Source organism: Pseudomonas sp. LBUM920 (assembly GCF_003852315.1).
Lineage (GTDB): Bacteria > Pseudomonadota > Gammaproteobacteria > Pseudomonadales > Pseudomonadaceae > Aquipseudomonas.
The window spans coordinates 2,330,632-2,443,957 of the sequence record NZ_CP027762.1 but is presented as its reverse complement, the minus strand read 5'-3'; the positions used below and the strand labels follow the sequence as shown (position 1 = coordinate 2,443,957).

The window sequence follows — 113,326 nt, the reverse complement described above, 5'->3', positions numbered from 1 at the left end:
GCTCGCGAAGGCGGTGGGTCAGTGACACATGAGCTGACTGAACTACCGCCTTCGCGAGCAAGCCCGCTCCCACATTTGGATCTTTATGCATCAGATAGAAGTGTGTTGCTGTGCTTTTTTGCTTCTATCACTCAGGTCGGCTACCAGGCCGCCGTGGTCTGCTTTTGATCTTGCTTTTGACTTCGATCTGACAGCCCGCCCAACTCCAGCAACCCAAATATCTCCTGCCGCAACCCCACCAGATATGCATCATCCCGATGCCGAGGCTACGGCCGTGCAATCGTCAATTGCGCCTGAACCTTGGCCGGCCGGTCACTGAACACAATCCCGCTCGGCACGACAGCGCCGCTCGCCACATCGAGGCGGTGTCAGGTCGCCAGATCAGCCAGCCCCAGGTGCTCGCGCAGCGTCGAGCCTGCATAGGCGGTACGAAACAACCCCTTGCGCTGCAAGTGCGGAATCACGCTCTCGACAAACTCAGTGAACGAACCCGGCAGATAGCCCGGTGAGATCACAAACCCGTCGCAGCCGCCTTGTTCGAACAGCTCCGCCAACTGGTCGGCGATCTGCGCGCCAGTGCCCACCAGTTGCGGCACGCGTACGCTGCTGGCGAAAATGCGGCCGAGTTGTTCCAGGGTGATTTCAGGCCCTTGCATCAACAGCTTTTCCGCAGCAGCGGCAGGGATCAGTGGCGACCGGGCAACCTCGGCCAGGGTGGCCGTCAGCGGGAACGGCGACAGGTCCACATTGAGCTGCGAAGCAAGTGTCACCAGCCCCAGCTCAGGGCGTGCCAGGGCGTTGTGCCGATCGCGCTTGGCACGGGCTTCGGCCTCGCTGCCGCCAATAAATGGCATCACCGCGGTCAACACCTTGCAGCTGTCGGCGTCGCGCCCTTGCTGCACCACTTGGGCACGCACGTCATCGCGAAAGGCGCGCATCGCGTTCAAATGCGGGTGAATGGTGAAAATCGCCTCGGCCCAGCGCGCGCCAAACCGCCGTCCGCGCCCGGACGAACCGGCCTGAATCAATACCGGACGGCCCTGGGGCGTGCGCGGGATATTCAGCGGGCCTTCGACCTTGAACCACTCGCCCTGATGCTGCACCGACGTGATCAAGGCCGGGTCGGCGAGCACGCCATGTTCGCGGTCCAGCTTGAGGGCGTCCTTGCCCCAACTGTTCCAGAGCTTCAATGCGACTTCGACAAACTCATCGGCGCGGTCGTAGCGCAGGTCGTGTTCCAGGTGCTTGTCCTTGCCGAACAGGCGCCCTTCGCTGTCATTCATCGACGTGACGATATTCCACGCCGCGCGGCCCTTGGACAGGTGGTCGAGGGTGGCAAATTCGCGCGCGATGTGTGCCGGTTCGTAATAGGTGGTCGAGCGCGTCGCGCCCAGGCCCAGCTTGCGGGTCTGGCCTATCAGGTAGGAGAGAATCGGCAGCGGGTCCAGGCGCGTGGCGTCCTGGGCGCCGTAGCGCAAGGCAAACTCGCGCGAGCCGCCCATCTGGTCGCCCACGGCCAGGCGGTCGGCGAAGAACAGGAAGTCGAAGAGGCCCTCCTCCACCACCTTGGCGATGCGCGAGTAGTAGTCGGGGTCGAGGTAATTGCCGAGCGTTTCGGGGTGGCGCCACACGGCGTGGCTGTGTACCACCGGCCCACTCAGGAGGAAGGCTGACAAATGGATCTGGCGGCTCATGGTTTGGGGGTCCACACGGTGATATCGGAGACGTTCAGCGGCTTGGGAATCAGCTTGGCGGCGTAGTAGGTGTCGGCGATGCGTTGCTGTTCGGCAAGGTTTTGCGGCTTGACCGGGATGATGTCGTAGCTGCGCCGGCTATTGGCGCGCTCCACCGTGGCCGGTGGGATGTTGCCCCACAGCGGCCCGAGGATGTCAGCGGCTTGCCTGGGATGGGCTTTGACCCATTGGCCGGTCTCGCGCAGGGTATCGAAGGTGATTTGCAGCACATCCGGGTGCGCGTTGGCAAATTGTGTGGTCGCCAGGTAGAAGCGGTTGTAGTTGGCCAGGCCGTCGTTGCCATCGGCGATCACACGCACGTGATGTTCAAGCTGCTGGGTGGCGAAGAACGGGTCCCAGATCACCCAGGCATCCACGCTGCCATTTGAAAATGCAGCGCCACCGTCGGGCGCCTCAAGGTAACGCGGGGTGATATCGGCCAGCGTCAGGCCGGCTTTGTGCAGCGCCGAGATCAGCAGAAAGTTGCTGCCAGAGCCCTTGGACACGGCCACGGTCTTGCCCTTGAGGTCGGCGATGCTGTGGATCGGGGATGCGTCCTGGACGATGATCGCCTGGGCGCCGGGCGATGAGTTTTCCTGGGCGTAATACGTCAGCGGCGCATCGGCAGCCTGGGTGAACAGCGCAAAGGCGTCAGCCACGTCTGCGTGCAAATCGACGCTGCCGGCGTTCAAGGAACTGAGCAGGCCGGTGCTGAATTCATGCCAGTTGACGGTGAAACCCAAGGGCTTGAGGCGCTGTTCGAGCTGGCCATTTTGCTTGAGCAGGATCCACAGCGTCGACGAGCGCTGGTAGCTGATGTCCAGGGTCTGCTCGGCGTGGGCCGCCGCTGCGGCAAACAGCAGGCTGGCGGCGAGGATCAGTTGTTTCAACGTCATGGAAGGCCTTGGCATAGGTCAGTTGAAGGAAGCTGCTTATGCCAAAAGACCCCATAAAGCCTGGCAGAGAAGCGAGCTCGATTATATTAAGGGCGAGTAATTATGAAAGAACCCTATAATTCTATGGTTATGCCCAATTCGTCGGAGCGCGTTAAAAGCGCCCTAAGCTCAGACCGAAAGAGTATTTATCGAATGCTTTTTAGAACTTTAAGCTTGGTCTTATTTCGTTGAAGATCGAGCGCGCCATGTCTATTCGTCGTCCCCTCGCCGTTGTCCTCGGGCTGCTGGCCTTTTGCGTTGCGGTGAGCGCCGAGGCTCAGGAAACCGTGCGCATCGGTTACCAGAAATCCTCGACCCTGATCACCCTGCTGAAAACCCAGGGCACGCTTGAAAAAGCCCTCAAGGCCGACCACATCGACGTGAGCTGGCATGAATTCCCCAGCGGCCTGCCGCTGCTCGAAGCATTGAACGTGGGCAACGTGGACATCAGCGCAGACGTGGCCGACACCGTGCCGATCTTCGCTCAGGCCGCCCAGGCCAAACTCACCTACTTCGCCCAGGAAGCGCCCTCGCCTTCAGCCCAGGCCATCGTGGTGCGCAAGGACTCGCCGATCCAGCAGCTGGCAGATTTGAAAGGCAAGAAAATCGCGGTGACCAAGGCCGCCGGCACTCACTATTTGCTCATCGCCGCACTGGCCAAAGCCGGCTTGGCGTTCTCGGATATCGAGCCGGCCTATCTGTCGCCGGCCGATGGTCGCGCGGCCTTTGAGAACAACAAGGTTGACGCCTGGGTCACCTGGGAACCGTTCCTCACCAGCGTGCAGCGTCAACTGCCGACCCGCACCCTGGCCGACGGCGCAGGCCTTGCCAGTTACAAGCGCTATTACCTGACCGGCACGCCTTACGCCAAGGCGCATCCCGAGGTCTTGAAACGTGTGTATGAGCAGTTGGAAAAAGCCGGTCAATGGGTAAAAACCAACCCACAGGACGCGGCGAAAGTACTCGGCCCACTGTGGGGCAACCTGGATGTGGCCACGGTGGAAGCCGCCAACGCGCACCGCAGTTACGAGGTGCAACCGGTCACGGTCGAACAGTTGGGTGAGCAGCAGAAGATCGCCGATGCCTTCTTCAAGGCCGGCTTGTTGCCCAAGGCGGTGGATGCCCAGGATGTGCAGACCTGGCAGCCGTGAAAAGTTTCATTTGGCAACCCCCACGGGTTGCCGCATAAAGGGCTTCTCCTCTTTTGCTGATCAGGTCATCGCGCATGATTTTCGCCATCCATGCACTCTACCTACCTAACGTGACCGAGCAGCGCGCCGCGCTGCTGCCCAGCCATCGCGACTACCTGGCAACGGTTGCCGAACGCATTGCGTTTGCCGGGCCGTTGCTCGGCGCCCAAGGCGAACCCGTGGGTTCGCTGATGGTGGTGGACTTTGACGATGAAGCCCATGTAAGGGCGTGGCTGGCGGCCGAGCCGTTTACGCATGGAGGGTTGTTCAAACAACTGGATGTGCAGGTTTTCCAGAACCGCTGGCCGCAGAAAGTCGGCTTCCCAGAAGCGTAAAGGCGTGGCGCGCGGGTAAACAAGCCGCCCGGGAAGTGGTACAACGGGTGTCCCGTGCCGCCCAGCGCTGCGCCACATCCCACTTCCTGGAGACCGCCGCTCATGACGTCCAAGCTCGAACAACTCAAGCAATTCACCACCGTGGTCTGCGACACCGGCGACCTGGAAGCCATCAGCCGCCTGCGTCCGGTCGACGCCACCACCAACCCGTCGTTACTGCTCAAAGCCGCCGCCATCCCGGAATACGCCGAGCTGCTGCGCACTGCCGTGAACCTGTCCAAGGGCGACGTCGGCCTGGCCTGCGATCACTTCGCCGTGTCGGTCGGTGCGGGCATTCTCAAGGTCATTCCAGGGCGCATCTCGACTGAAGTCGACGCGCGGTTGTCCTTTGACGAAGACGCACTGTGGGCCAAGGCCAACCAGTTGATCGCCCTGTACGACCAGGCCGGCATCGGCCGCGAGCGCGTGCTGATCAAGCTGGCGTCCACCTGGGAAGGCATCCGCACTGCCGAACGCCTGGAAAAAGCCGGCATCCAGACCAACCTCACACTGCTGTTCTCCTTCGCCCAGGCCGTGGCGTGCGCTGATGCCGGGGTGTTTTTGATCTCGCCATTCGTAGGCCGCATCTACGACTGGTACCGCAAAAGCACGGGCCTGGATTACACCGGCGCCGAAGACCCGGGCGTGCAATCGGTCACCCGTATCTACAACTACTACAAGGCCAACGCCATCCCGACCGTGGTCATGGGCGCAAGCTTTCGCACGCTCAGCCAGATCGAGCAACTGGCAGGTTGTGACCGCCTGACCATCAGCCCCGACTTGCTGCACAACCTCGATGAAGACAACGGTACGCTGGAGCGCAAATTGGTGCCGGGCGCTGAAGGTGAAGTGCGTCAGCAATTGACCGAAGCGCAGTTCCGCTGGGCGTCGAATGAAGATGCCATGGCAACGGAAAAACTCGCCGAGGGTATTCGGCAGTTTGCGCGCGATCAGGAGAAGTTGGAGGCGGTGCTGGCGGCGTTGTAACAGGACGCCCGATTGCTGTGGCGAGAGCCTGCGCCCTCGCCACAGCCGTCATTCAAAGGCTGTGCGTTCGACGTGATTCAGAACGGCCCCTTCGTCATCACCCGCTCATCAATAAACCCGCGCAACATGCCAATCCGTTGGGTGTAGGCATCACTCAGGCAGCTCAGCCGCGCGCCACACGCGCGCCGCTGCTTGAGCCAGTCCGCCTGCCCGTCCATCAATGAGCCGCGCCCGCCCATGGCCATGAAGTGCTTGTTCAGGTCGTAGAGCAACGCCATCGTGACGTCCTGGTCATTCAGGCTGCGGTTGGCGCAGATGGCAATTTCGTCAGCGGCCTTGGCCTTGGCGCAATCAAAGCTGGCGGCCTGGCTTGAAAGGCTGAGCATCAGGGTGCAAATACCGGTGAAAAGTGCGGGTTTGAGCAATGAACGTGACATCGGCGATGGGCTCCGAAGAAAATGGGCAAACGGCGGCGTTATAGATAGGCCCGCCGCCGACCAAAAAGTTCTTCGACACCGAGCACCCTTCAGTCGCGTTCACCCAGCGCGCGAGCGGTCAGTGCACCGAGTATTGCGCCGACGATCGGCGCCAGCCAGAACAGCCAGAGCTGCGAAAGGTATTCGCCGCCTGCAAACAGCGCCGGGCCGGTGCTGCGGGCCGGGTTGACCGAGGTGTTGGTGACGGGGATCAGGACCAGGTGAATCAAGGTCAGCGCCAGGCCGATGGCGATGGGCGCAAAGCCCGCCGCCGCACCCGCCGCCGTCACGCGCATGATGATCAGAACGAAGAAAAACGTGGCGATCACTTCGGCCAGCAAGGCGGCAAGCATATCGAACTTGCCTGGGCTGAGCGCACCGTAACCGTTGGCGGCAAACCCGCCGACCGCAAAATCCGGCTGCCCGCTGGCAATTTCGTACAAGGCCGCAGCGGCAAGCATCGCGCCGAACACCTGCACCGCAATGTAGGGCAGCACATCAACGCTGCGAACACGGCGCCCCGCCCATAAACCGATGGTCACCGCCGGGTTGAAGTGCCCGCCAGAGATACCGCCCACCGCGTAGGCCATCGTCAGCACGGTGAGACCAAACGCCAGCGAAACGCCAACAAAACCAATGCCCAGTTCCGGAAAGGCCGCCGCCAGGATGGCGCTGCCACAGCCGCCGAACGTCAGCCAGAAGGTACCTAGAAACTCTGCGGTCAAACGTTTTTGCACAATCGACTCCCTTGCATTCCAAGTGCTACGCCCTGTTGTTCAAGGTCGTGGCAATCGCCGTCACCACGGGATGTGGCAGGCCCGGGGCGACGGTAGCAATGGGCGTCAAAACGCCCTGTAAGGATTGTCTGGTTTTATCGAATGTGCGGCGTTTTGCCCGTCGGCTGCTCAGCAAAAAAATGCTTCCAGGGCCGCGCCCTGACGGGTCAACGAGGGTCTTTCTCTGGCAGCCAGCCGTCCATGATGTTCTCCAACAGCAGGGTGTTATTCCACGCCACGCGTATGGGCAACTTGCGGTGGTCTTCTGTGGTCTCACCCACCCTTCATTTCTTTCTGCGTCCCAGAGCCACCGGGTCGCTACCCGCCGTGTCGACGGATCAATGCACGGTTTTATACTGATCCACGGCATCCATATAGGCCGCTTTCAATCCCAGACTCACCGTGCCGAGCACCTCGGAATCAAGCGTGGCAGCGCTCTGGCCTACCAGGCTCTGCCCCGATTGCTTGAGCTTGAGACGCGCGCGGCCCGCGTAACGAGCGCCGCCGATGTCCACTGAAAGCCTGAGTTCACACGCGTAATAGTCTGGTGAGTTAAAGGTTTTAACAAAGACTCGGTCGATTTCAACGTCGGTTTTCAGCGCCGACCCCGGGACCGCGCCTATCGACTGCCGGGTGAATTCGGTCCAGTCGTCGACCGGCACGTTGGCGAAGCCTTCATAGAGCCCGACGTTGTAATTGGCCGCATGCCACACAACCTTGCTCGACTCCGAGCAACGTGTGCACCGCTCCCCGCCGGAAACGTGCACAACATCAGCCTGGATCACACGCGCTTTTATCGCGGCGAGCTCCGCCTGGGTGGAGTACGGAGCAAAATGCAGTTGGTTGGTCACGCAACCACTGAGTAAAAACAGAAAACCTAAAACAACGAGGTGTCTCACGGGTTCAATCCCTTGATTGTTTCAAGTCATCAGTGACCAACGCGTCAGCTGCTACGCGCCACGCCCTGCCCATACCGGTGAATCGCCAGGCAGTAGCCGATCAGCGCCACTGCCGCGAGCAACCCGCCCGCCGCGCCGATCCAGGCGAAGCCGAAGTGGCTGCCAACCCAACTGCCCATCAAGGCGCCGCCGCCGATGCCAATGTTGTAGATGCCGGAGAACATCGCCATGGCCACGTCGGTGGCGTCGGGTGCCAGCACCAGCACTTTGGATTGCATGGCCAGGCCAAAGCCCATGATCGCCATGCCCCAGAACACACTCAGGCCGACGAGGTAGGACTCGGCGCCGCTCAAGGGCAGCATCAGCGCCAGGCATGCCGCGAGCAGGAACACCGCACTGACCACGAACAGGTGCGGGTTGAAACGGTGCACCAGGCTGAACAGCAGCGAGCCGATGATGCCCGCGCCGCCGAACACCAGCAGGAACAGCGTGACCACGTTGCCGCTCAGGCCGGCGACGCCTTCGACGAAGGGTTCGATGTAGCTGTAGGCGGTGAATTGCGCCGTCACCACCATGGCGGTGAGCACGTACAGCGCCACCAGCGCCGGGCGCTTGAACAGCATCGGCAGGCTGCGCAACGAGCCGGAGTTCTGGCTCGGCAGCAGCGGCAAGGTGCGCGCCAGCCAGAACACCAGGGCCGCGGCAAAGGCGGCGATCACCAGAAACGTGGTGCGCCAGCCCATGGCTTCGCCGAGCAGCCGGCCCAGCGGAATGCCCAGGACCATCGCCAGTGACGTGCCGGTGGCCAACAGGCCGAGGGCTTGCACCTGCTTGCCCTGCGGCGCCAGGCGCACGGCCAGGGAGGCAGTGATCGACCAGAACAACGCGTGGGACAAGGCGATGCCGATGCGGCTGACCATCAGCAAGCCGAAGCTGGTGGCAACGCTGGAGAGAATATGGCTGGCGATAAACAAGCCGAACAACACGATCAGCAACTTGCGCCGTTCGACGTTACGTGTGAGCAGCATCACCGGCAGCGACGTCAGCGACACGATCCAGGCATAGATAGTGAGCATCAGGCCGACGCTGGCGATGGGCATGTCGAAGCTGGCGCCGATGGCGCTGAGCAGTCCGACGGGGACGAATTCGGTGGTATTGAACACAAACGCGGCCAAAGCAAGGGCGATGACCGGTTGCCAGTTGGCTTGGGGGGTTGCGGCTGAAATGCTCATTGGCGGGCGAGGTACTCTGACGGTGATCCAACGGCCACGCAGAACAGCGCCGCCGCCGAGCATTCTATAGGTTTCTCGCCGCGCTGTTGACGCGCATCGTCGCTCTGAGGTTCAGGGCGAGGTCATGGTGATCACATAGTTGCCCGACACAATCGGCGTGCCGGCGCTGTCCACCAGCAGGTAGCGCTGGTCGTAATAACGCCCGGCGCCACTGTCGGCAACCAGCTTCACCCGGGCCGCATCGACGCTGGCCACCGGCGCCAGACTGCGCACTTCGAAGCGGCTGCCGCGGTTGGAAGGGGCGCAGCCGGTCAACTCCATCACCGCACCGCTGCGCGCATTTGTCGCACACCCTGGCTCGACGATTGCGCCGGTGAACTGGATAGTGCCCTGCCCTACAGTCTGCGCCGCACCACAGGTACTGGCCCATAGGCAAAACAGCCCTGCAAACACCGAAATACCTTTAACGCTCATGCCGACACTCCTTATTGGGCTCTCACCAAAGGAGTCGTCTGGCCGGGCGTTAACTTGAGGTGATTCGGCCAAGGGTGTGATCTAGATCACGGATCCACCTGCCCCATCATCTCGGGGATGCTTTCCGGCCGCTTGGCGTAGCGTTGCGCCAGCGCCGCACACACCATCAACTGGATCTGGTGAAACAGCATCAGCGGCAGGATCAACACGCCCATGGTCGCGCCGGCGAACAGCACTTGCGCCATCGGCACGCCAGTGGCGAGGCTTTTCTTCGAGCCGCAGAACAAGATGGTGATGCGGTCTTCCTGGTTAAAGCCAAAGGCCTTGCCCAGCACGGTGGACGCCACCAGTACCAGGGCCAGCAACACACAGCACGCCACCACCAGGCCGCCCAACTCCCACACTGGGATCTGGTGCCAGATGCCTTCATTGACCGCTTCGCTGAACGCGCCGTAAACCACCAGCAGGATCGAGCCCTGATCGACGAACTTCAGCCAGGATTTATTCCGGCCAACCCAATCGCCGATCCAGCGACGAGCGATTTGCCCGGCGATAAACGGCAACAGCAATTGCACGCTGATTTTCAGGATCGCGTCGACGGTGGAGCCCGCGTTGCCGTGCACGTTGAGCAGCAGCGTCACCAGCAGCGGCGTGAGGAAAATGCCGAACAGGCTGGAGGCCGCCGCACTGCAGATCGCCGCCGGGATGTTGCCGCGCGCAAGCGACGTAAAGGCAATCGCCGATTGCACCGTGGCCGGCAAGGCGCACAGGTAGAGCATGCCCATGTACAGGTCTTTGCCGATCAGCGGCGACAGCACCGGCTTGAGCGCCAGGCCCAGCAAGGGGAACAGCACAAAGGTCAGGCTGAACACCAGCAGGTGCAGGCGCCAGTGCCCGGCACCGGCGACGATGGCCTGGCGCGACAGCTTGGCGCCGTGCAGGAAAAACAGCAGCGCGATCGCCAGGTTGGTCACCCAGCCAAAGGCCACAGCGGTCTGGCCACTGGCGGGCAGCAGGGAAGCGAGAATCACCGTGGCAATCAGGGTCAGGGTGAAGTTGTCAGGCAGAAAACGCGGGCGGGTCATAAGCAAATCTTCCAGGGGTTGCCAAGAGCATCGCTGCGACTCTAACGTAACGGCTTGTTACCGACTAACGCCAATGAGCCAGTAAATGCCGCCTAAAGGACATGACAAGACCGTCCGCCGCAGTGTGCCCGGGCTTTCCAGCCTGCCGCGGCCTGTGTATGGGCGCACGGAGTCGCTGCCCAATCGCGCGCTGACCCGCCGGCACAGCCACCCGTGGGTGCAGTTGTCCTATGCGATTTGCGGGGTGTTGGAGATCCAGACCAGCGTCGGCCGCTTCGTCGCCCCGCCCCAGCGCGCGGTGTGGATCCCGGCGGGCGTGCCGCACCGGGTGTTCAGTTCGCCGCACACGGAAATGCGCAGTCTGTACCTGGATTGCAGTGTCACCGCCTGGGCGGCCGAGCGTTGTCAGGTGTTGGCGGTGAGCAGTTTGTTGCGCGAGTTGATCCGCAGTTTCAGTGAGTTGCCGGTGGAATATGCCGAGGACGGGCCGGATGGGCGCCTGGCCCAAGTGGTGCTCGACCAGTTGGCCGCTGCGCCGCAGGTGGATTTGATGCTGCCCTTGCCCCTGGACCCGCGGTTGCGTCAGGTTTATCGCAGTTTGAATCTGCATCCGGAGCAGCAGACGACCTTGGGGGACTGGGCGCGCAGGCTGGGCGTGAGTGAGAAGACGTTGAGTCGGTTGTTTTTGAGTGATACCGGGCTGACGTTTCGGGCTTGGCGTCAGCGGTTGCGGCTACTGAGTGCGTTGCCTGCCCTTGAGCAGGGGGAGCGGGTTACGGATGTGGCGCTGGGGTGTGGGTATGAGTCGACTTCGGCGTTTATTGCGGCGTTTCGGCAGCAGTTTGATGCGACACCGGGGGAGTTTTTTCGGTGATGTTTTTTGGGGGGTTATTGAGTACATATCCGTTATTTGGGTGATGGCTGATTTGGGTTCCGCCCTTACGGCGGGTCACTTTGGAAAAGCCCCAAAGTAACCAAAGGGCTCTTGCCCCACCACTCGGCACCTCGCTCACGCTTCGGTGTGTCCTCACGCAGGCTTGAATCCGTGGGCCGCCGTGACGGGCCATCCATGGCCCAACACGGCTAACCCGGCGTCCTGCCGGGTTACCCACGGATTCAAGCCTGCGTTCGGCCAGCGTGGTTTAACGGGGCGCCTAAGATCAAAGTCAAAAGCAGATCAAGATCAAAAGCAGAGCACGGCGGCCTGGTAGCCGACCTGAGTGGTTAGATCAAAAGCGAAGGCGAGGCGGCCTGACAGCCGACCTGATCTTGATGGCTGAACTCAATCAAAGGTGGGAGCTGGCTTGCCTGCGATGGCATCTACTGGTTGTGCCTGATACACCGAGGTGTCTGCATCGCAGGCAAGCCAGCTCCCACAGAAAAGCAAAAGCAGTGCGGTGGTGGCATCTGAACGCGGTCAACTTGTGGGAGCGGGCTTGCTCGCGAATGCGGTGTGTCAGTGACACATGAGCTGACTGACCCACCGCATTCGCGAGCAAGCCCGCTCCCACATTTGGATTTCTGTGAATCAGATAGATGGGTGTCGTTTGCACTCGGTCAAAAGTGGGAGCGGGCTTGCCTGCGATGGCATCGACTGGGTGTTACTGATAGACCGAGTTGTCTGCATCGCAGGCAAGCCAGCTCCCACAGAAAAGCCAAGCACTGCGGTGCTGGCGGCTGAACTCGGTCAACTTGTGGGAGCGGGCTTGCTCGCGAATGCGGTGTGTCAGTGATAAATGAGCTGACTGAACCACCGCATTCGCGAGCAAGCCCACTCCCACATTTGGATTTCTGTGAATCAGATAGATAGGTGTCGTTTGCACTCGGTCAAAGGTGGGAGCTGGCTTGCCTGCGATGGCATCAACTGGTTGTGCCTGATAGACCGAGGTGTCTGCATCGCAGGCAAGCCAGCTCCCACAGAAAAGCAAAAGCAGTGCGGTGCTGGCGGCTGAACTCGGTCAACTTGTGGGAGCGGGCTTGCCTGCGATGGCATCAGCTGGTTGTGCCTGATAGACCGAGTTGTCTGCATCGCAGGCAAGCCAGCTCCCACAGAAAAGCAAAGCAGTGCAGTGCAGTGGTGGAGGCTGAACTCGGTCAACTTGTGGGAGCGGGCTTGCTCGCGAAGGCGGTGGGTCAGTGACACATGAGTTGACTGACCCACCGCATTCGCGGGCAAGCCCGCTCCCACATTTGGATCTCTGTGCATCAGATAGAAGTGTGTTGCTGTGCTTCTGCCCTGCTTTTGCTTCAACCACTCAGGTCGGCTTTCAGGCCGCCGTGCTCTGCTTTTGATCTTGCTTTTGATTTTGATCTGACAGGCCCCGTCAACCACGCTGGCCGAACGCAGGCTTGAATCCGTGGGTAACCCGGCAGGACGCCGGGTTAGCCGCGTTGGGCCATGGATGGCCCGTCGCGGCGGCCCACGGATTCAAGCCGGAGTGAGGGCACACCGAGCCTAGGCGAGGTGCCGAGTGGTGGGGCAAAGACCTTTTGGTTACTTTTGGCTGGGCCGGCATTCCGGGCGTTTGCCAAAAGTGACCCGCTGTAAGAGCGGAACCCTAAGCGGCCGTTACCGCAGCAACGGATATGCCCCCGACCAAACGCCGGCCATCAGCACCCCCTCAACTCCCATTCCCACCATGAGCCTCTTCAAAAAAGTAATCCTTCCAACTCGCCGCCTTGTTCTTCAATACCCCCAGTTCCTGCAATTTCTCGGCATAGATATAGGTCCGCTGCGGCACGATGGTGAAATCGATCTCCGGGTCCTGAACAATTTTCTCCACCAGGTCCAACGGCAGCTTGGACTGCTCCACACGGATATACGCCTTGGCCGCGGCCGGCTTGTCGGCTTTGATAATCGTCTCAGCCTCCGCCAGCGCGTCGTAAAACGCCTTGTAGGTCTTGGGGTTCTCGTCGTGAAATTTCTCAGTGGTGTAAAGCACGTTGAACGTAGCCTGCCCCCCAAGGATGTCGTAGGAACTGAGCACTTTGTGCACGTTAGGGTTGAGCAACTCCTGGTACTGGAACGGCGGGCTGGAGAAGTGCGAATTAATCTCCGAACCACCGGCAATCAACGCCGCCGTAGCATCAGGGTGAGCCAGGCTGATGGAGATATCGTCGAATTTCTTGTAATTCGCATCGCCAAACTGCTTGGCGGTTTCGATCTGCAAAGTGCGCGACTGGAACCCCACACCGGCAGCGGGCACGGCGATGCGGTCTTTCTCGGTGAAGTCCTTGAGGGTCTTCACATTAGGGTTGTTGGTCAGCAGGTAATTGGGCATCGAACCAAGGGAGGCGATGGCCTTGACGTTCTGCTTGCCCTTGGTGCGGTCCCACAAGGTGAGCATCGGCGGCACACCGGCCGATACCACGTCCAGCGCACCCGCCAGCAGCGATTCATTCATCGCCGTGGCGCCGGAGATGCTGTTCCATTCCACCTGGATATCCAGCCCCTGCGCCTTGCCGTGTTTCTCGATCAAGTGCTGGTCGCGCACCACGTCGAGGATCAGGTAACCGATGCCGAACTGCTGGGCGATGCTGATTTTGCCTTCGGCCTGGGCACCGGGGCTGAGCAAGCTGCCAGCAGCGGCCAGCGACGCGGCCAATAGGGTCAGGGAGGAACGCTTGAAAGTCATGGGGGAATCTGCCGCGTTTTCGGGAAGGTGATGAAGCCTAGCGGCGTTTTTTAAGACACGAAAAGAATATATAGCTCTATTCTTATGCAATAAATCAGCAGCGCTGAACTGCTATATTGCGCGCCTGCCCTTCCATCGCGAGTCGCTCGATGCTGCGCACCAACCTCAATGAAATGTTGATCTTCATGGCCGTGGTCGACGGTGCCAGCTTTGTCGCGGGCGGCCAGGCCATGGGGCTTACGCGCTCGGCGGCCGGCAAGGCCGTCATGCGTCTGGAAGACAGCCTTGGCGTGCGCCTGCTCAACCGCACCACGCGCAACCTGAGCCTGACCGATGAAGGCCGTGCATTGTACGATCAAGGTGTGCAGATTCTGGCCGCCGTCGACACCGCGCAAACGGCCATCGGCCAGCCCAGCGGCACGCCGCGCGGGGTGCTGCGGCTTACCCTGCCGGATGCCTTCGGGCGCCGCGTGATCCTGCCGCTGCTCGACACCTATTTGAAAACCTGGCCGCACGTGCAGGTAGAAGTGAGCTTCACCGACCGCATGGCCGACATCGTCGAGGACGGCTTCGATCTGGCGATTCGTATCGGCGGCGAGCACGCCGACCGCCAACTGGTGTCCCGCGTGGTGGCGCGCTACCGAGCCTTGCTGTGCGCCGCCCCGGCCTACCTGGCCGAACACGGCACACCCCGCGACCCGGACGCCCTCGCCCACCATGACTGCCTGTATTTCAGCAGCCGGACGCGCAAACAAAGCTGGCGCTTTCGTGACGAACAGGGTCAATGGTTCAAGGCCCCCGGCCATAGCCGCCTGCGCCTGGACAGCGGCGAGGCGTTGCGTGACGCCGCCGTGGCTGGCATGGGGATCGCCCTGCTACCGGACTTCCTGGTCGCCGACGACCTGGCCAGCGGGCGGCTGGCGGCGGTACTGCCCGGCCTGGACGCAGGCGATGTGGAGATCATGGCCATGTACCCAAGCAAGCGTTACCTGGAACCGCGAGTCCGGCGCTTCATCGACCTGCTGGCCGAGCAGCTGCCGGGCTGATCAATCCGCGTGGGCGACGGCCTTGATCTCGACAATTTGCGCGTCCGAGGCCAGGTAATTCACACCCACCAGCGTGGCAGCTGGGCGATGAGCGCCGATGTAGTCCTTCCACACCGCCACCACTGCCTCGAAATCGCGCTTGGCGTGCACCAGGTAAATATCCACGGCGGCGATGTTCGAGCGTCCGACACCAAAGCCTGCCAGCACATGGTCGAGGTTTTCCAGGGTTTTACGTGTTTGCGCTGCGGCGTCGCCATCGACGAATTCACCTTCAAGCGTGTGGGAAAACTGCCCGGCGATGAAAATCGTACCGTTGACGCTGTAGCCTTGACTGACGCTGTTGCCCTCTTCCCAGGCCACGCCATGGTTATAGATAGAAGTCTGAGTGCGCATATGAGTGTCCTGTGGAGGTTGATTGGGGAAATTCTAACAAGGCTATTGGCGAATGGACGTCGACACTGAAGCGAGTACCTTTCGCGCAAAAAATCCCCATGGGCGCCGCTCGGCTGGTATTGTGCCGCGCTTTGAAATGCACCTGCCGACCTGCGAGGAAATGGACGTTGAACACTGACGATAAAATGACCGGGGACCTGTTCGAGGTGGATAAGCGCCTGTCACTCAAGCCCGTGGTGGACTTCAACGCCTACCTGCGCAGCGCGTTCGGCGACGGCCCATGCACCTGCGTACGCTGCGCCGCCAGCAACGGTGACGAAACCGGCTACGCGTACCAGCACAGCTTCAACTTCGACGGCAAACCCAGCCACCGCCGCTTTGCCTCGACCGCGGGCAGTGATGTGCTGACGATGCTGAAAAAAGCCTGGTTGTCGTACACCAAGGCCGAGCTGCCGCTCAGTGGCGAACTGTCGCTGGACACGGTCAAGGAGTTCGTCGAGCCGCAATTGCACAAGCGCGTGGCGCCGTTGTTTGTGGCCAGTGGCCTGGTCAAGGACGTGGACGGCGTGCTGCAGATCCAACCGCAGGCGTCAGCCTGACGTGAATGCGGGAGGGGCTTGCCCCCTCCCGGTTTGCGCTGCGTGTGGTTTAGAAGCCTGGAACGCCCTGCAGGCGTAGATCGGGCGTCACTTCTTCCAGCGGTTCGACAATCGGCCGCTCATCCATGCCCGGCAGCAGGATCACCTTGCGGCACTCCTCCTCGGCCTTGTCAAACAGCTCATAGCCGCGCGCAGCCTGCTCCAGCGACAACCGATGCGTGACGATCGCCTCGGGGTTCAGATGCCCCAGCTCGATGTGCTCAAGCAATTGCGGCAGGAAGCGATGCACATGGGTCTGGCCCATCTTGAACGTCAGCCCCTTGTCGAACGCGTCGCCAAACATGAACCCGTGAATAAACCCGGCATACACCCCGGCCACGCTGACCACACCGCCACGGCGCACGGCGGCGATGCACTGGCGCAGGGCCTTGCCACTGCTGCCTTCGATCTTGAGCGTGGTGAGGATGGTCTCGGTGGTGCTGCCCTTGGCTTCGAACCCGACGGCGTCCACCACGCCATCGACCCCGCGCATGCCGGCGGTCTGGCGAATGATGGTGTCGGCGGGGTCGTCATCTTCTTCGAAGTTGATCGGGATCACCCCGTACATTTTTTGCGCATAGGCCAAGCGATAGGGATGGTCATCGACCATGAAGATCTGCTCGGCGCCAAGCATCTGCGCGCACGCCGCGCTGAGCAGGCCTACCGGGCCGGCGCCGTAGATCGCAACGCTGGAGCCCTTGCCAATGCCGGCGTTGGTCACCGCCTGCCAGGCCGTCGGCAGGATGTCCGAGAGGAACAGGACCTTTTCATCCGCCAGCAGCCCAGGCACCTTGAAGGGCCCGGTGTTGGCTTTCGGCACCCGCACCAGCTCGGCCTGGCCGCCGGGAATGCCACCATACAGACGGCTGTAGCCGAACAACGCGGCCCCTGGCGGGATTGCCTTTTTATTCAGGATCGCGCCACGCCCGTCATTGGTGGTTTCGCAGGCGGCAAATTGTTGCAGTTGGCAGAAGAAGCAGTCGCCACAGGCAATCACAAACGGGATCACCACGCGGTCGCCGCGCTGCACGGCTGTCACCGCCGGCCCGGTTTCCTCGACGATGCCCATGAACTCATGGCCAAAGATGTCGCCGTGCTCGACGGTCGGGATCTTGCCGCGGTACAGGTGCAAGTCCGAGCCGCAAATGGCGGTGGCGGTGACGCGCAAAATAATGTCGTCGGGTTGCTCAATGATCGGATCGGGCACCGTATCAACCTGCACTTTGTGCGCGCCCTGGAAAGTCATCGCTCGCATGCTCTGCACTCCTGTTCTTGAGAGGGTGTTGAGAGGGTTATTGATTAAGGTGCGCGGCGCCCGCGAGCGTTCCGTCGAGGTATGGCCACAGCCGATCAGTGGTCGCCGCTGACGCGCGCCACGCCTCAGCGCAGCCGGGTGACGGTGAGCGCCACCACGGCAATCCGCTCGACGCCCTCATAGCCGGGTTTTTCCAGCTCTTCGCCAAAGACGTCAGGGTCGATTTCGCGGTAGGTCCAGCCATAGTCAGCGCTGGCCACCAGCGGTTTGATCGCCTCCAGAAAGGGATCGGCACCGGCCACCATCGCCACGCCCGTGTAGAGCACCAGGCTGCCGCCAAGGGCCAGGCGCTCGCGGGATTCGCTGACGATACGCACCGACAACTGCGCGCCCAGGGCACCGCCACCATGGCGATAGGCGCGCTGATGCGGGTCATTCATATAGGGCGGGTTGGCAACGATCAGGTCGAATTCACCGTCGACGCTGGCCAGTATGTCGCTGTGGTAGGCGCTGACATTCGCCAGGCCCGCCAGCTCGGCATTCACTGCCGTCATGCGCAGGGCGCGGGGGTTGATGTCCACCGCCAGCACGTCAGCGTCAGGCCGGGCGCGGGCGATGACCAATGCACCGACACCCGCTCCGCAACCGATGTCGACCGCCCGCCGCACAGGGTCGAAACGCTGCTGCAGATAGGCTTGGATCACGTGGGCAAACCGGTAGCTGTCGGGTCCGAAAAACACCGCGTCGGCCTGGGTGGTCGGGTACGGCGAGTGGGCAAACAGCAACTCGTCCAGGCTCGACCAGCGCACGGTGCTGCGCCACAGGGCGTCGTGTTTTTCGATCACCTGCGCTTGCTGCAATTCCTCGCGAAAGGCCTCTGGCAACAACGCGTTATCAAATGGCAGCGACCAGCCGAACACATCGCGCATGGTCATCGCCAGCGGCGTTGCCAGGCGCTGGCAGACCCGTTCATGGGTCAGGGGCGTCGGCGTGATAAACCGGTAGCCGTTCTCCTTCAATCCGCGGCCCAGGTTCAACAAAGTGCGATCGACGAGCTGCTGTGCAGACATGAACGACCCTCCTCAGCGCAGACGCGCGCGCAGTTGGATAAAGCGCCGCGTCGCGTAAAGCCCGGCCGGAGCGCAATGGCGCCGCGCCGACATCCACGGGATCAGCGCATCGAGCTGCTGTTCATCGGGCAGCTTGCACAGTGATTCAACCAGCGCCTGGGTGTCCGGGTCGGCCGGGCGATGCTGCTCCCGGGAAAAACGGCTGCCGCGCCCCGGCCGTGCAGGCGGCACGCGCTCGCCGCTGACCCAGTCACCGGCAATCCAGTCGTGCAGCAGCTGCTTTTCAGCCCCGCTGAACACGCCGAACATCGCCGCACCAGCGCCCTCGATCAGTTGCCAGAAGCGGCTGTCGGCAGGGTCCTGGTTGCGCTTGATCCAGCCTTTGTCTTGCAGCGCCTGGAGGAACTCAGCGATCTGCCCAGGCTGTGCCAGCCATTGATTGACGGTTTTGCCCTCGAAGCGGCAGTAATCGGAATGCATGTGCTGGCCATACGTGCGCTTACGCTCAAGCATGGCCACGACCTGCTCCTGCAGGTTGAAGCGTTCGATCACGGCCGTGGTGCCCGGCCCGAGGTCATTGAGCTGATAACCGCGGGCCACGCGGCGGTAGAACTGCTCCCTGCCCTCGCCCAGCGGCAGCAGGTTCAACACCGACTGCGCGGCCTTGCACGCGTGGCCGCTGCTGGCGTTGTCGATGGTGACGTGGAGGGTGAAGTAATAAGGATCGATGCCCAGCTCGCTCAGCTCGTACGAGGTGATCAGCAGGTGCAGGGGTAATTGCTCATAGCCCAGGTTGTAACCGATCACTTCCGGCAGAAACTCCTCGGCACACAGGCCCAGCGCCAGTTGCAAGGCGCCTTGCAGGTAGTCGTCATCCTTGACGCCGGCTTCGCTGTCGGCATCGTGCTCGCTGAGCAGCTTGCGATAGATCACCACATGGTTCTGCGCGGCTTCGCCGTCGCCCAGTTCTTCGAGGTAGGTGGTCAGCAGCCCATCGAAGCGCTGGTCCTGCCAATAGCGCAGTAACCCGTACAGCCAGGCGCCATCGACCTGTTTGGTCGGCGCCACGCATTGCAACACGTACAACGCGTGAGCCTTGTTCTGGAAGTAGCGCCGTGGCTGACCCTGCTGGCGTTGCTCAAGGTAGTCGGCGTAGTCGCGGGCCACGGCGGCGCAGCGCTGCTCGACCCACGCGGGCAATTGTTCGGGCGTGTCGGGCAATTCGCAGGGCACGTCCTGCACCTGGGCCAATTGCGCCAGCAAGAATTCCCGTGCTAGCGCCTCGCAACCCTGCGCCTCGTTGTACAACTGCTGGTACACGCGTTGATGGCGGCCGTCGGCCGCGTCAGTCAGGGTGGCCGGTTGGCCCGACAGCGCTGTAAAAAGCGTCATGATGGCAGTTTCCACAAAGTCCGATACTACTCGGCTTTCTCACCAGAAAGCCCCGCAAGAGCGCTCAAAACGCGCGCTTCTAAAGTGCAGAGCATCCGGCTGTGGGGAAAATTCAATCGGCATTGCGAGGCTGCGGATCAGCGGTTATCCGGCACCGCCCGAGAGGCGCCAGGGGCTATCAAACGTGCTGCCAGCTCTTGTAGACGAACTCCAGGCTGTACCCGTCCGGGTCGACGACGTTGGCGGCGTAGTAGTTGGGGTCGTAGTGCATGCGCGCGCCGGGTGCGCCGTTGTCGGTGGCGCCGTGTTCCAGTGCAGCCGCGTAGGCCTTTTCGACCTCCTGACGGCTATTGGCGACAAAGCCTACATGCACCGCACGCCCGTCGACCAAGCCTTCGCGCAACCAGAAGAACATCCGCCCGTTGGCACCAAAGCCCTTGAGGTCGGGATGGCCGGGGGGACCGTCCTTGCCGTCGTAGTCAAACCGAGTGGTGATGCCCAGCGGCGCCAACGCCCCTTCATAGAAACGGACCGAGCGGCGGATGTCGCTGACCGAGATAAACAGATGATCCAGCATGTGTGACCTCACAATTCAAATGATGTAGCCACCCGCGACCTCAAGGGTCTGGGCATTGATCCAACGGCCTTCCTGCGACAGCAGCATGGCGATGACCCGTGCCACGTCTTGGGGCTCGCCAACTCGGCCGAGGGCGGTTTGCGCGGCCAACTGAGCTTCGAACTCATCGTTCAAGCCGCCCCCAAGCTCGGTGCGGATCGCGCCGGGGGACACCGCATTGGCGCGGATGCGGCGCTCGCCGAACTCCTTGGCCATGTAGCGAGTGAGTACGTCCAGGCCGCCCTTGAAGGCGGCATAAGGCGCAACGCCCGCCGTGGCCACGCGGGTGGTGGCACTGGTGAGGTTGACGATACTGGCGTGGTCCTCCAGCAACGGCAACAGGGTTTGGGTGAGAAAAAACGGGCCCTTGAGGTGCACGTTGAACAGGCCGTCGAACTGCGCCTCGCTCACCGATTCGAGAGGGTTGAACAGGCCGTAGCCGGCGTTGTTCACCAGCCCGCTGAGGCGCTGGGTACCCCAGGTGGCCTGCAATGTATGCAGCACCGTCTCACGAAATGCCGCGAAAACGCTGACGTCTGCCACGTCCAACGCCAAGGCAACGGCTTTGCCGCCGGCGGACTCAATGCGCTGCACCACTGCGTGCGCCGCTTCAGGATGGTGATGGTAGGTGAGGATCACGCCATGGCCCTGACGGGCGCACAGCTCGGCGGTACTGGCACCAATGCCACGACTGCCTCCGGTGATTACGATGACGCTCATGAGCTGCTCCACGCTTGAAAAGTTGAGTGGCTACAGTAGCCATCGTCCTTCCCGTCAGCGCAGCCGTTCCTACTCCAATCCTGCCTGTTTCTGCTTTTTGCTTGCGCGCGGTTCGCAGGAAGGCACAGCATGGCCGCTATGAATAATCAATTGATCGAACTGCGCGTCCTGGCCGCCAAGGCCGAAAACCGCCGCACCGAGACCGGTATCCCGCGTGTGGCGATGGTTCAGGGCGCGATCCCGGAACACCGGCTGGCGGCGGTGTATGAGCCAATGATCAACCTGATCCTGCAGGGCAGTAAAAGCATGACCGTGGGCGACCGCACGCTGCACTACGACCCGGCGACGTACTTTGTGATGTCCATCGAGTTGCCGGCCGTGGGCGCAGTGCACCCGGCGAGCAGCGGCGAGCCCTACCTGGCGGTCAGCCTGAGCCTGGACCCGACGCTGCTGACCACCCTGCTCAACGACCTGCCTGCGCCCACTGCACGCCGCGCGCAGGAAGCCGGCTTCTCGGTGGCGGCGGTAACGCCGGCATTGATGGACACGTGGGTGCGCATGCTGCGCCTGATGGGCGACCCGGTAGCGATTGCCGCACTGGCACCTGCGTACGAACGGGAGATTCTCTTCCACGTACTGCAAGGCCCCCATGGCTGGATGTTGCGCGACATCGCCGCGCCGGACACTGCCATGGCGCGAGTCAACCAGGCCATCCAATGGATTCGCCAGGATTTTGCCGAACCGATTCGCGTGGAGGCGCTGGCACACAAGGCGGCGATGAGCGTTTCGGCGTTTCATCGCCACTTCAAGGCGGTGACCAACCTGAGCCCGTTGCAGTATCAGAAACGCGTGCGCTTGCTGCAGGCGCGCACGTTGATGCTGGCCACTGCGAGCAGTGTGACCGGCGCGGCGTTTGCGGTGGGGTACGAAAGCGCGACCCAGTTCAGCCGCGACTATGCGCGGGTGTTCGGGCTGCCGCCCGCGCGGGACACGGCGCGGATTTTGGCGGCAAACAGGGGGTGTCAGTAGACACAAAATCAGTGTGCTGAACGGCCCATTGTGAAGAGCGGGCCTGATGTGGCGAGCGGGCTTGCCCCGCGCTGGGCTGCGCAGCAGCCCCAATCAAGACGCCGAGTTCATCCAGACAGTACTCGGTCGTCAGGTTTTGGGGCTGCTTCGCAACCCAACGCGGGGCAAGCCCGCTCGCCACGTAGGCCCGCTTGCCACGACAGGCCCGCTTGCCACGGATGCTGTGTTACTTACGCGCTGCCTCCCACGACTTGAGCAGGTCGTTGTAGCTCACGGTTTCGCCTTTGGGTTTCTCATTGGCCAGTTTCGGCTTCGGCGCGCCGGGCTGGTCGAACCAGTATTGGGCATCACGCTCGGGGTTCATTTTCGGGCCGCATATCGGCTGCACGTTGGAGCGTTCCAGGCGCATCATGATCGCGTCCTGCTCCTTGGCCAGGTTGTCCAGCGCCTGCTGCGGGGTTTTCTCGCCGCTGGCGGCAGCGGCGATGTTGCTCCACCACAGTTGCGCCAGGCGCGGGTAGTCCGGCACGTTGGTGCCGGTCGGGGTCCACTCGACCCGTGCCGGGCTGCGGTAGAACTCCACCAGGCCACCGAGTTTGGGCGCCAGGTCGGTCATGGCCTGGGAGTTGATGTCGGACTCACGAATCGGCGTCAGGCCAACAATGGTTTTCTTCAGCGAGACGGTTTTCGAGGTCACGAACTGCGCGTAGAGCCAGGCCGCGAGTTTCTGCTTCTCAGGCGTCGACTTGAGGAAAGTCCAGGAGCCCACGTCCTGATAGCCCTTCTTCATGCCCTTTTCCCAATAAGGCCCGACCGGCGATGGGGCCATGCGCCATTTCGGCGTGCCGTCGGCATTCACCACCGGCAGGCCCGGCTTGGTCATGTCGGCGGTAAACGCGGTGTACCAGAAGATCTGCTGGGCGATGTTGCCCTGGGACGGCACCGGGCCGGATTCGGAGAAGGTCATGCCCGCCGCTTCGGGTGGCGCATAGGCTTTCATCCAGTCCACGTATTTCTGCGTCGCGTACACCGCGGCCGGGCCGTTGGTGTCGCCGCCGCGGGTCACGCTGGAGCCCACCGGGTGGCAGTCCTCCACGCGAATGCCCCACTCGTCCACCGGCAAGCCGTTGGGCAGGCCCTTGTCGCCGCCGCCGGCCATGGAGAACCAGGCATCGGTGAAACGCCAGCCCAGTGACGGGTCTTTTTTGCCGTAGTCCATGTGCCCATAAATACGTTTGCCGTCGATTTCCTTGACGTCTTCACTGAAGAATTTGGCGATGTCTTCATAGGCCGACCAGTTCACCGGTACGCCGAGGTCGTAGCCGTATTTTTCCTTGAACTTGGCTTTCAGCTCCGGCCGCTCGAACCAGTCGGCGCGGAACCAGTAGAGGTTGGCGAACTGCTGGTCGGGCAGTTGGTAGATTTTGCCGTCTGGCGCGGTGGTGAACGAGATGCCGATAAAGTCCTTGATGTCCAGGGTCGGCGAGGTGAAGTCCTTGCCTTCGTTGGCCATCAGGTCAGTGATCGACTCGGTCTTGCCATAGCGAAAGTGCGTGCCGATCAAGTCGGAATCGTTGACCCAGCCGTCATAGATGTTCTTGTCGGACTGCATCTGGGTTTGCAGCTTTTCCACCACGTCGCCTTCCTGCAGCAAGTCGTGGGTCAGCTTGATGCCAGTGATTTCGCTGAAGGCCTTGGCCAGCACCTTGGATTCGTACTCGTGGGTGGTGAGGGTTTCCGACACCACGTTGATCTTCATCCCACGAAACGGTTCTGCCGCCTTGATAAACCACTTCAACTCTTCGAGCTGCTGGTCTTGGGTGAGGGTGGACGGTTTGAACTCGCTGCCGATCCATTTTTTCGCCGCGTCTTCATACGCATCGGCCCAGGCCGTGGCGCTCAAACCGCTGAGGGCCAGTACGGCGGCCAATGAAATGCTATGTCGCAGCTTATTGTTTTTATTCAACATAGAGACCTCCTGGTGGTTTATTCAAAAGGGCACTAGCCCCAACGCATCACACTCAACAGCCATACCAGGGACAGCGCGGACGCCACCCAGATGCTCCAGTCGGTAGCGCCGATTACCAGTAAATGCAGGTAGGCGCTGCCGAGAAGACCGATAAACAGGCGATCACCACGGGTGGTGCTGATCGGTAAAAAACCGCGCCGAGGGATGCTCGGCGAGCGCAGTTCCCAGGTGGTCATGCCTACCAGCAGCACGCCAATGGCCGCAAAGAACAACGCGGTGGGAGTGGTCCAGGCCATCCATTCCATCATCGACTCCTCAGACCCGGCCCAGGGCAAAGCCCTTGGCCACGTGGTTGCGAACAAACCAGATCACCAGCATGCCCGGCAGGATGGTCAACACCCCCGCCGCCGCCAGCACGCCCCAATCGATACCCGAGGCCGAAACCGTGCGGGTCATCACCGCCGCGATGGGCTTGGCGTTGACCGAGGTCAGCGTGCGCGCCAGCAACAGCTCGACCCAGGAAAACATGAAGCAGAAAAACGCGGTTACCCCGATGCCGGAGCCGATCAGCGGGATAAAAATCTTCACGAAAAACTTGGGAAAGCTGTAGCCGTCGATGTAGGCGGTTTCGTCGATTTCCTTGGGCACGCCGGACATGAAGCCTTCCAGAATCCACACCGCCAACGGCACGTTGAACAGGCAATGCGCCAAGGCCACGGCGATGTGTGTGTCGAACAGGCCGATGGACGAATACAGCTGGAAAAACGGCAGCAAAAACACCGCCGGCGGTGCCATGCGGTTGGTCAGCAGCCAGAAGAACAGGTGCTTGTCGCCCAGGAAGCGGTAGCGCGAGAAGGCGTAGGCCGCCGGCAGCGCCACGCTCAGGGAAATCACCGTGTTCAGGCTCACGTAATACAGTGAGTTGATATAGCCGGTGTACCAGCTCGGGTCGGTGAAGATCACTTTGTAGTTGGCCAGGGTGAAAGCCTGCGGAAACAGGGTCAGCCCGCCAAGGATTTCGGTGTTGCTCTTGAAGGACATGTTCAGCAGCCAGTAGATCGGCACCAGCAGGAACAGGATGTAGATCAGCAGCGGTATCAGCTTGCGTTTGCTCATGCTGGCGGCCTCAGCGGTTGGCGTCGGAGTGGGTCATGGCGGTGTAGAACAGCCAGGACACCAACAAAATGATCAGGAAATACACCAGGGAAAACGCCGCCGCCGGGCCCAGGTCGAATTGGCCGACAGCCATCTGGGTCAGCGTCTGACTGAGGAAGGTGGTGGCGTTACCCGGCCCGCCGCCCGTGAGCACGAAGGGCTCGGTGTAGATCATGAAGCTGTCCATGAACCGCAGCATCACCGCGATCAGCAGCACGCTTTTCAGCTTCGGCAACTGGATATGTCGGAACACCGCCCAGGCCGATGCACGATCGATTCGCGCGGCCTGGTAGTACACGTCCGGGATCGCCCGCAGCCCCGAGTAACACAGCAACGCCACCAGCGAGGTCCAGTGCCACACGTCCATCACCAGCACCGTGACCCAGGCGTCCATGGTGTTGGCCGCGTAGTTGTAGTTGATGCCCATGGCGTTGAGGGTTGAACCGAGCAAACCGATGTCGGCGCGGCCGAAGATCTGCCAGATGGTGCCCACCACGTTCCACGGAATCAGCAGCGGAATCGCCAGAATGATCAGCACCAGCGACGACCAGCGGCCTTTGGTCGGCATGGTCAGGGCGATGGCGATACCCAGCGGGATTTCGATCAGCAGCACGCAGGCCGAGTAGATGAACTGGCGCAGCAAGGAGTCATGCAAGCGCGGGTCGAGCAGCACCTGCTTGTACCAGTCGGCGCCGACAAAGTAGCGGCTGGACTGGTCGAAAATATCCTGCACCGAGTAGTTGACCACGGTCATCATCGGGATCACCGCACTGAACGCCACCAACAGAAACACCGGCAACACCAGCCACCAGGCCTTGTTGTTCTGCACCTTGTTCATGGCTGCACCTCCAGCAGGTAATCATTGGCGTAGACCATCAGCCACTGCGCCGGGAAGCTGATCGAGGCGCTGCCCTGGGGCACCGGTTTGTCTTCGGCCAGGCGTACTTTCAACGGCGCGCCGTCAAGGTTGAGGGTCATGATCTTGTAGGTGCCAAGGTCTTCGACATGGGTGACGTCGGCCTGCAGCGCGTCAGGGTTGTACTCGTCCCACACGTGGATAAATTCCGGGCGGATCCCCACCTGCAGCTTCTGGCAATCGGCCTCGCGGATGCGCTGCTGCATCGCCTCGGGCAACGGCAGCAGCGTGCCGGCAAAACGCACCCCGCCCGCCTCGGCCTGCACTTCAATCAGGTTCATGCCGGGGCTGCCAATGAAATAGCCGACGAACGTATGGCTCGGCCGCTCAAACAACTCGCGCGGCGTGCCGAACTGCACGATCTGCCCGCCGTACATCACCGCGATTTTGTCGGCAAAGGTCGAGGCTTCAAGCTGGTCGTGGGTCACGTAGACCATGGTGATATTGAACTGCTCGTGGATCTGCTTGAGCTTGCGCCGCAGTTTCCACTTCAGGTGCGGGTCGATCACCGTCAGCGGCTCGTCGAACAGGATTGCCGACACATCGTCACGCACCAGGCCACGGCCCATGGAGACTTTCTGCTTTTCATCGGCAGTAAGGTTGCGCGCCTTTTTGTTCAACAGGGTTTGCAGGTCGAGGACTTCGGCAATTTCCTGCACCTTGCTGTGAATTTTCGCCTCGGGCATGCCCTGGTTGCGCAGCGGAAAGGCCAGGTTGTCGAACACCGTCATGGTGTCGTACACCACCGGGAACTGGAACACCTGGGCGATATTGCGGCGTTCCGGGGTGAGTTCGTTGACCACCTTGTGGTCGAACAGCACCTGGCCCTCCGAAGGGTTGAGCAGGCCAGAGATGATATTCAGCAAGGTCGACTTGCCGCACCCGGAAGGCCCGAGCAAAGCGTAGGCACCGCCCTGCTCCCACACGTGGTTCATTTCCCGAATCGCGTAGTCTTCAGGGCCGGCGGGTGTAGGGTTGTAGCTGTGCGCGAGGTTCTGCAAATGGATCTCGGCCATCAGGCAACCCTCGCTACGCGGCGCCCGGGGGCCTGGACCAAGCGGCCCTGGCCATCGAACACAAACAGTTTATGGGTGGGGATGTACACGCGGATCGGCGCATCGACGTCGTACTCGTGCACGCCCGGCAGGTGCAGCACCAGCAGGAAATGCTCACTGCGCACGTGCAGGAAGGTTTCCGAGCCGCTGATTTCGGCCACTTCCACGGTCACGGCCAGTTCCAGGTCATCGTCGTTGCTCGGCACCAGGCTGATATGGCTGGGGCGCACGCCAAAGCGGAACTCGCCCTCGCCGATGGGGCGCAGGTCGACGTTGAGCGGGAAGTGCACAAAATTGGCGAAGCTGACTTCATTGCCGCTGATACGTCCCGGCATCAGGTTGATCGGCGGTTCGGAAAACAACTCGGCGGCCAGCACGGTCTGCGGCTGGTGGTACACCTCGGCAGCCTTGCCACTCTGGATCACCCGGCCCTCATGCAGAATCGTGGTGGTGCCGCCGAGGGCCAGGGCTTCATTGGGTTCGGTGGTGGCGTAGATGGCGATGGTGTGGCGGGCCTTGAACAGCTCGCGCATTTCCTGACGCAGTTCTTCGCGCAGTTTGTAGTCCAGGTTCACCAGCGGCTCATCGAACAGGATCAACTCGGCGTCTTTGACCAGCGCGCGGGCCATGGCCGTGCGTTGCTGCTGGCCACCGGACAACTCCAACGGATGGCGCTGGAGGAATTTCTCGATGCGCAGCATTTTCGCGGTTTCGAGCACCTTGCTCTGGATCAGCTCGTTGGACACACCGGCCTGGCGCAACGGCGAGGCGATGTTTTCGAACACGGTCATGGTCGGGTAATTGATGAACTGCTGGTAGACCATCGACACGTTGCGCAGGCGCACCGGCTTGTGCGTGACGTCTACGCCGTTCATCAGGATGCGCCCGCTGTCGGGCTTGTCCAGGCCGGCCATCAGGCGCATCAGGCTGGTCTTGCCGGACAGGGTGCGGCCCAGCAAGACATTGAAGGAACCGGCTTCGAATCGCAGGTTGGCGTCGTCGATCCAAGTCTGGCCTTCGACGACGCGGGAGACATGTTCCAGGGTCAATGACATGACACGCCCTTTTTTATTATTGGAATGAATCTGGCAATACGTTCGACGAGAGCCCAGAGCGAGTTTCGTGCCAGAACTGGCAGGTGATTGATCTGTAAGGACATGGACCCGATCGGCTGTTCAGGCATCAACAGAAGTGAACAATTGGGGCTGAACAACTGAACAACGGGCGGGTTGACAATGAACAGTTCTGAACAACAATTGATGGGCGACACAGATTCAAGGTGGGAGCGGGCTTGCTCGCGAATGCGGTAGAACAGTCGGCATCGGTATTGGCTGACCCACCGCATTCGCGAGCAAGCCCGCTCCCACATTTCGGCCCTGTTTCTTCATCCCGATTGTGCACGCCCAATAACAATAAAAAAGAAGGTCGCCCCCATGGCCGAACCCTTGGCTCACGACACCCTCATCCAGGATTCCTGGCGCCGCTGCCGCGCGTTTGGCCTGGATCACCAGAGCACGCCCAGCTTCGACCAACTGCCCGCCGAGGGCATCAGCCAATTGCTGGAAAGCCAGCATTCGCTGGTGCAGACCACTCACCAGGAAGTGCTGCCCTATTACGAAAACATCCTGAGCAACTCCAACTGCCTGATCATGCTGGCCGACAATCAGGGCCAGGTCTTGACCTCGTGGGGCACCCAGCGCTTTATCGAGCCGAAACTGGCGCGCGGTTTCAGCGCCGGCGCCAGCTGGAGGGAGCGCAGCAGCGGCACCAATGCCATCGGCACCGCACTGGCCTGTGCCCAGGCGGTGCATATCGAGCACGACGAACACTTCCTCAAGGCCAACCGCTTCATGACCGGCTCGGCGGCGCCGATCTTCGATGCCCAGCGCGAAATCATCGCGGTGCTGGATGTGTCCAGCGACAGCTATCTGCCGCCCTCCCACACCCTGGGCATGGTCAAGATGATGAGCCAGACCGTGGAAAATCGGCTGATCCTCAACCTGTTTCGCGGCGAGCATTTTCAGCTGACCTTCAACACCGGCCTGAACAACCTCGACAGTCAGTGGGCCGGCCTGCTGATTTTTGATGAGAGCGGGCAAGTGCTGTCGGCCAACCGCCGGGCGGACAATTTGCTGGGCATCAGTTTGTCGCGGGTGCTGATCGACAGTTTGTTCAAGGTCTCGTTGCTGGAGTTGCTGAACCAGCCGGAAGGCTTGCCGTTCTCGCTGCAGGCGGCGGGACGCAACCGGTTTCAGTGTTTATTGAAGCGGCCGAAGAAGATGCCGGTGCAGGCGCGGGTCTTCAGTGAGCCCAAGCCGGGCAAGCCTGCCGAGCTGAAGCCGACCGCGATCAACCTCAAGACCCTGCACTTTGGCGATGCGCGTGTGGAAAAAGCCGTGCGCCAGGCCGAGCGTCTGCTGGAAAAAGACATTCCGTTGCTGATCCACGGCGAAACCGGCGTCGGCAAAGAGGTGTTCGTCAAAGCCCTGCACCAGGCCAGCTCGCGCAGCGCGCAGGCGTTTATCGCGGTGAACTGTGCGGCGATTCCGGCAGAGTTGGTCGAGTCAGAGCTGTTTGGCTATGAAAAAGGCGCCTTCACCGGCGCCAATCAAAAAGGCAGCATCGGCCTGATTCGCAAGGCGGACAAAGGCACGTTGTTTCTGGATGAGATCGGCGACATGCCGCTGCCGACCCAGGCCCGTTTGCTGCGGGTGCTGCAGGAGCGCTGCGTGCAGCCGGTGGGCAGCAGCGAGCTGTTCCCGGTGGACTTGCGGATCATCTCCGCCACCAACCGCGCGTTGCGCGAATGGGTGCAGGCCGGGCGCTTTCGCGAGGATTTGTACTACCGCATCGGCGGCCTGACCCTGGAGCTGCCGCCGTTGCGCGAGCGCACCGACAAGCAGGCGTTGTTCCAGCAGTTGTGGCAGCAGCACCGCGAGCCAACTCAATGGGCCGGGCTGAGTGCCGAGGTGCTGGCGTTGTTCGAGCAACACCCGTGGCCGGGCAATTTGCGCCAGGTCAGCAGCGTGTTGCAGGTAGCACTGGCCATGGCCGAGGAGCAGCCGGTGCGCCCCGAGCATCTGCCGGATGATTTTTTTGTGGATTTGAACGTGCCAGCGCCGTTGCCTGCCAGCGCGGATGTGGTAGATGGCATCGACCTCACGCAACGCTTGAAGGCCGCTGGCGGCAATATTTCCCACCTGGCGCGGGAGTTGGGCGTCAGTCGCAACACGCTGTACAAGCGCCTGCGCCAACATGAGCCTTGACTTAACGCGGCTTGACCACCACCAGCAAGTCCGTGAAGTACTCCACCTTGATCGGCAGGTTGTCGGCCAGTGCCGCGAGCGCCGCCGCGGTGTCGTCGAGCTTGAACACGCCGGACACCCGCAGGTTTTGCAGGGCCTGTGGGTCAAACCGCACCAGGCCATGGCGGTAGCTGGCGAGGGTTTGCAGCACCTCGCTCAAGGGCTGGTCATTGACTTTGAGCAGGCCACGCGTCCAGGCGTCCGGGTCGGTGTTGCCAATCGCCTGCGGCGACCGGGCACGGCCATGGTCAAGCACCGCGCGCTGGCCGGCTGCGACCTTGACGCCTTCTGCGCCCTCGCCTTTGACCGCCACGCTGGACTCGATCACCGTGACCACGGTGGTGCCGTCCGCGGCGCGCTTGACCAGGTAGCGGGTACCCAGGGCGGTGGCCGTGCCTTGATCGGTGCGCACAACGAATGGCCGTTGCGCATCCTTGGCCACCTCGACCCATAGCTCGCCTTGCAGCAACTGGATCACGCGTTGGTGGCCGTCGAATTTCACGTCCACGGCCGAGTTGCTGTTGAGCTGCAAGCGGCTGCCGTCCTCGAGCGCGACCTGACGGCGTTCGCCGACACCGGTGCGCTGGTCGGCCATCCACACTGGCGCGCGCTCCACACCGACCCAGCCGCAGAGTAATACGCCGAGTAAACCCAGCACCTGCGCACCCCGCGAGCGTTGTGGGGCGAAAGCACGGTTGAGGGCGATGCGCGCCGGGCGCGCGGGCACGGCGTCGAAATTGCCCCACAGCGCACGCATGCGGTCGATGGCGACGGCATGGCGCGGGTCGGCCTGGCACCAGGTGTTGAAGGCCTGACGGTCGGCGTCGCTGACGTCTTCGTCGTGCAGGCGCGTCAGCCAGTTCGCCGCTTGCTGGATGATGTGTTCAGTGCTCACGACAGCGGGTCCGCCGCGTGCAGGCTGTGGTAGCAATGCACCAGCGCCGTGGAAATGTAGTTTTTGACGGTACTGGGCGACACGTCCAGGCAGCTGGCGATTTCGCTGTAAGTCAGCCCGTCGAGGCGGCTTAACAGAAAGGCTTCGCGGGTCTTGGCGGGCAAGCCGGCGAGCATCTCGGCGATGCGCTCCAGGGCCTGCAACGCCACGTGGATTGCCGCCGGATCGGGCATGCCTGCGTCTTCGCACTGAATCACCAGGGCTTGCGTATAGGCCCTTTCGATGCGGCGGCGCCGCGCACCATCAATCAGCAAACGCCCGGCGGTGGTGGCCAGAAAAGCCCGCGGTTCCTTGATGTTGTGGGGTTCGGCCAGCATCAGGACGCGGATGAACGCGTCGTGGGCGAGGTCCGCGGCGTGCTGCGAACACCCGAGTTTTTTGCGCAGCCAGCCGTGCAACCAGCCGTGGTGCTCGCGGTACATTGCCGTGAGGGTCTGCTGACGGGCGCCATCGCCCGGCGCGGCCGGAATGTCATGCATGCGCAAAAACTTCTCAAATGGGAAATATTACCAATTGCGCGAACAATGCCAGCAAAACGGTATGAGGGCAAGGGGGCTCAGTTCTGCTGCTTTTCGGGCTTTCATGCTGGTAGTTGTGGCGAATGGGCTTCCCGTGGCGAGCGGACTTGTTGTGGCGACTGGGCTTGTTGTGGCGACTGGGCTTGTTGTGGCGAGCGGGCTTGCCCCGCGTTGGGGCGCGTAGCGGCCCCAGTAAGGTCACCGCGTTTTTTACAGTTAGAACGCGTTAGCCGGTTTTGGGGCTGCTGCGCAGCCCAACGCGGGGCAAGCCCGCTCGCCACAACAGGCCCGCCCGCCGTCAACAAACCCGCGCTCCACGGTAAACCCGCGCTTCACAGTAAGTCTGCTCCCCACACGGTTGCTTAACGCCAACTCCACGACACGCCGGTAAAAATGCCTCGCCCGTCTGCCGGCGTGGACCGCGCCACATCCAGGCCTTTGTCGTCATAACCCGGGGTGACCGTATTGGCGTAGCGCCGGTTGGTGAGGTTGCGCACATCGACCCAGGCTTGCCAGTCCTGCTTGGGCGCGTCGTAGCCGAAGGTGGCGCCGAGGGTGGTGTAGGCCGCCGCGTAGTAGGAATTGGCGTAGTCCACCGCCACACGCGAGGAATGCTCGGTGTTGAGGCTGGTGTAGAACCCCGTCGGATGGCTGTAGCGCAGCTGCGCCTGGTAGTAATGCTTGGGGATGCCCGGCAGGGTGTTGTCGCCGAAGCGGTCATCGTCGCGGTAGTGGAAGTCACTGAACGTGTAGGCCTGGCGCAAGGCCAACTGGCCATTGCCGCCGCCCTCCCACAGCGGGCTGAGCAGGCTCAGTTCCACACCCTGGTGCACGGTGGGGCTGGCGTTGGCCTCGGCGACAATCGCGTTGGTGGTGGCGGTTTGCGCCTGCGTTTCGACGGTGAGCAGTTCGTGACGCACTTCTGAGCGGTACAGCGCCAGGTCCCACTGGCCAAACCACTGTTCGCCACGGCCGCCGACTTCCACAGTGGTAGCGGTCTGGTTGCGCAGGCTTACGCCTTCACGCTGCAAGCCGGTGGCCGGGCCGCTGCCGGTGGGAAAGTATTTATTGGAACCCCAGATCATCGACCACGCATGCGCTGGCTCGACCGAGCGACTCAGGTTGCCATACACCTGCAATTGCGCGGTGAAGTCATAGCGCAGGCCGATACGCGGGGCGTAATCCCAGTCGTGCTGGCTCAACGGCGCCTGACCTTCGGGATAAGTGACCTGGGTTTCGCGGCGGGTGTAGATCGCGGCCAGGCCGGTGGTCAGCCATAGGTCCGGTACCAGCTCCAAGTCGTTGCCGACATGCAGCACGGTGTCAGCGCCGAGATAGCTGTAGTCGCGGGTCTTGGTGCCGGGCGCGTAAATAGCCGTGTTGCCGGCAGGCGTGCGCACGTATTCCGAAGCACCGTTATTCGGCATCGCCTGGGTGCTGCGCAGCCCTACCGTGGTCTTGCTGTCGTGGCCGAACAGCAGGTCCTGGCGGATGTAATTGAGCGTGCCACTGACGTCGGTGTAGGCGACTTTCAGGCGATTGGTGCCCTCGCGCAAGTCCATCGGATAGTCGTGATAGGCCAGCCCGACTTCAACGCGGGAATTGTCATCCAACTGCAAGGTGGTTTTGTTGGCGATCCAGGTCGAACCCGGCTGCAAACGCTTGGAATCGCGGGCGGCGTTGAGGCTGTTGGCGGCCGTTAGATCGTGGCTGATCTGGTCACGCGTCAGCTTGCCGGGGGTGTCATTGGTGGTTTCGCGGTAGCGAAAATAGAAGCGCGTTTCCAGGTCCGGGTTGAAACGGTAGCCGAAGTTGGCGGCGATGCCCTTGCCGGTACCGGCGCTCTGGTGCTGGTAGCCATCGGATTCGGAGTCGGTGAGGCTGATGTAATAGTCGGCATCGCCCAGCACCTGACCGGAGCTGATCTCGCGCTGGGCATAACCGCGACTGCCTGCTTCATAACGCACTTGCAGTTTGGGTGCGTCGTAACCCGTGCGGGTGACGTAATTCACCGACCCGCCCAAGGCCAGCGCGCCCTGGTCAAAGCCATTGGCGCCGCGCAGCACTTCGACGCGGCTTTGCCACAGTGGGTCCTTGAGTTCGTAGGGCGTGCCGCCCGGGCCGGTCAGCGGCAAACCGTCGAGCATTTCATACAGGCCGGAGGCGTGCGAACCGGGGCTGCGGTTCAAGCCCGAACCGCGTATCGAAAGCTTCACGCCTTCATTGTTGGCCGCCTTGGCGTACACCCCGGCCTGGTATTTGAACACGTCTTCATTGGTGCTGACCCGGCCCTGCTGCACGCTGCTCATGTCGATGTAGTTGGTGCCACCGGGCACGCTTTTGAGTTGCGCCTGGGCCACTTCGCCTGCGCTGACCTCGCTGCTGGTGACCTCGACCGGTGCCAATTGCAGGGCGTCGGCCTGCGCCAGCGAACTGAGGGTCAAGGCGGCAAAAAGGAGCGGAGGTTGGCGCAACAGCATGGACAGATCCTTGGAATGTAGGGGCGAGACAGGCCGGGGCCGAGCACGCTAACAGGGGTGGGAAGCCACGCAGGCTTACCGAGTCACGCCTTATTAACGGACCAGACCCTTCCCACAACAGGTTCTGACTGCTTGTATTGGTTAAGTCCAAAATCGAATTAACACATGCAAACTCAGTATTTAAGGAAATAACCGCCACGCAGTACTGTGGAGCCACTGAGTCACCTACGTGAATCACCCTGGCCCCAAGAGATCGCGCCCATGCAAACATCTGCCACCGTCATCGACTTCACCCTCCACCGTAAGCGCCGCCAGGCGCGTGCAGCGGCCGAGCTGATGTGGGCGATGTACGCGGCACGTGCCGGGCTTGCCGTGTTGACCGCCCAGGCGACGCCCTCCAGTGATACGCGCCGGGCGTAAGGCCGATGAATTTTCTGCAGGTACTTGCCGAGTCACCCGAACCCCTTCCAAAACCTGGCACCGATGACGACGACACCAGCCTGTGTGTCGCGCAGAACCTGCAGCGCCTGCGCAGCAAACGCCACCTGTCGCTGGATGGGCTGGCGCGCGCCTGCGGCGTCAGCCGGGCAATGCTGGCGCAGATCGAATCGGGCCGCAGCGTGCCGTCGATCAAGGTGCTGTGCAAAATTGCCAAGGGGTTGAAGGTGTCAGTGGCGGCCTTTCTGGAAGACCGCGCCTTTGAAGGCGTCGAGGTGTTGCCGGCGCAGCAGAGTAAACGCCTGGTGAGTGCCGATGGTGCGTTTTTCAGCCGCGCGTTGTTCCCCTACGACACCGCCCGCCAGTCCGAATTCTACGAGATCCGCCTGCGCGCCCTCGGCGAGGAAGTCTGCGCAGGCCACGGCCCGGGCATCCAGGAAAACCTGGTGGTGGCACAGGGCGTGCTGGAAGTCAGCGTCAATGACGAACGCTACCTGCTCTCCACTGGCGATTCGATCCTGTTCTACGCCGACCAGCCCCACCGCTACCGCAATCCGGCGGACAGCGAGGCGGTGGCGTTTTTAGTGATCACCTACCCGGAACGCCTGGACTGAATGCAAAACGCCCCGAATCATCGGGGCGTTTTTTAGTTTGCGGGTGCTATCAGCAGGTGCAGCACATCATCGGCATGCCATTGCAGCTCATCATCATCGGCATGGCGCAGTCACTCATCAGCTTGTTCATCAGCATGCAGCAGTTTTGCATCATGGCCATGCTCATGCCCGGCATCGGCATCATTTTGCACTGCAGGCTGTCGCCCATCAGGGTGCATTCCATCATGCACTTCATCATCGGCATCGACATGCCCATGGCCATCATCGGCATCATGTTCGGCATTTCCATGTTCATCTTCATGGCGTCGGCCGACAGGCACATCATCGACAGGTTGGCGCACTGCATCATCATCGGCATGCCGCAGTTCATCATCATCGCCATCATCTCGGCGTTAGTCTTGAACTGAGCCATGTCCATACCTGCTGCGGGCTTCATGGTGCACATCATGGCGTCGCCGGCCATTTCGCAGTGCATGGTGGCCATCATCATCGGCATGCCCATCATCATCGGCATCATTGGCATGGAGGTGTTCATCGGCATCTGCATCGCATTCATCATGTTCGAAACTCCGTAATCGACAGGAAATGGCTAAGTTCTGGCGCCGATTCTAGAGACGCCGGGCAGCGGCGCAAGACGGCGGCAGAGCAGCAGGATTGGCTGTTCGGGGACAAGCTTAGTTGACCAGAACAGCTGCGCACGCTGCGATAACAGAGCAAGCGACGCCGCGACGTCGTAAACCTCTTGCATAGGCAGATAAACGTCGCTGTAGATATACGATTACGTTCTTGAGACCAATCGTAAGGAAATAAACGATCTAACCCGCTTCAAATAAACCCCGCACCGGTCTCATCGGCCGTCGGCGCCAGCAAGCGCAGCAAATCATCCGCCTCCGTGCCCTGTGGAAACCTGAACCCAAGCATTTCGTCACACGCCAGAACACTTGCGAGCGCTTCACGCAACTGCGCCTCCGTCGGCGCGTCGCGCAGCAGTTTGTGGGCGGGCAATAGCACGTCGGCGGGGACGCCTTGAGCACTTGCCACGTCGATCACGGCAAACAGGATAAATCGCAGGCGGACTTCGCGATCAGTAGGCCAAACCGTTTTGCGCTTTCCCAAGGTAGGCACTCATCGTCAAGAAAAGTCCGAGGCTATTGCCGACCGTGGGTATGTTTCAAGCAAAGGGGGGCAAGATAGGCCGTTTCCCACATATGAAAGGGAAATGCCGCACTGCAAGATCGGTCCACGCATCACTGCACGGGCAAAAAATTCATCAGCAGCAAGCTCTGCGCGTAATTGAGGGCAACGCGCCGGTAACGCTCATCAAGCATCTGCGCGAGCAGGTCGAGGCGCGCAACCACTTTGCCGAACTCAACGGCGAAACTGAGGTTGCTGCCCTCCTCCGAGATTTCATTGGAGAACAACAGCAACACGCCATTGGCGTCCTGGCGCTGGCTGAGCAGCCAGGTGGCTTTCTCGATATTGCGCGCGGCATTGCTGACAAATTGCGGGTTGATCGAGTCGGTGACATAAAACTGCGTGCGCCCACCGTGTGCAGTCACCAGCATGCTGCCAATGGCATAGATAAACGCCCCGACCCGGTCGCCGCGAAAGTCCGGGCTCAGCGAATAGCTCAAGGCCACCAGGTCACGACGGTCCCCCAGGGCAGGCAGCGGTTGCCGGTTCTCGATGGCGCGGCGAATTTCCCGCGCGGCACTCACCGCATCGGTATAACCCGATTGGCGCCACTGGTTGGGGTTGCGCAGGTAGAGCTTGTTCATCAGCACGTACAGGCTTTGCAGGTTGTCGCGCATGCTCAGGGTTGCCATGCGGTCGACGCTGGTCTGAAAAAACTCATCGGGCTTGCCATCGCTGAACTGCCTGGCGATATCGCGGCCCTGTTGCTGGCTGCAGCCGGTGGCACAGAGCATAAACACCGCTGCGATCAGCAGCGGCCAGCGGGTGATAAAAGCAATTGACGTTCGATCCATCGGCACCGGGTCTGGCTGCGGTCCACGCGCAGAATGAGCGCGGTCGTGACAGGGATAGATCAGAAGAATGAGAAAAAGTGCAGCGCGCCGGCGTGGATCAGCAAAGGCCTACAGGCTAAAAGCACGCGCAGTGGTGCAATCCTGTCGAATTCTTGCCTGATCCTCCGAGTTGTCGATGACGGGATCGATAGCTGTTGCGCCGTGGTCTAGAGTGCAACGATGGGCAACTTATAAAAAAAGCCACACCAACCGATGATCAGCAGGTGAACCATGCAATTACGTATCAACCAGAAATCCTACGAGGTCGATGCCGACGCCGATACGCCGCTGCTCTGGGTGATCCGTGATGACCTGGGGCTGACCGGCACCAAATACGGCTGCGGCCTGGCCCAGTGCGGCGCCTGCTCGGTGCTGGTGGACGGCAACGTGGTGCGCTCGTGCGTCACGCCAGTGGCGGGTGTGGTTGGCCACGAGATCACCACCATCGAGGCGATCGAAGCCGATGACGTGGGCAAGCGCGTAGTCGCGGCCTGGGTCGAGCATCAAGTGGCGCAATGCGGTTACTGCCAGTCCGGGCAGGTGATGGCCGCCACTGCGCTGCTCAAGCACACCCCGGCGCCCAGCGATGCGCAGATTGAAGCGGCGATGATTAACCTGTGCCGCTGCGGCACCTATAACGCCATTCGCACGGCGGTGCATGACCTGGCCGTTCAGCCTGCCCGGCAGGAGAGCGCCTGATGAACACGCGCAACGCCCTCCCTGATACGCCATTGGGCGAACCGATCAACCTGTCCCGGCGCCGCTTCCTGGCCAGCACCGCCGTGGGCGCGCTGGTCATTGGCTTCGGCCTGCCGCTGGGCACGCCCAGGGCCTACGCCGCCACGCCCGACGCGGCAGAACGCGGCACCCAGGTGCCGGCGTTTTTAGAGATTCGCCCTGATGGCACCGTGCGGTTGCTCAGCCCCTTCATGGAAGGCGGCCAGGGCACTCACACCGCCATGGCGCAGATTGTCGGTGAAGAGCTGGACGCCGACCCCGCCACCTTCATTGTCGAGGCCGCGCCGCCCGGCGATGCGTATGTGGTGATGGAAAACGGCATGCGCATCACCGGCGGCAGCATGTCGGTGCGCATGAGTTACCCGACCATGCGTCGCCTCGGCGCCCTGGCCCGCGCGATGTTGCTGCAGGCCGGCGCCGAGCAGCTTGGCGTGCCGGTCGCGCAACTGACCACAACACCCGGCCGCGTGGTGCATGCCGCCTCCGGCCGTTCGCTGGGCTACGGTGAATTGGCCGGGCGTGCCCTCGACATGCCGGTGCCCGACCCGGCCACCATCACCCTGCGCGACCCGAGCCAGTTCCGCTGGATCGGCAAGCCGGTCAAACGCCTGGATGCCTACGACAAATCCACCGGCAAGGCGCAATACAGCATCGACTTGAAAGTTGACGGCATGCTCCACGCCGCCGTCCAGCACGCGCCGCGCCTGGGCATGACCGTGGGCAGCCTGCGTAACCAGGCACAGGTCGAAGCCATGAAGGGCGTGCACTCGGTGCATCAACTGCCCGGCGCCGTGGCCGTGGTGGCCGAGCGCTGGTGGCACGCCAAGCGCGCGGTGGAGGCGATCCAGGTGGAATGGCTGGAAGCCGCTGCAGATTCGACCGTACGCGCGATGCCGGCGGATTTTTCCAGCGACAAGTACCGCGACTTCCTCGCCGCCCAGCAAGGCCCGGCGCGTGACGATGAAAACGAAGGCGATGTAGCCGGCGCACTGGCAAACGCCAAAACCAAAGTCGAAGCCACCTACCATAACCAGTACGTCAACCACGCCCAGCTGGAGCCACCTTCTGCCCTGGCACGCTTCAACCCCGAAGGCACGCTGGAGGTGTGGCTGCCGAACCAGGCGCCGGATATGTTCCGCGCCGACATGGCCAAACGCACCGGGCTCGACCCGGCGAAGATCATCCTGCATTCACCGCTGCTGGGCGGTTTTTTCGGCCGGCATTTCTTGTATGACTCGGCCAACCCTTACCCGCAGGCCATCGCACTGGCCAAAGCAGTCGGTCGCCCGGTCAAGCTGATCTGGAGCCGTGAAGAGGAGTTCCTGCGCGACGTGCTGCGCCCGGTCGCCGTGGTCAAGTTCCGCGCCGCGCTGGACGCGCAAGGGTTGCCGGTGGCCATTGAAGCGGTGAGTGCCACCGAAGGCCCCAGCGAAGCCATCGCCGGTAAACAGGGCGACAAAATCGACCCCACGGCCCTCGAAGGGTTGTCGGGCAAAAGCTACGCGATCCCCAACAAGCGCATTGCGCAGATCTACGTCAAAGGCCCGACCATGCTCGGCTACTGGCGCTCGGTGGGCAATTCGCTGAATGACTTCTTCTATGAAGCGTTCCTCGATGAGCTGGCCGACAAAGGCGGCCAAGACCCCTACGAGCTGCGCCTGCATTTGCTGCGCGATAACCCGCGGCTGACCACGCTGTTGCAAGCGGTGGGCGAGTTGTCGGGCGGCTGGAAGCGTGGCCCCTACACCGCCGAAGACGGCAGCCGCCGCGCGCGTGGCGTGGCCATGGCCTCACCGTTCGGCTCCCACGCTGCGGTGGTCGCCGAAGTGTCGATCGAAAACGGCCAGGTCAAGGTGCACCACATCTGGGAAGCCATCGACCCGGGCAGCATCGTCAACCCGGCGATTGTTGAAGCGCAAGTGAATGGCGCGGTGGCCCTGGGCTTGTCGCAAACCTTGCTGGAGGAAGCGGTGTACGTGGACGGCAAACCACGGGCGCGCAACTACGACCTGTACCCGATCCTGCCTATGTCGCGGATGGCGCAGGTGCACGTCAAAATCGTCGAGAGTGGCGAAAAAATGGGTGGTATCGGTGAACCACCGCTGCCCGCTGTGGCGCCGGCCGTGGCCAATGCGGTGGCGCACCTCACCGGCCAGCGCATCCGCAGCCTGCCTTTGAGCCGATACACCTTCGCCTGACCGACAAGGAACGCGCATGAACAACCGACGATTGGCTAGAACCGCAGGCTGGCTGGTGCTGGCCGGCGCGGTCGCAGCAGGCGTGCTGGCCTGGTACGTGACCCGCGAGCCCGCCTCGCCTTTTGAGCAACAACCCGCCGCCAGCGCAGACCCGGCACTGATCAGCCGCGGCGAGTACGTCGCCCGCGTCAGCGACTGCGTGGCCTGCCACAGCTTGCCGGGCAAGACGCCGTTCGCCGGCGGCCTGGAGATGGCCACGCCGCTGGGCGCGATTCACGCCACCAACATCACGCCCGACCGCAACACCGGCATCGGTGGCTACACCCCGGCCGACTTCGACCGCGCCGTGCGCCACGGCGTCGCGCCGGGTGGGCGCAGGCTTTACCCGGCGATGCCCTACCCGTCTTACGCCAAGCTCAGCGATGACGACATGCGTGCGCTGTACGCGTTTTTCATGCAAGGCGTGGAACCGGCCAATCAGCCCAATATCGACAGCAGCATTCCCTGGCCGCTGAACATGCGCTGGCCCATCGCCCTGTGGAACGGCGTGTTCGCCCCCAACGCCACCTACGCGGCCAAACCTGCCCAGGACGCGCTGTGGAACCGTGGCGCCTACATCGTCCAAGGCCCGGGGCACTGCGGCAGTTGCCACACGCCGCGCGGCCTGGCCTTCAACGAGAAGGCGCTGGACGAGTCCGGCGCGCCCTACCTGGCCGGCGGCCTGCTCGACGGCTGGTATGCACCGAGCCTGCGCCAGGACCACAACACCGGGCTGGGCCGCTGGAGCGAGGACGAGATCGTGCGGTTCCTCAAGACCGGGCGTAACCAGCATGCAGTGGTGTATGGCTCGATGACCGAGGCGTTCAACAACTCGACGCAATTCATGAGCGATGAAGATTTGAACGCCATCGCCCGCTACCTCAAATCCCTGCCTGGCGACCCGCAGCGGGACGGTTCGCCGTGGCAGTATCAGGCGGCCAACGCGCGCGCAGACGCCCCTGGTGCCCACACCTACGCAACCCGTTGCGCGTCCTGCCATGGCCTGGACGGCAAGGGCCAGCCGGAGTGGATGCCACCGCTGGCGGGCGCCACCTCGGCACTGGCCAAGGAAAATGCCTCGGCGATCAACATCACGCTCAATGGCTCACAACGGATCGTGACCGCCGGTGTGCCGGATGCTTACCGGATGCCGGCGTTCAGGGAGCAGCTGTCGGATGAGGAAATCGCGCAGGTGCTGACTTACGTGCGAGGTACGTGGGGCAACAACGGCGGCGCAGTCGATGCCGCGGCGGTGAATAAACTGCGCGGGCATACGGACCCGGCGAGCAGCAGCCCGATCATTTTGCATATGCGCTGAGAGAGGGCTCCCACGCTCCCGCGTGGGAATGCAGCCCGGGGCGCGGTGTGCCCCCGGGCCTACCAACCGTACAAAAGGGTCCAGAGGACACCGCTGGCAGCCACTATCATCCCAAAATAATACGGCCACAACGCCCAGCGTTTGAGGGACAAAGGAACGGCCGCCAGTTCAGCCTCGGTTACCTCCCCTCTTTTGATGTGAAATTTGGGCATTCCCAACAGTTCAGTGATCAGGAGCATGCGATGGAACCTGTCGATGTGCTTATTTCTGCCCCAAAAGCGTTTGTTGTCGCAGATCACCTTGTTCTCGCTGAAGTAGCTTTCCAGGGCCTCGAGCTTTGTGTACTCAGCGTATAGAGTGAGCCCCGAGAACAAGAACACACCTGCACACATAAAAATTGCAAGGATGAGTTGAAAATCCATGCTTAAGCGCCCTCTGGTTGAAAGATCAAATCACCGTCGATCTCTTCGATCTTCCCGCCCAGAAACGCACCGCCAGTGCCGAATACGTTGCCTATCACTGCGCAGGCCAGCGCACCGTTTTCTTTAGCCGCGACGCCAGTGTCAAGCACCCGTGAGAATGCCGCCAGAAACGTGGTGCGTCCCGGGCTACCAGCCATACAAAATGGACCACAGCATACAGCCGGCAAACCATACCATTCCAAAACGATACGGCCACAACGCCCAACGTTTGAGGGACAAGGGCACGGATGCCAGTTCAGCCTCGGTTACCTCCCCTCTTTTGATGTGAAATTTAGGCATTCCCAACAGGCCATTGATCACGAGCATGCGATGAAACCTGTCGATATGTTTATTTCTGCCCCAAAAGCGTTTGTTGTCGCAGACCACCTTGTTCTCGCTGAAGTAGCTTTCCAGGGCTTCGAGCTTTGTGCATTCAGCATATAAAGTGAGTCCCGCGCCAACAAACGCCCCTGCAAATAAAAAGATTGCCAGGATGAGTTGAAAACCCATGCTTAAGCGCCCTCTGGTTGAAAGATCAAATCACCGTCGATCTCTCCGGTCTTCCCGCCCAGAAACGCACCGCCAGTGCCGAATAGGTTGCCTCCTGCAGCGCCGCCGATCACTGCGCAGGCCAGCGCACCGTCTCCTTTAGACACGACGCCAGTGACCAGCACCCGTGGGAACGCAGCCCGGAACGCCGTGCGTCCCGGGCTACCAGCCATACAAAATGGACCAAAGCATACAGCCGGCAAACCACACCATTCCAAAACGATACGGCCACAACGCCCAACGCTTTAGGGACAAGGGCACGGACGCCAGTTCAGCCTCGGTTACCTCCCCTCTTTTGATGTGAAATTTAGGCATTCCCAACAGGCCATTGATCACGAGCATGCGATGAAACCTGTCGATATGCTGATTTCTGCCCCAAAAGCGTTTGTTGTCGCAGATCACTTTGTTCTGGCTGAAGTAGCTTTCCAGGGCTTCGAGCTTTGTGTACTCAGCGTATATAGTCAGCCCTGCGAAAATCAGTGTCCCGGCAGCTAAAATGATTGCCAGGATGAGTTGAAAGTCCATGCTTAAGCCCCCTCTGGCTGAAAGATCAAATCACCGTCGATCTCTTCGATCTTCCCTCCCAGAAACGCTCCGAATTCTCCCGTTGCATTGCCCCCTGCGTACCCCCCCGCAGCTCCGCCGATCACTGCGCAGGCCAGCGCACCGTTTCCTTTAGCCGCGATGCCCAAAAGAACCCTACAGCCGCTACGGGCTACTGTTGCACCCAGCTTCCCTGCGCCATAAGCCCCCGCCACCCCTCCCATCAATTTCCCCGTCTCCACATATTTCGCCCGCCGACACTGCGCCTCCCGCCCCGCCACACACACCTCCTTGATTTCCAGCCCAGCCACGCCCACGTCCAGTGCCAACCCCACATACGCGCCCTTGCCCAACCATTTCGACGTTTGCGCAATATCCCGCATCCGCTGCGCATACCCGGCGATCTCGCCCTTTTGCAGATAGCTTTTGGTAGAAATCCCCAACACCTTCTTCAGCGCCTGATTGCCCTGCAACCCGGTGCCAAATCGCGCCGCACCTTGCAGCTGGGCGTCCAGCAGCCCGAACAACGCCTTACGCTGGCGAAGAAACGCCTCACGGTCCAAACCAGTGTTTTTCAGGCGCTGATACAGCTGTTCAATCGCCTCCAGGGTCTGCGCCACTTCATCCAGATGCCGGGCCCACGCTGACGTCGCGCTGCCCACGCCCAACGAGCCGTACCCCAAAAAACTCTGTAGCAGGTCATAGTTATTGACTACTTGGGGTCCGGCGCCAGCGTCCAACTCCCGACGAATTGCCTCGGCCCGGCGTACCAGCCAGGCCTCTTCCATCGAACAGGTCACGCTGTAGGGATCGGGAACAATCACCAACTGCCCAGGCATCACCAGCCCAGGCCGCAGGTGCCTGTTCAGCACGTCGAAATGGTCGGAACGCTGCCGACTCGGGGCACTGCCCATCAACCGGAATTTCAAGCCGCTGTAGTCCGTGGTGCGGTCGTTGATATAGCCCTGCGCCATGCCTCACATCCCTGGATGCAATGAAGTTGGCGTCGGAATATAAGCAAGCGGATACGCCCCGCACACAAGCCTGGGTAGGCTGAGTGATATTTCAGAAGCTGCCTACGTCGCAGGGGAAAAGCACCTACAAAAAGCCATTCACCACCACCGTTGATGGGCGGGTTAGTGGCATTCAGTCATGGTTTTTGAAGGGCCAGCAGGGCGTGTCTCTTTAAATTGCAGGACGTTTCCTAGACAATTCCTGCCGCCTTGTGCCTGCTCGAATCGATGGCTAGTCTGCGGTCCGTCACTGCTTATCAGTGATCGGGTTTAGTCGCTCGGGTCTCATATGGCGCATGGTCCTCCGTGAAGTTTTATGGTGGCTGTGCGTAGGGCACCTCCGGGTGCGCCGGTTTTCCATGTGGCCGGTCGACTAACCTGCGTACAGCCGCCACCCTCGTTTAGTCGCGACGGATGTCAGCTCCAATTATGTGGAGTTACACCATGAAAAAAGTCGTCCCCGATCCACCCCACAACGCCACTAAAGACCGCGCCGCCTTCAACCGCGCCATCGACCATTACCTGCCAGCCCAAGGCGTTCAAATCGAAGACCTGAGCTTCGAAGACGCCCTGCTCTACACTTCCAGCTTGCTCGACAGCGCTTCGGCCACAACACTCAATTGCAGTGAGCGACTGCCCAGCCCCGAGCGGGCGAAGATTCTGGCGGTGTGGCATTTGCTGGAAATGGCAAAGACCACCGTAGACCGCTCCATCGAGTGCCTGAACCCCACAAAGTCGCCTGCCTGAAAATAGAATAGGGTTAGACCACCATTAACATGTTTCAAAGAGCAATTTTGATTACCTTTACAAAACCGTGGTCTGACCCCGTTTTCCCGATTAAATAAATCTGTCCCCTTTTCTTTAACATGGCTAATTTAGCCCTATTAGCTGATTGTTTGCCACGCGAGCTTAGCTTCAAACATAGACTTCAATTGTTCTTTGCGATTAGGCAGTACGGCACTGACGAATAAGGCCAAAGGTGTGCAGATTTTACTCAAGTTGATCGCCAGGAAACATATCGGGAACCGGCCGGGACGGATTGAGCTTCGCACCATAAAACGAAGGCCTTAGCCTTACTCAATACTGATACAGACGCGCTCGGCGGAAGAGCCGAGGTTAGGAAAAATGGACACCCGAAAAAAAATCAAGTAAGTGACACTCAAATCCATCCCCTTTTCCGGTCCTAGCAGAGCATACGAGAAAAGTGATAGCTCACTTGATCATTCCTCAACAACTGATCACTCGCAAAGTCAAAACTATCAGACTTCACCAACACCTGACGTAAAGGCTCCGGAATATCATCAATGCCACCGAATATTGTAGGGACCAAATACCTGAAATAGTCACCCATTACAGTCTGCCCTTCATAGCCAACAGGATAGTCCACACCGACATCATCGCCCTCTACGCCATGATAGACATAAAAGCCTTTATTGACTGATAGATTAGCCTCTGCAAAGGACTTTGATTCCAACAGATCAGACTTCAGGTACTCAACCAAACGTTCCTTCGAGAATTTTTTCTGATATCGCCAGGCAGAATAAAGGTCAACCTTAAGTTCACCGCATTTATCGGGAAAACAACTTAAGAACTCAGAAGACTCGCCCCAAACAAACTCAGATAGCCTATCAAGTTGAGCATCTACATTTTCGAGCCTTAACAAAATTTGCGGCAGTTCTCCGTAACAATTATTCACCATCACAGCGATCCTTCCATTTTTATCTATGGCAAACCACGTAAATATTGTTCCAAATCCAGGTCGCCAACTTTCATTTAAAACAATCATTATAGATCTCCTCGAGGCCAACTTACACTGCAATTTTCACAAGGTGAAATTATCGCCCCTTCAGGAATACGATCCTTCCCCCAGACCTCTCGAGTGCGAACTGCCTCAGTAAACCTTATGCTAGCGGGATCCACCCCTTGCCTAACAAGCGAGTCTGCGGCAGATACCTCCGCGCAAGCGCCAGCCTTATTTTTACAAAAATCAGTGAACTCGCCGATCTTCACACCTAGCTTATCCTCAAGATATCTTACGGTGGTTGGATGTAACATTTCTGCCACTACGGCACCATTGCTAGCACCAATCGCTGTCTTCCCAGTAACCGGGTCATATGCGCCCACCATGGTTGCTTGTTTACTGGCTTGTGACTTTGAAGGAATTTTATTGATTTCATCTATTAAGTCTTTCCTGGCTTGAGTAGCTGCCTTTTCAACTTGAGTAGCGTTAGGCAGCCCTAAAGGCGGTGTATTCACCTTCGCATATGAAGCAATCTCATTAGTCCCATCAGGGTACACAACCTTCATAGCATCGTCACTAACCGTGACAATGCTGTCCTTAGGCAATACTTTCCCATTAGCCAGCGTTACGCTTTCACTAAGTTGGACTGTTGTATTGACCTGAACGGTCGCGCTTTCAACGTATTTGGAGCCGCCAACCAACACGGGATTTGGTGTATCAATCGGACGCGGCACATCAGGATCTGGTCCAAGACGCTCTAGCTTAGCAAGCTTGCCTTGAACGCCACCCGCTGCCTTGGCACCGGCGGCAATCTCCTTGAAGCTATTGATCGAAACCTCAATACCGGCCTTAGCAAGTGTTGACGCACCTTGGGCGGCACCTCCTGTCCCACCTGTGGCAATGATCTGCGCATACAACGCCACCGCCTCACCCAATTGCTTGCCTAGGTTTTCAGCGTTTGAGTCACCGCCTACAACCAATGCATCGCGAATTTGAGTAATTTGCGATTTGAAACCCGCAGCTGCAGCACCGAAGAGCCTCTCACCATCCGCCGACAATAAAAATTCGTTCATAGCGTCAATGCTTGCAATTGGGTCACGCAGTACGCCTACAGCACTATTCAGAGCGTCTATACCCGCTCCGCCCATGCTGTCTTTGAAACTTTTGAAGAGCGCGCTTCCGGTAATAAGGTCTTGATTTCCGGAAACCGCCAGCCACTTACCGGTGACTTCAAATACCTCGAGTGGCGTTTTGGCTTCAGCTACCTCTTTGGCCATCTGAACGACTTGTTGCGTAGCCAACCAGTTGTTATCGACGTTCGCGATCGCGGCATTAGTAACCGTAGCAGCGCCGTTCGGGTTGCTCATCGCGGCAATGCCGGTCACTACCGACGCAATGATGTTACGTTTAGCCTCACGCTCTTCGTTGGTTTCGTTAGGGTTAGTCTCGTTAAAGAGGCCTGCCAGTACGCTGCTGGCCGCCCCACCCAGAGCCCCTGCTGAACAGCTTTGATTACTGCTCGCAGCGCCAGCACAGCCAAGGATGGCATGCAGGCCAGCATGTTCGGGGCTGCCTTCTTTCATCCCGTTGATGACCAACTTGCCGATGTAGTCCGAACCCTGCTGCTGGACGTAGTTGACAACCATATTCTGCGCGAACTGTGCACCACCGCCGGTGACGTTGCCGCTGGCCCCCGCAACCAAAGCAGTAGCGATTTGTCGGTAGGTGCCGCCTGCTCCCCAATCGGACGCTATGGCATTGGCCTGTTTATTCAAATCGAAGTATTTCTTTCGATGCACCGCTTGTTCTGTGGGGTTGACTTCAGGGTCGCGTGATTTGGCGTACTCCTTTTGGGCATCGTTCCGAATCGCATCTACTTCACGCGCGCGAGACTCCAGGTACACAGAGACGTTCTGAACAAACTTGCCAGTAATCTCAAAACCGACCTGAATTTCCTTGGCGTCGAAGATCGGCTTGAGTTTATTGCTGCCGTCTCGATCACTGGATACATCCGTGTTGATTGCCGCCACTGCTTGCTCGGCCGTCTGGCCGGTCAATTCCTGCTGCTTGGCACTATCAGTGACAGTCACGTCTGCGCCACTGATACCACTCAAGGTTTTGCTACTGGAACTGTCACCCGCGTAAAGCGCAACGGGGGCGTTCACACCAAATCCGCCTTTGTTGGCTGCGGACGTTCCGGTCTTGGTAGCATCTACATTGCCGTCTGCATCCCTGCCAACCTTCCCGCCAGTGCTGTAGCCACCGCTCAGATTGATGCTGGTAGCGTCATAGTCGGCCTTGTTCTTGATATCCGAACTGGTCAGCGAGCCTGTTATGAGCGTGTTCTTAGCATCGGCTACCGCTTTATCGGTGCTGGCGATGATCGCGCCCTTGAGGTCGGTATTACCCTTGACCTCAACCTGGAACCCACCATCACGCGCCTTGATGCCCGATTGATCGCTGACACTGGCGTAGTCGCTGTGCATTTTTTGCTGGCCAATGCCACCGCTGACACTGCTCATGCCCATACAGAACGGTGGTACGCAAATGCTGACCCCGACGTTTGCGCTCAGTTGCTCCGAGCGATAAGTACTGGTGTCTTGCAGACTCTCGATATTGAGATCACCGCCCACTTTGGCCTGAACTTGCTGGCCGGTAACCACTGCACCTTTGAGGTTGGTATCCCCGGCACTATCAAGCCTTACTGTCTGCCCAGCCTTGACGGATGTGTTGGTTTGGGTGACATCGTCACCATCGGACATCCCTCGCCCTTTATTGGCGGCGAGGTCCAATGTGAACCCGTTTTGTTGCCCGCCAAAACTGAACCCGACACCAGCGCTCCAGCCACTGTTGTTGTTGGAGCTATCCTGATGTGCAGTGTTTTGCGCAGCCAGGAGGTTGATCTTGCCATCCGCCTTGAGGTTGGCATCACCTCCAGCGTCGATACGGCTGCCCACCACATTCAAATTGCTATCAGCGCCCGCGCCCTTGGCTGTGATATTGACGTCACCACCTGCAACCACGCTGCTGCCAACTACATTGCGGCCACTTTGGCTGCTTTCATTGTGACTACGGCTGTCGCTCAAGTTGACGCTGATCTTCACGCCTGTGAGGTCTTTTTTCATCAGCGCCTGGCCGCCGTCGAGCGCTGCATTGGCACTCATGGCAGCATTCACAGCGGACAGCGCGAGCATGCGGCCATCACTTGTTTGTTGGGCTGACTCAACTGTCCCCTGAAGGCTTCGCAGTGCATCAACCATAGGAACGCTGACGGTGCCGCCAACCGCCGTGCGACTGGTGCTCGCGGTGTTGTTTGCTTTCAAGGTATCGAATCCAGCCTCGATATCTACATGTTTGGCCTTGATATCGATATCGCCTTTAGGTGCAACAACCTGGCTGGCAATCTGGGTGTAACGCTCCCCAGCCGTAAGGCTGACATCGCCGCCCAAAGAAGCGATCTGGCTGCCGGCCTGACGGATAGTCTCGCTCTGATCAGCCTTCTTGGTCTTGACGACACCTGTCGCACTTTGCCACCAGGAACCCACCTCCCCGACCTTTTTGCTGTTGGACTTAGAACTTGCGCTTGAGGTGTTTTCAGCGCTGATTACTTCAAGATTTTGCCCTGCGTCGATCTTTAGCTCACGGTCCGTAACCAACGTACTTCCACGCAGGGTGGTATCGCGTCCGCTGGTGATCTGCAAGCTATCGGCGCTGATATCGCTGCCGATGCTTTGCGAGGCACTTTGCTGGGTCTGCTGACCTTTCTGCGACGCAGACATTCCAACGGTGAGCGATACGCCGATCTTGCTGGACTGTTTGGATTGGCTTGAAGCCTGCTGCACTTCAGCCGTACCGATTTCTACGTCATTACCAGCATTGAGCTTGACGGCGCCTTCTGCCCGCAGAGCGGCTGCCTCCAAAGAGATATCGTTATCTGCTCGCAGATCAATTGACTTGGCTACTAGCTCGGTACTAGTGAGCGTTGTATGGCCACTCGAGTTGCTGCTGGACTTGCTCGAAAACAGACCTTTCTTGGATGAAGCGCTGGCCTGGCTGGCATAATTTTCGGCCGCAATAAGATTGATGTCATGCCCTGCGGTAGCCAGCAGCGCCCCGCCACTGTTGACTTTGGCACCCACGGCATTGATGTCCTGAGCCGCCGAGAGAACGACTTTCTTGCCCGCATCAATGGATGAGCTGACAGCAACATCACTGTCACTCTCATTCATCTGCGTACTTTTCTTACCCCACGAGCCCTTTTTGGTTTTGGAGTAATAGGAGTAGTCGCTATCCTCGGCGGTATTGAGATTCAGATCATTTCCGGCAAACAGGTACGCTTCATCCCCTGCGGAGACCCGACTGGCTGTCAAAGCCAAGTCCTGTCCAGCACTCAAGGCCACATCCCCCCCAGCCTTAACCAAAGTCCCCACCTGACTCACATGATCTTCCTGCGCCTTCACCTTCTTCAGGTTCAACGCCGAATGCTGCTCATCCGCCGCCGAAACCAGGCTCAGGTTCTCGATAGCCGACATCGCCACATCCCGCTTGGCATCAATCCGGCTGGCAATCGCAGTCAAATCCCGGCCCGCCACCGCTGACAGGTCGCGACCCGCCGTCACCGATGAACCGTTCTGCGTCACGGAGCTGCTGTTGTTGCGCGCGCTGGTGTTGGCGTTGCTGTTCACCTGCTCCACTGACCCAAAACTCAGGTCACGCCCGGCCTGGATCGTGGTGTCGCGTCCGCTTTGCAGCACGCTGCCCTGGTTGGAGAAGTCGCGTCCGGCCCTGATGCTCAGGTCGTTGGCCGCTTCGATACGCGCCGCGCTGTTGAGGAAGTCGCTGTGTTCACTGATCAGGCCGTCGCTGCTGTCGTGGCCGGTGACGGTGCGTTCGTTGATCACGTCGCCATTCACGGCGGTCATGGTCACGTCGCGGCCGGCGATGATGCCGCCGGCCTTGTTGACGATGTTATTGCCTGCCAGCAGGTCCAGGCGGTTACCTGCTTCGATCAGGCCGCTGTTGATCAGGTCATTGCCGGCCTTGGCCGACAGGTTGTTGCTGGCGCGCAGGGTGCCGACGTTGTTCAGGTCTTGCCCGGCGATCAGGCTGACATCGTTGCCCGCAATCAGCGCGCCGGTGGGTGCCAGGCGGTTGTTGGCGTTGGCCAGGTACAGCACCGGCACCAGCACTTCTTCGCCGTTGACCACGCTCTTTTCCAGCCAGACGATGTCGTGGGTCAACGCTGCCACTTGCTCGGAAGTCAGGTTTACCCCCACGGCCAGGTTCAGCGTTTGCTTGCTGGCGATGGCGTTGTCCATCAGGTGTTTGAACAGTTTTTCGTCGGTGGTTTGCCCGTCGAGAAAGCGTTGGCCGGTACGCGCGACCACGGCTTGCTGGATCAGGCGTTGTTCGTAGAAACCGTCGCCCAGGCGCTTGGCGCTCTCGTCCGGGTTGTAGCCCAGGCCGGACAGCAGGTAGTCCGAGCTCATGAATTGCTTCATGTCGGTGAGTGCCGGGTTGGTTTCGATCAAGTATTTATGCGGCTGTGAAACCGCACTCTTGTCTGGCAGGCCCTGCACCCGGTTGACGGTCTGGCTGGCCACCGGTGTCGGTTGTGCTTCGGAGGGCTGGACGACGACCACGGCAGGTCGGCTGCCGGTGCTCGCGGCAGCGGGTTGTTCAACCGGGCTGATGGCCGGTTGGGTCTCATGCGGCACCGGCGCTACCGGAACCACCACGGACGGCGGTGGTGTGCCGACGGCAACCTGTGCATCGTGGGCCAGCGGTGTCAGGCCTGGCAGGCTGAGGTCGGGGCGTGAGCTCCCCGGCGCAATGGCCACAACGCGGGTATCGCGATCCACGGTCGACAGGCCCGGTACGTTCAGGTCGGGGCGAGCGCTGCCAGACGGTGCGCCATCGGGTGTGGTCAGCACAATTCGGGCGTCGCGCTCGGCGGGTGTCAGGCCAGAAAGGTCGACGTTCGGACGCGACACATCGACCGCTGGCCGGGAGCCGTCAACGGCGGTCTGGGCATCGATGCCATCGACATGGCTGATCGTGCCACCGCTGGTGCGGCCAGGTTGCAGCGTTCCCACGTCGGCGCTGCCCACGCCGGCAACGTTGATGGCGCTGGCACTGGCATTGATTCCACTGGCCTCGCGGGCCGTCACCGAGACCTGGCGGTTGTTGGCGGCGAGTTGGGTGACCTCCTCCAACTGGATCGTCCGACCTTGGGTTTCGGGAAGGTTCTGCTGGCGTTGCGCCAAACCGACGCTCGCAGCGCCAAGGGTCCAGCTTTGCGGCCCTGCATTGGCTTGAGCGGCCTGCCCGCTGCTGGCGCCCTGCCCGCTCAGTCGGAACAAACCGTTCTGGCCGGTAGGCAGGCTGAAGCCCGGAAGCGCGATGGGGTTGACTTGCTGTTGAGCCAAATCAGGTGGTAACTGCGAGTTGATGGCGATCGCTGTCGAGTAGCCGCTACCCGCGCCTGTGTCAGCCTTGGTGCGGCCCGCCGCGACATAGGCATAGTAAGGACGAACCACACTGTTGTTGATGTTCTGGGCTGCATTAAGCGCAACGTTGCCACCGGCCTGGATGACTGCATCGTAGGACTGGCCATCGCTTTTAAGGGTGGTGATGGTTTGCGAGAGCTTGCCGCCGCCCATGAGGCTCAGGAAATAACTGAGGTCTGCCTCGACGGTCGCCGATGGCGTGGGGCTATTTTTGGCGTTGAAGTTGGCGGCCGCCGGCAAGGCCTGGAAAATCTGCGAGACAAAGTTCCAGTAGGTGCGAGTGGTCTTGATCGCCTGGGCTTGCACGCCCTGGTTATTGATGGTGGTCGCGTTGGCGGTGAGGTTGCCCGTCGCGGCAATGGTGCTGCTCAGGTTGTTGAGGGTCTGGGCGTTGATCTGCATGTCAGCGCCACTGCTAAGCCCCGAAGCCACGCTGCTGCGGGTAACGTTCAAGCTATCGATTTCATCGATCTGCCACAGGCCGTTTCGACGGCCTTTGCTACGGAAGTCACAACCGGCACCCGGGATCAGGTTGCAATCAAGTTCGGTGATCTTCACCGAGCTTTTTTCATGTGCCGAATACTCCAGCACGTCCCTGACGTTATTGACGGTCATGGCATTGATCGTCAGGTTCTTAGCGCTCTCGATAGTGCCCGAACGGTTATCCAGCAGATCGGCTTTGGTCTGGTTCGGGTCTTTGCCAATCAGTACGTCACCCAGCCCATAGACATCGGCATAGGCGTTGGTGAAGCTGTTGGCCAGCAACTGCATGTCGCCGCCGCTGGTGATCAAACCATTACTGTTAACCAAGGTGTTGGTGCTGAGGGTCAGATTGGCACCCGTGGCCAGCGTGCCCGCATTGCTGACCTCTGCGGCGGTGAGGGCCATGGTGTTAGCGGAAGTCAGGCGCCCGGCGTTAGTGAGCTGCCCGCCGACGTTGATCGTGCTGTCTTGTCCGCCGGCCACACTCGCCGCCGTACTCAGGTTCACTGAGCCGGCACTCAGGCCCAGGTTACCCACGCTGCTGTAACGCCCATTGCCGCCATAGCTGCCGGCCAGCGTTAATTGCGCCGTGCCATCGCTGGCGATCAAGCCATCGTTGTTCCAGTTACCGCCACTGCCGACAAGACTGTCAGACGCCAGCAACTGCCCGCTGGCGGTCTGATTCAAGGTATTGACGTTCACCGTCAAGCGCCCGGCCTGGATCACACTGCTGTTGGTCCAGTGGTCTGCGGCCAGGGTCAGGCCACCTCGCGTCACCACGTTGCCACCGGCATCGATAAGGTTGGCGGTGGCAATATCAAAGGTCCCGGTGCCGCTGTGCAGCAAACTGCCGCCCTGGTTCTGGAAGCCTGCGGCATTCAGGGTCAGGTCGCTGGTACGGCTCTCAACGCGGCCATTGCGATTGTCGAATAGGCCTGCGATCTGGAAATCGGTCTTGCCGCTGCCGCCCATAGCGCGCAATTGGCCGCCCTGATTATCAACGCTGTTGGCGCGCACGTTGAGCAGGGTGTCGCTTTCGATAATCCCCGCATGGTTGCTGAGTTGGCCGCTGAGTCCCAGCTCAATTAGGTTCGCCGCCACTTGGCCTGAGCTGTTATCCAGCCCTACCCCACCGACGCGTAGCAGGTCCTTGGCGTACAAGCCGCCATAGGCGTTGGCGAAATAGTTGGCGTTGACCACTGCGTCGCCATTTTGCGCTGCGATGCGGCCGTGCTGGTTGTCGACACTGCCGGCCACCAGGTTCAAACGCTGGCCTTGAATCACGCCAGCCTTGTTGCCCAGGCTATAGCCGTTGAGGAGCCTGTCACCGACGTTGGCATCCAGCAGGCCCTTGAGGCTGGCCAGTGTGCCCGCCTGGTTATTCAGGGTGTTGGCCTTGACGCTCACGTCACCGGTCTGCGCCAGCAGCTTGCCGGCTTCGTTATCAAGGTCGCCGCTGACGTCCAGGCTTAAACCGCTCTGGCCCTGCACCACACCCGCACGGTTGCTCAGGCCAACGGCCTTCACCTGCAGGTCGGCACCCTGGCTGTAGATCAAGCCGTCGGCGTCGTTTTGCAGCAGGCCGGTGCTGGTGATTGCCAGGCGGTCCTTGCCGGCGATGGTGCCGCGCTGGCGGTTATCGATACCGCCGGCGAGCAGGGTCAGCAGGCCTTGGCTGGCGATCTGGCCACCCTGGTTGTTGACCTGAACCGCGCGTTGCAACAGCAATGCGCCAGCGCTGGCCAGCTTGCCATTGGTGTTGTCGAGGGTGCCCAGCAGGCTCAGGGTCAGACGGCCATTGCTGGCCAGTGTGCCGCTCTGGTTGTGCAGATCTGTGCCGGTGACGGCCAGCGTTTGCTGTGCATTGACGGTGCCGGCCTGGTTGCCCAGGGTGGCGGCTTGCACGTCAAGGTCGGTGCCGCTGTCGATCAGGCCACCGTTGGCGTTGTTCAGCAAACCGCTGACGACGAGGCTTTGCCCCGCGCCGCTGGAGAGAATACCGCCGCTGTTGTCGAGGCTGGCGGCACTGACGCTCAATGCACCTTGGCTGACCAGTGCACCGGCACCGCCATTGAGCATCTCGCCGGAAAGGCGCACATCCACCGCGCCGTTGCGGCTGGACAAGGTGCCGTTGTTGCGGTTGTCGAGGCTACCACCGCCGACGTTCAGGCCCTGCCAACCTGAGACCAGGCCGTTCTGGTTGATCAGGTTGGCCGCGTTGACCGTCAGCACCTGGCTGCTGATCAACTTGCCGCCGCTGTTGTCCAGGGTGCCGGTGTTCAGGGCCAGGTCTTGCTGGCTGGAAAGCTCGCCGTTCTGGTTGTTGAAGGCGCGCAGACGGTTGAGGGTCAGCGGGCCTTTGGCGAGGATCAGGCCGTTGCGGTTGTCCAGGTCGCTGTTGTTCAGGTCAAGGGTCACGCGCTGTTCGCCCACCACGCGGCCGCCGGCCAGTGCCAGTGCGCTGAGGTTCAGGTCCATCGCGCCTTTGGCGGAAACTTCACCGCCGCTGCCGGTGTTAAGGCTGGCGGCGCTCAGGTTGAGGCTGCCCTGGCTGTTGATCAAGCCGGCAGCGCTGTTGTCCAGGGCCATGGCACTGAGGGTGACGCCCGCTGCGCCGAGCAGGCTGCCGTTCTGGTTGTTCAGGTTGGCGCTGTGCAGGGTCAGCATTTGAGTGGCGCTGATCAGGCCTTGGTCCTGGTTGTTGAGCAGGCCGTCGCTGGTCAGTTGCAGGTCGCTGCGACTGGTCAAGGTGCCGCCCCGGTTGTCCACGGCGCCTGCGTGTGCGTTGAGGCTGGCGGCGCCGATCAGGCCTTTGACGTTGGCCAGGGCCTGGTTCAGGCGCAGGGTCAGGGCCTGGTTGCTCAGCAGCTTGCCGTTGCTGTTGTCCAGGCTTTGCGCAGCCAGGGTGAAAGCTTGGGCGCTGGAGATTTCACCGTTCTGGTTGCTGACGGTCGTAAGGTTATTAAGCAGCAATGGACCAACCGTGTTGATCAGCCCGCCCTGATTGTTCAACTGACCGTTGTTCAGGTCGAGGCTCAGGCTGCTGTTACTGAAGAGCTTGCCGCCCTGCTGGTCAAGGCCGGTGACGCTGGCGGTCAGGGCCTTGGCGCTGCCGATGCTGCCGCCGTTGTTCACTTGGCTGGCCGTCAGGTTCAGGGTGTCGCCGCTGTTGAGGCGGCCGCTCTGGTTATTCAAAACGCCGGTGCTGACCGCCACCGCGCCCTTGCCGCTGATGCTGCCTTGCTGGTTGCCCAAACTGGCGCTGCTCAGTACCAAGGCGCCGTCGGTGACCAGTTCACCGTTCTGGTTGTTCAACTGGCCAGCGACGCCGACATTCAGCCCCTGGGCACTGGAGAGGCTGCCCTGGGTGTTAGTGAGGCTGCGTGCCTTGACGTCGAGGGTGCCTTCACTGCTCAGCAGGCCCTGGCTGTTGTCCAGGTCACCGCCCAGCGTCAGCTGCAACGGTTGCTGGCTGAGGATTTTGCCACCGGTGTTGTCCAGGCCGGTGCCCGTCAGCAACAGGCGCTGGCCACTGAGTTTGCCGCCCTGGCGGTTGAGCAGTTGCTCGACCGCCAGGTTCAGGCCGCTGGCCGCGAACACCTGGCCGCTGTCGCTGTTGTCCAGGCGCTGGCCGGTGATGCTGAGGTCCGCGTTGCTGGTCAGTTCGCCGGCGCGGTTATCGAGGGTGCCTACGTCGAGTTTCAGCGCTTTTGTGGCGCCTACCAGACCGCCCCGGTTATCAAGGCTGGCGCCGCTGACGTGCAGGGTCTGGGTGCCGATCAATTGGCCTTTGCGGTTGTCGAGGCGGTTGACGTTGACGGCCAGTTCGGCCTTGCCGGCGATCTCGCCGCCACGGTTGTCCAGGTTCGCGGCGGTCAGCAGCAAGGCGCCGTCGCCAATCAATGTGCCGCGCTGGTTATCGATCAGGTCGCTGGCGCTGATATCCAGGCCGCCACGGCTGCTGAGCAGACCGTCGGTGTTATCCAGGCTTGTACTGCGGCTGATGAGGCTGGCGCTACTGACAAGGCCTTTGACGTTGGCCAGGGCCTGCTCGACGCGCAGGGTCAGCGCCTGGTTGCTGATCAGCTTGCCGTTGCTGTTGTCGAGGTTGCGGGCGGCCAGGGTGAAGGCGTTCTGGCTGGAGATCTCGCCGTTCTGGTTGTTGAGGTTGCCGAGGTTTTTCAGCACCAGGATCGGCGCGTTGATCAAGCCGGCGTTGTTCACCTCGCCGTGGTTCATGTCCAGGTTCAGTTGCGTGTTGCTGAACAGCTCACCGCCCTGTTGGTTAAGGCCGGTAAAGTTGGCGTTCAGGGTGCCGGCGCTGGCGATGCGGCCACCGTTGCTGAGCTGGGTGGCCGTGAGGTCAAGGCGGTCGGCACTGATCAGGCGGCCGCCCAGCGTGTTGTCGAACAGCCCGGTGTTGAGGGTCGCGGCGCCCTGGCTTTTGAGCAGGCCCTGCTGACTGTTGTCAAGGCGGGTGCTAGTCAGCGTGAGGCCTTGGGCGGTTTCAACGATACCGCCCTGGTTGAGCAAATCACTGGCGCTGGTGATGCCCAGTGTACCGGCGCTGGAAATACTGCCGCCGGTGTTGTCGATACGTTGGCTGCCCAGCGTCAGAGTGCCTTCGCTGCTGAGCTTGCCCTGGGTGTTGTCCAACCCCGCTGCCAGCTGAATTGCCAGCGCACGCTGGCCGGCAAAGGTGCCTTGGGCGTTGTCCAGGCGCGTACCGGTAAACCGCGCCTCCTGGGCGAACACCAGCCCCTTGGCCTGGTTGATCACCTGGGCCACGGTCAATTGCAGGGTGGTCCCGGCCAGTAGCTTGCCGCCGCTGTTGTCCAGGGACTGGCCGCTGAGCTCGGCGTCTATCTGGCTGGAGATTTCACCAGCGCGGTTATCCACGCTGTCGACCTTGAGCTTCAGCGCTCTTGTGGCCCCTACCAAACCGCCGTCGCGGTTATCGAGGGTGGTGCCGCGAAGGGTCAGATTGCCTTGGGCAACCAGCTCGCCACCTTGCTGGTTCAACACGCCGAGGGTGGCGTCCAGGTCGCTCTGGCTGGCGATACGGCCTTTGCTGTTATTGACGTTATCCAGGCTCAAATGCACCGGGCCCGCGGCGCTGATCAAGCCGCCTTGGTTGCTCAGCGACTGGCCGGTAACGCCAAGGGCCTGCTTGCTGTTGAGCACGCCCTCACGGTTGTCCAACTGGCCGAGGTGCAGGTTCAAGTCCTGATTGGCGCGGATCACGCCAGTGCGGTTATCCAGGCTGTTGCCGCGAACGGTCAGCAGGTTTTGCCCGGAAACACGCCCGCCACGGTTATCCAGGCTTGCCGCCTGAATATCCACGATCCCTTTGGCCAACACACTGCCTTTGGCCTGGTTGTCCAGCAAGCCGGCAACGTTCACCGTCAGGCTGCCGTCGCTGACCAGGCTACCGGCCTGGCTGTTGTCCAGGCTCGCCGAAGCGACCTGCAAGCGCTGGCCGGCGCCCACGGTACCGCCCTGGTTGGTCAACGCGCCCAGAGTCGTGAGGTCGAGGCTCACATCGCCCATGACCTGACCATTGCGGTTGTTCAAGGTGATGGCGTTGACCACGCTGGCGCCAGCGCTGGAAACTTCGCCGTCGACGTTCAGCAACTCACCGGCCAACGTCAGGGTCAGGTCCCTGGTACTGCTGAACTCCCCATCGCTGTTATCCAGGCTCGCCGCTTGCGCCGTGAGCCCGGCCGCTGAAATCTGGCCTTTGAGGTTGGTCAGCGCCTGCTCGATCTTGAGGCTCAGGGCCTGGTCACTCAGCAGTTTGCCCCCGGTGTTATCCAGGCTTTGTGCCGCCAGGCTGAAGGCTTGTTTGCTGGAGATCTCGCCGCCCTGGTTGGCGACACTCGACAGGTTCTTGAGCACCAACGGGCCAGGCGCATTGATCAAGCCACCGGCGTTGTTCAGATGGCCCTTGTTCATGTCCAGGGTCAGGGCGCTGAGGCTGTAAAGCTCGCCGCCGTTCCGTTGGTCGAGACCGGAGAGGCTAGCGGTGAGGGCTCTGGCGCTGGCGATGCGGCCCTCTCCGCGGTTGTCCACCTGCCCGGCTGCCAGGTCGAGGCGGTCGGCGCTGGTGAGGCGCCCGCTTTGCTGGTTGTTGAAGGCGCCGGTGGTGACCTGCACGGCACCGTCACCGATGATCTTGCCACCCTGGTTGTCGAGGCTGGCACTGGTCAAGGTCAAGGCGACGGCACTGAGCAACTCGCCCTTTTGGTTGCTGATTGCATCTGTGGTTGCCAGTACCAATGGCGCGGCACTGCTGATGCGCCCGCGGTCATTGTTGAGGCTGGCCGCGTGTACGCTCAAGCCGCCGTCGCTGCGCAGAGCACCTTGCTGGTTGTTCAGGTAACCGCTCAATGCCATGGACAGGTTGCCCTTGGCGTACAGGCTGCCCTCGCCGCTGTTATCCAGTTGCGCGGCGTTCAGGCTGATCGATCGCTGCCCGGAAATGATGCCTTTGAGTTGGTTGTCCAGGCGCTGCAAGGTCAGTTGCATCTCGCCGTTGGCCAGCAAGTGGCCGCCCGCGCTGTTGTCAAACTGGCTGCCGGTGAGCGTCAGGTCGGTGACGCTGGAGACTTCCCCGGCGCGGTTGTCCAGGGCGTCCACCGCGAGGGTCATGGCCTTGCCCGAGTTGAGCAGGCCGCCGCCGCGGTTATCCAGCCTCGTACCGTTAAGCTGCAGCTGCTGCGTCGCCACAACGCTGCCGCCGCGGTTGTCGAATTGGCCGACGGTCAGGCTCAGGTCGCTCTTGCCGGTTAGACGGCCTTTGGCCTGGTTATCCAGGCTGGCGGCGGTTAATTGCAATTGGCTGCTGGCGGCAAATAACCCGGCCTGGTTGAGCAACTGTCCGCTGATCAAAGCGTTCAGGGTGCCGTCGCTGGTGAGCGTGCCCTGGGTGTTGTCCAGGCTCGCAGCCGTCAAGTTCAACGCGTGGCCCGTGACAAGGCGGCCATTGCGGTTAGATACAGCGCCCGAGTGATCAAGGGTGAGCAGCTTGTCACCCTGGATCAGGCCATGGCTGTTATCCAGTGACGCGCCAGCCAGGGTAGTGGTGGCGCCGAGGATTTCGCCTTGCTGGTTGTCCAGTGCCGATTCGACGTAGGCGGTAAGGCCATCGCGAACTTTGAGGGAGCCTTCAGCATTCACCAGGCTGTTCGCCCGCAGATCCAGCCCGGTGGCGCAAACCAGGCCCTTGGTATTGTCCAGGGCCTTGCTGATACGCACCACCAGCCCTTGTTCACTGAGCAACTTGCCGCGACGGTTATCCAGGTTATCGGCGGTGAACGTCAGCGCCTGGGTGCTGGACATTTCCCCGCCCTGGTTATCCACGCTGGCAAGGTTACTCAGCAGTAACGCGCCCGGAGCATGGATCAAGCCGCCCTGGTTGTTCAGGTAGCCGTGATTCAGGTCCAGGCTTACGCCCGCCTGGCTGTAGAGGCGCCCGTCGCCGTGTTGGTCAAGGCCGGTAACGGATGCGGTGAATTGCTGCTGGCTGGTGATGCGCCCGCCAGCGCTGTTGTCTACCTGCCCTGCGGTGAGAGCGAAAGTGCCGTCGCTGTTGAGCGTGCCTTGGGCATTGTTCAACTCGCCGCTGACCGAGAGCTGCAAATGGTCCTTGGCATAGAGGCTGCCCTTGGCGCTGTTGTCGAGGCTGGCAGCAGCCAGTTGCAGGTTGGCACCCGCTGTTAACTGACCGGTCTGGTTGAGCAACTGCCCGACAATGCGCGCCGTCAATCGAGCATCACTGGTCAACTTGCCGCCGCTGTTATCCAGGCTCGCGGCGGCGATGTCGAACGTTTGCGCACCAAACAGCGTGCCCTGACGGTTATCCACGGCGCCCAGGCTGTTGAGGTTCAGCGTGGCATCGCCCTGGAGCAAGCCTTGGCGATTGTCCAGGGAGCCTGCATTGACCGAGGCGGTGCGCGCGAGCAGCTTGCCGTTGCGGTTATCCAGCGCACCGTCGACCTGCAGCGCTACGCCTTCGGTGGCACTGACCGCGCCACCCAGGTTACTCAGGCTACCGGCATGCAGTTCCAGCGCCTTGGCCGATACCAGGCCCTTGGTGTTGGCCAGCGCGCGGGCGATGCGCAGGGTCAGCGCCTGTTCACTGAGGACCTTGGCGTTGCTGTTGTCCAGTGTCTCGGCAACCAGGGTAAACGCACGACTGCTGGAGATTTCACCCCCTTGGTTGGCGACGCTGTTGAGGTTGCTCAGCAGCAACTGACCCGGTGCGGTGATGGCACCGCCCTGATTGTTCAGGTGGCCGCGATTGAGGTCCAGGCTCACATCGCCCTGGCCGAACAGCCGGCCGTCATTGTGCTGATCCAGCCCAGTCACGCTGGCGCTCAGCGACTGGCCACTGCTGATGCGCCCGCCATCGCTGTTGTCCACCTGGCCGGCTTTCAGGTCCAGCTTGGCGTCACCGCGCAAGGTCCCTTGTTGGTTGTTCAGGGCATCGCCCAGCAACAGGTGGAGCTGATTGTTCGCGTACACGCTGCCCTGACGGTTATCCAGGGTGGTTGCGTTGAGTTTCAACACACCGACCGCCACGAGGTTGCCGGCGCGGTTATCGAGGGTGTTGCCGGCCAGGGTCAGGTCGGCTTTGCTGCTGATGCGTCCCTGGCGTTGGTTATCGAGGCTGCCCAGGTTCAGGCTGAGGTTGCCAGTGGCCGCCAACAGGCCGACCTGGTTAAGCAAGTGCCCGGAAATTGCGGCGGTCAAAGCGCCGTCGCTGGTGAGCTTACCTTCGGTGTTATCCAGGCTCGCTGCAGTGAGCGTGAAGTGGCTGCCCGCTGCCAGGGTGCCGTGCTGATTGGTCAGCGCCCCGCTGTTGATCGCCAGGGTGTGGTCGCCTTGAGCCTGACCGTTGCTGTTGTCCAGACCGCCTGCCGCCAACGAAAGATCACTGGCCAGCAACTTGCCGCTGCGGTTGTCCAGCAGGCCGTCGACGCTCAGGTTAAAGCCATCACGGGCACGCAGTGTGCCGTCCTGGTTGCTCAGGCTTGCGGTGCGGGCGTCCAGGCTTGCGGCCGAGACCAGGCCTTTGGCGTTCTCCAGTGCACGGGCGATACGCAGGGTCAGTGCTTGCTCGCTCAACACTTTGCCGCGGGTGTTATCCAGGCTGTCCGCTTGCAGGCTGAAACCGGTGGCGCTGGAGATTTCCCCAGCTTGGTTGTCGACGCTGCTGAGGTTGCTCAAGAGTAGCGAGCCGGGCGCGTTGATCACGCCACCCTGGTTATTCAAATGGCCACGGTTAAGGTCCAGGCTCACATCGCCCTGACTGTAGAGGCGGCCATCATTGTGCTGGTCCAGGCCGGTCACGCTGGCGCTCAGGGCCTTGCCATTGATGCGCCCGCCCGCGCTGTTATCCACCAGCCCGGCACGCAGTTGCAGAGTTCCGCCGGCGCTTAGCTGGCCGCTCTGATTGCTAAGGTCGGCGCTGCTCAGTTGGAGGTTCGCGCCGGCGGTAAACAGCCCGCTCTGGTTAAGTAGGTTGCCGGCGATCGCAGCGGTCAGTACGGCGTTGCTGGTGAGTTTACCAAGGCTGTTGTCCAGGCTGCCGGCGGTCAGTTCCAGGGTTTGGCCGCTGGCAAGCGTGCCATTGCGATTGCTCAGTGCGCCGCCGTCGATCTTCAGCAGATTGTCGCCCTGCACCCGACCTTGGGCATTATCCAACGTACCTGCCGTGAGCCGTACATCACGGCTCAGGATCTCCCCGCTGTGGTTGAGCAGTGCTGCGCCAACGCCCAGATTCAAGCTGTCGCGAGCCACTAAGTGGCCGCTGCTGTTGTCGAGACTGCCAGCTTGCACCTGCAACGACGCCGCACTCACCCGACCTGCCGCATTGCTCAAGGCCTGAGCAACGGCCAGGGTCAGCGACTGCTCACTCAAGACCTTGCCACTGCGGTTATCCAAAGTGTCAGCTTGCAGCGTGAAGCCGGTGGCGCTGGAGATTTCTCCGTTGCGGTTATCGACGCTGTTGAAGTGGTTCAGCAACAACTGACCGGGCGCGCTGATCACGCCGCCCTGGTTATCCAGATGACCGCGATTGAGGTCCAGGCTCAAACTGGCTTGGCTGGACAGACGACCACCGCCATTGTTCAGGTTGCCCACACTGAGTTGGCTTGCACCGGCGCCGCTGAGACTACCGCCACGGTTATCCAGCATGCCCGCCACACGGGCGTTCAGCGTACCGCGACTGCTCACGCTGCCGTTCTGGTCATTGACCAGGTTGGCGACATCGATCTGCAAGCCGGTAGCTGCAATCAATCCCGCACTGTTATTCAAGGTCTGCGCAATCTGAAGGGTCAGCCCCTGGTCGCTGAGCAACTTGCCGGCAGCGTTATCGACGGTACGCGCCGCAACGGTAAAGGCCCGCGCACTGGAGATTTCGCCCTGGCGGTTGTCTACGCTGTTGAGGTTGTCGAGGGTCAATTGCCCGGTGGCATTGATCAGCCCGCTGCGATTATCCAAATGGCCCTGGTTGAGGTTGAGGTTCAGGTCGGTGTTGCTGTAAAAGCGGCCGCCGTCCTGTTGATCAAGGCTGCCGAGATTCGCGTTCAAGCCCTGGGCACTGGCGATCTGGCCTGCGCCACTGTTATTGACCGCACCTGCCGTCAGATCCAGGGTCTGGCTGCTGGTGAGCACACCGCCCTGCTGGTTATCCAACGCACCCACCTTGAACTGCGCACCACCGGTGGACTCGATCCGTCCCTGCTGCTGGTTGGCCAGGGTGCCACTGAGTTCAACACCCAGCGTGCCTTGGCTGGTGAGCACGCCCTTTTGGCTGTTGTCCAGTGAAGCGGCCTGCAATTGCACGGCTTGGCGTGCAGCGATTCGCCCGCCCTGACTATTGATGGCACCGCTCGCCTTCACACTCAAGGTTTGGCCGGCCGACACCAGGCCGGCGACGTTATCCAGCGTTGCCACTTGCAAGCTGGCCTGGCCAAGACTCGACAGCTCTGCGTTGCGGTTGGCCAACTGGCCGACCGTGGCCGTCAGCGGCCCGGTGCTGGTCACCAGGCCGCCCTGGCTGTTGAGCAACTGACTGGCGTTCAAGCCCAAGCTGCCAGCGCTAAGGATCCGGCCTTGGTTCTGATTGTCCACGTTTGTCGCAGTTAATTGCGCATAGCGTTGGGTACTCAGGGTGCCGCCCTGGTTGGCGAGTTCACCGGTGTTGACGCTGAGGTCGCGGCTGGCGATCACGGTCTTGCCGGTGTTGTCGATGGCCTGCGCAGTCAAGCGCAAATCGCCCTGGGCATTGCGGCTGTTATCGGTGTTGACGCCTGCTTCGATGATCCCGCTGTTGGTCAATCGGCCACCGGCGTCCAGTGCGATGCTGTCCTTGGCAGCCAGGGTTTGTTGGCTGGTCAGTGCGCCTTGAGTTTTTACCGACAGATCAGTACCGGCGTACACGGCCCCCTTGGCTTCCAGGCTGACCGCTTTGACAGCGACAGCAGTGCCTGCGGTGGTCTGGCCCATCACCACATGGCCCGCCGCATCAATCTGGATATCACCGCCGGCGACCATATCGCCCGACAGCTTCACGCCCACACCGGCCTCGGTGCCGATCAGCTTGACCGCGCCCACGTACATGCCGCCGAGCGCCGAGGAGTCAATCGCCAGGTCTGGCGCCTGGCTGCCATCTGCCGCCCGCGCAGTGGCGTTGAGGGTGCGTGCGTCGACGTCGTTGCGACCGGCGACGATGGTGAGTTTTTTCGCCTGAATCTGCGCGTTGATCGTGGTGGCGCGGGTGATGATTTCGAACTGGTCGACGTTGCTGGCGTTCAGGCCGGCGCCTTCGATGGCGACGTTGCCTTGGTCAACCTGATAGCGACTGATCTGGCCGTTTTCGATCACCGCTTTACCAGTGGTCAGCGTGGCTTGTGGGGTGTTGATAAAGCCGCAACCGTTGCAACTGATGCCGTACGGGTTGGCAACGATGACATGGGCCGACTGCCCCGCCACTTCGGTGTAGCCACGCAGTTGGCTGGGGCTGCCGCCGTTGACTTCGTTGAGGATGATGTTGGCGGCGGTGCCGCGCAGGTTCGGGTTGCCGACGATGATGCCGCCCAGTTGGGTGGACTGGGTTCGATCGGTGGCGTTGTTGAGAATGACACCGTTGGCGCCGACGTTGTAGTCATGGAATTGGTTGTGCGACAGGCCGCTTCCGTTTGGCGCGGCGATGTTGACGATGGGCACGCCATTGCCCGCTTGCCCGAGCGTGGTGCCCGGTGCGCTGACCACGATGCCGTCGGCCTGGGCCAGCAGCGGCTGCCAGAACATCGCGTTGGCCAGGATCAACGCTAACCCACGTTTAGGCAGCCCCAGGAAGTGGGAGCGGCTTTTTACGGCAGCAGAAGGCTGGCGCGCGAGGAAGGCGAACTGGCGAACGTCCATGTCATGTCTCGATGCCCGAGGGCGGTAAAAAATTTAAAGGAAAAAATCCAGGCGGAAATAGATCGGCGCTTCACGTTCTGTGATCGCAGCCGGTCGTTCCAAAGAGTGGGCGAAGGTCACCGTCGCCGCGACGTTCTTGCCGCGGGCAAACAGCTCCAGCGAGTTGCTGCTCATGCGCCCATGCTGTTCGGCGTTGTAGCGGCCGTGGCTGATCACGCCCTGGTCATAACCAAGGCTGGTGCCGTATTCGTTGAGCACCGGCTGCAGCCAGGCCCAGGTCACCGGGCGGCTCCAGCGCAGGTCGTTGCGCCAGTAGCCGCCGCTGTCGCCAGCGAGCATCTGGTCTTTGTAGCCGCGAATCGACGATTGCCCGCCGAGGCTCATGCGTTGTGGGCTGAATAACACGTCTTCACTGTGCTGGCCGGTCATCAAGCTGCTGAAGCTCAGCGACTCGCCCCACAGCTGAAATGGGTACAAGTAGCTCACCGTGGCGGTGTATTTGCGGTAGCGCGCATCGGCCTGACCGGGCTTGGGGTGATGATTGGCTTGGGCATCGAAGGCGCCGATGCCGTCTTGCATGCCCAGGTCGATGTTCAGGAATGAGCCGCCGATGCGGCGGCCATGGTTGATACCGAACTGGGCTTCGCTGAGGCGATTGCTGCTCAGCGCCAGCTTGCTGTCTTCGATGAAGTTGTTAGTGCGCAGGTAGGCCACGCCAGTGCTCAGGGAGGTTTTGCTCAGCGCGTCACGATGAATCACACGCTCCAGGCGCAGTTGGTGGTTTTGGCTGTCGCCGGTTTGCTTGAACGTGAAGTTATTCGCCTGGGCCTGGGAGCGGTACTCGCTTTCGGTGTAGCTGTAGGTGAGGTTCCACCAGCCAAACGGCAGGCTGTAATTGAGCATCGAATTGCGTGAAGTTTTCTGGTGGTCGCTCACCGCATCGTGGCCGCCGCGCAGCGAAAGTTGGTCGGCCAACCCCAACGGGTTGTCCCAATCCAGGCTCGCACCCCACTGTTGCTCGCCGGTGCTGCGCTGGCCGCCGTTATGGCGCGACAAGCCGACACGCCACGGTTTCTGCGGAGTGTTCTTGACCAGAACGTCGCTACCACCCACGGCCCTGCCCGGCGCCAGTTCCATCTGCGCCTGGTTCGACGGCAGGCGGTTGAGCTGGTCGACCATCTGCTCGATTTCGCGCAGGTTGAGTAACTCGCCGGACTTGCCTGGGAAGCTCATCGCCAACTGGCGGTCGGTGATGCCGCTGCCTTCGACGCCCTTCAAACTTTCGAGCTTGCCTTCGACTACCTGGATCCTGAGGTTGCCGCTGGAAAGGTCCTGCTGTGGCAGGTAGGCACGGCTGGTCACCAAGCCTCTGGCCAAGTAACGGTCGGTGATGACCTTGAGCACTTCATTAAGCTGCGGCACGCCCAGGCATTGGCCGATATAGGGCTTGATCAGCGCGTCACGCTCACCTTCGGACAGCGCATCGGCGCCGGCGAGTTCGATGATTTTGATCGGGAAGCAACGGGTATCCACAGGCGTGGTCGGCGTTGCAGGCGCGGCGGATTTGCCGGGCAGGTCTTTGAGTTCTTCGAGGCGCCGCTGCTGGTCTTCGAGCAGCCGGTCCTGGCGGTCGCGAATCAGGTCGGTGATGCCCGGGGTCGCCTGCGGGGGGGCAGCTTGTGCTAATCCGGCAACGCCCAGGCAAAAAAAAGCGGACAGCAGGCCAAGCCTTGTCCGACGTTCCAAACGCCACATGTCTAGATCCCTCTATATGGCACTGAGCCACTAATCGGCGGCGATAATAGGGTGGCGAAATGCTGGCGTCAATTAAATGTACCCATTTGTATCAGTCTTGATGCATTGATTCAGTGCGTATCACAGCTTACCGGGAGGCAGCGCTGTAGCTTTTTTGACACGGATATTGCTCAACAGAATTATAAGTCCATAATGGACAAATCAGTTTATCCGCGGAGATAGCCATGCCCAGCACGCCTCACGTGATCAACCAGGCCCAGGCCCACGAATTACTTGCGCAAATCGATGTGCCTCACATCCTGCGCAAGTTGTTCCGCGACCTGGCCGCAGGGCTTGCGGTACAGCCGGCGCAACAGTGGGTGGAGTTCCCTCAGGGTGCCGGCGACTTTATCAACTACCTGGGCGTGCTGGCCGAAGACGGGGTGTACGGGGTCAAGACCTCGCCCTACATCGTGCGCGAGCAAGGGCCGCTGGTGAGCGCATGGACGCTGTTGATGTCGATGCGCACCGGCCAGCCTCTGTTGCTTTGCGATGCCGCCGAACTGACCACCGCGCGCACCGCGGCTACCACTGCGCTGGCGGTGGACGCGCTGGCACCGGCAACCGCGCGGCGCCTGGCGATTATCGGCAGCGGCAAGGTTGCGCAGGCGCACGTGCGCTATGTGCAGAACCTGCGCGACTGGCAGCACATCAGCCTGTATTCGCCGCGCCTTGGCCGCGCGAATGCCGAGACCCTCGCCCACCTCAAGGGCCTGGACCCGCGCCTGACCCTCGCCACGAGCTGTGACGCCGCCCTGGAAGACGCCGACGTCATCCTGCTCTGCACCTCCTCGGCAACACCTGTGATCGACCCGACACGCTTGCGCAAACCCGCGCTGATCACCTCCATCAGCACCAACGCGCCGCGCGCCCATGAAGTGCCGGCCGAATGCCTCGAGCACATGCACGTGTTCTGCGACTATCGCCAGACCACCCCAGGCGCGGCCGGCGAAATGCTGATCGCCGGCGAACGGCACGGTTGGGACAAGCGCACCATCGTCGGCGACTTGCCTGAGTTGCTCAGCGACATGGCGCAGCGCCCGGACTACGACCGCCCTGTGTTTTTCCGCTCCATCGGCCTGGGCCTGGAAGACATTGCACTGGCCAATGCCCTGTATCAGATCCAGCGCTAACCGCCTTTTGAGGAGACGTTCATGAACTCTGCAGACTTCATCATTATCGGCGGCGGCATTGCTGGCGCCTCTACCGGTTTCTGGCTGTCGCAGCACAGCAAGGTGCTGGTACTGGAGCGCGAAAACCACCCGGCCTATCACTCCACCGGGCGCTCGGCAGCCCTCTACACCGCCGCCTATGGCACCCCGCAAGTGCGCGCGCTGACCCTGGCGAGCCGTGAATTTTTCGACAACCCGCCGCCTGGCTTTTGCGAACATCCATTGCTGACGCCCCGCGGAGAAATGACCGTGGATTTCACTGGCGACCCGGTGGAACTCAATAGCCAATACCTGAGCGCCAAGGCCACCGTGCCGCAAGTCGAGCAGCTGAGTGCCGACGAGGCTTGCGCACGCTTGCCAATCCTGCGGCGGGAAAAAGTCCACGGCGCAATCTTTGACCCTACCGCCAGCGACATCGACACCGACGCCCTGCACCAAGGCTATTTGCGCGGCATCCGTCGCCACCACGGCGACGTGCGCACCGACAGCCACGTACTGGGCTTGAGCCGAGACGCCGACGGCCTGTGGCATGTGCGCACCCAGGACGCGACCTTCACCGCCCCAGTCATCATCAACGCCGCCGGCGCCTGGGCTGATCATATCGGCGGGCTGGCCGGCGCGGCGTCCATCGGCCTGCAACCCAAGCGCCGCTCAGCGTTTATCTTCGCTGGGCCCGAGGGTGTGGACACCCACCACTGGCCGATGCTGGTGGCGCTGGACGAAGCCTTCTACATGAAACCCGACGCCGGGATGTTCCTGGGTTCACCGGCCAACGCCGACCCGGTCGAGCCACAGGATGTGCAGCCTGAGGAGCTGGACATCGCCATGGGCATTTACCAGATCGAAGAAGCCACCACCCTGACCATCCGCCGCCCGACCCGCACCTGGGCCGGGCTGCGCAGCTTTGTCCACGACGGTGATTTGCTTTCGGGGTTCGATCCGCAGGTTCCGGGGTTGTTCTGGGTAGCGGCGCAAGGCGGCTATGGTATCCAGACCTCACCGGCCATGGGCCAGGCGAGCGCGGCCCTGGTGCGCGGCAACCCGTTGCCGGAGGCACTGACGCGGTTCGGCCTGGACGCTGGTATGCTCTCGCCCGTCCGCCTGGAGCCGCATTGATGAACACCGCCGAGCAAGAAAAAGTCATGCAGAATTTTCGCGCGATCGCCGATGCGATCGCCACGCTGTTCTTCCCTCATGCCGAAGTGGTGCTGCATGACTTGCGCACGCAAAAGGTCGATTACATCGCCAACAACCTGTCCAAACGCGCTATCGGTGACGACTCGTCGCTGGAGGACATGCTCAGCGATGACGTCAGTGAAGTGAACATCGGTCCGTACGAAAAGCTCAACTGGGACGGTCAGAAAATCCGCAGCCTGAGCACCGTGCTGCACGACCACACCGGGCGCCGGCTTGCCGTGCTGTGCATCAACCTGAATATCTCGCTGTTCGAAAACGCGAAGGCGGCGCTGGACCTGTTTCTGTCGCCGAGCAAGCTGATCCCGCAGCCGGACTCGCTGTTTCGCGATGACTGGCAGGAACGGATCAACACCTTCCTGCATGCGTGGATGCGCGAACGCCAGTTGAGCCTGAATCTGCTGACACGCGACCACAAGCGCGAGCTGGTGTTGGCGCTGCATGCCGAAGGCGCGTTCAAGGGCAAGAGCGCGTCGAACTATGTGGCGAATGTGCTGGGCATGGGACGGGCGACGGTTTACAAACACCTCAAGGAATTGAAGGGCTGACCCGGCGCACGAGCCGGCGTGCCGGCCCCTGCGGGGAGTCGGTACGCCGGCTTGAAGGCGTCAGTCGCCGTAGATGTCGGACTTGAAATACTGCTGTGAAATCTTCTGGTACTCGCCATTGGCGCGGATACCGTCGATGGCCGCGTTCAACTCGCCGACCAGCTCGGTATTGCCTTTGCGTACCGCAATCCCGGCGCCCTCGCCCACGTATTTCGGGTCCTTGAGTTCAGGGCCGACAAAGGCATAGCCCTTGCCACGTGGCATCGACAGAAAGTCGCTCAGCGGGATGGTGTCGGCAAAGATCGCATCGAGGCGCCCCGACGCCAGGTCCATGTAGATTTCTTCGTTGTTGCTGTAACGCTTGACGTTGATGCCCTTGGGCTCGAAGACCTCGGTGGCATAACGGTCGGTGGTCGTGGCGCGCTGCACCCCAACGGTCTTGCCTTTGAGGCTGGCGTACTGGTCATCCACGGTTGCGCCGTCCTTCATCACCAGGCGTGAGGAGGTGAAATAGTACTTGTGGGTGAAGTCCACCGACTTTTTGCGGTCTTCATTGATGGTCATGGACGACAGGGCCATGTCGATTTTCTTCACTTTGAGGGAAGGAATCAGGCCGTCGAATTCACCCTCTACCCACACGCATTTGACGTTCATCTGCGCGCACAGGGCGTTGCCGATGTCATAGTCGAACCCGACGATCTTGCCATCCTGGGTCTTGGAAGCGAACGGTGGGTAGGCCGCCTCAATGCCGATGCGCAAGGTTTTTTCGGCCGCCAGCACATGGCTGGAAGCGAGCAGGCTGAAGGCCAGGGCGGTGATAAGCGTGTGTTTCTTCATGATTGGGTCTCGCAAGTTATTGTTGGTTTGGCAAGCGTGAAGAAATAAAGCCAGCGTTGACGCACGTTTTTGTACTTATAATTCCATACTGGACTTTTAAGTATGACTCGTCAATCCGCCTTCCCTTCAGGCAATAAACCGCCCGCCTCCATCGTTCCTAAACAAAACCTCCCATGAAAATGCACCTGGGTCGCGCACAATAACGCCGCGCGCTGCCACTGCATCTGGCCCTCAAGCCCGACCTGTTGCTGCTGGATGTACTGATGCGGCACGTGGATGGCTGGCAGGTACTGGCTGGTGAACGCACCGCTGATCAGTGGGCTGATCGTGGCGCAAATCATCATCGACCAGAGGCCTATGACCCTGCTGTTGCGTGTGGATCACGCGCGCGAACCGCTCAGCGAGGCACGGCAAAGCTGTCTGCAACCAGACGGTGACACAGGGCAAGACCCCAGCGTCTCAGGCCCGTCACGCTCACACCACAAGCAGCGCCTCATGCAGTTGAATGCACGGTGTAGCGCCCTCGCAACGCCGGCTGTCCAACCAGCCGCGCGTTTTGGCGATATCGAAGATCTGGCCGTTGTCCATCAATGCCAGGATCAGTTCGTCTGCCACCCGGTAACGTCCGCAGTCCGGGCAGTCGCGTTCTTCCCAGGGGCCGTCGCAGGAAACCCGTTCGGCCGCCCCCACACAAATGAGGCAATTCATCGCGATCACCGTTTTTATCGTTGTAAGCGGTGCAGTCCAGGCTGCTCGCGACAGCCCGGACCCTCCCAGGAACTACTGGCTTTCCTGTGACTTGCCTTCCTGCATCTGCACCGAGGATTTGCTACCGCTGGTGTTGTCCTTGGTGGTGTTGTTGGCGCTGTCAAAACAGCCGTGAAGCATCAACACACTGCACAGCCCCAAGCATCTGTATAACGTCTTCATCATCGTCTACCTGTTAGTGAGGTGGGTGAAAGCGCAAGGCCTTGCCAGGCGTCAGACCGGCGTACCTGGCTTGATGTCATAGGCTTTCTGCACCAGCTGCGCGCGCTTGCCCAGGCCTTCGTTGCTTTTGCGCGTCCAGGCCGAGTTCATCTGCTTGCGCTGCTGGTCAATGATTGCCTTGGGCTCAACGTTTCGATAGGTGTCGATAGCCCCGGTAATCACCCCGATAGTGGTCTCGAAGACCGGCTCCGGGTCGTATTGCTCGTGGGGAAAGGCCAGCTTGCTGTAGTCGAAAAGGCGCTCGGAAGGTTCGTCTTGCCAGGTCTTCCAGGTTTCGAACATGCGGTCATTGAAGCCTGTGAGAAACGGCCCCGGGTTGACGGTCGCCACCTCGATGCCAAACTCCTTGAGCTCAAGGCTCATCGACTCGGCGATGGCCTCCACGGCGTGCTTGGACGACGCGTAGGCGCCGGCGAAAGGGTCGGCGGTCAGGCCGGCAACGGATGACATGAAGACGACCTTGCCCTTTTTCTTCAAGACCATTTTTTTCACAATCAGCTGAGTCAGCATCAATGGGCCAATCACGTTGACCTCATACTGACGGCGCAAATGCTCAGCAGGAATGTCCACGGTCGCGCCGCCTTCAGAAATACCGGCGTTGTTGAGCAGCACGTCGACGTCCCATTCAGCAGCCCTCAACCGGTCGCCCTCGTGCGTGACATCGAGCTTCTCGATACGCAGGTTGACACCCCGGCGGCGGGCTTCCTGTTCCAGCGCATGCACCTGGGCCACGATCTCGACGCCGGCAATCACGTCGAGGCCTTTTTTGGCCAGCCTGAGGGCCACTTCATAGCCGAAACCCGTACCTGCGCCGGTCACTAGAATTGTCATGATTTGCTCCTGGGAATGATGGGGTAGCGGTGGCCGGACGAAGCCTGCTGTTCGTCCACACATGATTTATCTGGCCGGAGCGCAGCCGCGCTCGTTCAACTATTAGGCTCAATAGCTGACGAGTGGTTAGGACGTTACGCGGGTCAAAAAAACTGAATCATTCGTCCCAACCGCCCTCTTCCTAGTTAAAGGTCTGACAATTGAGGAAGCGGGTTTGAGTGATCTGGATTGGGTGCAGTGGCCAGCAATGCTGGTCACGGTTCTGGCGGCGTGGCTGATCGGCTCTCAGCGCCCCTCGCGCAGAATGGCGGGGTTCGTGTGCTTTTGTTTGAGCAATGTTCTGTGGGTTGTCTGGGGCGCTTACGCTGACGCCTATGCACTGATCGTGCTGCAGATCTGCCTGGGCTTGATGAACCTGCGCGGGTTTAAAAAGAACTTTCAGAATCAGTAAGGTGGGTCATTCAGAAGCCCGGTGGGTGCGCAGATTTTTCCGGAAGCCACGCGCGTTCATGCCCAGCAGCGTGCATTCGAGCACGATCAGCGCGTAGGCATTCGCGTGCCATCCCCAAGCCACCCATAAGGCGTTGCTGAGGATGAAGCCCCAGAACGCGAACATGCGCCGGCGAGGCCGTTGAGACCCGATGAACCAGGCCGAGATCACCGTCACGACCATCGCAGGCCATTGCACCCAGTCGATAAACACCCGAGGTCACCCGGCCCCGAGCGTGACGTTTGCACTCGCGCTGGGCTCGCTGACCACGTGGCCCGTGCCAGGCATGAGCGAAGCCAGGTATTCGCCGAACCCGCCCCGACATTTGTAATCACGGCGCGCACTGGTGATCACCGGGTTGGTGGCTGTCCACGCAATCCGCGCACCGGTCCTTTCCAGGTCAGCCACCAGGCGCACGTCCTCGTGAGCAACCAAATGCTGAAACCCACCGGCGTTGCGATAGGCGTCTGCACTCAGACCCAGGTTGGCGCCATGGATATGCCGATGGTTTTCGACAAACTGGTAGAGGGCGAGGTATCGAGAACGTGCGACTTCGTCGTACTCGCTCCAGCTGTCCACTTCGACCGTGCCACACACCGCGTCGGCGCCGAACGCGAGCTGACGCACCAGCCAATCCTGCGGCACGAGGGTATCGGCATCGGTGAAGGCCAGCCATTGGGCACCGGCCTCCAGTAGCTGCTCTGCGCCGACAGCCCTGGCCTGGCCGACGTTTCTAAAGCAGACATCAAGCGTTGCCACGCCCAGTGCGGTTGCCCGTTCACCCGTTTGGTCCGAGCAGTCGTCCAGCACTACGAGGACTTCGACGCGCTGGTTTTGCAACGCCGGGTGCGCAATGGCAAGCAGCACGGAAGCCAGGCAATCACTGATGTGCCTTTGCTCGTTATGGGCAGGTATCACAATCCCTATCATTGACGTTCCCTCTACCTGGCGAAGTGTCTCCAGCTATCGACACCTCGCTTATCGCGAAGGTTTAAAGTTTCTGGAACGTCCCTTGGCCCTGGCCGCTCAGATTGTTTATCGGCGCGCCACACTGGCGCTCTGGGGGCTTTGCTTCGTTATTAAGCGCAGGAGAACACGGCATGAAGAACGCGCATCCATCGGCAGGTACGTTCAAGACCTTGCTGCTCGACCGCAACGGCTGGGTGCCGAACAACCCGCGCTTGCCGGTGATCATTTACCCGAACGCCATCCGCGTAACCGGAAGTGATCCGGCTGCGCTGTTTGAGCAGACGTTTTTGGCACACGGCTGGCCGCCCCAATGGCGGGACGGGGTCTACGATTACCACCACTACCATTGCGAAGGGCATGAGGTGTTGGGCATCGCCTGTGGTGATGCACGCTTGATGCTCGGCGGGCCCAATGGCCACGTGGTGTCGGTGACGCAAGGCGACGTGCTGTTGCTTCCCGCCGGTACCGGTCACTGCAATCTCGGTTGCAGTGAAGACTTTCTGGTGGTTGGCGCCTACCCGCCCGGTCAGCACGCAGATATAGGCCGCGAGGCACCGAGCGACGCGCAACTGCAGCGCATTGCTGGCCTGGCGTTTCCACAGCAAGACCCGGTTCAGGGTGACGCAGGCGCTGTCTGCACACATTGGTCTGCCCAGCGCGCAACTATCGAATGAACAACAGGGTCGAAATCGACACTGTTGAATTCGCAGTCACTACAGAAGGTAGCCCGTTATGTCCTACGATTATCAAGGTATTGCCAGCGTCATTACTGCATCACGTCACCTGGGCACCCGCTCAGACGAACACCTGAACGAGTCGGTGAACATCCAGCTGACCAGCAGCGGCAAGCCGACGATTGCGCGCCTGAGCTTCGACAAGCCCCTGCAATGGCCCGGTCACCCCAACTTTGTCGCGGTCAACCTGCCGGATGGCGCCTCGATTGGCGGCGTCATTATGGAAATCGAAAGGGCGAATGACGGCCCAGGTTGGGTGACGTTTACCGTGGACGACTGACATGCGCGAGGGTCGCCGGCACGGTCATCGAATTGTCGGACAATTTTTTGAATCTTTTTTGACGCCAAATATCTGTACTTCATGAGCAACAGGAGGCCTCATGAAAGCGAGCGATCTATTTACCATCGAGTATCAGTTGCACGGCGTGCCGAAGTCTTTCATCGTTCGCGCGCCGCAGATGGACAACGCCCAGGCCTGGCACTGGGCCAGCTGCGACGCCGGCGTCGCAGTGATACCCAAATTTGGCCAGAACACGCTCAAGCGCGTTTCCAGGCCGATGGCCGAGCAATATGGAATTACTCACGTGCGCTGGAACAGCGCCGCAGAGATTCAATGGATGGAGGAACTTACGCAATGACTAGTCAAACCCTTCAATATTCCACGAGACATGCGTGGGATGACCAAATCGCGCACACCACCGAGATGTTTTTCGAGGCGGATCGACTCGAAGCGGCGGCCTACAACATCATCGAGTCCTACAGCGGTGACACGGCGACCTGGGCACGCTTCAGTCAGGCCAAGCAGACCGCCGACAGACAACGCGCCGCCGCGCATCAAGAATGGATGCGAATACAGCAGGCGATGCGCAACTAGTCAGCCGCCAGCCCTGTCACGGCAGGGCTGGCTTACTGGCCTTATGCACCCGACTCGGGATCCTTCGACGGTCCGCCGGGGGCAACCGCGCCCTGATTGACATCAGGCTTCCAGGGCCGGACGACATTCGGATCTTCTGACGTGTCACTTCGTTTCGGCGTCTCGGGGCGTACTTTCTGCCCGGCAGGTGCGCCTTCAGGTGGCTTTAAATGATCGCTCATGCAGCCGCCTCAATCGCTCACGTGCAGGACAACCTTGCCGTGCACATGCCCGTTGGCCAAAAAGTCCAATGCCTCTACTGCCGCCGCCAGCTCGAACTGCCTGGCGATATAGACCTGCACATTGCCGGCCTCGATCAACCCGGCAATCTCGGTCAACTCTTCGCCACGTGGCGCAGCCGTAAACCGCGTACCGGTCTTGCCCGTGGCCTGCGGATGATGGGCATCGGGCTGGGTCAGGGTCGACACCAGCCGCCCGCCCTCGCCCAGCACCTGCCATGAGTGCGATTGCGTATCGCCGCCAATCAAGTCGATGACCAGGTCAAAGTCCTTGCAGATGTCTTCGAAACGCTCGGTCTTGTAGTCAATCGCACGGTCCACGCCCAGCTCTCGCAAAAACGCCAGGCTGTCGGTGGAGGCCGTGGCGTAGACCTGGGCGCCCTTGACCTTGGCAAATTGAACGGCGAAGTGCCCCACACCGCCGGTGCCACCGTGGATCAAGACCTTTTGCCCCTGCTCGATGTGACCATGCTCCACCAACGCCTGCCAGGCGGTATGGCCTGCCAGCGGCACACCGGCGGCGACCGGCCAATCGAGCGCGGCCGGAATGCGCGCCAGATGCGCGGCAGGCACGCGGGCGTATTCGGCATAGCCGCCATCGGCGCCGATCATTGCAAAGACCCGGTCGCCCGGTTTGAAATCACTGACACCCTGCCCGACCTTCTCGACCACACCGGCCACTTCACGGCCCAGGGTCAACGGCAGTTTGTCCTGCTTGACCTCGGGGTATTGACCCTGGCGAATCTTGTAGTCCACCGGGTTGATACCCACAAAAAAATTCTTTACGAGCACTTCGCCCGTTTTCGGTTCCGGCACGTCGACATCGCGTAGCTGCATGACCTCGGGGCCGCCGAACTGCTCAATCCTGATTGCTTTCATGCCAAACACCTCATTGTCTTTTCAGAACATACAGGGGTGTGGAGGACTGTCGGCAACCTGGGGTTCAGTGGGTGTTGGGTTATGCAGACCAACGGTTCGGGCTGCCCTGCGAAAGCGCCTACGCGTTTTGCTCCGCATAGGCGCTTCGTGTGGGGGTTATTTGCAGCCGATACGGCCCGGCAACTGGCCTTGCTTCGCCTTCAGCGCAGCCTGCACCGACTGCGGCAAATTGCTCCAGAAGGTCAGCCCTGAACGCTCTTCGATTTGGTTTACGGTCACCTGGTAGTCACAGAAGTTGGCGCCTTTGGGCGTCTCCTGGTTCATCACAAACGATGCGTACACTCCGTTTTCGGGCGAGCTGCCGACAAAGATGATTTTCCAGTAGCCACTGGGAATGGTGTGCACCTTGTTTGTGCCCGGCAGCGTGCCGACAAAATGCTCATACAGCGGCCCGGTGCTGACATACACCTGGTCGACGCCCGCCTGTTTGCTGAGGTTGCGCTCCTGATCTTCAAGATGCGCCCAGGGCCCCTGGTTAAGGTCGGACTTCTGCGGGGTGATGTTGGACAAATAATTGAGCGTCTGCCAGTCAGGCACGCCCGCCATGGAGGCGAGGTTGGCCTGATGGCCACGGTCGACTTTAAGCGCGACGTTCGCGCCGTTGTAATCCACCGGGTCGAGCGTTTCCCCGGCCGGAATGTCCGGATCCGTCTTCCAGTCGCGCGGGCGTCCGCTCGCCGGGGTGTCCTTGGTGATTTTGTACGACACCCAGTTGGCAAACTTGGTCGAGCCGTTGTTGTTGAGCGTGTAGGCCTGACGGTTCAACGTCAGAGGGCTTCCGCCGGCCGGACAGCCCACCGCGCAGTTGTCGAACGGCAATGCCTGCTGTGGTTGCGGCTGGGCAATGGCTGCCGATTCGCGGTTTCTATCCGGTGTGGTACAGGCGGCAACGAGCGGGATCAACAGAAACGCGAGGTGCTTGAACTTCATACTTCCTTGCATGGTGTAGCTCCTTGGGTGAATCAATAACAGAGGTCAATGGAAAGCCGACCATTGCGATTCCATCGCGGGTCGACATAAACATTAAACCACTTTAAACATTTCAATATGAGGAAGGCTTTCAGGTTTCCAGCAAAAACGGATTCGACATTGCGCCGTACCAGGCGTTGACGTCATTCAACGCTGCCAAGCAAAAAAACCAGGTAGTCATCGAGGCAATAGGCTCAGCGGTGAATAGCGCTGCAGGCGGGAACTGTCGGCTCGTCATCACGTTACCGACTGCCGTGGATAGGTTGATGGCGTTCATGGAAACCGACGCTGCAACCGCAGGCCGTTTATTTGCAGGGAGCCCTGCGTGATGGGATGGCAACTCGGTGTTGGCGAGCGGCTTTTTGAGCCGCCGCCGTGCAGCCTCGCGGCCCAAAGCGCTAGCGCCCAAGCCTTTATCGAAGACAAACCCGTGTGAAGAAGCTAGGGCATAAAGCCCTAGCAGGTCTCACTTCTTCTTTTTCGACGACTTCTCTGACTTCTCAGATTTTTCTGACGTCTTCGCCTTTTCTGGCTTGCTGTCCGCTTTTTTTACAGATTTCTTTGGTTCGGCTTTTACAGACTTCTTTGGTTCGGCCTCTTTTTTCTTGTCTTTCTTATCGGAAGACTTTGAAAGAGCCGATGCTGCTGCGGATTTTTTTGCGGGTGAGGACTTTTTGTCTTTCAATTCCTTGCTGGCTTTCGAAGCGTCACCTTTGCTTTTCTTCTCGTCTTTAGCCACGTTGCCCACCTCTCGGAGTATGCCGATATTGGCAAATCGCCTGTGCAATTCGTCACAAGCTAATCGTTAGGTAAGCGTGTTCAGCGACGGTTCAAATTTTTGCTGCGTCGAAATCGACTGACTGATTTTGGTTTCGTCTTTCTCATCCATGTTTTCAGCAGCCTCGTATCGGGACCGCACAGTACAACGGCGAGCAATCCCTGCTGGTTGGCAGCAGGTGTGGTGTGAACACACCCCGCTGTGGACGAAATAATGAACGCGTGGCGGCCTCACGTTTCAGAACGGTATGCGCCAAGATTTGACTGAAGGGAGACAGCCAATGGGCACCGCGTTACACCGGGCCCGGCTGATAATGAAATACCCGTCACGAACATTACAGTTATCAACCTGGAGACTCTCCATGCGACCTCAGACATCATTTATATTCGACCTCGACGGCACGCTCACCGACAGCGTTTACCAAAACGTAGCGGCGTGGAAAGAGGCACTTGATTCCGAGGGCATCCCGCTGGCTATGTGGCGCATTCACCGCAAGATCGGTATGAGCGGAGGGCTGATGTTAAAGACCCTGTCGCGTGAAACCGGTGTAATCATTACTGAAGCGCAAGGCGCGGCATTAAGTAAGAAACATGCTGCTGCGTATGAGGCGCTCAAAGGCCAGATAACGGCCCTTCCAGGGTCAGTCGAGTTATTAAAAACCCTGACTGAAGACAATATAAAGTGGTGTATTGCTACCAGCGGCGGCTTGTCTACTGCCAGGATCAATTTAGAAGCGCTTGGCTTGGATATTAACGCGATCAATATAATCACCCGCGACGATGTTAAATACGGCAAGCCGGATCCAGATCTCTTCCTTGCCGCCGCGCGCAAGCTCGATGTACCGATTGAGGATTGTGTCGTAGTAGGCGATGCCATATGGGACATGCTTGCGGCAAGGCGTTGCAAAGCGACAGGCGTCGGCTTGCTTTCAGGCGGCTACGACATCAGCGAGCTTGAAAGAGCGGGAGCGCTGAGGGTGTACGAGGACCCGCAAGATCTTTTGCAGCATTTAGAGGAAGTCGCATCCAGGCCTTGATTTCCCACATTCCATCCAGGTTTTTAACAGCGGTCTGACGCTCTTTCGCCCTTGAGCGCTCATGCTTCGCTGATGCGCCGTCACCGGCCACCGCCTACGTCGGTATCGGCTGCGCAAATAGAATTTTCGCTGCTCGGTGGATATCCAAATCGCTGTAATCGAATGGTGTGCCGAACAGCTGTTCAAGCCGCACGGCAGGCACTTAATCAAATCGACTGAAGGGACTCTCCAATGAGCGCAATCTGCAAACCCTATAGGATCAACACGCTGTGCGCGGCGGTGTTGGCGCCATTGCTCGCCGCCTGTGCGGGCAATAACTCGCCCTCTAACGTCGTCGCGCCGGGGGATACCCAATCGCCCACTACCCAGTCCCTGGACGCCGGCGCGGCACTGCTTCAATCACGCCCGCCGATAGACGCATTGAACGCGTACCTGGATGGCTTTCATTTTTATAACGGCCACATGAATGCACAGATGGAGGCCCACCATTACTGCGCCATCCTCAATGAGGAAGTCATCCAGTGTGTGATCTACGATGGCAATCGCAAGGACGCCAAGCTCATGGGTGTCGAGTACATCATCAGCGAACACTTATTTGCCGGTCTGCCCAAAGCCGAGCAAGCGCTTTGGCACAGTCATGTTCACGAGGTGAAATCAGGTCAGCTGATAGCGCCCGGGATTCCTGAAGTAGCTGAGCATGCATTGATGGAAAAGCTCGTCCATACCTACGGCAAGACGTGGCATACCTGGCATACCGACCTCAATAAAGACCTGCCTCTGGGCGTGCCTCAGCTCATGATGGGTTTCACCGCAGATGGGCAGGCAGATCCTCAGATGGTTGCAGATCGGGATCGTCGATTCGGCGTCGATAGCGCGCAAAAGCACAAAGCGCGAGCGGACATACCGGCCCCCGCCGTTGCGCCAGGCGCGGATGCGTGGCGTCAGGGCAAGGTGTTCCAGATAGCGGATCCGACAAACACGCCGCATCAGCACTGACGTCATCGCCCATTAAATGCTGATAAGAAAAAGGCGCTCCGAAGAGCGCCTCAAATGGAATTATTGCAGGCTTACTTGACGCTGTTCTGGCTTGCTGGCCGTACCGATCTGGATGCGTTTTGGCTTGGCTTCTTCGGGAATCACTCGAAGCAGCTCGATTGCCAGCAGACCATGGGTGAGCGATGCACCTTGCACTTCGATATGGTCAGCCAGCCGGAAGGACAAGCGGAAGGCCCGTTGCGCGATGCCCTGGTGAAGGTAAGTCACCTTCTCGTCGCTTTCACGTTTTCCACCGGAAACGTTCAGTACGCCGTTTTCAACCTGAATGTCTATGTCCTCCTCAGTAAGACCCGCCACTGCAATCACGATGCGGTATTGATCATCACCGTGTTTCTCGACGTTATGAGGTGGATAGGTATTACCAGCCTCGCTACGCAGCGCCGATTCAAACAGGTCGTTGAAGCGATCAAAACCCACAGACTGACGAAACAGAGGGGCCAAAGAAAGAGTAGTAGCCATAGTAAAATCTCCTGAGTTTTCTCCAAGTGATTTAAGACGCGACCCGTTTGCGGCATCGCGTAACACTGAAAATAGGTACGCCCAAAACATTTTCAAGGGCATCCCGAAAAAAATTTTTCCAACTCAAATTCTCGGGTTAAGCCCTGTGCACACCGCCCCAGGCAGGCGCAGGTCTGAACCGATTTTCTCTCGGCAGAACGCGCCTGCAGCGAGCGAATTCGTCAGCGGCTCAGGGGCAGTAGCTTGCTACTCAGACAGGTCGCGGTGCCGCAAAAGCCAGCAAAGCAGGCCCAGTACCAATGTCGCGAAACCTAGCGCCGCGATGGTCGAAGCCGGAGTGACGGCCGAATCCAGGATGACAAATTTTCGGCTCAGGGCCAGCAATGCAATCATCAGTACCGTTCTCACCTGCACGACGCTGTTTCGCCTGAGGGCGGGCCGTACTATCGAATGCTTGAACTCCAAGGCAATCAGTACCGTGAAAATGGAGCCGAATAGTGCTTGGAATGCGTTGTGATCCAGCGGATCAATGGCTCCCCCTATCAGAAGGGGTACTACATTCCTGCAAAGCTGCAACACGGCGATAACGATCACCAGCGCTATGATCAGGCTCAGCGCCAGCACCACCAGTTGCTCGAAGCGTTCATAGGCGCTCATCAAAGCCCACTGGATTTTAAAGTTTTTGAATGTCGAATTATTCTCACGATTTTCTGGATGAAGCTTAGACACGACCTCTCTCCTCTTGTCTTGGAGGACTTATGCAAGACGCTCGAAGTCAGTTTGTGAAAAGATAGCGATTGCCTTGAGTTTCAAGCCTGTTGATCTGCACTTGATATGCCTCTTGGCGCAATCAGCCGAATCCAATTTACCTGCTGGGTAGACAAACACCGGCGGGTTAAGATGCCCACCGTTGCACGGTTTGACCAAGTAGGGGCATACACACTTAATATCAAGGACGCCTGTTGAAAAAGTCAGAGCTTCCCGTCAAAACCTGCGCTACCTGTGGGCTTCCTTTCACATGGCGAAAGAAATGGGCCCGTTGCTGGGACGAAGTTCGCTATTGCTCGGAGCGCTGCAGACGCAGCAAATCACCCAAGACCTGAATAAAAAAAGGGCTCTTTAAGCCCTTTTTGTGTTCACGCGGGGTTTACTTGGTCAGCCAGGACTCAACTGTGTCAGCGCCGTGCTTGCTCTTCCACTCTTTCAAGCCTTTGTGATTACCACCTTTGGTTTCAATGGTTTCTCCAGTGTTCGGGTTTTTATAAACCTTCACCTGGCGAGCTTTGCGAGTGCCCGTTTTTGGCGCCGGTGCAGTAGCGCGGCCCTTGGATTGTGGATCAAGCAGGTTGATCACGTCTTTGAGGCTATAGCCATACTTTGCGAGCAAATCGCGAAGTTTGGTTTCGAATTCAATTTCTTTCTTGAGGCCGGCGTCGCCTTTCAGCGCTTCGAGCGCCTGGAGTTGCTCAGCAAGGTGTTTTTCGAGTTGACGAAATTCTGCGAGTTTAGACATTGGAAACCTCTTCTAGATGTGTTGTTACGTTACACCAAAAAAGACACCTGCATGAACGGGTAAACCTGTCGACACACGTCCGGGGTCATGAACTCAACCCCATAGAAAGAGTGAGTTCAGTTACTGAGAGAATAGACTCCCGTGCCTAAAGCGTACTTACCGACAGTAAACAGTCCAAAGCTGATCGACACGGGTCGTGAAGCTTTGGCTCATCATCTCCCTTCGCATGCCCCAATCTGGGTCGATAGGCACGCCGGCCAAGCGCAACGTCCCCCTGCCCCACCGGCCGTTGATCGCATCCAGAACGCCCATGACCTTCTGCGTAGCCTCAGGTTGGGAGATGGAAAAAAGATCGTCGGTGTATTCGCCTTTCTGGCAGAGGTTAACCAGAAGCACCTCGGCTTTGCTGTACTTGAAGCCCGGTCTGAACACTTGCTCCACGGCGTCAACTGCAGTCTTGGTCATCAGGCGAACATCGTCGGTCGGGTATGGGAGCTCGACCAGTACCCCGTTGGCATACTTCGCCTCCTCAGGGTTGAACATGCCTGTGCGAATGCTCACTCGAATGCGTTTGCAGAGTGATTTCTGAGCGCGAAGCTTCTCAGTGGCCCTCATCATGTAGGTAGCAATGGCCTCCTTTATCGGCGCGATCTCAGTCAGCCGGTTGCCAAACATTCTTGAGCAACAAATTTCCTGCTTGGGCGGGTCAGGCTCATCAAGCGTCAGGCATGAGGTGCCAGCAAGCTCGCGAGCTGTCTTTTCGACGACGATACTGAACCTCTTACGCAGCGCAGTGGGGTCAGCTCGCGAAAGATCCCACGCCGTATTGATACCCATGGCTTGAAGGTGCGGAGTCATCTTGCGGCCTACCCCCCAAACGTCAGACACGGGGCACTTCTTCAGCACCCATTCACGCTTGGTCTGATCGCGAAGATCGACCACCCCACCACTCTGCGCTTGCCATTTTTTGGCCGCATGATTGGCCAGTTTGCTCAGGGTTTTTGTACCTGCGATACCCACCCCGACCGGAATACCGGTGCTGCGGTAAACCTGGGTGCGTATGCGACGCCCAAGGCCTTCCAGATCACCTTGCACGCCAGTCAGTTCAGCGAAGGCCTCATCGATGCTGTAGACCTCCACCGCCGGTACCAGCGACTCGATGACGGTCATTACGCGCTGGCTCATGTCGCCGTAGAGCGCATAATTCGACGAGAACGCGACGATGCCGTGCTGCTTCAGTTTTTGCTTAATCTGGAAGTACGGCTCACCCATTCTTACGAAGGGTTTGGCACAGGCACTTCTCGCGATTACGCATCCGTCGTTATTGCTAAGCACCACGATAGGCGTATTTCGAAGGTCAGGCCTGAATACACGCTCGCAGCTGGCGTAAAAGGAATTGCAGTCGATCAGGGCAAAGACCGGCTCAGGCTTTTTCATGGCTGCGTACGCTGTACAAGACAACGCCCCACACCAATAGCTCTTCACCTTCCATCATGTACCGCGAAGGGTATTTGGGGTTCTCTGACTTAAGAACGATCTGGCCACTCTCCTTGATGAGGCGCTTGCACACGGGCTCGCAATCGACCGCTGCAATCACGATGTGGCCCGACTCAACCTCCAGAGACCTGTCGACGATTGCCAGGTCCCCGGGGAAAATACCGGCGCCAACCATGCTGTCCCCTTCGATCCGTACCAGGTACATGTGCGGCGCACGCAGGTCCAGAAGCTCATCGAGCGAGACGTTTTGTTCAAGATGATCTGCGGCCGGCGAAGGAAAACCTGCCGGCACCCGGTACGAGTAGAAAGGAAGCTGAACGCCGTTACTGGAAAGTGGCCCAAGAAGGGTGACCATGATGCAAACGCCAAATACTGTATGTGCGTACAGTTAACCGTTGAGTCGGGTTGCCGGTCAAATAGTGCGTGGCCCCAGCCGACAGGAGGTCTTTAATCGACCGGGATTTAGCTGTGCACCAGGCTCATTCCACGTAACGCAACCAAAGATGCGTCCGACCGCAAACCGCCTGTGCGACTGCGCTTATGCGTGCAGGCAGGTCTTCAATGCCCGTGTTGTAGAGCGCACAGAAGTCTTTGGCAACGGCGTCAGCGCGCGACATATCAAGCGGCGCCGCACAAATGAAGCCCAGATAGGAGGCCCCCACGCCCATCAACTCATAGCCATGCGCTTCAGAGAAATGGCGCGCAACTGCACAGTTTTTCGCAGGGTCCAGATCGCAAGTGAAATAGCCATTCGGAAAAGCCGCGAGTGCCTGGCAAGACTGCTCAACGGGCACCAGCAGCGCTGATAGGGGTTGCTCTAGAAGAGCAACCGGGTTGTTCTGGTAACCGATCCACGCCTGCAGGGCCTGCTCATCCAGCGTCAAACCATGAGCGCACGCATCTTCGAAAGACGTGCCCGCAACCAGGCGTGTGAAATTGCGCAGGCAGATTGCGAACTCCGCTTTCGTCGTCGGATAGCCTATGTATAGACCCTGCTCGAAGCACTCAGGAGGCAGGCCAGCGATGTCATGCTCCGTTGCATCATCCATCCCCAGGTTATTGCGCACATGGCCCGAGGTGTAGCGGGCTTGGTGCAGATCATCGAGCGAGAACAGAGGTTTAAAGCCTGGGTGTAGCTCAGCAATCCTGCGACGCGCTTCGGTCAGGTCCTCAACGCTGGTCAGCCCACTCACACCGTACTCATCGCACGTACCTACAGACGGGTTCTCACGCATGCCATTACCGCGAAATTCGATATCCATAGTCCTTGGCCTGCTCCAGGGTGTTACTCGATTGAGTGAGCAACCCTAAACTTTTCAGGATTGTCAGAGGAAGATCCATTTCCACGCCACGACAGGATCTGGTTTGACTCACGATTAATCGTTATCGATGCGAAGTTAGCGTTCGCAGATGCATGATTTCGGCGTAAGGGTTAATTACCCTAATACTGCGCCGTGGCGCTCGTGTACTGCTCGTGCCACCGGATGACAAGTTCAGCATGTTGCTCATGGGTAAGTGACTGCTTTCGCAATGTTCGCAGCCGTCAGCGGCCAATTAACGGACATCGCCAAGCCTATCCAGCCATGGGTCCTCATCTAAGGTACTGAGGCCCATCATGACGGGCCGACACTTCTGGGCTTCAAACTGACTACTGGTGAGTGTCCGCCTCTTCAGCCGGATAAAACTCGCCCTCCTTCCCCATCTTTTTCAACCGTTCGCGCACAATTGCCTCAACGCTGGCCACTGCTGCCTGATCGTGAGGATTGACCAACTGCACGCACAGGCGTCGGACATTCTGGTCGTGCGTGCCCTCGCTCATCATTTCGTGAGAGAAGACTTGTTCGCCGCGCCATAGGCACAGCTGGGTATGCGTCTCGCCCAGCCATATCTCGTTGATTGATCCAAGATCGGCGGTCGCCAGTTGATCCACGGTGATTGTGTTGTCCATTGCGCTGTACCTTACCGATGAGTAGATACAGATAGACTTGCAGGCGCAGTGGGTCGTTCCCGGCGTCAGCAGTTCAACCGCACCCAGGGTGGCAGACCACGCGCCAAACGAAAAAAGACGCCGAAGCGTCTATTGCGTAAATCCCAGGCAAAAAAAAGCCACTCTATTGAGTGGCTTTTTCTTTGTGTTTGGAGCGGGAAACGAGACTCGAACTCGCGACCCCGACCTTGGCAAGGTCGTGCTCTACCAACTGAGCTATTCCCGCGTCTTGGTGGTGTGCATTCTATAGAATCCAGAACCCCCGTCAACCCCTTGATTCAAAAAAGTTTTATTTCTTTTCAACGGTGGTGCGCAGATGTGGCCAGGCGGCACGCAAATACTGAAGCATGGACCACAACGTCAGGCCCGCGGCGATCAGCAGCAAGGCGTAGCCCGTGAGCACCCAGAAGGAGAAGTCCGATGGATTGGCCAGCAGGATCACCAATGCGAGCATTTGCGCAGCGGTTTTCCATTTGCCCATGTTGGAGACCGCCACGTGGGCGCGCGCGCCGATTTCGGCCATCCATTCGCGCAGGGCCGAGACGACGATCTCGCGGCCGATGATCACCGCGGCCGGCAGCGTCAGCCACAGGTTGCCGTGCTCCTGCACCAACAGGACCAGGGCGACAGCCACCATAAGCTTGTCGGCCACCGGATCAAGGAACGCGCCAAAGGGCGTGCTCTGTTCCAGGCGACGTGCCAGGTAGCCGTCAAGCCAGTCGGTTGCGGCTGCAAAGGCAAACACTGAACTGGAGGCGGCATAGCTCCATTCGTACGGCAAATAGAACAACAAAATGAAAATCGGAATGAGCAGGACGCGTAGAACGGTAATCAGATTAGGGATATTCATCGGCACAACTGGCTACGAGGTGAGAAGGCATTCTATTCGCTGTGCAGGTTTGCATAAATCAACTCAGCGAGCTTTTTACTGATACCGGGTGCTTTGGCTATTTCGTCAATGCTGGCACGGGACAGCTCCTGCAAGCCACCAAAATGTTTTAGCAGGTCGCGCCGGCGTGTCGGGCCAACGCCCGCTACCCCTTCCAGAGTTGAGGTTCGACGGGTTTTGCCGCGACGGGCACGGTGGCCAGTAATGGCAAAACGGTGGGCCTCGTCACGGATCTGTTGAATCAGGTGCAGCGCGGGTGAGTCGCCCTTCAAGGTGAACTCATGGGCGGCATCATTCAAGTACAACGTCTCGAAACCGGCCTTGCGCGTGGCGCCCTTGGCCACGCCGAGCAGGATCAGGTCGGGCACGGCGAGTTCGTTGAGCACGTCACGGGCCATGGACAGCTGGCCCTTGCCGCCGTCCACCAGGAGGATATCCGGCAGTTTGCCCTCTCCGTCCTTCAACTTGCTGAAGCGTCGCGTCAGGGCCTGGTGCATCGCGGCGTAGTCATCGCCGGCGGTAACGCCTTCGATGTTGTAGCGCCGGTAATCGGATTTGATCGGCCCTTCCGGCCCGAACACCACACAGGACGCCACAGTGGCTTCGCCGCTGGAGTGGCTGATGTCGTAACACTCCAGCCGTTGCGGCGGCTCGTCCAGGTTAAGGACTTCAGCCAAGGCGTCAAAGCGTGCGGCCACATGCTGCCGATTGGCCAGACGCGCACTCAGGGCCTGCTCGGCGTTTGTGACCGCCAGTTGCTGCCAACGGGCACGGGTACCGCGCACGCGGTGGCTGATGTCCAGCTCACGGCCGCGCAGCTCGTGGATGGCCTCGATCAGCGTGGGGAAGTCTTCATGCACCACGTTGACGATCAACTCCGAGGGCAGATCGCGCTCGGGGCTGCTGACGTAGTACTGACCGAGGAAGGCGGCCATGACTTCAGCCACTTCCTCGTCGATCCCGGTTTGCGGGAAGAAGTTCTTGCTGCCCAGCACTCGCCCGCCACGCACGCTGATCAAATGCACACAGGCGCCGCCCGGGTTGACGAAGGCGGCGATGACATCGACGTCGCCGTTGCCGCCCTCCATGCTTTGCTGGTCCTGGACACGGCGCAATAGAGAGATCTGGTCGCGCAACTCGGCGGCCCGCTCGAAATCCAGCGTGCTGGCAGCTTGTTCCATGGCGCCGGAGAGCTCATCGGTGAGCGCATTGCTGCGCCCTTCAAGGAACATCACCGAATGGCGCACATCCTCGGCGTACTCCGCCGGATCAACCAGGCCGACACAAGGCGCCTTGCAGCGCTTGATCTGGTACTGCAGGCAAGGCCGCGTGCGGTTCTTGTAGAAACTGTCTTCGCACTGGCGCACAAAAAAGGTCTTTTGCAGCAGGCTCAGGCTTTCGCGGATTGCACCCGCGCTGGGGTACGGCCCGAAATACTTGCCCTTCTGCTTCTTCGCGCCGCGGTGAATGCTCAGTCGCGGGAAATTGCCGTCGGATAAAAACACATAGGGGTAGGATTTATCGTCACGCAGCAGAATGTTGTAGGGCGGCCGCCATTCCTTGATCAGCGTCTGCTCAAGCAACAGCGCTTCGGTTTCATTGGCGGTGATGGTGGTTTCAACCTGGGCGATACGCGCCACCAAGGCAGCGGTTTTCGTCGCCAAGCCGGTCTTGCGAAAGTAGCTCGCCAGACGGTTTTTCAGGTTCTTGGCTTTGCCCACGTAAAGCAGGCGTGCCTCGCTGTCGAACATGCGGTACACGCCGGGACGGCCACTGCAGGTTGAGAGAAAGGCACTTGGATCAAACGGTGTGGTCATGTCAGGCGCTGGCGTCCACCATGCCGTGGCGCACCGCGAGCAGGGTCAATTCAACATCACTGCTGATGGCGAGCTTCTCGAAAATGCGATAGCGGTAGGTGTTAACGGTTTTGGGCGACAGGCAAAGCTTGTCGGAAATCGTCTGCACTTTCTGGCAGCCGACGATCATCAAGGCAATCTGGATTTCCCGCTCCGACAGCGCATCAAACGGCGAGTCGCTGGTGGGCTGGAAAGATTTGATAGCCAACTGTTGGGCAATCTGCGGGCTGATATAACGCTGGCCGGCAAATACCAGGCGAATGGCTTGCACCATCTCCGCCAGGCCCGCACCTTTGGTCAGGTAACCGGCCGCGCCTGCCTGCAGCAGACGTGTAGGAAAAGGGTCTTCCTCACACACGGTCACCACCACGACTTTAATGTCCGGATGGCTGCGCAACAATTTGGTAGTGGCACCAAGACCGCCGATCCCAGGCATCTTGACGTCCATCAAAACCACATCGGGTTTCAACTCCCGGGCCTTGATCAGGGACTCCTCCCCTGACTCGGCCTGACCGACTACTTGCAGGCCATCGATGTCAGCCAGCATTCGTGTAATGCCTGTACGAACGAGATCATGGTCATCGACTACTAGCACCCTAATCAAGCAGACACCTCGCGATATGGTCTTATAGGTTGCTGAACACCTTAGCAAAAAACCAGGGCGCAGACCTAGCTGCAAGCGTCATATATATAGAGTTTACGCACGCCATCGGTGCCCGACTTGCGCCAGACAGCCGATTTTACTGAGCAAAAGGTCAGCTTTGCGTGAGAGCCGACTTGTGTTTTCCGTTCTGCGACACGGAGTGTTCCGCCAGTGTGGAGGTCAGTCGGCGGATAGCGTCCTGATCTTCCTTGAGCATCACCCGGTAGTTTTCCAGGATTTTTTCTTCCAGCTGACTGAGGTTTTCCAGCTGGATAGGCGTCGGACTTCCCGTCAGCACATATAAAACATCTACACCACGCTGCGCCACGCGTGACAGGTAGTCCGCCTTGGGTGCGCGGCCACCGCTTTCGTATTTGCCCTGGGCATTTGCTTCAACGCCGCCGATTTCACCAAAAACTTTCTGTGACAGGCCAAGACGTTCTCTTTCCTGCCTTAAACGCGAACCGATTCCACTCATTTGGATGTATGATCCTGTCTGGCACACCCCAAGAGGTGACACACTCATCTCGTTTTAAACAAACTTGAACGGTTTTGAACTATGCCCGGTATTCGCACTGCTGCACAAGCCAAGGCCTGGCTGGAACATCAAGGAAAGTCAGTTCAAGCGTTTGCCCGTGAGCACGGCGTTGATCCGGCCACGACCTATCAAGTGCTCGCCGGGCGTAAAAAAGGACGGCGTGGGGAAGCCCACAAGGTGGCGGTCCTGTTGGGCATGAAAGAAGGGATTATCGTGGATGAGCCCGTGGCCCTGAACCGCGACCCGGAAATCGTTTCCTGACCGTAGTATGCGCCTATTGGCAAGACGTGCCTGTTTAGTCCGATGGACCTGCCTGACACTCGCGCTCCATGCGCCAGAAGCAACCCTCTTCCCCTACGATGCTCAACCCCAGGCGCTGATACAACCTGCGCGCCGGATTGGTTTTGAACACCGTCAAGCGTAAAAGACCCAGCCCCTGTTCACGCGCCTTGAGCGCCATCTGCTCGAGTACCCAGCTGCCTGCGCCCTGCTTGCGGTAGTTTTCGGACAAGTGCAATTCGCGAATGTACAGAGCATTGTTGTCACGGCTCAGGCTGATAAACCCCAGCACTGCGTCGTCCTTGCAGATCATCCAGTTCTCGCGGCTTCCCCAGCCCACATCAAAGCCATAGTCAGACCACACAAGACCGTATTGCAGGTAGTAGCCGCCCATGGCTTGGTAGGTCAGCCTCCGTGCGAATGGCAAGTCATCGCCAGTCGCGGCGCGCAGGTGAAACGTCATTTACAGTGCAACCACGTGGCCAGACCAGTGGCCGCCATCGCGGCGGGCAAGCACCAACGCGTCGCCAGTGCCCGGTGCGGCGGCCAGCACGCTGCCGTCCGCGGCCCAGATGGCGCTGCGCCCTGCGCAGGCCCAGCCGCCTGAAGGCCCGCCATGGTTGGCCATCAACACCAGCATGCGATGCTCGGCGGCATACCCCTGGAGCAGCGCACTGTCTGCGGCGTAGCCACCCTCGCTGATCAACACGCCGGCGGCGTACACATTGGCGCCGGCGTGCGCGGCCTCACGTGGATGGCTGGCGTGGGAAAAGTCTGCGCAAACCGCCAGCGCAATACGATCATCCGCCCATTCGAGGGCGGCACCGCCCTGCCCTGCGACGAACGCCACGTCTTCACCCGCATGCAAATGCTGCTTGGTGTAGACCGCCAGCGACCCGTCCGCCGCCAACACCAGCGCGCCGATCAACACGCCCGCCCCGGGCGCCAAACGGATCGGCATCCCCACCACCGCCGTCAATTGCAGCGCCTGCGCCTTCTCACGCAATGGCGCAAGCCGTGCATCCTCTGGCGCCATCGCCAGTTCAGCGGCCAGCGCCGGCTCGTAGCCGGTCAACGACAGCTCTGGAAACACCAGTAACTGCACACCGTGCTCCGCCGCCACCTGCATAAACGCCAAGTGCCGCTGGATATTGGCCGGCACATCGCCTGCGATTGAAGTGGTCTGAGCAGCAGCAAGGGTCAAGGCAGTCATGGTCGCGTCCAAGCCATCAATATCTAAGTGTCAGCAGCATATCGACACTCACCCCATAGCCGTAAGTACCTCAGGCGATAGAAATTACTGATTGAATCCACCCGCGTGCCTCTAGTAAGCTCCCCCCATCATTTGGAGACACACCATGTTGCAACTCACCCACACTCAGGTTTGCCCTGCTGCCAGCGCCCCGCGCTCGGTATCGGCTACCCGCGTGAACGGTTCGAGCGCACTGGTCAGCTTTTATTTTGGGTATTGGTTTAGCCACTGGCGCGCCTGATACCTGAAATCGGCGCCCATTACTCAAGGGGTCGCCTACCAGAGAAATCTAACCCCCGGTCGGCTCCCCGACCGGGGGTTTTGTTTTTTCAGCCCCTACTTATTTTGCTTCACACCGAACACTAAAAGGACTCACGACATGAACTACGCCACCTATTACCGCTACGACACCTGCACTGCATGGCGATTTAGCAAGCTCCGTTCGGGACAGCCTGCCGCCTCCGATCGGTCACCTATTGGTGGCAAGCCAACACACGTAGCCAATACGGCCAATTGTCGAACACCCCAGTAGGGCAGAGCGCGCGGGAATCGCCCGCCGCTTGCCCAGGAAGCCTTGAATATGAACTCTGCCACCGCCGCCTTGCCTGTTGCCAACCTGTCCAGCGCCAATGAAGCCCTGACCCAGCGCCTGCCCAGCTCGCTTGAACTCAAGCACCAGCTGCCACTGAGCCCCTTCCTCAACGAACAGATCAACGCCCATCGCCAAGCCGTGCGCGCCATCCTCAACGGTGAAGACGCCCGTTTGCTGGTGATTGTCGGCCCGTGCTCGATCCACGACCCCGAATCGGCCATGGAATACGCGCGCAATCTGAAGAAACTGGCGCTTGAAGTCAGCGACCAGATGCTGCTGGTGATCCGCGCCTACGTGGAAAAACCGCGCACCACCATCGGCTGGAAAGGCCTGGCCTACGACCCGCACCTGGACGGCAGCGATGACATGGCCGCAGGCCTGACCCTGTCGCGCCAACTGATGCGTGAAATGCTGCGCCTGGGCCTGCCGGTCGCCACCGAGCTGCTGCAACCCATGGCCGCCGGCTACTTCGATGACCTGCTCAGTTGGGTCGCCATTGGCGCACGCACCACCGAGTCGCAGATCCACCGCGAAATGGCCAGCGGCCTGGGCATGCCGGTCGGCTTCAAGAACGGCACCGACGGCGGCGTCGCGATTGCCTGTGACGCGATGCGCTCGGCGTCACACCCGCACCGCCACTTCGGCGTCGACAGCCAGGGCCATCCGGCGATCATCCAGACCCCGGGCAACCCCGACACGCACCTGGTGCTGCGCGGCGGTCACCGTGGGCCAAACTACGATGCGCAAAGTGTGGCGCAGGTAAAACACGATTTGGCCAAGTCCAAGGTCGCGGCGCGGATCATGGTCGATTGCAGCCACGCCAACAGCGGCAAAGACCCGCTGCGTCAGCCGGCCGTGTTCAACGACGTGCTGGAACAACGCCTGCAAGGCGACACCTCGCTGATCGGCATGATGCTCGAAAGCCATCTGTTCGAAGGTTGCCAGCCGTTGAGCGCATCGATGAAATACGGCGTGTCGGTGACTGATGGTTGCCTGGGCTGGGACGGCACCGAACAGTTGTTGCGCAGTGCGGCAGACCGGTTGCGGGAACAGCACAAAGCCAACTGACAGAAGCGGATCATAAATGTGGGAGCTGGCTTGCCTGCGATAGCGGTGTATCAGGCTACAGACCTTTAGCTGATGTGCCGTAATCGCAGGCAAGCCAGCTCCCACACTTGAACAGCGCTGGACTCAGGAAAGTGGGTATAGCGCCTCATCGAATTGTTCCAATTTCGGGAATATCAAAGGCTGCTCTTGCGCCAGGCCTTGCAACCGCCGCGCATACCCCAACAGAAACTCCCGCCGCGCCTCGTCGCTGATATACGGCACATGCCAGGCCACAAACGGCGCCAGCACTTCATACCCGACATACGCCAGCGTGCCGCGCAGAATCGGCTTCAACATCTCCTCCAGCGGCCCGTGAATAGCGCCTTCGCCAAACATATGCTCACGCCCGCCCAGGGTCACCGTGACCAGCGCCCGCTTGCCCGCCAGCCCGCCCTGATCGTAAAAACGCTTGCCGCCGTAACACACGCCCGACACCAGCACCCGGTCGATCCAGCCCTTGAGCATCGCCGGCGCCGAGAACCAGAAGATCGGAAAGTTAAGAATCAGCAAATCGGCCCACAGCAACTTGTCCAACTCAGCCTGGATATCCGCCGCGATCGACTGCTTCTTCACCCCCAGCCGTTGCTCCAGGGCGTACACCAGATAGTCAGGATTCTCCCGTGTCGAAAAATCCGCCGCCGACGCTACGGGGTTCCACTGCATGGCGTACAAGTCGCTGACCTGCACCGCATGCCCCTGCTCTTGCAGCGTGCTGACCGCCTGGTCGCGCAAGGCGGCGGTAAAGGACTGCGGTTCAGGATGGGCGTGAACAATCAAAACCTTCATGTGAATTCCTCAAACGGTGGGCGCCGCCCGTTGGGCCAGCAAATGATCGAGCCAGTCCGGGTCCATTTCCGGTTCCGATGAAAACAGCAGGCCGGTGTAGTCCTGGTAAGGCGGGGTAAAAATCGCGCTGCGGCTGCCCTGGTCGACCACCCTGCCCCGCTGCATCACCACCACCTCATCGGCAATCGCGCGCACGGTGGCGACGTCGTGGGTGATAAACAGGTAAGCCACACCCAGTTGCTGCTGGAGGCGGTTGAGCAACTTCAGCACGCCTTCGGCCACGAGTTGATCGAGGGCTGAGGTGACTTCGTCGCAGATGATCAGTTGCGGGTCAGCGGCCAGCGCGCGGGCGATGCAGATGCGCTGCTTCTGCCCCCCGGACAGCTCGCGCGGTTGGCGCTCCATAAACACCGCCGGGTCCAGCTCGATCATCTCCAGCAGCTCGGCCACCCGCGCGCGCATCGCCTTGCCCTTAAGGCCCAGGTAAAACGTCAGTGGCCGGCCGATGATGTCGACGATGCGCTGGCGCGGGTTCAGCGCCGTGTCGGGGATCTGGTAGATCATCTGGATACGCCGCAACTGCTCCTTGCTGCGCCGCCGAAAATCCACCGGCAGCGCCTCGCCGTCGTACAACACCTGCCCCGCCGTGGCGGGCAGCAGGCCGGTAATCAGCCGCGCGGTAGAGCTTTTGCCACTGCCGGATTCGCCGATCACCGCCAGGGTCTGGCCGCGATGCAGCTGCAGCGACACCTCATGCAGCACCGGTTGATGCCCGTAGCTGGCACACACCTGGCGCACCTCCAGCAGCGGCACGTCCTGGGCCGGGCGCGCCTTGGGCTCGGTGCGAAAGCTGCGCACCGCCCACAGCGATTGGGTGTACGCCTGCTGCGGCTGGCTGAGCATGCTGCGAGTGTCGGCTTCCTCGACCCGCTTGCCGTGGCGCAGCACCATGATGCGATCGGCCATCTGCGCCACCACCGCCAAATCGTGGCTGATATACAGCGCGGCGCTGCCGAAGGTTTTCACCGCGTCGCGAATGGCTGCCAGCACTTCGATCTGGGTGGTGACGTCGAGGGCGGTGGTGGGTTCGTCGAAGATGATCAAGTCCGGGTGGCAGGCCATCGCCATCGCCGTCATCACCCGCTGCAATTGCCCACCTGACACTTGATGCGGATAGCGTTGGCCAATGGTTTCGGGGTTGGGCAAGCGCAGCACGCGGTACAACTCCACCGCTTCGCGCTCGGCCTGGGCGCGGCTGATACCGCCGTTGATCACCGCGGTTTCCACGTGCTGATCGATCAGGCGGTGCGCCGGGTTGAAGGACGCCGCCGCGCTTTGCGCCACATACGCGATGCGCAAACCACGCAGCTTGCGCAAGGCCTCAGGCTTGGCCTGCAGCAACGCGATGCCGTCAAAACACACCGAGCCGCCGACAATGCGGCAACCGTCGCGCGCGTACCCCATCGCCGCCAGGCCAAGGGTGGATTTACCCGCGCCCGACTCGCCGATCAGCCCCAGCACTTCGCCGCGTTGCAAGGTCAGGTCGATGCCCTGGATCAGCGGGTGCCAGGCGTCTTCGTAATGCCCTTCAACCTGCAGGTTGCGGATTTCCAGCAATGGCCTGTCCATCCTCAATACTCCTTCAGGCCGCTGGATGTATGCAGCATCCAGTCGACGACAAAATTCACGCTGACCGTAATCAAGGCCACCGCCAGCGCCGGCAGCAACGGGCTGATGTCGCCGAAGGTGATCAACACCGCGTTATCGCGCACCATACTGCCCCAGTCGGCGGTGGGCGGTTGAATGCCCAGGCCCAGGAACGACAACGCGCTGATAAACAGGAACACAAAGCAAAAGCGCAGGCCGAATTCGGCAATCAACGGCGCGGCAGCGTTGGGCAGCACTTCGCGGCTGACCAGCCACCACAAGCCTTCGCCACGCAGGCGTGCGGCTTCGACAAAATCCTGCACCACCACGGTCATCGCCACCGCGCGAGACAAGCGGAACACCCGCGTCGAATCCAGCAGCGCAATCACCACCACCAGCGACGTCGCGTTGGTGCCCACCACGCTGAGGATCAGCAAGGCAAAAATCAGCTGCGGGATTGCCATCAGAATATCCACCACCCGCGACAGCCCCTGGTCAATCCAGCCGCCCTTGATGGCGGCGACCAAGCCGCTCAAACCGCCCAGCAGGAACGCCAGCGTGGTAGTCAGGAAGGCGATGCCCAGGGTATTGCGCGCGCCGTAGACGAGGCGGCTGAACATATCGCGCCCGAGGTTATCGGTGCCCAGTAAAAACTGACCGCTCCAGGGCGCGAACCCCTCGCCCACCACCTGGGTTTCGCCGTACGGCGCCAGCAGCGGCGCAAACAGCGCCACCGCGATGTACAACACAATAATCAGCAGGCCGAACTTGGCGCTCAACGGCGCCCTGGCCACGTGGCTCAACAGGCTCATGGTCTACCCCTTTGGGTGCATCAGGCGTGGGTTGCTGGCGATGGACAGCACATCCGCCGAGGTATTGAGCAGGATGTAGGTGGCGGCAAAGATCAGGCTGCACGCCTGCACCACCGGGATGTCGCGCTTGGACACCGAGTCCACCAGCAATTGCCCCAGCCCCGGATAGACAAACACCACTTCGACCACCACCACGCCCACCACCAGGTACGCCAGGTTGAGCGCCACCACGTTGACGATGGGTGCCAGTGCATTGGGCAACGCGTGGCGCCAGATAATCCGCGACGGGCGAATGCCCTTGAGCCGGGCCATTTCGATGTAGGGGCTGGCCAGCAGGTTGATCAAAGAGGCACGGGTCATGCGCATCATCTGCGCGATCACCACCAGGCTCAGTGTGGCAACCGGCAACACCGAGCGCTCAAGGATCGTGGCGAACGACGCATCCGGTGCCAGGTTGGACAGGCTGGGAAACCAGCCGAGCTTCACCGAAAACACCAGGATCAGCAGGTAGGCGACAAAGAACTCCGGGAACGACACGGCGCTCAACGCCGTGGTGTTGAGCAGGCGATCAAACCAGCTGTTGCGGTACAGCGCCGCCAACATGCCCAGCACCAGCGCGGTGGGCACCGAGACCAGCGCCGCCAGGGCGGCCAGGCTCAGCGTGTTGCCCAGACGCGCACCGATCAGCTCGGCGATAGGCCGCTGGTTGGCCAGTGAAGCGCCCAGATCGCCGTGCAGCAGGCGCAACAGCCATTGCGCAAAGCGCGTGAACGGCGGCAAATCCAGGCCCAACTGCGCGCGAAACGCCGCCACGGTTTCCGGCGTGGCCGACTGGCCGAGCATGGCCTGGGCAATATCGCCCGGCAGCATGCCCACGGCGAGAAAGATGATCACCGAGACCGCGAACAACGACAGCAGGCCGAGGGCGAGACGTTGGAGGATGAGCTTCAACAAACTATTCATGGGTGCATTGCTCCTGAAACACCACAAACCCTATGTGGGAGCGGGCTTGCTCGCGAAAGCGGTGTGCCAGCCACTACATGCGTCAACTGACAGAGCGCTTTCGCGAGCAAGCCCGCTCCCACAATTTGATCTTCATTTTTAGTAGGGGCTCTAGGCTTGCCACCAGCGCTCAATCAGCCGCAGCCCATCCAACTCACCATAAGGCGCGGTCAGCGGCCCATGGCTGACGCGGTTCGAACGCGCCGCCACAGAGCTGGCGAACAGCGGCACAATCGCGCCGCCATCGTCCCGGCACAGGGCCTGCATTTCGTTGTACATCTCCTGGCGCAGTGGCGCGTTCATCTCGCCACGCGCGGCCGTGAGCAGTTGGTTGAAGCGCGCGTTGTCCCAGTGGGTTTCGTTCCACGCCGCGCCTTTGGCGTAGCCGATGCTGAACATGCGGTCGGCGGTCAGGCTGCTGTACCAAAACGAGGTGGTGAACGGCTGCTTCATCCACACATTGGAGAAGTAGCCGTCGGCCGGCTCGCGCACCACGTCAATGTCGATACCGGCCTGGCGCGCCTGCTCCTTGAACAGCACCGAGGCGTCCACCGCGCCGGTGTAAGCCGCGTCGGAAGCTTGCAGGCGCACCTTGAGCGACTCCACCCCGGCCTTGCGCAAGTAGAAGCGCGACTTGTCCGGGTCGTAGGCGCGCTGCTCCAGTGCGGCGTTGATAAAGCGGCTGCCCGGCTGGATCGGGTGGTCGTTGCCCACCAGGCCATAACCATGCAGCACCGACGCCAGCAGGGTTTCGCGGTTGATCGCGTGCTTCATGGCCATGCGAATGTCGTTGTTCTTGAACTCGTTGCTGTCGCACAGCATCGGGAAGGTGTAGTGCTGGGCGCCCTTGGTTTCTTCAATCACCAAGCCTGGGTTGCGCTTGAGCAATGCCACGGTTTTCAGGTCGACCTTGTTGATCACATCGACTTGCCCGGTGACCAGCGCATTGACCCGCGCGGCGCCGTCGGCGATGGCGAGCAACTCGGCACTGGCGAAGTGGGCGCGGCCGGGTTTCCAGTAATCGGGGTTGCGCTCCAGGTCCATGCGCACGCCCGGTTCGAAGCTTTTCAGGCGATAGCCACTGGTGCCTACACCGGCCTGCCAATCGGCGGCGCCGTCCTTGGCGGGCATGATCACCAAATGGTAATCGGCCACCACATAGGCAAAATCCGCGTTGCCCGAATGCAGCTCGAACACCACCGCGTCGTTGCCGTTGGCGCTGACGCTGGCGACATCACCGAGCACCGTCTTGGCCGCCGACGTGGAGTCCTTGCTCAAGTGATGATTGATCGACACCACCACGTCTTCAGCGCTCAGGGTTTTGCCATTGTGGAAGGTCACGCCCTGGCGCAAGTGAAAGGTCCACACGCGCGCATCCGCGGTGGACTCAAAGCGCTCGGCCAGTTCGGGGATTGCGCTGCCGTCCACGGCGATTTCAGTCAGGGTGTTGTACACCGCCGAGAAGCCGACGAAGGTAAACGTGTCGACCCAGGAGCCGGGATCGCGCGAATCGGTGGTGCTGCCGCCGGCCAGGCCCAGGCGCAGCACGCCGCCCGGTTTGGGCGCTGCGTCTTCGCCGAAGGCATGCAAGGGCAGGCCCATGGAAAACGCCGCCGCCACCGCGCCGGCCACGGCGCTGTGTTTGAGGAAGTCCCGTCGGTGCATCGCTTGAGTCATTTTGTTGTTGTTTTCGCTCATGGTCTTGCTCCTCTAAAGGTCAACAGGCATAGGCATGTTTCAACTCGATCAAGGTCACGCCATTGCGTTTGAAGCCGTTGCGCAAGTCCGTTTGCAATTCATCCAGGTTCTTTGGCTGGTTCACGGTGCACCCGAACGCCTGGGCGAACAGCGCGAAATCCGGGTTGCGCGGCAGTACGCCGATGGGCTCGATGTCGAGGCTGAGCATGTCATCGCGAATTTGCCCGAGGGCATCGTTGTTCCACAGCAGCACCACCAGTGGGCTGTCCAGCTCTTCAACGGCAGTGGCCAATTCCTGGGCGGTGTAGAGGAAGCCGCCGTCGCCCACCAGCACCAGCCCTGGCCGCAGAGGCGCGCCGAACGTGGCGCCGATGCCCGCCGGCAAGCCATAGCCCAAGGTGCCGTAGCCGGTGGGGTGCAGCCAGCTGCGCGGGGCGCGGCTGCGGTAGGCATAGTTGCCGGTGTAGGCGAGTTGGGTCATGTCAGTGCTGATAAAAGCATTGGCGGGCAGTTCGGCCTCGATGCGGTCGAGGATGGCTTGGTGGATCGACTGCAAGGGCCCGTGTCCCAGCTCAACGGCCTGGAGCAATGTGGCGACTTTTTTGGTTGCCGCTTCAGCGTCTCGCGGCGCCGTCGGCAAGCGCTCCAGCAACGCCAGCACAGTGCTGTTGGCATCGCCGTGCAGCGCCAGCGTGCACGGGTAAAAATCATTGAATTTGCGTGGGTCGATGTCCACGCGCAGCAGCTCACCGGTGATGGGCAAGCGCTCACGCCAGTAATCGGTGTCGGCCATTTCCGTGCCGACCGCCAGCACCACATCGGCCTCGCTGATCAGTTGCCAGCCGGGTTCGACGCACAGGGTTGAACCGGCATTCAGCGGGTCATTGACCGGCACCAAACCCTTGCCCGCGACACTGGTAAAAAACGGCGCCGCCAGTTGCGTGCTCAAGCGCTGCAAAGCCTCCCCCGCCGCCAGCGCGCCGCCGCCGGCAATGATCATTGGCCGTTCGGCCGAAGCGAGCTTGGCCACCGCCTGATCCAGCACCTCGGCCATTGGCACGCCACGCCCTGAACCGCGTACTACCTCATTGCTCCAGTCCCTTTCAACCGGAGCCGCCAACACGTCCAGCGGCACCGAGATATGCACCGGCCGTGGACGCTCGCTGTCGAACACCGCGTAGGCACGGGCGACCAGCTCGGGCAAATCCTCGGCGCTTGACGCCACCGCCGAAAACGCCGTGATTGGCGCGGTGATTGCGCGCTGGTCCTGGGTTTCATGCAGGCTGCCCCACCCCTTGCCGAGGCTGGCGGTGTGGTTGACGCTGGAAATCACCAGCATCGGGATCGAGTCGGCGTAAGCCTGGCCGATTGCGGTTGCCGCATTGGTGACCCCAGGGCCGGTGATCACAAAGCACACGCCCGGCTTGCCGCTGACCCGCGCATAGCCGTCGGCCATGAAACCTGCGCCTTGTTCATGGCGCGTGAGCACATGCCGAATGCCGCTGCCGGGCAAGCCGCGATACAGCTCCAGCGTGTGCACGCCGGGAATGCCGAATACCGTGTCGACGCCATAGTTGGCGAGCAACCGCACCAGCGCTTGGCCGCCGGTGATTGTTTTAGCGTGCATGACCATCTCCTAGGCGAATCAATGCATCGACCGCCGTGGCGCCGCGGGCACTGACCAGCAATGGGTTCACATCCAGTTCCAGTAACTGCCCGGCATTCGCGCAGGCGTAGTCGGCCACCGCGCGGATGGCCGCGACCAGCGCGTCCATATCCGCCACCTCACGGCCACGAAAGCCTTGCAGCAACGCCGCGCTGCGCAGGCTGAGCAACGCGTTGCGAATCGCGCCGTCGGTGGTCGGCAACAACAGGCTGCGGCTGTCCTTGAGCAACTCCACGAGGATGCCGCCAGCGCCAATCACCAAGGCCAGGCCGAAGTCGTTTTCACGCTTGATGCCCACGATCAGCTCCGCCAACGGCTGGGTTGCCATCGATTCCAGCAGCAATTGATCGAAGGCGACACCCGGTGCGTATGCGGCGATTTGCCCGCGCATGCGCTCGAGTGCGGTGGCCAGCGCCACGTCGTCTTCGAGGTTCAGCGCCACGGCACCCGCTTCGGTTTTATGCGGCAAATCAGCGCTGACGGCCTTGAGCACCAACGGGTAGCCCAACAGCTTGGCGTCCACGATTGCCCGCCCCGGCGTGCTCAATACAGCAGCCGGCGTATTCAGGCCGAAGGCGCGCAAGGCTTGTTTGGACGCCCACTCATCCAGCGCCAAACCCTGGCTCTCAAGGGGTTGCGGGCACAGCGGCGCAAGGATCGATTCGCCGCGCTCGAGCAACACGCGACGATTATTTTGGTAGTCGGCGATGCGGCCCCACGCGGCGAACGCGTCCTCCACGCCTTGCAGCGCGGCGATGCCTTGGGCATGCAGACGCTCGCGTGCATGGGCCGGCAGCAATTCGGGAAAGGCCGAGGTGACGAAGCCGGTCTTGCCATGCCGCGCGAGCGCGTCGCAGAACAGCGCCAACAGCACGTCACATTCCTTGCGCTCGCCGGTGAATTCAGCCGGGTAATCCAGCACCAGCATGGCCGCATCCGCGTCGGTACGCAGGGCCGTGTCGAGCATGCTGCCGAGTGCGTCGCGGTCGCCCCAGATGGCGGTGGTGAAATCCAGCGGGTTGACCAGGTTGGCGTAGCTGGGCAACACCTGCGCCAGCTCGCCGCGCTGGCCTTCGTCCAGTTCTGGCAGGGCCAGGTGGTTGCGCTCGGCATAGTCGGCAATCAGCCCTGCATCGCCGCCGGAACAAGCCAGCGCGATGAGGCGATTGCCCGCCGGCAGATGGCCGCACGCGGCGGCTTTCAGGGTTTCGACAAAACTCACCGGGCCGCTGACGCGAATCACGCCCAGCCGTGCAAACAGGCTGTCGTACAGCGCGTCCGAACCGGATAGCGAGCTGGTATGACTCAACGCCAGCTCGGCGCCAATCTGCGACACGCCGGTTTTCAGCGCGATGATCGGGATGCCTTTTTCCAGGGCCTTGTGCGCCGCGCGAGCAAACGCCGGCACATTCTTCAAGCCTTCCAGGTGCAGGCCGATGGCGGTGACGCGCGGCTCATCGAGCAACACGTCCATCAGTTCGGCCACCCCCAGTTGCGCCTGGTTGCCCACCGACGCCATGTAGGCCACCGGCAGCGAGCGGTCGCTCATCGACAGGTTGTAGGCGAAGTTGCCGCTCTGGGTCAGCACCGCCACGCCCTTGTGCACCGCTTTGCCGCCATGGGCCACCGGCCACAGGGCCGAGCTGTGCAGGTAATCGAGCAGGCCGTAGCAGTTGGGGCCGAGCAATGCCATGTCACCCGCGGCCCTCAGCAACTGCTGTTGCAGGGCTAGGCCGGTGGCCCCGGTTTCGGCAAAACCCGAGGCGTAGCAAATCGCGCCGCCGGTGCCGATGGCGGCGAGTTCCGCCACGCAGGTCAGCGTCAGTTCACGGTTGGTGGCGATAAATACCGCATCCGGGCCGCAGGGCAAATCGGCGATGCGGCGCACACACGGGATACCGTCGAGGCTGTCGTGCTGCGGGTTGACCAGCCACATGGGCCCGGTAAAACCGCCGTCGGCGCAGCGCTTGAGGGCGCGCGCCATGCTGCGCCCACCGACGAAGGCCAGGTGCCGGGGCGCCAGCAGGCGCTTGAGGTTGTCGCGAATAGCCTGGGACATAAGCGTTCTCCGCGCCGATCAGCGCAACAGCGGCCGCAGCAGTTCACGGGCGATGATATGGCGCTGGATTTCCGAGGTACCTTCCCAGATCCGTTCGATGCGTGCGTTGCGCCAGATGCGCTCCACCGGCCCTTCGTCCATCAAGCCCATGCCACCGAAAATCTGCACGGCTTCATCAGCGACGTTGCCCAGGGTTTCGCTGGCAAACAACTTGGCCATGCCGGCCTCGCCGTCGGTCATGCTGCCCTGGTCCATCTTCCAGGCGGTGTGCAGGGTCAGCAGCTCGGCGGCGCGAATCTGCGTGGCCATGTCGGCGAGTTTGAAACTCACGCCCTGGTAGGTGCCGATGGGCTGGCCGAACTGCTTGCGGTCGGCGGCCCATTGCAGCGACACATCCAGCGCGCGCTGAGCCTGGCCGACGCAGTTGGCGGCGACCATCACGCGCCCGGCGGTGAGCCAGGCATTGGCCACGTCCCAGCCTTTGCCGACTTCGCCGAGCACCTTGGACGCGGGCACGCGGCAGTCGTCGAAGAACATTTCATAGGTGTGATAACCACGGTTGCTCACGCACTTGGGGCCACGGCGGATGGTCATGCCGGGCGTGCCGCGATCGACCAGAAACGAGGTCACCGCATTGCGCTGACGGCCGTTGTGCTCATAGGTGTCGGTCACCGCAAAGACGATGGCGAAATCGGCGTGGCCGGCGTGGCTGATGAAGTGCTTGCTGCCGTTGATGACGAAGTCATCGCCGCTGCGCACGGCGCGGGTCTTGATGGCGTTGGCGTCAGAACCGGCACCCGGCTCGGTCAGCGCGAAGCAGTCGATTTTCTTGCCCTGCACGCACGGCAACAGGTAGTCCTCGATCTGCGCGCCGGTGCACGCCATGAGAATTTTCGAAGGCCGCGCAACGAACACGTGCAGTGCCCACGAGACTTTGGACAGCTCCCGCTCGATCAGTGCCTGGGACAGGTAGTCCAGGCCGCCACCGCCCACCTCTTCGGGCATGTTGAAGGCATAGAAACCGGCGGCAATCGCCTTGTCACGGATCTGCGCGGCAAGCTCGGGCGACACCTCATCGGCACGGTCCACCGCCTCTTCATGGGGCAGCAACTCCTTGGCGACAAAGCTGCGTACGGCGTCCACCAACATGTCTTGTTCTTGGCTGAGTTGGAAATTCATGGCGCTACCTGCTCGGGATGTTGTTGTTATTGGCCGCAGAAATTCGGTGAACGCTTTTGCATGGACGCGCGCAGGGCTTCGGCGCCATCGACACTGCGCCCGCACAACAGGCCAGCCGCCAGTTCGGCGTGCAATTGCTCGGGCAGGCTGCGGGCGGCGCCTTCGCGGATCAGCGTCTTGGTTTGGGCGAACGCGAAGGTCGGGCCATTGGCCAGGCGGGAGGCCAGCGCCATGGCGTGGGCGTGCAGGTGCTCGTCGGCGACCACCTCACCGACCAGGCCGGCGGCCAGTGCGCGGTCGGCACTCCACAGCTCATCGAGAAACAGCAGGCGCTTGGCTTGCTCGCTGCCGATCAAGCGCGGCAGGTGCCAGCTGGCACCGGCGTCCGGCGAGTAAGCCATGCTGGTGTAGCCGGCCTTGAAGCGCGCCGATTGGGCGGCGATGCGCAAGTCGCAGCACAAGGTCAGGTCCATGCCGGCGCCGACCGCCGTGCCGTTGATCGCGGCAATCGTGGGTTTGTCGAGGGTGTGCAGGCGGGTCATCAGGGCGTGGGCGGTTTCGGTCCAGCCGTAGGTTTCCAGGGCGCCACGCGATTCGGCTTCGGCCCACTCCGCCAGGTCGGCGCCGGCGCAGAAGCTGCGGCCGCTGCCGGTCAACACCACCACGCGCACGGCGGGGTCGCGGTTGAAGGTGTCGAGCAAGGCATGCAGGTGCTTGAGGGTTGGGATATCCAGGGCATTGCGCTGGGGACCACGGTTGAGGGTGATCCAGGCAACGCCTGCTTGCACATCGGTGAGCACGGGCGAATCGGTAGTCATGGCTTCCTCGAATTATTTTAATTGGCGTGAGGGGTGCGACATGGCGAGATACTAAACGAGTGTTCAGCAAGGAGGCAATCGGCAAACTGCAAATATTTTCAGACGGGAAATAGCCGCCTGAACCTTGCGTTCAGGCGGCGAGAGTGGCTCAGGGTTTGAGCAGGTAACGCTGGCGACCGCCGCTTTGCAGGCCATCGACCCACGCCTCGCAAATCTGGATGCCCTGCTCCGGTGTGAAGGTGCCGGGGTTGAGCCCCGACTCCAGCCACAAACCGTCGAGCAAGGCGCTGAGGGCGATGGCGGCAAGGTCGGCGTCGAACTGCTGCCAGCCCTCTTCCCTGGCCATGTCGGTCAGGGCGCAGCGCATGATGGTGCGGTACTCGCCGTAGGAGTGTTCGTGGGCCTGGTTGATCGCGGGCGCCGTTTTCACCGCGCCCCAGAACACCAGCCACGCATCGAGCAGTTGCGGGTCGAGCAATTCAGGCGAAAACGACCCCCGGAACAACGCCGACAGGCGCTCGCGAGGCTCGGGCGGCGCCTTGGCCATGGTCTCGCGCAGCAGGCTCATGACTTGGCCGGTGATCGTGCGGTAAGCCTCGGCCACCAGCTCATCCTTGCCCGAATAGTGGTGGCTGATCAGCCCGACCGACACCCCGGCCTCGGCGCTGATCTTACGGATCGATGCCCCCTGGAAACCGTCGCGCTTGAGGCACGTCAGCGTTGCCTGGACCAGATTGGCCTTGCGCAATTGCGGTTCCATCCTGGAAAAACGGGATTCCTGGGTCATGGGGCGATGTCCTTCGGTTGAGTCGGCTGCACGACTCTACATCAGTCCCTGTAACCGGGCGACACGCGATCGAGCCTCCGCAGCAACGCCGCCCATGCCAACTGCGTGGCGTCCGGATCGGTCAATTCGCCTTCCTGCAGCGCGCGACCGGGGTTGTTGAATTGCTGCTCGGTGTGGGCGCAGACCTCGGCGGGCGGCAGGATCAATGCGCCGCAAGCCTGGGCGGCAATCTGGATATCGCAGGCCTTTTCCAGGTAGTACATGCGCAGGAACGCCTGGCTGACCGTCTCGCCCACCGTCAGCAAACCATGGTTGCGCAGCATCAGCACCGGCTTGTCGCCCAGGTCGTGCACCAGCCGGCGCTGCTCGGCCATGTCCAGGGCAACGCCTTCATAATCGTGGTAGGCGACCTTGCCGTAGAACTCCATCGAGATCTGGTTGACCGGCAATAACCCGCACGCCAGCGCCGCCACGGCGCAGCCCGCACGGGTGTGGGTGTGCAGCACGCACTGGGCGTCTTCGCGCGCACCGTGGATGGCGCTGTGGATGACAAAACCAGCCGGGTTCACCGCATAGGCCGACGGCTCCACCGCGCGGCCATCCAGGCCGATCTTGACCAGACTGGAGGCAGTGATTTCATCGAACATCAGCCCGTAAGGGTTGATCAGGAAGTGATGCTCAGGCCCGGGAATGCGCACCGAGATGTGGGTGAAGATCAAGTCGCTCATGCGGTAGTGCGCGATCAGGCGATAGCAGGCGGCGAGTTCTTCGCGCAGTTGCTTCTCGGCGGAGTCAGTCATTTTTATTCTCCAGGCACGCGGTTGGTGAAGGCGACGCTAAGCCAGGCGCCAGTAAAAAAACAAGTTGATTTTTTACTGGCGCTCGCCTCCTATAGAAAAATAACAATAACAGCGCCTGGAGTATCCGCACCATGTCGCACCCCGCCTTTGCTCACCTGTTCGCGCCGTTGCAGCTGCGCGGAAAACGCCTGAAAAACCGCATCATGTCCAGCGGGCATGACACCTCGATGCCCACCGACAACCGAGTCAACGCGCAGTTGATCGCCTATCACCGTGCGCGAGCCGAAGGCGGCGTGGGGCTGATTGTGCTGCAGGTGGCCGGGGTGCATGACAGCGCGCGGTACACCTCGCATGTGCTGATGGCCACCGACGACGCCTGCATCGAGGGCTACCGCGAATTGGCCCAGACCTGCCATGCCCACGGCACTGTGGTGCTGTCGCAGATCTTTCATCCGGGCCGCGAAATCATGGAGTCGGCAGACGGTTTGCTGGCAGTGGCGTACTCCGCGTCGGGGGTGCCCAACGAGCGGTTTCGGGTGATGCCTCGGGCGCTGGATCACGCGATGATCGAGGAGATCGTCACCGGCTACGCAGCAGCGGCCAGGCGCTTGCATCAGGCGGGGATTGACGGGGTGGAAGTGGTTGCCAGCCATGGCTACCTGCCGGCGCAGTTTCTCAACCCACGGGTTAACCGGCGTACCGATCAATACAACGGCGCGCTTGAGCAACGTCTGAGGTTTTTGAGGGAAGTGCTTGCGGCGGTACGAGCAGCGACCGATGAGCATTTCATCATCGGCCTGCGTATTTGCGCTGACGAGCGCGATGCCGAAGGGCTCACCGAAAGCGAATCCCTGGAAGCCGTGCTATGCCTGCAAACTCAACTGGACTATGTGCACATCGTCGCCGGCACGTCGGCGTCAACGGGCGGTGCGATCCATATCGTGCCGCCCATGGCCATTGCTGCCGCGTACCTCGCGGACGAAGCCGCCAGGTTCAAGGCCAGCCTGTCGATTGCGTTGTTTGTCACCGGGCGGATCAATCAGCCTCAGGAGGCCGAGTTGATCCTGGCGCGCGGCCAGGCCGATGTGTGCGGCATGACCCGCGCCTTGATTTGCGACCCGCTGATGCCCGCCAAAACCCTCGAAGGCCGCGTCGAAGATGTGCGCGCATGCATCGCCTGCAACCAGGCGTGCATCGGGCACTTTCACAAGGGTTTGCCGATTTCCTGTATCCAGCATCCTGAAACCGGGCGCGAACTGAGCTTCAGTCGCCTGCAGCCGGCGTTGACGCGCAAACGCATCATGGTGGTCGGCGGTGGCCCGGCCGGCATGAAAGCGGCGGCCGTGGCCGCGCAACGCGGCCATGACGTAACGTTGTATGAGGCCAGTGCGCAATTGGGCGGGCAGGTGCTGTTGGCGCAGTTGCTGCCTCGGCGCAGTGAATTCGGTGGCGCCAGCACCAACCTGCAACGCGAGATGGCGCTGGCGGGTGTTCGCGTGGTGCGCAATACCCGCGTCGACCGTGCGCTGGTGGAACAAACGCAACCCGATCACGTCATCATCGCCACCGGCGCCGAGCCCTATTGGCCGGCCTTCGAGCAAGGTGGAGCGTTGCAGGTGGTGGACGCCTGGCAGGTGTTGCGCGATCAGGTCACGCTGGGGCGTTCGGTGGTGGTAGTCGACTGGCGTTGCGACTGGATCGGGCCCGGTATTGCCGAACGCCTGGTACGCGCCGGCCATCACGTGCAATTGGCGGTGAACGGCACCCACTGCGGGGAAAACCTGCCGCTGTACGTCCGCGATCAACTCGCGGGAGAGCTGCATCGACTGGGCATCCCGATCATCCCCTATGCGCGTCTGTACGGCTGCGACGACAACACCGTCTACCTGCAACACACCGCCAGTGGCGAGCCGATGCTGCTGGAAAATATCGACAGCCTGGTGTTGTGCCAGGGGCATCAGCCAGTGGACACTCTGGGCGCAGAACTGGCGGGGCGAGTGCCCTTTGAGCGCATCGGCGACTGCCTCGCACCGCGCACCGCCGAAGAGGCGATTTACGAAGGACTCAAGGTCGCATGGAACCTTTGAACGACGAACCGCAGCAACTGTTTCTCGGCACGCGCATCCGTGGTTTGCGCAAGGCGCGTGGCATGACACTGACCGAACTGGCTCGCAGCAGCGCGTTGACCGCCGGCTACCTCAGCCAGTTGGAGCGAAATCTTGCGTATCCGTCGATCCCGGCGCTGTTCAACATCGCCCGCAGCCTCGGGGTAACGATCCAATGGTTTTTCGCCAGTCAGAGCATGCCCGCCGAGGCGGATGAAGGCTATGTGGTGCGCCAGGACAATCGCCAGAGCATTCGCTATGAAGATGGCATCGTCGACCAATTGCTGACACCGTTGCCCAACCATCAACTGGAAATGCTGCAATCGAGCTTTCCGCCCGGCGCCTACAGCCAGCAGAGCTACAGCCATGAAGGCGAGGAAGCGGGCTATGTGTTGAGCGGGCAGTTTGAGCTATGGGTGGGCGATCGGCATTTTGTGCTGGATGCCGGTGACAGCTTCAGCTTTGCCAGCAGCGAACCGCATCGCTATGGCAACCCGGGCAAGGTCGAGACGCGAGTCATCTGGGTGATTACGCCGCCAACGTTTTGAGCCGCTTGCGCTGATAAACGGTGCGGTATGAAGCTACTGGCCCAGAAAGCGGTAATCGGCGCTGTAGGGCTCGACGTGCAATTGGCCGGCCTGCGCGCAGCTGCCGCTGAACACACCGCCCAAGGTGTGCAAGCGCTCCACCGCCACCACGTGCGCGAGTCCGCCCTCGCCCAGGTGCGTCACCACATCAAGACGCAACAAGGGGATATCGGTTGCACGAGCGCCAGGCGCCTGAGCGATGACTTTGCCGACCACCGCACTGCGATCATCCAGTTGCCACGTTGGCCCCACGAAGTGTCGGCCAACGGTCTTGCCGTTGATCATCAGCGTGGCCAGCGGCTCGCGGAACTGCCAGGTCAATTGGCCGCTGCTGTCCTTGGTGCAGGTGTAGATCTGCACGCCGCTGGCCTGCACGGTCATCAGCACGTTTTTCGCCGTGCCAGCCGCTGGCTCCGGCAAGTCCTGGGCCTGGGCCCGTTGGGCATCGATCGCGCAAATCACCAGCACAATCAGGCCGATGACCTGCAGCACCATCAGTAACAGGCGATTGCGGCGCGCCGCGATAGCGGAGTCGGTGCTGCTCATTTTGCGCCTGCCGAGAGAGGAGTCGAAAAGGGTCGGGTTCGTCATCAAAAAATCCGTCAGTGGCCGAACGTGGCTGGTTATCAGCCTCTGCAGGATGAACATCCGACCCCAAGTGTTTATTCCCGACTATTTTTCAAACCGGGTAAAAACGCCTCGCCTACCAGACCTCGACCTTCAACTCCGCGCGCTGGCTGGTGGGCATGGCAAGCGCCTTACCGCTGTGCACCACGCCATGGCGCGGTGACTCGCGCTTGAGGTTGGGCACCGGTATCCGCCCGCCGCCACGCACGGTCTGCGCGCCATTCATCTGGAACTTGCCGTAGGCGAAATTGAGCCCCACACCGTTTTGACGCTGGAAGTAAATCCACCAGCGCCCTTCTTCGAACTTCATGAAAGCGAACCCGCGCGGATAAGCATCCTCGCCATAATCGTCAAACGTCATGGCCGTCGCGAAGCCCAGCCCGTGCCCGTCAAAACGGTTCAGGTATTCCTTGTTCAGGTAATCGCTGCCGCCCTGCACGTGGAACACGCGGTAGGTGGTGTCATCGATATGATCGATCAGGATCGAGCACCCGCTGAAGTCCGGCGTGAACACATACCCGGTCGCACCGGGGTTGGCGGGGATGTCGCAAAAACTGCCCTGGGGCACCCAATGCGCCATCAGCGGACGCTCGACCTTGCCGTACTCGCCCGGCTTATCCAGGGTCGCCAGCCGATAACCGCCGGCCTTGTGGTCGTTGACGTCAAATACCGTGAGGCCGGCCACTATCCCCGAGGGAATGCGCTTGGCCGTCATGAAGTTCTGTTGCAGGAAAGTCTTGGTGGACGAAAACGCGTTCATGCATTGGGTAGTCATAGGGGCTCCGGGCAGAGGAAGTTGCGGGCGTGTTGCCGGTCCAGCGCAAACGCCGTTCGAATCACGGGAAACCATGAGAAGAACACCCGCCTCGCAGGCTTTATTCCATGATTTCGCTTAATCGAAATCAGCCTTTTCCATGCAGATAATTGTCTTCTTCATACGCCTCTTCAGCCGGTAGCCTTCGGCCCTGCGACGCCTTGCGCACGCACGAACACCGGCTGCACACAACAGCATCGGTGCCAGCCCCCAGCAGCTCGACAGATGGCGCCCACGTGAAAAAACTTTCGATAGCCCTTTTGCTCGCCAGCCTGGCCCAGCTACCGCTGGTGCAGGCCGCGCCAGCCAACATCGGCGTGATCGCCTACGCGGAAAAACCGCTGACGCTGATTCGCGCCACCAGCCTCTACACCGTGGGCCCCGGTACGCGCCTGCAAGGTGGCGATATTGTGCAAACCGGCGCCGCCGGCATACAGATCGAAGGTCTCGCGGCGGCTGACCTGGCATTGGGGCCAAACACGCGCATTCTCATCGCCACCAACAGCAAAGCGGCGCAAATCAACGTGCTCGATGGCTGGCTGAAACTGCAACCGGTCGCGGGTAACAATCACGCGAACCTGGCGGTGACCACCGGCGGATTGGCGTTCACCCTGACCCACAGCGCCAGCGTGATTCATGTCGGTAAGCGCCAGACCGAGATCTTTGTCGAAGACGGCAGCCAAGTGGTCAGCGAACTCGATAGCCACAGCAAGGCCGATCGCGATGTCACCCTCGGCCACGAAGATTTCGCCCAAAGGGTCGGTGACGCACCGCTCAGGATCGTGCCACGCCCCGAGCAAGCTTTTATCGACGCCCTGCCCCCGCAGTTCCTCGACCCGCTGGTGCCCCTGGGCAAGAAAACACCCAAGGCGCCCGAGCTGAAAAAACAGCGTGAGGTGACCTACGAAGACATCGCCCCCTGGGTGGTCAGCCCGCTGAACCTTAGCCAGCAGATGCTCGCCAGCCGCTTTGCCCCGCGCCTCAACGACCCGGCATTTTTGCAGGCGGTGAAAACCAACCGAGGCGGCGTACTGGCGTGGGAGCTGGAACTGTTGCGCCTGGAACGCCGCAGGAATGCGCACTGATCCTCACCACGCCGTTACCCGAAGGTCCTTATGAAATTGTCGCTCGCGGTTAAATTCAACGTGGTGTTCCTGGCGGTGTTTATCTTAGGTTTTATCGCCACCAGCCTCTCCACTCACTACATGCTCCAGCAAAGCGCACGCCGCGAAACCCTGGAAACCGCGCGCATGCTGATGCGCTCGGCTTCTGCGGCCAGCACCTACACCGCCGAGCAGATAGTGCCGCTGTTGGAGAACCGCCTGAAATTTCAGTTCGTGGCGCAATCGGTGCCGGATTTCGCGGCCATTTCGCACTTGCAGGAGCTGCTCAAGTCCTACCCGGACTACGCCTACAAGGAAGCCACCCTCAACCCGACCAACCCTCGCGACCTGGCAAATGACTGGGAAAAAACCCTGATCAACTCGCTGCGCGGTCAGCCGCAAACTGCCGAAATGGTCGGTGAACGCAACGACGGCAAAGGCGCCTCGCTGTACATCGCGCGGCCGATTCAGATCAAGGACGGTGCCTGCCTGGCATGTCACAGCACCCCGGACGCCGCGCCGAAAACCATGGTCGATATCTACGGCGCGGTTAACGGTTTTGGCTGGAAGCTCAACGACACCATTGGTGCGCAATTGGTCACGGTGCCACTCGACTTGCCGCTGCAACGCGCCAGGAGCCTGCTGCACAGCTACATGGTGTCGATGCTGGGGATTTTTGCGGTGTTGTTTGTGGCGTTGAACGTGGCGGTGCACCTGTTTGTCACCCGGCGCCTGCGGCAGATGTCGGCGCTGGCCGACCGGGTCAGCCTGGGCGACACCGATGTGCCGCAGATGGACGTCAGCGGCAACGACGAACTGGCGCGCCTGGGCCAGTCGTTCGGCCGTATGCGCACAAGCCTTGTCAGCGCCATGAAGATGCTAGAGGAATAGGTCCGCGATCATGCTTGAACAACTGGGCAAATACCGCATCGACAGCGTGCTCGGCAAAGGCGCGATGGGCACGGTATACAAGGCGTACGATCCGAACATCGCCCGCACCGTGGCACTCAAGACGATCCGCAAGGAACTGTTCGGTGACAGCCAGCACGCCGAGTTGGTCAGCCGCTTCAAGAACGAAGCCCAGGCGGCCGGCCGGCTGATGCACCCCAACATCGTCGGCGTGTACGACTACGGCGAGGACGAAGGCTCGGCGTACATCGCCATGGAGTTCGTTGAAGGCACACCCCTCAATACGTTGCTGGCGGCGCCAACGCCGCGCGACCTGAGCCACAGCCTCGGCTGGATGCGCCAGTTGCTGTCGGCATTGGAATACGCCCACTCCAAAGGCGTGGTGCACCGCGACATCAAGCCCGCCAACCTGCTG

General features: G+C 60.7%; 104 protein-coding genes and 1 tRNA gene (2 of these 105 running past the window's edge). 32 read left to right on the top strand and 73 right to left on the bottom strand.

All coding sequences use genetic code 11. From position 1 onward, the window contains the following. The 3 genes from C4J83_RS11395 to C4J83_RS11380 form a co-directional block, all read right to left on the bottom strand. Window positions 1–61 carry the start of a hypothetical protein gene (locus C4J83_RS11395; RefSeq protein WP_124417059.1) on the bottom strand. 695 nt of this gene lie to the left of the window's left edge, so the window shows 61 of its 756 coding nt (coding positions 1–61); it begins with the start codon at window positions 59–61; the stop codon falls past the left edge of the window. Between the two features lie 307 nt (window positions 62–368). Beyond that, entirely contained in the window at window positions 369–1,694 is a 1,326-nt protein-coding gene (locus tag C4J83_RS11385; protein WP_106580651.1) for an LLM class flavin-dependent oxidoreductase, read from the bottom strand. Beyond that, window positions 1,691–2,629 carry an aliphatic sulfonate ABC transporter substrate-binding protein gene (locus C4J83_RS11380; protein ID WP_124417058.1) on the bottom strand — a complete coding sequence of 313 codons (939 nt, stop codon included), beginning with the start codon at window positions 2,627–2,629 and terminating at the stop codon, window positions 1,691–1,693. The genes C4J83_RS11385 and C4J83_RS11380 overlap by 4 nt, the downstream gene beginning before the upstream one ends. A gap of 245 nt (window positions 2,630–2,874) precedes the next feature. Between C4J83_RS11380 and C4J83_RS11375 the strand changes: the two genes are divergently transcribed. The 3 genes from C4J83_RS11375 (at window position 2,875) to tal (ending at window position 5,219) form a co-directional block, all read left to right on the top strand. Continuing rightward, complete coding sequence (locus C4J83_RS11375) at window positions 2,875–3,819, top strand: aliphatic sulfonate ABC transporter substrate-binding protein (RefSeq protein WP_119735799.1); 945 nt, start codon at window positions 2,875–2,877, stop codon at window positions 3,817–3,819. A gap of 74 nt (window positions 3,820–3,893) precedes the next feature. Further along, window positions 3,894–4,193 carry a YciI family protein gene (locus tag C4J83_RS11370; protein WP_124417057.1) on the top strand — a complete coding sequence of 100 codons (300 nt, stop codon included), beginning with the start codon at window positions 3,894–3,896 and terminating at the stop codon, window positions 4,191–4,193. Window positions 4,194–4,295: 102 nt separating this feature from the next. Further along, window positions 4,296–5,219, top strand: a complete 924-nt coding sequence (gene tal, locus C4J83_RS11365; protein ID WP_124417056.1) for a transaldolase — start codon at window positions 4,296–4,298, stop codon at window positions 5,217–5,219. A 77-nt stretch (window positions 5,220–5,296) separates the two neighbouring features. On the opposite strand, the gene C4J83_RS11360 is transcribed toward tal, so the two are convergent. The 6 genes from C4J83_RS11360 to C4J83_RS11335 form a co-directional block, all read right to left on the bottom strand. Beyond that, entirely contained in the window at window positions 5,297–5,656 is a 360-nt protein-coding gene (locus tag C4J83_RS11360) for a lysozyme inhibitor LprI family protein (protein ID WP_164487921.1), read from the bottom strand. Window positions 5,657–5,745: 89 nt separating this feature from the next. Further along, the gene (aqpZ, locus tag C4J83_RS11355) at window positions 5,746–6,432 is read right to left on the bottom strand and encodes an aquaporin Z (protein ID WP_106580645.1); all 687 of its coding nucleotides are present in this window, start codon (window positions 6,430–6,432) and stop codon (window positions 5,746–5,748) included. Between the two features lie 377 nt (window positions 6,433–6,809). Then, window positions 6,810–7,370 (bottom strand): hypothetical protein, encoded by a 561-nt coding sequence (locus tag C4J83_RS11350; protein ID WP_124417055.1) that lies wholly within the window; start codon window positions 7,368–7,370, stop codon window positions 6,810–6,812. Window positions 7,371–7,414: 44 nt separating this feature from the next. After that, window positions 7,415–8,602 carry a sugar transporter gene (locus C4J83_RS11345; RefSeq protein ID WP_106580643.1) on the bottom strand — a complete coding sequence of 396 codons (1,188 nt, stop codon included), beginning with the start codon at window positions 8,600–8,602 and terminating at the stop codon, window positions 7,415–7,417. 111 nt (window positions 8,603–8,713) lie between these two features. After that, complete coding sequence (locus C4J83_RS11340) at window positions 8,714–9,076, bottom strand: type 1 fimbrial protein (protein ID WP_119735809.1); 363 nt, start codon at window positions 9,074–9,076, stop codon at window positions 8,714–8,716. An 86-nt stretch (window positions 9,077–9,162) separates the two neighbouring features. Beyond that, on the bottom strand, window positions 9,163–10,161 hold the full coding sequence (locus C4J83_RS11335) for a bile acid:sodium symporter family protein (RefSeq protein WP_124417054.1): 999 nt from the start codon (window positions 10,159–10,161) through the stop codon (window positions 9,163–9,165). Between the two features lie 85 nt (window positions 10,162–10,246). Here C4J83_RS11335 and C4J83_RS11330 point away from each other — a divergent pair, with 85 nt between their 5' ends. Next, window positions 10,247–11,035, top strand: coding sequence for an AraC family transcriptional regulator (locus tag C4J83_RS11330; protein WP_119735811.1), 789 nt, complete (start codon window positions 10,247–10,249; stop codon window positions 11,033–11,035). A gap of 1,747 nt (window positions 11,036–12,782) precedes the next feature. On the opposite strand, the gene C4J83_RS11320 is transcribed toward C4J83_RS11330, so the two are convergent. Next, window positions 12,783–13,796: an ABC transporter substrate-binding protein gene (locus tag C4J83_RS11320; protein ID WP_124417053.1), complete on the bottom strand. Its 1,014-nt coding sequence runs from the start codon at window positions 13,794–13,796 to the stop codon at window positions 12,783–12,785. Between the two features lie 149 nt (window positions 13,797–13,945). Between C4J83_RS11320 and C4J83_RS11315 the strand changes: the two genes are divergently transcribed. After that, window positions 13,946–14,842: a LysR family transcriptional regulator gene (locus C4J83_RS11315; RefSeq protein ID WP_106580637.1), complete on the top strand. Its 897-nt coding sequence runs from the start codon at window positions 13,946–13,948 to the stop codon at window positions 14,840–14,842. Here C4J83_RS11315 and C4J83_RS11310 read toward each other — a convergent pair whose 3' ends face one another. Next, window positions 14,843–15,235: a RidA family protein gene (locus tag C4J83_RS11310; protein WP_124417052.1), complete on the bottom strand. Its 393-nt coding sequence runs from the start codon at window positions 15,233–15,235 to the stop codon at window positions 14,843–14,845. Window positions 15,236–15,402: 167 nt separating this feature from the next. Between C4J83_RS11310 and C4J83_RS11305 the strand changes: the two genes are divergently transcribed. Continuing rightward, window positions 15,403–15,834 carry a hypothetical protein gene (locus tag C4J83_RS11305; RefSeq protein WP_124417051.1) on the top strand — a complete coding sequence of 144 codons (432 nt, stop codon included), beginning with the start codon at window positions 15,403–15,405 and terminating at the stop codon, window positions 15,832–15,834. A 49-nt stretch (window positions 15,835–15,883) separates the two neighbouring features. Here the strand turns inward: C4J83_RS11305 and C4J83_RS11300 are convergent, their stop codons facing one another. From C4J83_RS11300 to C4J83_RS11280, 5 genes are all read right to left on the bottom strand, one after another. After that, window positions 15,884–17,128, bottom strand: a complete 1,245-nt coding sequence (locus C4J83_RS11300; RefSeq protein WP_106580634.1) for a zinc-dependent alcohol dehydrogenase — start codon at window positions 17,126–17,128, stop codon at window positions 15,884–15,886. Between the two features lie 125 nt (window positions 17,129–17,253). Next, window positions 17,254–18,198 (bottom strand): methyltransferase, encoded by a 945-nt coding sequence (locus C4J83_RS11295; protein WP_119735822.1) that lies wholly within the window; start codon window positions 18,196–18,198, stop codon window positions 17,254–17,256. Between the two features lie 12 nt (window positions 18,199–18,210). Then, complete coding sequence (locus C4J83_RS11290; protein WP_124417050.1) at window positions 18,211–19,590, bottom strand: iron-containing redox enzyme family protein; 1,380 nt, start codon at window positions 19,588–19,590, stop codon at window positions 18,211–18,213. 178 nt (window positions 19,591–19,768) lie between these two features. Then, window positions 19,769–20,167 carry a VOC family protein gene (locus tag C4J83_RS11285; RefSeq protein ID WP_119735826.1) on the bottom strand — a complete coding sequence of 133 codons (399 nt, stop codon included), beginning with the start codon at window positions 20,165–20,167 and terminating at the stop codon, window positions 19,769–19,771. A gap of 15 nt (window positions 20,168–20,182) precedes the next feature. Beyond that, complete coding sequence (locus C4J83_RS11280) at window positions 20,183–20,926, bottom strand: SDR family NAD(P)-dependent oxidoreductase (RefSeq protein ID WP_124417049.1); 744 nt, start codon at window positions 20,924–20,926, stop codon at window positions 20,183–20,185. 138 nt (window positions 20,927–21,064) lie between these two features. Here C4J83_RS11280 and C4J83_RS11275 point away from each other — a divergent pair, with 138 nt between their 5' ends. Beyond that, complete coding sequence (locus tag C4J83_RS11275) at window positions 21,065–21,955, top strand: AraC family transcriptional regulator (protein ID WP_177416171.1); 891 nt, start codon at window positions 21,065–21,067, stop codon at window positions 21,953–21,955. Window positions 21,956–22,181: 226 nt separating this feature from the next. Here C4J83_RS11275 and C4J83_RS11270 read toward each other — a convergent pair whose 3' ends face one another. Genes C4J83_RS11270 through C4J83_RS11245 form a run of 6 tightly spaced genes read right to left on the bottom strand, consistent with a single transcriptional unit; the run spans window position 22,182 to window position 28,105 of the window. Beyond that, a complete protein-coding gene (locus tag C4J83_RS11270) occupies window positions 22,182–23,924 on the bottom strand; it encodes an ABC transporter substrate-binding protein (RefSeq protein WP_124417048.1) in 1,743 nt (580 codons plus the stop codon). Between the two features lie 32 nt (window positions 23,925–23,956). After that, window positions 23,957–24,229: a DUF2160 domain-containing protein gene (locus C4J83_RS11265; protein WP_124417047.1), complete on the bottom strand. Its 273-nt coding sequence runs from the start codon at window positions 24,227–24,229 to the stop codon at window positions 23,957–23,959. 10 nt (window positions 24,230–24,239) lie between these two features. Beyond that, complete coding sequence (locus C4J83_RS11260) at window positions 24,240–25,040, bottom strand: carbohydrate ABC transporter permease (protein WP_106580627.1); 801 nt, start codon at window positions 25,038–25,040, stop codon at window positions 24,240–24,242. Between the two features lie 10 nt (window positions 25,041–25,050). Next, window positions 25,051–25,917 (bottom strand): carbohydrate ABC transporter permease, encoded by an 867-nt coding sequence (locus tag C4J83_RS11255; RefSeq protein WP_106580626.1) that lies wholly within the window; start codon window positions 25,915–25,917, stop codon window positions 25,051–25,053. Next, window positions 25,914–27,011 (bottom strand): ABC transporter ATP-binding protein, encoded by a 1,098-nt coding sequence (locus tag C4J83_RS11250; protein ID WP_124417046.1) that lies wholly within the window; start codon window positions 27,009–27,011, stop codon window positions 25,914–25,916. The genes C4J83_RS11255 and C4J83_RS11250 overlap by 4 nt, the downstream gene beginning before the upstream one ends. Next, on the bottom strand, window positions 27,011–28,105 hold the full coding sequence (locus C4J83_RS11245) for an ABC transporter ATP-binding protein (protein ID WP_124417045.1): 1,095 nt from the start codon (window positions 28,103–28,105) through the stop codon (window positions 27,011–27,013). Before C4J83_RS11245 ends, C4J83_RS11250 begins: the two co-directional genes overlap by 1 nt. 378 nt (window positions 28,106–28,483) lie before the next feature. On the opposite strand from C4J83_RS11245, the gene C4J83_RS11235 reads away from it, so the two are divergent. Next, window positions 28,484–30,316 carry a sigma-54-dependent Fis family transcriptional regulator gene (locus tag C4J83_RS11235; RefSeq protein WP_124417044.1) on the top strand — a complete coding sequence of 611 codons (1,833 nt, stop codon included), beginning with the start codon at window positions 28,484–28,486 and terminating at the stop codon, window positions 30,314–30,316. A gap of 1 nt (window position 30,317) precedes the next feature. Here the strand turns inward: C4J83_RS11235 and C4J83_RS11230 are convergent, their stop codons facing one another. The 3 genes from C4J83_RS11230 to C4J83_RS11220 all read right to left on the bottom strand — a co-directional run bounded on the left by C4J83_RS11230 (window position 30,318) and on the right by C4J83_RS11220 (window position 34,308). Then, on the bottom strand, window positions 30,318–31,250 hold the full coding sequence (locus C4J83_RS11230) for a FecR family protein (protein WP_124417043.1): 933 nt from the start codon (window positions 31,248–31,250) through the stop codon (window positions 30,318–30,320). Next, entirely contained in the window at window positions 31,247–31,789 is a 543-nt protein-coding gene (locus C4J83_RS11225) for a sigma-70 family RNA polymerase sigma factor (protein ID WP_106580620.1), read from the bottom strand. The genes C4J83_RS11230 and C4J83_RS11225 overlap by 4 nt, the downstream gene beginning before the upstream one ends. A gap of 401 nt (window positions 31,790–32,190) precedes the next feature. Then, on the bottom strand, window positions 32,191–34,308 hold the full coding sequence (locus C4J83_RS11220) for a TonB-dependent receptor family protein (protein ID WP_124417042.1): 2,118 nt from the start codon (window positions 34,306–34,308) through the stop codon (window positions 32,191–32,193). Between the two features lie 261 nt (window positions 34,309–34,569). Here C4J83_RS11220 and C4J83_RS30450 point away from each other — a divergent pair, with 261 nt between their 5' ends. Then, the gene (locus tag C4J83_RS30450; RefSeq protein ID WP_164487920.1) at window positions 34,570–34,728 is read left to right on the top strand and encodes a hypothetical protein; all 159 of its coding nucleotides are present in this window, start codon (window positions 34,570–34,572) and stop codon (window positions 34,726–34,728) included. Window positions 34,729–34,733: 5 nt separating this feature from the next. Next, window positions 34,734–35,360 (top strand): helix-turn-helix domain-containing protein, encoded by a 627-nt coding sequence (locus tag C4J83_RS11215; RefSeq protein ID WP_124417041.1) that lies wholly within the window; start codon window positions 34,734–34,736, stop codon window positions 35,358–35,360. 49 nt (window positions 35,361–35,409) lie between these two features. Here the strand turns inward: C4J83_RS11215 and C4J83_RS30585 are convergent, their stop codons facing one another. The 3 genes from C4J83_RS30585 to C4J83_RS11200 all read right to left on the bottom strand — a co-directional run bounded on the left by C4J83_RS30585 (window position 35,410) and on the right by C4J83_RS11200 (window position 37,348). Further along, the gene (locus C4J83_RS30585; protein ID WP_177416149.1) at window positions 35,410–35,919 is read right to left on the bottom strand and encodes a hypothetical protein; all 510 of its coding nucleotides are present in this window, start codon (window positions 35,917–35,919) and stop codon (window positions 35,410–35,412) included. 266 nt (window positions 35,920–36,185) lie between these two features. After that, window positions 36,186–36,476 carry a hypothetical protein gene (locus C4J83_RS11205; protein ID WP_124417040.1) on the bottom strand — a complete coding sequence of 97 codons (291 nt, stop codon included), beginning with the start codon at window positions 36,474–36,476 and terminating at the stop codon, window positions 36,186–36,188. 131 nt (window positions 36,477–36,607) lie between these two features. Then, on the bottom strand, window positions 36,608–37,348 hold the full coding sequence (locus C4J83_RS11200; protein ID WP_106580616.1) for a hypothetical protein: 741 nt from the start codon (window positions 37,346–37,348) through the stop codon (window positions 36,608–36,610). Between the two features lie 270 nt (window positions 37,349–37,618). Between C4J83_RS11200 and C4J83_RS11195 the strand changes: the two genes are divergently transcribed. From C4J83_RS11195 to C4J83_RS11185, 3 genes are read left to right on the top strand one after another with little or no spacing between them, the layout of a single operon-like run. Continuing rightward, the gene (locus C4J83_RS11195; protein ID WP_106580615.1) at window positions 37,619–38,086 is read left to right on the top strand and encodes a (2Fe-2S)-binding protein; all 468 of its coding nucleotides are present in this window, start codon (window positions 37,619–37,621) and stop codon (window positions 38,084–38,086) included. Beyond that, complete coding sequence (locus tag C4J83_RS11190; RefSeq protein WP_124417039.1) at window positions 38,086–40,323, top strand: xanthine dehydrogenase family protein molybdopterin-binding subunit; 2,238 nt, start codon at window positions 38,086–38,088, stop codon at window positions 40,321–40,323. Before C4J83_RS11195 ends, C4J83_RS11190 begins: the two co-directional genes overlap by 1 nt. Window positions 40,324–40,339: 16 nt before the next feature. Continuing rightward, window positions 40,340–41,680 (top strand): c-type cytochrome, encoded by a 1,341-nt coding sequence (locus tag C4J83_RS11185; protein WP_124417038.1) that lies wholly within the window; start codon window positions 40,340–40,342, stop codon window positions 41,678–41,680. Between the two features lie 59 nt (window positions 41,681–41,739). Here C4J83_RS11185 and C4J83_RS11180 read toward each other — a convergent pair whose 3' ends face one another. The 5 genes from C4J83_RS11180 to C4J83_RS11155 form a co-directional block, all read right to left on the bottom strand. Next, window positions 41,740–42,102: a hypothetical protein gene (locus C4J83_RS11180; protein WP_124417037.1), complete on the bottom strand. Its 363-nt coding sequence runs from the start codon at window positions 42,100–42,102 to the stop codon at window positions 41,740–41,742. 2 nt (window positions 42,103–42,104) lie between these two features. After that, window positions 42,105–42,299, bottom strand: a complete 195-nt coding sequence (locus tag C4J83_RS11175; protein WP_124417036.1) for a hypothetical protein — start codon at window positions 42,297–42,299, stop codon at window positions 42,105–42,107. Then, window positions 42,289–42,651 (bottom strand): hypothetical protein, encoded by a 363-nt coding sequence (locus C4J83_RS11170; RefSeq protein ID WP_124417035.1) that lies wholly within the window; start codon window positions 42,649–42,651, stop codon window positions 42,289–42,291. Before C4J83_RS11170 ends, C4J83_RS11175 begins: the two co-directional genes overlap by 11 nt. A 201-nt stretch (window positions 42,652–42,852) precedes the next feature. Beyond that, window positions 42,853–43,215: a hypothetical protein gene (locus tag C4J83_RS11160; RefSeq protein ID WP_106580610.1), complete on the bottom strand. Its 363-nt coding sequence runs from the start codon at window positions 43,213–43,215 to the stop codon at window positions 42,853–42,855. Window positions 43,216–43,217: 2 nt separating this feature from the next. Continuing rightward, the gene (locus C4J83_RS11155; protein ID WP_124417033.1) at window positions 43,218–44,207 is read right to left on the bottom strand and encodes a hypothetical protein; all 990 of its coding nucleotides are present in this window, start codon (window positions 44,205–44,207) and stop codon (window positions 43,218–43,220) included. Between the two features lie 483 nt (window positions 44,208–44,690). Between C4J83_RS11155 and C4J83_RS11150 the strand changes: the two genes are divergently transcribed. Beyond that, the gene (locus tag C4J83_RS11150; RefSeq protein ID WP_124417032.1) at window positions 44,691–44,993 is read left to right on the top strand and encodes a DUF6124 family protein; all 303 of its coding nucleotides are present in this window, start codon (window positions 44,691–44,693) and stop codon (window positions 44,991–44,993) included. A 436-nt stretch (window positions 44,994–45,429) separates the two neighbouring features. On the opposite strand, the gene C4J83_RS11145 is transcribed toward C4J83_RS11150, so the two are convergent. The 3 genes from C4J83_RS11145 to C4J83_RS11135 are packed head-to-tail and all read right to left on the bottom strand — an operon-like array spanning window position 45,430 to window position 67,166. Further along, window positions 45,430–46,032, bottom strand: coding sequence for a hypothetical protein (locus tag C4J83_RS11145; RefSeq protein ID WP_124417031.1), 603 nt, complete (start codon window positions 46,030–46,032; stop codon window positions 45,430–45,432). Next, the gene (locus tag C4J83_RS11140; RefSeq protein ID WP_124417030.1) at window positions 46,032–65,411 is read right to left on the bottom strand and encodes a hemagglutinin repeat-containing protein; all 19,380 of its coding nucleotides are present in this window, start codon (window positions 65,409–65,411) and stop codon (window positions 46,032–46,034) included. The genes C4J83_RS11145 and C4J83_RS11140 overlap by 1 nt, the downstream gene beginning before the upstream one ends. A 33-nt stretch (window positions 65,412–65,444) precedes the next feature. Beyond that, window positions 65,445–67,166, bottom strand: a complete 1,722-nt coding sequence (locus tag C4J83_RS11135) for a ShlB/FhaC/HecB family hemolysin secretion/activation protein (RefSeq protein WP_124417029.1) — start codon at window positions 67,164–67,166, stop codon at window positions 65,445–65,447. 224 nt (window positions 67,167–67,390) lie between these two features. On the opposite strand from C4J83_RS11135, the gene C4J83_RS11130 reads away from it, so the two are divergent. From C4J83_RS11130 to C4J83_RS11120, 3 genes are read left to right on the top strand one after another with little or no spacing between them, the layout of a single operon-like run. Continuing rightward, window positions 67,391–68,338, top strand: a complete 948-nt coding sequence (locus C4J83_RS11130; RefSeq protein WP_124417028.1) for an ornithine cyclodeaminase family protein — start codon at window positions 67,391–67,393, stop codon at window positions 68,336–68,338. Between the two features lie 21 nt (window positions 68,339–68,359). After that, window positions 68,360–69,493, top strand: coding sequence for an NAD(P)/FAD-dependent oxidoreductase (locus C4J83_RS11125; RefSeq protein ID WP_124417027.1), 1,134 nt, complete (start codon window positions 68,360–68,362; stop codon window positions 69,491–69,493). Further along, window positions 69,493–70,119: a helix-turn-helix transcriptional regulator gene (locus C4J83_RS11120; RefSeq protein WP_119735466.1), complete on the top strand. Its 627-nt coding sequence runs from the start codon at window positions 69,493–69,495 to the stop codon at window positions 70,117–70,119. The genes C4J83_RS11125 and C4J83_RS11120 overlap by 1 nt, the downstream gene beginning before the upstream one ends. 60 nt (window positions 70,120–70,179) lie before the next feature. On the opposite strand, the gene C4J83_RS11115 is transcribed toward C4J83_RS11120, so the two are convergent. From C4J83_RS11115 to C4J83_RS11100, 4 genes are all read right to left on the bottom strand, one after another. After that, a complete protein-coding gene (locus tag C4J83_RS11115) occupies window positions 70,180–70,956 on the bottom strand; it encodes an ABC transporter substrate-binding protein (protein ID WP_106580007.1) in 777 nt (258 codons plus the stop codon). A gap of 110 nt (window positions 70,957–71,066) precedes the next feature. After that, the gene (locus tag C4J83_RS31095) at window positions 71,067–71,300 is read right to left on the bottom strand and encodes a hypothetical protein (RefSeq protein WP_177416148.1); all 234 of its coding nucleotides are present in this window, start codon (window positions 71,298–71,300) and stop codon (window positions 71,067–71,069) included. Window positions 71,301–71,430: 130 nt separating this feature from the next. Further along, window positions 71,431–71,664: a hypothetical protein gene (locus C4J83_RS11105; protein ID WP_119735468.1), complete on the bottom strand. Its 234-nt coding sequence runs from the start codon at window positions 71,662–71,664 to the stop codon at window positions 71,431–71,433. 273 nt (window positions 71,665–71,937) lie between these two features. After that, window positions 71,938–72,777: an SDR family oxidoreductase gene (locus tag C4J83_RS11100; RefSeq protein WP_124417026.1), complete on the bottom strand. Its 840-nt coding sequence runs from the start codon at window positions 72,775–72,777 to the stop codon at window positions 71,938–71,940. Window positions 72,778–72,991: 214 nt separating this feature from the next. Between C4J83_RS11100 and C4J83_RS11095 the strand changes: the two genes are divergently transcribed. Further along, window positions 72,992–73,228 carry a hypothetical protein gene (locus C4J83_RS11095; RefSeq protein WP_106580003.1) on the top strand — a complete coding sequence of 79 codons (237 nt, stop codon included), beginning with the start codon at window positions 72,992–72,994 and terminating at the stop codon, window positions 73,226–73,228. 6 nt (window positions 73,229–73,234) lie between these two features. On the opposite strand, the gene C4J83_RS11090 is transcribed toward C4J83_RS11095, so the two are convergent. Both C4J83_RS11090 and C4J83_RS11085 read right to left on the bottom strand, forming a co-directional pair. Further along, complete coding sequence (locus C4J83_RS11090) at window positions 73,235–73,450, bottom strand: hypothetical protein (protein ID WP_106580020.1); 216 nt, start codon at window positions 73,448–73,450, stop codon at window positions 73,235–73,237. A 36-nt stretch (window positions 73,451–73,486) separates the two neighbouring features. Then, window positions 73,487–74,197: a glycosyltransferase family 2 protein gene (locus C4J83_RS11085; protein WP_124417025.1), complete on the bottom strand. Its 711-nt coding sequence runs from the start codon at window positions 74,195–74,197 to the stop codon at window positions 73,487–73,489. Window positions 74,198–74,367: 170 nt separating this feature from the next. On the opposite strand from C4J83_RS11085, the gene C4J83_RS11080 reads away from it, so the two are divergent. From C4J83_RS11080 to C4J83_RS11065, 4 genes are all read left to right on the top strand, one after another. Then, a complete protein-coding gene (locus C4J83_RS11080) occupies window positions 74,368–74,910 on the top strand; it encodes a cupin (RefSeq protein WP_177413653.1) in 543 nt (180 codons plus the stop codon). A 58-nt stretch (window positions 74,911–74,968) separates the two neighbouring features. Then, window positions 74,969–75,250 (top strand): hypothetical protein, encoded by a 282-nt coding sequence (locus C4J83_RS11075; RefSeq protein WP_106580001.1) that lies wholly within the window; start codon window positions 74,969–74,971, stop codon window positions 75,248–75,250. Between the two features lie 100 nt (window positions 75,251–75,350). Next, window positions 75,351–75,608 (top strand): DUF6555 family protein, encoded by a 258-nt coding sequence (locus C4J83_RS11070; protein ID WP_106580000.1) that lies wholly within the window; start codon window positions 75,351–75,353, stop codon window positions 75,606–75,608. After that, on the top strand, window positions 75,605–75,844 hold the full coding sequence (locus C4J83_RS11065) for a hypothetical protein (protein WP_124417024.1): 240 nt from the start codon (window positions 75,605–75,607) through the stop codon (window positions 75,842–75,844). Before C4J83_RS11070 ends, C4J83_RS11065 begins: the two co-directional genes overlap by 4 nt. Window positions 75,845–76,074: 230 nt before the next feature. On the opposite strand, the gene C4J83_RS11060 is transcribed toward C4J83_RS11065, so the two are convergent. From C4J83_RS11060 to C4J83_RS11045, 4 genes are all read right to left on the bottom strand, one after another. Next, window positions 76,075–77,001: an NADP-dependent oxidoreductase gene (locus C4J83_RS11060; protein WP_124417023.1), complete on the bottom strand. Its 927-nt coding sequence runs from the start codon at window positions 76,999–77,001 to the stop codon at window positions 76,075–76,077. A gap of 156 nt (window positions 77,002–77,157) precedes the next feature. Beyond that, a complete protein-coding gene (locus C4J83_RS11055) occupies window positions 77,158–78,003 on the bottom strand; it encodes a DNA/RNA non-specific endonuclease (protein ID WP_124417022.1) in 846 nt (281 codons plus the stop codon). A 118-nt stretch (window positions 78,004–78,121) separates the two neighbouring features. Further along, the gene (locus tag C4J83_RS11050) at window positions 78,122–78,307 is read right to left on the bottom strand and encodes a hypothetical protein (protein WP_124417021.1); all 186 of its coding nucleotides are present in this window, start codon (window positions 78,305–78,307) and stop codon (window positions 78,122–78,124) included. A 189-nt stretch (window positions 78,308–78,496) separates the two neighbouring features. Then, window positions 78,497–78,778: a hypothetical protein gene (locus tag C4J83_RS11045; RefSeq protein WP_164487977.1), complete on the bottom strand. Its 282-nt coding sequence runs from the start codon at window positions 78,776–78,778 to the stop codon at window positions 78,497–78,499. A gap of 391 nt (window positions 78,779–79,169) precedes the next feature. Between C4J83_RS11045 and C4J83_RS11040 the strand changes: the two genes are divergently transcribed. Further along, window positions 79,170–79,844 (top strand): HAD family hydrolase, encoded by a 675-nt coding sequence (locus C4J83_RS11040; protein ID WP_124417020.1) that lies wholly within the window; start codon window positions 79,170–79,172, stop codon window positions 79,842–79,844. A 231-nt stretch (window positions 79,845–80,075) separates the two neighbouring features. Continuing rightward, complete coding sequence (locus C4J83_RS11035; RefSeq protein WP_124417019.1) at window positions 80,076–80,840, top strand: OBAP family protein; 765 nt, start codon at window positions 80,076–80,078, stop codon at window positions 80,838–80,840. A 60-nt stretch (window positions 80,841–80,900) separates the two neighbouring features. Here C4J83_RS11035 and C4J83_RS11030 read toward each other — a convergent pair whose 3' ends face one another. Together C4J83_RS11030 and C4J83_RS11025 are read right to left on the bottom strand one after the other, a co-directional pair. Continuing rightward, window positions 80,901–81,359 carry an Hsp20 family protein gene (locus C4J83_RS11030; protein ID WP_106579994.1) on the bottom strand — a complete coding sequence of 153 codons (459 nt, stop codon included), beginning with the start codon at window positions 81,357–81,359 and terminating at the stop codon, window positions 80,901–80,903. A 246-nt stretch (window positions 81,360–81,605) separates the two neighbouring features. Then, window positions 81,606–82,016, bottom strand: coding sequence for a phosphate-starvation-inducible PsiE family protein (locus C4J83_RS11025; protein WP_106580017.1), 411 nt, complete (start codon window positions 82,014–82,016; stop codon window positions 81,606–81,608). A gap of 305 nt (window positions 82,017–82,321) precedes the next feature. Here C4J83_RS11025 and C4J83_RS11020 point away from each other — a divergent pair, with 305 nt between their 5' ends. Continuing rightward, complete coding sequence (locus tag C4J83_RS11020; RefSeq protein ID WP_124417018.1) at window positions 82,322–82,462, top strand: DUF2256 domain-containing protein; 141 nt, start codon at window positions 82,322–82,324, stop codon at window positions 82,460–82,462. A gap of 44 nt (window positions 82,463–82,506) precedes the next feature. On the opposite strand, the gene C4J83_RS11015 is transcribed toward C4J83_RS11020, so the two are convergent. The 10 genes from C4J83_RS11015 to C4J83_RS10970 form a co-directional block, all read right to left on the bottom strand. Then, window positions 82,507–82,872: a histone-like nucleoid-structuring protein, MvaT/MvaU family gene (locus tag C4J83_RS11015; RefSeq protein WP_124417017.1), complete on the bottom strand. Its 366-nt coding sequence runs from the start codon at window positions 82,870–82,872 to the stop codon at window positions 82,507–82,509. Between the two features lie 156 nt (window positions 82,873–83,028). Further along, window positions 83,029–84,309 carry a translesion error-prone DNA polymerase V subunit UmuC gene (umuC, locus tag C4J83_RS11010; RefSeq protein ID WP_124417016.1) on the bottom strand — a complete coding sequence of 427 codons (1,281 nt, stop codon included), beginning with the start codon at window positions 84,307–84,309 and terminating at the stop codon, window positions 83,029–83,031. Further along, the gene (locus C4J83_RS11005; RefSeq protein ID WP_124417015.1) at window positions 84,296–84,724 is read right to left on the bottom strand and encodes a LexA family protein; all 429 of its coding nucleotides are present in this window, start codon (window positions 84,722–84,724) and stop codon (window positions 84,296–84,298) included. Before C4J83_RS11005 ends, umuC begins: the two co-directional genes overlap by 14 nt. Before the next feature lie 124 nt (window positions 84,725–84,848). After that, window positions 84,849–85,631, bottom strand: coding sequence for a DUF4253 domain-containing protein (locus tag C4J83_RS11000; RefSeq protein ID WP_256660658.1), 783 nt, complete (start codon window positions 85,629–85,631; stop codon window positions 84,849–84,851). A 386-nt stretch (window positions 85,632–86,017) separates the two neighbouring features. Beyond that, window positions 86,018–86,317 carry a hypothetical protein gene (locus C4J83_RS10995; RefSeq protein WP_124417014.1) on the bottom strand — a complete coding sequence of 100 codons (300 nt, stop codon included), beginning with the start codon at window positions 86,315–86,317 and terminating at the stop codon, window positions 86,018–86,020. Window positions 86,318–86,506: 189 nt separating this feature from the next. After that, a tRNA-Gly gene (locus tag C4J83_RS10990) sits at window positions 86,507–86,582 on the bottom strand. A gap of 63 nt (window positions 86,583–86,645) precedes the next feature. Beyond that, entirely contained in the window at window positions 86,646–87,206 is a 561-nt protein-coding gene (pgsA, locus tag C4J83_RS10985; protein WP_003232771.1) for a CDP-diacylglycerol--glycerol-3-phosphate 3-phosphatidyltransferase, read from the bottom strand. Between the two features lie 32 nt (window positions 87,207–87,238). Continuing rightward, complete coding sequence (uvrC, locus tag C4J83_RS10980) at window positions 87,239–89,062, bottom strand: excinuclease ABC subunit UvrC (protein WP_119735477.1); 1,824 nt, start codon at window positions 89,060–89,062, stop codon at window positions 87,239–87,241. Window position 89,063: 1 nt separating this feature from the next. Next, window positions 89,064–89,705, bottom strand: coding sequence for a response regulator transcription factor GacA (gacA, locus tag C4J83_RS10975; protein ID WP_003190387.1), 642 nt, complete (start codon window positions 89,703–89,705; stop codon window positions 89,064–89,066). A 151-nt stretch (window positions 89,706–89,856) separates the two neighbouring features. Continuing rightward, window positions 89,857–90,222 carry a helix-turn-helix domain-containing protein gene (locus C4J83_RS10970; protein WP_106579987.1) on the bottom strand — a complete coding sequence of 122 codons (366 nt, stop codon included), beginning with the start codon at window positions 90,220–90,222 and terminating at the stop codon, window positions 89,857–89,859. An 81-nt stretch (window positions 90,223–90,303) separates the two neighbouring features. Between C4J83_RS10970 and C4J83_RS10965 the strand changes: the two genes are divergently transcribed. Next, window positions 90,304–90,543: a DNA-binding protein gene (locus C4J83_RS10965; RefSeq protein WP_106579986.1), complete on the top strand. Its 240-nt coding sequence runs from the start codon at window positions 90,304–90,306 to the stop codon at window positions 90,541–90,543. A 34-nt stretch (window positions 90,544–90,577) separates the two neighbouring features. Here C4J83_RS10965 and C4J83_RS10960 read toward each other — a convergent pair whose 3' ends face one another. Then, window positions 90,578–91,024, bottom strand: a complete 447-nt coding sequence (locus C4J83_RS10960; RefSeq protein ID WP_124417013.1) for a GNAT family N-acetyltransferase — start codon at window positions 91,022–91,024, stop codon at window positions 90,578–90,580. After that, window positions 91,025–91,774: a carbon-nitrogen hydrolase family protein gene (locus C4J83_RS10955; RefSeq protein WP_124417012.1), complete on the bottom strand. Its 750-nt coding sequence runs from the start codon at window positions 91,772–91,774 to the stop codon at window positions 91,025–91,027. Between the two features lie 619 nt (window positions 91,775–92,393). Here C4J83_RS10955 and C4J83_RS10950 point away from each other — a divergent pair. Beyond that, entirely contained in the window at window positions 92,394–93,473 is a 1,080-nt protein-coding gene (locus C4J83_RS10950; protein ID WP_124417011.1) for a 3-deoxy-7-phosphoheptulonate synthase, read from the top strand. 123 nt (window positions 93,474–93,596) lie between these two features. Here C4J83_RS10950 and C4J83_RS10945 read toward each other — a convergent pair whose 3' ends face one another. The 11 genes from C4J83_RS10945 to C4J83_RS10890 form a co-directional block, all read right to left on the bottom strand. Beyond that, window positions 93,597–94,298: an NAD(P)H-dependent oxidoreductase gene (locus C4J83_RS10945; RefSeq protein ID WP_106579982.1), complete on the bottom strand. Its 702-nt coding sequence runs from the start codon at window positions 94,296–94,298 to the stop codon at window positions 93,597–93,599. Between the two features lie 9 nt (window positions 94,299–94,307). Further along, the gene (locus C4J83_RS10940; protein WP_119735482.1) at window positions 94,308–95,927 is read right to left on the bottom strand and encodes an ABC transporter ATP-binding protein; all 1,620 of its coding nucleotides are present in this window, start codon (window positions 95,925–95,927) and stop codon (window positions 94,308–94,310) included. A 2-nt stretch (window positions 95,928–95,929) separates the two neighbouring features. Then, window positions 95,930–96,757: an ABC transporter permease gene (locus C4J83_RS10935; protein ID WP_124417010.1), complete on the bottom strand. Its 828-nt coding sequence runs from the start codon at window positions 96,755–96,757 to the stop codon at window positions 95,930–95,932. 3 nt (window positions 96,758–96,760) lie between these two features. Beyond that, a complete protein-coding gene (locus tag C4J83_RS10930) occupies window positions 96,761–97,720 on the bottom strand; it encodes an ABC transporter permease (RefSeq protein ID WP_124417009.1) in 960 nt (319 codons plus the stop codon). A 150-nt stretch (window positions 97,721–97,870) separates the two neighbouring features. Further along, entirely contained in the window at window positions 97,871–99,457 is a 1,587-nt protein-coding gene (locus tag C4J83_RS10920) for an ABC transporter substrate-binding protein (RefSeq protein WP_124417007.1), read from the bottom strand. Window positions 99,458–99,476: 19 nt separating this feature from the next. Further along, complete coding sequence (locus C4J83_RS10915; RefSeq protein WP_124417006.1) at window positions 99,477–101,084, bottom strand: 5-guanidino-2-oxopentanoate decarboxylase; 1,608 nt, start codon at window positions 101,082–101,084, stop codon at window positions 99,477–99,479. Continuing rightward, window positions 101,074–103,182, bottom strand: a complete 2,109-nt coding sequence (locus C4J83_RS10910) for an acetate--CoA ligase family protein (RefSeq protein ID WP_119735487.1) — start codon at window positions 103,180–103,182, stop codon at window positions 101,074–101,076. Before C4J83_RS10910 ends, C4J83_RS10915 begins: the two co-directional genes overlap by 11 nt. An 18-nt stretch (window positions 103,183–103,200) precedes the next feature. Continuing rightward, window positions 103,201–104,361 carry an acyl-CoA dehydrogenase family protein gene (locus C4J83_RS10905; protein ID WP_106579974.1) on the bottom strand — a complete coding sequence of 387 codons (1,161 nt, stop codon included), beginning with the start codon at window positions 104,359–104,361 and terminating at the stop codon, window positions 103,201–103,203. A gap of 26 nt (window positions 104,362–104,387) precedes the next feature. Beyond that, a complete protein-coding gene (locus tag C4J83_RS10900) occupies window positions 104,388–105,179 on the bottom strand; it encodes an enoyl-CoA hydratase/isomerase family protein (RefSeq protein ID WP_106579973.1) in 792 nt (263 codons plus the stop codon). 148 nt (window positions 105,180–105,327) lie between these two features. Beyond that, window positions 105,328–105,966, bottom strand: a complete 639-nt coding sequence (locus C4J83_RS10895) for a TetR family transcriptional regulator C-terminal domain-containing protein (RefSeq protein WP_106579972.1) — start codon at window positions 105,964–105,966, stop codon at window positions 105,328–105,330. A gap of 41 nt (window positions 105,967–106,007) precedes the next feature. After that, a complete protein-coding gene (locus tag C4J83_RS10890) occupies window positions 106,008–106,766 on the bottom strand; it encodes a class II aldolase/adducin family protein (protein ID WP_124417005.1) in 759 nt (252 codons plus the stop codon). Window positions 106,767–106,897: 131 nt separating this feature from the next. Here C4J83_RS10890 and C4J83_RS10885 point away from each other — a divergent pair, with 131 nt between their 5' ends. Continuing rightward, window positions 106,898–108,853: an oxidoreductase gene (locus C4J83_RS10885; RefSeq protein ID WP_124417004.1), complete on the top strand. Its 1,956-nt coding sequence runs from the start codon at window positions 106,898–106,900 to the stop codon at window positions 108,851–108,853. Beyond that, window positions 108,841–109,419 (top strand): cupin domain-containing protein, encoded by a 579-nt coding sequence (locus C4J83_RS10880; RefSeq protein ID WP_124417003.1) that lies wholly within the window; start codon window positions 108,841–108,843, stop codon window positions 109,417–109,419. Before C4J83_RS10885 ends, C4J83_RS10880 begins: the two co-directional genes overlap by 13 nt. A gap of 33 nt (window positions 109,420–109,452) precedes the next feature. Here C4J83_RS10880 and C4J83_RS10875 read toward each other — a convergent pair whose 3' ends face one another. Then, window positions 109,453–110,004 (bottom strand): DUF3455 domain-containing protein, encoded by a 552-nt coding sequence (locus C4J83_RS10875; protein WP_119735492.1) that lies wholly within the window; start codon window positions 110,002–110,004, stop codon window positions 109,453–109,455. A gap of 157 nt (window positions 110,005–110,161) precedes the next feature. Next, a complete protein-coding gene (locus tag C4J83_RS10870; RefSeq protein ID WP_119735493.1) occupies window positions 110,162–110,860 on the bottom strand; it encodes a hypothetical protein in 699 nt (232 codons plus the stop codon). A 275-nt stretch (window positions 110,861–111,135) separates the two neighbouring features. Here C4J83_RS10870 and C4J83_RS10865 point away from each other — a divergent pair, with 275 nt between their 5' ends. The 3 genes in view from C4J83_RS10865 to C4J83_RS10855 are tightly spaced (at most 30 nt apart) and all read left to right on the top strand, a layout consistent with a single transcriptional unit that may run on beyond the window. Continuing rightward, window positions 111,136–111,984, top strand: coding sequence for a FecR family protein (locus C4J83_RS10865; RefSeq protein WP_124417002.1), 849 nt, complete (start codon window positions 111,136–111,138; stop codon window positions 111,982–111,984). 30 nt (window positions 111,985–112,014) lie between these two features. Continuing rightward, window positions 112,015–112,893 (top strand): c-type heme family protein, encoded by an 879-nt coding sequence (locus C4J83_RS10860; RefSeq protein ID WP_124417001.1) that lies wholly within the window; start codon window positions 112,015–112,017, stop codon window positions 112,891–112,893. Between the two features lie 10 nt (window positions 112,894–112,903). After that, window positions 112,904–113,326, top strand: the 5' portion of a protein-coding gene (locus tag C4J83_RS10855; protein WP_124417000.1) for a serine/threonine-protein kinase. The gene runs 1,014 nt beyond the window's last position; only the first 423 of its 1,437 coding nucleotides appear in the window; it begins with the start codon at window positions 112,904–112,906; its stop codon lies off the right edge, out of view.

Excerpts from the sequence above, each read along its gene's own strand:
- C4J83_RS11035 (WP_124417019.1), top strand. The coding sequence starts at position 80,076 with ATGAGCGCAATCTGCAAACCCTATAGGATCAACACGCTGTGCGCGGCG.
- C4J83_RS10920 (WP_124417007.1), bottom strand. The coding sequence starts at position 99,457 with ATGAGCGAAAACAACAACAAAATGACTCAAGCGATGCACCGACGGGAC.
- uvrC (WP_119735477.1), bottom strand. The coding sequence starts at position 89,062 with ATGACCACACCGTTTGATCCAAGTGCCTTTCTCTCAACCTGCAGTGGC.
- C4J83_RS11255 (WP_106580626.1), bottom strand. The coding sequence starts at position 25,917 with ATGAACAAGGTGCAGAACAACAAGGCCTGGTGGCTGGTGTTGCCGGTG.
- C4J83_RS11005 (WP_124417015.1), bottom strand. The coding sequence starts at position 84,724 with ATGGTCACCCTTCTTGGGCCACTTTCCAGTAACGGCGTTCAGCTTCCT.
- C4J83_RS11130 (WP_124417028.1), top strand. The coding sequence starts at position 67,391 with ATGCCCAGCACGCCTCACGTGATCAACCAGGCCCAGGCCCACGAATTA.
- C4J83_RS11075 (WP_106580001.1), top strand. The coding sequence starts at position 74,969 with ATGTCCTACGATTATCAAGGTATTGCCAGCGTCATTACTGCATCACGT.
- C4J83_RS11385 (WP_106580651.1), bottom strand. The coding sequence starts at position 1,694 with ATGAGCCGCCAGATCCATTTGTCAGCCTTCCTCCTGAGTGGGCCGGTG.
- C4J83_RS10885 (WP_124417004.1), top strand. The coding sequence starts at position 106,898 with ATGTCGCACCCCGCCTTTGCTCACCTGTTCGCGCCGTTGCAGCTGCGC.
- C4J83_RS11070 (WP_106580000.1), top strand. The coding sequence starts at position 75,351 with ATGAAAGCGAGCGATCTATTTACCATCGAGTATCAGTTGCACGGCGTG.
- C4J83_RS10890 (WP_124417005.1), bottom strand. The coding sequence starts at position 106,766 with ATGACTGACTCCGCCGAGAAGCAACTGCGCGAAGAACTCGCCGCCTGC.
- C4J83_RS11170 (WP_124417035.1), bottom strand. The coding sequence starts at position 42,651 with ATGGGTTTTCAACTCATCCTGGCAATCTTTTTATTTGCAGGGGCGTTT.
- C4J83_RS10995 (WP_124417014.1), bottom strand. The coding sequence starts at position 86,317 with ATGGACAACACAATCACCGTGGATCAACTGGCGACCGCCGATCTTGGA.
- C4J83_RS11270 (WP_124417048.1), bottom strand. The coding sequence starts at position 23,924 with ATGTTGAATAAAAACAATAAGCTGCGACATAGCATTTCATTGGCCGCC.
- C4J83_RS11080 (WP_177413653.1), top strand. The coding sequence starts at position 74,368 with ATGAAGAACGCGCATCCATCGGCAGGTACGTTCAAGACCTTGCTGCTC.
- C4J83_RS11300 (WP_106580634.1), bottom strand. The coding sequence starts at position 17,128 with ATGCGAGCGATGACTTTCCAGGGCGCGCACAAAGTGCAGGTTGATACG.
- C4J83_RS11050 (WP_124417021.1), bottom strand. The coding sequence starts at position 78,307 with ATGAACGCCATCAACCTATCCACGGCAGTCGGTAACGTGATGACGAGC.
- C4J83_RS11040 (WP_124417020.1), top strand. The coding sequence starts at position 79,170 with ATGCGACCTCAGACATCATTTATATTCGACCTCGACGGCACGCTCACC.
- C4J83_RS11340 (WP_119735809.1), bottom strand. The coding sequence starts at position 9,076 with ATGAGCGTTAAAGGTATTTCGGTGTTTGCAGGGCTGTTTTGCCTATGG.
- C4J83_RS11150 (WP_124417032.1), top strand. The coding sequence starts at position 44,691 with ATGAAAAAAGTCGTCCCCGATCCACCCCACAACGCCACTAAAGACCGC.
- C4J83_RS10930 (WP_124417009.1), bottom strand. The coding sequence starts at position 97,720 with ATGAATAGTTTGTTGAAGCTCATCCTCCAACGTCTCGCCCTCGGCCTG.
- C4J83_RS30585 (WP_177416149.1), bottom strand. The coding sequence starts at position 35,919 with ATGATGAATGCGATGCAGATGCCGATGAACACCTCCATGCCAATGATG.
- C4J83_RS11145 (WP_124417031.1), bottom strand. The coding sequence starts at position 46,032 with ATGATTGTTTTAAATGAAAGTTGGCGACCTGGATTTGGAACAATATTT.
- C4J83_RS11055 (WP_124417022.1), bottom strand. The coding sequence starts at position 78,003 with ATGCAAGGAAGTATGAAGTTCAAGCACCTCGCGTTTCTGTTGATCCCG.
- C4J83_RS11215 (WP_124417041.1), top strand. The coding sequence starts at position 34,734 with ATGAATTTTCTGCAGGTACTTGCCGAGTCACCCGAACCCCTTCCAAAA.
- C4J83_RS10955 (WP_124417012.1), bottom strand. The coding sequence starts at position 91,774 with ATGACTGCCTTGACCCTTGCTGCTGCTCAGACCACTTCAATCGCAGGC.
- umuC (WP_124417016.1), bottom strand. The coding sequence starts at position 84,309 with ATGAAAAAGCCTGAGCCGGTCTTTGCCCTGATCGACTGCAATTCCTTT.
- C4J83_RS11000 (WP_256660658.1), bottom strand. The coding sequence starts at position 85,631 with ATGGATATCGAATTTCGCGGTAATGGCATGCGTGAGAACCCGTCTGTA.
- C4J83_RS11160 (WP_106580610.1), bottom strand. The coding sequence starts at position 43,215 with ATGGACTTTCAACTCATCCTGGCAATCATTTTAGCTGCCGGGACACTG.
- C4J83_RS10875 (WP_119735492.1), bottom strand. The coding sequence starts at position 110,004 with ATGAGCAGCACCGACTCCGCTATCGCGGCGCGCCGCAATCGCCTGTTA.
- C4J83_RS30450 (WP_164487920.1), top strand. The coding sequence starts at position 34,570 with ATGCAAACATCTGCCACCGTCATCGACTTCACCCTCCACCGTAAGCGC.
- C4J83_RS10880 (WP_124417003.1), top strand. The coding sequence starts at position 108,841 with ATGGAACCTTTGAACGACGAACCGCAGCAACTGTTTCTCGGCACGCGC.
- C4J83_RS10945 (WP_106579982.1), bottom strand. The coding sequence starts at position 94,298 with ATGAAGGTTTTGATTGTTCACGCCCATCCTGAACCGCAGTCCTTTACC.
- C4J83_RS11260 (WP_106580627.1), bottom strand. The coding sequence starts at position 25,040 with ATGAGCAAACGCAAGCTGATACCGCTGCTGATCTACATCCTGTTCCTG.
- C4J83_RS11235 (WP_124417044.1), top strand. The coding sequence starts at position 28,484 with ATGGCCGAACCCTTGGCTCACGACACCCTCATCCAGGATTCCTGGCGC.
- C4J83_RS11370 (WP_124417057.1), top strand. The coding sequence starts at position 3,894 with ATGATTTTCGCCATCCATGCACTCTACCTACCTAACGTGACCGAGCAG.
- C4J83_RS10910 (WP_119735487.1), bottom strand. The coding sequence starts at position 103,182 with ATGTCCCAGGCTATTCGCGACAACCTCAAGCGCCTGCTGGCGCCCCGG.
- C4J83_RS11375 (WP_119735799.1), top strand. The coding sequence starts at position 2,875 with ATGTCTATTCGTCGTCCCCTCGCCGTTGTCCTCGGGCTGCTGGCCTTT.
- C4J83_RS11360 (WP_164487921.1), bottom strand. The coding sequence starts at position 5,656 with ATGTCACGTTCATTGCTCAAACCCGCACTTTTCACCGGTATTTGCACC.
- C4J83_RS10970 (WP_106579987.1), bottom strand. The coding sequence starts at position 90,222 with ATGAGTGGAATCGGTTCGCGTTTAAGGCAGGAAAGAGAACGTCTTGGC.
- C4J83_RS11330 (WP_119735811.1), top strand. The coding sequence starts at position 10,247 with ATGCCGCCTAAAGGACATGACAAGACCGTCCGCCGCAGTGTGCCCGGG.
- C4J83_RS10965 (WP_106579986.1), top strand. The coding sequence starts at position 90,304 with ATGCCCGGTATTCGCACTGCTGCACAAGCCAAGGCCTGGCTGGAACAT.
- C4J83_RS10870 (WP_119735493.1), bottom strand. The coding sequence starts at position 110,860 with ATGACTACCCAATGCATGAACGCGTTTTCGTCCACCAAGACTTTCCTG.
- C4J83_RS11120 (WP_119735466.1), top strand. The coding sequence starts at position 69,493 with ATGAACACCGCCGAGCAAGAAAAAGTCATGCAGAATTTTCGCGCGATC.
- C4J83_RS11285 (WP_119735826.1), bottom strand. The coding sequence starts at position 20,167 with ATGCTGGATCATCTGTTTATCTCGGTCAGCGACATCCGCCGCTCGGTC.
- C4J83_RS10900 (WP_106579973.1), bottom strand. The coding sequence starts at position 105,179 with ATGACTACCGATTCGCCCGTGCTCACCGATGTGCAAGCAGGCGTTGCC.
- C4J83_RS10860 (WP_124417001.1), top strand. The coding sequence starts at position 112,015 with ATGAAATTGTCGCTCGCGGTTAAATTCAACGTGGTGTTCCTGGCGGTG.
- C4J83_RS11140 (WP_124417030.1), bottom strand. The coding sequence starts at position 65,411 with ATGGACGTTCGCCAGTTCGCCTTCCTCGCGCGCCAGCCTTCTGCTGCC.
- C4J83_RS10915 (WP_124417006.1), bottom strand. The coding sequence starts at position 101,084 with ATGCACGCTAAAACAATCACCGGCGGCCAAGCGCTGGTGCGGTTGCTC.
- C4J83_RS11295 (WP_119735822.1), bottom strand. The coding sequence starts at position 18,198 with ATGTCTGCACAGCAGCTCGTCGATCGCACTTTGTTGAACCTGGGCCGC.
- tal (WP_124417056.1), top strand. The coding sequence starts at position 4,296 with ATGACGTCCAAGCTCGAACAACTCAAGCAATTCACCACCGTGGTCTGC.
- C4J83_RS11060 (WP_124417023.1), bottom strand. The coding sequence starts at position 77,001 with ATGAAAGCAATCAGGATTGAGCAGTTCGGCGGCCCCGAGGTCATGCAG.
- C4J83_RS11380 (WP_124417058.1), bottom strand. The coding sequence starts at position 2,629 with ATGACGTTGAAACAACTGATCCTCGCCGCCAGCCTGCTGTTTGCCGCA.
- C4J83_RS10935 (WP_124417010.1), bottom strand. The coding sequence starts at position 96,757 with ATGAGCCTGTTGAGCCACGTGGCCAGGGCGCCGTTGAGCGCCAAGTTC.
- C4J83_RS11180 (WP_124417037.1), bottom strand. The coding sequence starts at position 42,102 with ATGGATTTTCAACTCATCCTTGCAATTTTTATGTGTGCAGGTGTGTTC.
- C4J83_RS11105 (WP_119735468.1), bottom strand. The coding sequence starts at position 71,664 with ATGAATTGCCTCATTTGTGTGGGGGCGGCCGAACGGGTTTCCTGCGAC.
- C4J83_RS11290 (WP_124417050.1), bottom strand. The coding sequence starts at position 19,590 with ATGACGCTTTTTACAGCGCTGTCGGGCCAACCGGCCACCCTGACTGAC.
- C4J83_RS11065 (WP_124417024.1), top strand. The coding sequence starts at position 75,605 with ATGACTAGTCAAACCCTTCAATATTCCACGAGACATGCGTGGGATGAC.
- C4J83_RS11115 (WP_106580007.1), bottom strand. The coding sequence starts at position 70,956 with ATGAAGAAACACACGCTTATCACCGCCCTGGCCTTCAGCCTGCTCGCT.
- C4J83_RS10940 (WP_119735482.1), bottom strand. The coding sequence starts at position 95,927 with ATGGACAGGCCATTGCTGGAAATCCGCAACCTGCAGGTTGAAGGGCAT.
- C4J83_RS11275 (WP_177416171.1), top strand. The coding sequence starts at position 21,065 with ATGAATAATCAATTGATCGAACTGCGCGTCCTGGCCGCCAAGGCCGAA.
- pgsA (WP_003232771.1), bottom strand. The coding sequence starts at position 87,206 with ATGAATATCCCTAATCTGATTACCGTTCTACGCGTCCTGCTCATTCCG.
- C4J83_RS31095 (WP_177416148.1), bottom strand. The coding sequence starts at position 71,300 with ATGATGATTTGCGCCACGATCAGCCCACTGATCAGCGGTGCGTTCACC.
- C4J83_RS10905 (WP_106579974.1), bottom strand. The coding sequence starts at position 104,361 with ATGAATTTCCAACTCAGCCAAGAACAAGACATGTTGGTGGACGCCGTA.
- C4J83_RS11190 (WP_124417039.1), top strand. The coding sequence starts at position 38,086 with ATGAACACGCGCAACGCCCTCCCTGATACGCCATTGGGCGAACCGATC.
- C4J83_RS11225 (WP_106580620.1), bottom strand. The coding sequence starts at position 31,789 with ATGCATGACATTCCGGCCGCGCCGGGCGATGGCGCCCGTCAGCAGACC.
- C4J83_RS11265 (WP_124417047.1), bottom strand. The coding sequence starts at position 24,229 with ATGGAATGGATGGCCTGGACCACTCCCACCGCGTTGTTCTTTGCGGCC.
- C4J83_RS11220 (WP_124417042.1), bottom strand. The coding sequence starts at position 34,308 with ATGCTGTTGCGCCAACCTCCGCTCCTTTTTGCCGCCTTGACCCTCAGT.
- C4J83_RS11100 (WP_124417026.1), bottom strand. The coding sequence starts at position 72,777 with ATGACAATTCTAGTGACCGGCGCAGGTACGGGTTTCGGCTATGAAGTG.
- C4J83_RS11025 (WP_106580017.1), bottom strand. The coding sequence starts at position 82,016 with ATGAGCGCCTATGAACGCTTCGAGCAACTGGTGGTGCTGGCGCTGAGC.
- C4J83_RS11195 (WP_106580615.1), top strand. The coding sequence starts at position 37,619 with ATGCAATTACGTATCAACCAGAAATCCTACGAGGTCGATGCCGACGCC.
- C4J83_RS11310 (WP_124417052.1), bottom strand. The coding sequence starts at position 15,235 with ATGCGCACTCAGACTTCTATCTATAACCATGGCGTGGCCTGGGAAGAG.
- C4J83_RS11030 (WP_106579994.1), bottom strand. The coding sequence starts at position 81,359 with ATGGCTACTACTCTTTCTTTGGCCCCTCTGTTTCGTCAGTCTGTGGGT.
- C4J83_RS11090 (WP_106580020.1), bottom strand. The coding sequence starts at position 73,450 with ATGGTCGTGACGGTGATCTCGGCCTGGTTCATCGGGTCTCAACGGCCT.
- C4J83_RS11280 (WP_124417049.1), bottom strand. The coding sequence starts at position 20,926 with ATGAGCGTCATCGTAATCACCGGAGGCAGTCGTGGCATTGGTGCCAGT.
- C4J83_RS11335 (WP_124417054.1), bottom strand. The coding sequence starts at position 10,161 with ATGACCCGCCCGCGTTTTCTGCCTGACAACTTCACCCTGACCCTGATT.
- C4J83_RS11135 (WP_124417029.1), bottom strand. The coding sequence starts at position 67,166 with ATGTGGCGTTTGGAACGTCGGACAAGGCTTGGCCTGCTGTCCGCTTTT.
- C4J83_RS11315 (WP_106580637.1), top strand. The coding sequence starts at position 13,946 with ATGCTGCGCACCAACCTCAATGAAATGTTGATCTTCATGGCCGTGGTC.
- C4J83_RS11175 (WP_124417036.1), bottom strand. The coding sequence starts at position 42,299 with ATGGCTGGTAGCCCGGGACGCACCACGTTTCTGGCGGCATTCTCACGG.
- C4J83_RS10895 (WP_106579972.1), bottom strand. The coding sequence starts at position 105,966 with ATGACCCAGGAATCCCGTTTTTCCAGGATGGAACCGCAATTGCGCAAG.
- C4J83_RS11155 (WP_124417033.1), bottom strand. The coding sequence starts at position 44,207 with ATGGCGCAGGGCTATATCAACGACCGCACCACGGACTACAGCGGCTTG.
- C4J83_RS11015 (WP_124417017.1), bottom strand. The coding sequence starts at position 82,872 with ATGTCTAAACTCGCAGAATTTCGTCAACTCGAAAAACACCTTGCTGAG.
- C4J83_RS11200 (WP_106580616.1), bottom strand. The coding sequence starts at position 37,348 with ATGGATCGAACGTCAATTGCTTTTATCACCCGCTGGCCGCTGCTGATC.
- C4J83_RS11245 (WP_124417045.1), bottom strand. The coding sequence starts at position 28,105 with ATGTCATTGACCCTGGAACATGTCTCCCGCGTCGTCGAAGGCCAGACT.
- C4J83_RS11250 (WP_124417046.1), bottom strand. The coding sequence starts at position 27,011 with ATGGCCGAGATCCATTTGCAGAACCTCGCGCACAGCTACAACCCTACA.
- C4J83_RS10960 (WP_124417013.1), bottom strand. The coding sequence starts at position 91,024 with ATGACGTTTCACCTGCGCGCCGCGACTGGCGATGACTTGCCATTCGCA.
- C4J83_RS11345 (WP_106580643.1), bottom strand. The coding sequence starts at position 8,602 with ATGAGCATTTCAGCCGCAACCCCCCAAGCCAACTGGCAACCGGTCATC.
- C4J83_RS11320 (WP_124417053.1), bottom strand. The coding sequence starts at position 13,796 with ATGACTTTCAAGCGTTCCTCCCTGACCCTATTGGCCGCGTCGCTGGCC.
- C4J83_RS11125 (WP_124417027.1), top strand. The coding sequence starts at position 68,360 with ATGAACTCTGCAGACTTCATCATTATCGGCGGCGGCATTGCTGGCGCC.
- C4J83_RS11185 (WP_124417038.1), top strand. The coding sequence starts at position 40,340 with ATGAACAACCGACGATTGGCTAGAACCGCAGGCTGGCTGGTGCTGGCC.
- C4J83_RS11085 (WP_124417025.1), bottom strand. The coding sequence starts at position 74,197 with ATGATAGGGATTGTGATACCTGCCCATAACGAGCAAAGGCACATCAGT.
- C4J83_RS10950 (WP_124417011.1), top strand. The coding sequence starts at position 92,394 with ATGAACTCTGCCACCGCCGCCTTGCCTGTTGCCAACCTGTCCAGCGCC.